The sequence below is a fragment of the Acidobacteriota bacterium genome, assembly GCA_022562055.1.
GTDB lineage: Bacteria > Actinomycetota > Acidimicrobiia > Spongiisociales > UBA5794 > BMS3BBIN02.
Genome location: JADFQA010000002.1, coordinates 1 through 115,343, shown reverse-complemented (window position 1 = coordinate 115,343; position 115,343 = coordinate 1). Strand labels below are relative to the sequence as shown.

Annotated in this window: 109 protein-coding genes (1 of these 109 running past the window's edge); 67 read left to right on the top strand and 42 right to left on the bottom strand. The window is 60.0% G+C overall.

The annotated features are described in order from the left end of the window. Both IIC71_01200 and IIC71_01195 read left to right on the top strand, forming a co-directional pair. On the top strand, positions 1–308 hold the 3' end of the coding sequence (locus tag IIC71_01200) for a GntR family transcriptional regulator (protein ID MCH7667810.1). Its footprint begins 373 nt before the window's first position; the window shows 308 of its 681 coding nt (coding positions 374–681); its start codon lies off the left edge, out of view; its stop codon occupies positions 306–308. A gap of 324 nt (positions 309–632) precedes the next feature. Beyond that, positions 633–1,481 carry an alpha/beta fold hydrolase gene (locus tag IIC71_01195; protein ID MCH7667809.1) on the top strand — a complete coding sequence of 283 codons (849 nt, stop codon included), beginning with the start codon at positions 633–635 and terminating at the stop codon, positions 1,479–1,481. 32 nt (positions 1,482–1,513) lie between these two features. On the opposite strand, the gene IIC71_01190 is transcribed toward IIC71_01195, so the two are convergent. Then, positions 1,514–2,353 (bottom strand): fumarylacetoacetate hydrolase family protein, encoded by an 840-nt coding sequence (locus tag IIC71_01190; GenBank protein MCH7667808.1) that lies wholly within the window; start codon positions 2,351–2,353, stop codon positions 1,514–1,516. Between the two features lie 139 nt (positions 2,354–2,492). Between IIC71_01190 and IIC71_01185 the strand changes: the two genes are divergently transcribed. The 3 genes from IIC71_01185 (at position 2,493) to IIC71_01175 (ending at position 6,454) form a co-directional block, all read left to right on the top strand. After that, positions 2,493–4,091: a D-aminoacylase gene (locus tag IIC71_01185; protein MCH7667807.1), complete on the top strand. Its 1,599-nt coding sequence runs from the start codon at positions 2,493–2,495 to the stop codon at positions 4,089–4,091. Between the two features lie 200 nt (positions 4,092–4,291). Further along, positions 4,292–5,305 carry an alcohol dehydrogenase catalytic domain-containing protein gene (locus IIC71_01180; protein MCH7667806.1) on the top strand — a complete coding sequence of 338 codons (1,014 nt, stop codon included), beginning with the start codon at positions 4,292–4,294 and terminating at the stop codon, positions 5,303–5,305. Between the two features lie 273 nt (positions 5,306–5,578). Further along, on the top strand, positions 5,579–6,454 hold the full coding sequence (locus IIC71_01175; GenBank protein MCH7667805.1) for an alpha/beta fold hydrolase: 876 nt from the start codon (positions 5,579–5,581) through the stop codon (positions 6,452–6,454). Here the strand turns inward: IIC71_01175 and IIC71_01170 are convergent. From IIC71_01170 to IIC71_01160, 3 genes are read right to left on the bottom strand one after another with little or no spacing between them, the layout of a single operon-like run. Beyond that, positions 6,403–7,200, bottom strand: a complete 798-nt coding sequence (locus IIC71_01170; protein MCH7667804.1) for an SDR family oxidoreductase — start codon at positions 7,198–7,200, stop codon at positions 6,403–6,405. The genes IIC71_01175 and IIC71_01170 overlap by 52 nt on opposite strands. Beyond that, positions 7,169–7,708 (bottom strand): pyridoxamine 5'-phosphate oxidase family protein, encoded by a 540-nt coding sequence (locus tag IIC71_01165; GenBank protein ID MCH7667803.1) that lies wholly within the window; start codon positions 7,706–7,708, stop codon positions 7,169–7,171. Before IIC71_01165 ends, IIC71_01170 begins: the two co-directional genes overlap by 32 nt. 29 nt (positions 7,709–7,737) lie before the next feature. Continuing rightward, positions 7,738–8,280 carry a pyridoxamine 5'-phosphate oxidase family protein gene (locus IIC71_01160; GenBank protein MCH7667802.1) on the bottom strand — a complete coding sequence of 181 codons (543 nt, stop codon included), beginning with the start codon at positions 8,278–8,280 and terminating at the stop codon, positions 7,738–7,740. A gap of 161 nt (positions 8,281–8,441) precedes the next feature. On the opposite strand from IIC71_01160, the gene IIC71_01155 reads away from it, so the two are divergent. Genes IIC71_01155 through IIC71_01140 form a run of 4 tightly spaced genes read left to right on the top strand, consistent with a single transcriptional unit; the run spans position 8,442 to position 12,337 of the window. Further along, positions 8,442–9,476, top strand: coding sequence for an ATP-binding cassette domain-containing protein (locus IIC71_01155; protein MCH7667801.1), 1,035 nt, complete (start codon positions 8,442–8,444; stop codon positions 9,474–9,476). Position 9,477: 1 nt separating this feature from the next. Further along, entirely contained in the window at positions 9,478–10,266 is a 789-nt protein-coding gene (locus IIC71_01150; GenBank protein MCH7667800.1) for a siderophore biosynthesis protein SbnG, read from the top strand. Between the two features lie 20 nt (positions 10,267–10,286). Further along, entirely contained in the window at positions 10,287–11,180 is an 894-nt protein-coding gene (locus tag IIC71_01145) for an acetamidase/formamidase family protein (protein ID MCH7667799.1), read from the top strand. Continuing rightward, positions 11,180–12,337: an aminotransferase class I/II-fold pyridoxal phosphate-dependent enzyme gene (locus IIC71_01140; protein ID MCH7667798.1), complete on the top strand. Its 1,158-nt coding sequence runs from the start codon at positions 11,180–11,182 to the stop codon at positions 12,335–12,337. Before IIC71_01145 ends, IIC71_01140 begins: the two co-directional genes overlap by 1 nt. 515 nt (positions 12,338–12,852) lie before the next feature. Here IIC71_01140 and IIC71_01135 read toward each other — a convergent pair. From IIC71_01135 to IIC71_01110, 6 genes are all read right to left on the bottom strand, one after another. Beyond that, on the bottom strand, positions 12,853–13,722 hold the full coding sequence (locus IIC71_01135) for an amidohydrolase (protein ID MCH7667797.1): 870 nt from the start codon (positions 13,720–13,722) through the stop codon (positions 12,853–12,855). Positions 13,723–13,724: 2 nt separating this feature from the next. Beyond that, a complete protein-coding gene (locus IIC71_01130) occupies positions 13,725–14,432 on the bottom strand; it encodes an alpha/beta hydrolase (protein ID MCH7667796.1) in 708 nt (235 codons plus the stop codon). Beyond that, positions 14,429–15,463 carry an ABC transporter ATP-binding protein gene (locus IIC71_01125; protein ID MCH7667795.1) on the bottom strand — a complete coding sequence of 345 codons (1,035 nt, stop codon included), beginning with the start codon at positions 15,461–15,463 and terminating at the stop codon, positions 14,429–14,431. Before IIC71_01125 ends, IIC71_01130 begins: the two co-directional genes overlap by 4 nt. A gap of 7 nt (positions 15,464–15,470) precedes the next feature. After that, entirely contained in the window at positions 15,471–16,388 is a 918-nt protein-coding gene (locus tag IIC71_01120) for an ABC transporter permease (GenBank protein MCH7667794.1), read from the bottom strand. Beyond that, positions 16,385–17,374 (bottom strand): ABC transporter permease, encoded by a 990-nt coding sequence (locus IIC71_01115; GenBank protein MCH7667793.1) that lies wholly within the window; start codon positions 17,372–17,374, stop codon positions 16,385–16,387. The genes IIC71_01120 and IIC71_01115 overlap by 4 nt, the downstream gene beginning before the upstream one ends. Before the next feature lie 265 nt (positions 17,375–17,639). Further along, positions 17,640–19,448: a hypothetical protein gene (locus tag IIC71_01110; GenBank protein ID MCH7667792.1), complete on the bottom strand. Its 1,809-nt coding sequence runs from the start codon at positions 19,446–19,448 to the stop codon at positions 17,640–17,642. A 169-nt stretch (positions 19,449–19,617) separates the two neighbouring features. Between IIC71_01110 and IIC71_01105 the strand changes: the two genes are divergently transcribed. Beyond that, positions 19,618–20,592, top strand: coding sequence for an NAD(P)-dependent oxidoreductase (locus tag IIC71_01105; GenBank protein ID MCH7667791.1), 975 nt, complete (start codon positions 19,618–19,620; stop codon positions 20,590–20,592). A 7-nt stretch (positions 20,593–20,599) separates the two neighbouring features. On the opposite strand, the gene IIC71_01100 is transcribed toward IIC71_01105, so the two are convergent. Further along, entirely contained in the window at positions 20,600–21,403 is an 804-nt protein-coding gene (locus tag IIC71_01100) for a hypothetical protein (protein ID MCH7667790.1), read from the bottom strand. A 74-nt stretch (positions 21,404–21,477) separates the two neighbouring features. On the opposite strand from IIC71_01100, the gene IIC71_01095 reads away from it, so the two are divergent. Further along, positions 21,478–22,644: a M20/M25/M40 family metallo-hydrolase gene (locus IIC71_01095; GenBank protein MCH7667789.1), complete on the top strand. Its 1,167-nt coding sequence runs from the start codon at positions 21,478–21,480 to the stop codon at positions 22,642–22,644. Positions 22,645–22,667: 23 nt separating this feature from the next. Here the strand turns inward: IIC71_01095 and IIC71_01090 are convergent, their stop codons facing one another. Next, positions 22,668–23,456 (bottom strand): SDR family oxidoreductase, encoded by a 789-nt coding sequence (locus tag IIC71_01090; GenBank protein ID MCH7667788.1) that lies wholly within the window; start codon positions 23,454–23,456, stop codon positions 22,668–22,670. Then, positions 23,453–23,818, bottom strand: coding sequence for an EthD family reductase (locus tag IIC71_01085; GenBank protein MCH7667787.1), 366 nt, complete (start codon positions 23,816–23,818; stop codon positions 23,453–23,455). Before IIC71_01085 ends, IIC71_01090 begins: the two co-directional genes overlap by 4 nt. A gap of 79 nt (positions 23,819–23,897) precedes the next feature. Between IIC71_01085 and IIC71_01080 the strand changes: the two genes are divergently transcribed. The 9 genes from IIC71_01080 (at position 23,898) to IIC71_01040 (ending at position 32,645) form a co-directional block, all read left to right on the top strand. Continuing rightward, positions 23,898–25,433: a CocE/NonD family hydrolase gene (locus IIC71_01080; GenBank protein MCH7667786.1), complete on the top strand. Its 1,536-nt coding sequence runs from the start codon at positions 23,898–23,900 to the stop codon at positions 25,431–25,433. Between the two features lie 573 nt (positions 25,434–26,006). After that, positions 26,007–26,579 carry a pyridoxamine 5'-phosphate oxidase family protein gene (locus tag IIC71_01075; GenBank protein ID MCH7667785.1) on the top strand — a complete coding sequence of 191 codons (573 nt, stop codon included), beginning with the start codon at positions 26,007–26,009 and terminating at the stop codon, positions 26,577–26,579. Beyond that, positions 26,576–27,745, top strand: a complete 1,170-nt coding sequence (locus IIC71_01070) for an aminotransferase class I/II-fold pyridoxal phosphate-dependent enzyme (protein ID MCH7667784.1) — start codon at positions 26,576–26,578, stop codon at positions 27,743–27,745. Before IIC71_01075 ends, IIC71_01070 begins: the two co-directional genes overlap by 4 nt. After that, positions 27,742–28,989 (top strand): M20 family metallopeptidase, encoded by a 1,248-nt coding sequence (locus tag IIC71_01065; protein MCH7667783.1) that lies wholly within the window; start codon positions 27,742–27,744, stop codon positions 28,987–28,989. Before IIC71_01070 ends, IIC71_01065 begins: the two co-directional genes overlap by 4 nt. Beyond that, entirely contained in the window at positions 28,986–29,657 is a 672-nt protein-coding gene (locus IIC71_01060; protein MCH7667782.1) for an RraA family protein, read from the top strand. The genes IIC71_01065 and IIC71_01060 overlap by 4 nt, the downstream gene beginning before the upstream one ends. Then, entirely contained in the window at positions 29,657–29,899 is a 243-nt protein-coding gene (locus tag IIC71_01055) for a hypothetical protein (protein ID MCH7667781.1), read from the top strand. The genes IIC71_01060 and IIC71_01055 overlap by 1 nt, the downstream gene beginning before the upstream one ends. Beyond that, positions 29,896–30,666: a glucose 1-dehydrogenase gene (locus IIC71_01050; GenBank protein MCH7667780.1), complete on the top strand. Its 771-nt coding sequence runs from the start codon at positions 29,896–29,898 to the stop codon at positions 30,664–30,666. Before IIC71_01055 ends, IIC71_01050 begins: the two co-directional genes overlap by 4 nt. Before the next feature lie 15 nt (positions 30,667–30,681). Further along, a complete protein-coding gene (locus IIC71_01045; protein MCH7667779.1) occupies positions 30,682–31,668 on the top strand; it encodes a thiamine pyrophosphate-dependent dehydrogenase E1 component subunit alpha in 987 nt (328 codons plus the stop codon). After that, complete coding sequence (locus tag IIC71_01040; protein ID MCH7667778.1) at positions 31,665–32,645, top strand: alpha-ketoacid dehydrogenase subunit beta; 981 nt, start codon at positions 31,665–31,667, stop codon at positions 32,643–32,645. The genes IIC71_01045 and IIC71_01040 overlap by 4 nt, the downstream gene beginning before the upstream one ends. Here IIC71_01040 and IIC71_01035 read toward each other — a convergent pair. The 4 genes from IIC71_01035 to IIC71_01020 form a co-directional block, all read right to left on the bottom strand. Continuing rightward, entirely contained in the window at positions 32,628–33,374 is a 747-nt protein-coding gene (locus IIC71_01035) for a hypothetical protein (GenBank protein MCH7667777.1), read from the bottom strand. The two genes, IIC71_01040 and IIC71_01035, sit on opposite strands and share 18 nt — an antisense overlap. A gap of 393 nt (positions 33,375–33,767) precedes the next feature. Further along, positions 33,768–35,459 carry a 2-succinyl-5-enolpyruvyl-6-hydroxy-3-cyclohexene-1-carboxylic-acid synthase gene (menD, locus tag IIC71_01030; protein MCH7667776.1) on the bottom strand — a complete coding sequence of 564 codons (1,692 nt, stop codon included), beginning with the start codon at positions 35,457–35,459 and terminating at the stop codon, positions 33,768–33,770. A gap of 89 nt (positions 35,460–35,548) precedes the next feature. Beyond that, the gene (locus IIC71_01025) at positions 35,549–36,418 is read right to left on the bottom strand and encodes a 1,4-dihydroxy-2-naphthoate polyprenyltransferase (GenBank protein ID MCH7667775.1); all 870 of its coding nucleotides are present in this window, start codon (positions 36,416–36,418) and stop codon (positions 35,549–35,551) included. A gap of 12 nt (positions 36,419–36,430) precedes the next feature. Then, on the bottom strand, positions 36,431–37,390 hold the full coding sequence (locus IIC71_01020) for a 1,4-dihydroxy-2-naphthoyl-CoA synthase (GenBank protein MCH7667774.1): 960 nt from the start codon (positions 37,388–37,390) through the stop codon (positions 36,431–36,433). On the opposite strand from IIC71_01020, the gene IIC71_01015 reads away from it, so the two are divergent. The 3 genes from IIC71_01015 to IIC71_01005 all read left to right on the top strand — a co-directional run bounded on the left by IIC71_01015 (position 37,374) and on the right by IIC71_01005 (position 39,880). After that, positions 37,374–38,774 carry an acyl--CoA ligase gene (locus tag IIC71_01015; GenBank protein ID MCH7667773.1) on the top strand — a complete coding sequence of 467 codons (1,401 nt, stop codon included), beginning with the start codon at positions 37,374–37,376 and terminating at the stop codon, positions 38,772–38,774. The genes IIC71_01020 and IIC71_01015 overlap by 17 nt on opposite strands. A 38-nt stretch (positions 38,775–38,812) precedes the next feature. After that, on the top strand, positions 38,813–39,595 hold the full coding sequence (locus IIC71_01010; protein MCH7667772.1) for an SDR family oxidoreductase: 783 nt from the start codon (positions 38,813–38,815) through the stop codon (positions 39,593–39,595). A gap of 132 nt (positions 39,596–39,727) precedes the next feature. Further along, on the top strand, positions 39,728–39,880 hold the full coding sequence (locus IIC71_01005) for a hypothetical protein (GenBank protein MCH7667771.1): 153 nt from the start codon (positions 39,728–39,730) through the stop codon (positions 39,878–39,880). 471 nt (positions 39,881–40,351) lie between these two features. Here IIC71_01005 and IIC71_01000 read toward each other — a convergent pair whose 3' ends face one another. Continuing rightward, on the bottom strand, positions 40,352–42,304 hold the full coding sequence (locus IIC71_01000) for a Zn-dependent oligopeptidase (protein ID MCH7667770.1): 1,953 nt from the start codon (positions 42,302–42,304) through the stop codon (positions 40,352–40,354). Between the two features lie 43 nt (positions 42,305–42,347). Next, complete coding sequence (locus IIC71_00995) at positions 42,348–43,625, bottom strand: PQQ-binding-like beta-propeller repeat protein (protein MCH7667769.1); 1,278 nt, start codon at positions 43,623–43,625, stop codon at positions 42,348–42,350. On the opposite strand from IIC71_00995, the gene IIC71_00990 reads away from it, so the two are divergent. From IIC71_00990 to IIC71_00980, 3 genes are all read left to right on the top strand, one after another. Further along, positions 43,624–45,783, top strand: coding sequence for an ABC transporter ATP-binding protein (locus tag IIC71_00990; GenBank protein MCH7667768.1), 2,160 nt, complete (start codon positions 43,624–43,626; stop codon positions 45,781–45,783). The genes IIC71_00995 and IIC71_00990 overlap by 2 nt on opposite strands. After that, complete coding sequence (locus IIC71_00985; GenBank protein MCH7667767.1) at positions 45,780–47,540, top strand: ABC transporter ATP-binding protein; 1,761 nt, start codon at positions 45,780–45,782, stop codon at positions 47,538–47,540. The genes IIC71_00990 and IIC71_00985 overlap by 4 nt, the downstream gene beginning before the upstream one ends. A 132-nt stretch (positions 47,541–47,672) precedes the next feature. Next, positions 47,673–48,656 carry an LLM class flavin-dependent oxidoreductase gene (locus IIC71_00980; protein ID MCH7667766.1) on the top strand — a complete coding sequence of 328 codons (984 nt, stop codon included), beginning with the start codon at positions 47,673–47,675 and terminating at the stop codon, positions 48,654–48,656. A 60-nt stretch (positions 48,657–48,716) separates the two neighbouring features. Here IIC71_00980 and IIC71_00975 read toward each other — a convergent pair whose 3' ends face one another. Beyond that, positions 48,717–49,505, bottom strand: a complete 789-nt coding sequence (locus IIC71_00975; GenBank protein ID MCH7667765.1) for an LLM class F420-dependent oxidoreductase — start codon at positions 49,503–49,505, stop codon at positions 48,717–48,719. 181 nt (positions 49,506–49,686) lie between these two features. Continuing rightward, positions 49,687–50,133 (bottom strand): NAD(P)H-binding protein, encoded by a 447-nt coding sequence (locus IIC71_00970; protein ID MCH7667764.1) that lies wholly within the window; start codon positions 50,131–50,133, stop codon positions 49,687–49,689. A 211-nt stretch (positions 50,134–50,344) separates the two neighbouring features. Here IIC71_00970 and gltB point away from each other — a divergent pair, with 211 nt between their 5' ends. The 4 genes from gltB (at position 50,345) to nucS (ending at position 57,587) form a co-directional block, all read left to right on the top strand. Further along, positions 50,345–54,730 carry a glutamate synthase large subunit gene (gene gltB, locus IIC71_00965; GenBank protein ID MCH7667763.1) on the top strand — a complete coding sequence of 1,462 codons (4,386 nt, stop codon included), beginning with the start codon at positions 50,345–50,347 and terminating at the stop codon, positions 54,728–54,730. A 113-nt stretch (positions 54,731–54,843) separates the two neighbouring features. Beyond that, complete coding sequence (gene msrB / locus IIC71_00960) at positions 54,844–55,272, top strand: peptide-methionine (R)-S-oxide reductase MsrB (GenBank protein ID MCH7667762.1); 429 nt, start codon at positions 54,844–54,846, stop codon at positions 55,270–55,272. A gap of 213 nt (positions 55,273–55,485) precedes the next feature. Then, positions 55,486–56,889 carry a Fe-S cluster assembly protein SufB gene (sufB, locus tag IIC71_00955; GenBank protein ID MCH7667761.1) on the top strand — a complete coding sequence of 468 codons (1,404 nt, stop codon included), beginning with the start codon at positions 55,486–55,488 and terminating at the stop codon, positions 56,887–56,889. Positions 56,890–56,927: 38 nt separating this feature from the next. Further along, complete coding sequence (gene nucS, locus IIC71_00950; protein MCH7667760.1) at positions 56,928–57,587, top strand: endonuclease NucS; 660 nt, start codon at positions 56,928–56,930, stop codon at positions 57,585–57,587. A 28-nt stretch (positions 57,588–57,615) separates the two neighbouring features. On the opposite strand, the gene IIC71_00945 is transcribed toward nucS, so the two are convergent. Further along, positions 57,616–57,885 (bottom strand): hypothetical protein, encoded by a 270-nt coding sequence (locus IIC71_00945; GenBank protein ID MCH7667759.1) that lies wholly within the window; start codon positions 57,883–57,885, stop codon positions 57,616–57,618. A gap of 46 nt (positions 57,886–57,931) precedes the next feature. Continuing rightward, positions 57,932–58,864, bottom strand: a complete 933-nt coding sequence (locus IIC71_00940) for a sigma-70 family RNA polymerase sigma factor (GenBank protein ID MCH7667758.1) — start codon at positions 58,862–58,864, stop codon at positions 57,932–57,934. A 157-nt stretch (positions 58,865–59,021) separates the two neighbouring features. Between IIC71_00940 and IIC71_00935 the strand changes: the two genes are divergently transcribed. From IIC71_00935 to IIC71_00910, 6 genes are all read left to right on the top strand, one after another. Further along, on the top strand, positions 59,022–60,521 hold the full coding sequence (locus IIC71_00935; GenBank protein MCH7667757.1) for a hypothetical protein: 1,500 nt from the start codon (positions 59,022–59,024) through the stop codon (positions 60,519–60,521). A 2-nt stretch (positions 60,522–60,523) separates the two neighbouring features. Then, positions 60,524–61,261 (top strand): uracil-DNA glycosylase, encoded by a 738-nt coding sequence (locus tag IIC71_00930; GenBank protein ID MCH7667756.1) that lies wholly within the window; start codon positions 60,524–60,526, stop codon positions 61,259–61,261. A 63-nt stretch (positions 61,262–61,324) separates the two neighbouring features. Beyond that, complete coding sequence (sufD, locus tag IIC71_00925; GenBank protein ID MCH7667755.1) at positions 61,325–62,584, top strand: Fe-S cluster assembly protein SufD; 1,260 nt, start codon at positions 61,325–61,327, stop codon at positions 62,582–62,584. Next, the gene (locus IIC71_00920) at positions 62,581–62,904 is read left to right on the top strand and encodes a Rieske 2Fe-2S domain-containing protein (GenBank protein MCH7667754.1); all 324 of its coding nucleotides are present in this window, start codon (positions 62,581–62,583) and stop codon (positions 62,902–62,904) included. Before sufD ends, IIC71_00920 begins: the two co-directional genes overlap by 4 nt. Beyond that, entirely contained in the window at positions 62,901–63,674 is a 774-nt protein-coding gene (sufC, locus tag IIC71_00915) for a Fe-S cluster assembly ATPase SufC (GenBank protein ID MCH7667753.1), read from the top strand. Before IIC71_00920 ends, sufC (IIC71_00915) begins: the two co-directional genes overlap by 4 nt. 115 nt (positions 63,675–63,789) lie before the next feature. Then, positions 63,790–64,227 carry a hypothetical protein gene (locus IIC71_00910; GenBank protein MCH7667752.1) on the top strand — a complete coding sequence of 146 codons (438 nt, stop codon included), beginning with the start codon at positions 63,790–63,792 and terminating at the stop codon, positions 64,225–64,227. Between the two features lie 15 nt (positions 64,228–64,242). On the opposite strand, the gene IIC71_00905 is transcribed toward IIC71_00910, so the two are convergent. Next, complete coding sequence (locus IIC71_00905) at positions 64,243–64,785, bottom strand: carbonic anhydrase (protein ID MCH7667751.1); 543 nt, start codon at positions 64,783–64,785, stop codon at positions 64,243–64,245. An 83-nt stretch (positions 64,786–64,868) separates the two neighbouring features. Next, positions 64,869–65,120: a hypothetical protein gene (locus IIC71_00900; protein ID MCH7667750.1), complete on the bottom strand. Its 252-nt coding sequence runs from the start codon at positions 65,118–65,120 to the stop codon at positions 64,869–64,871. Positions 65,121–65,299: 179 nt separating this feature from the next. Here IIC71_00900 and IIC71_00895 point away from each other — a divergent pair, with 179 nt between their 5' ends. Continuing rightward, positions 65,300–65,869, top strand: a complete 570-nt coding sequence (locus tag IIC71_00895; GenBank protein MCH7667749.1) for a hypothetical protein — start codon at positions 65,300–65,302, stop codon at positions 65,867–65,869. A gap of 1 nt (position 65,870) precedes the next feature. After that, entirely contained in the window at positions 65,871–66,632 is a 762-nt protein-coding gene (locus tag IIC71_00890) for a Sir2 family NAD-dependent protein deacetylase (GenBank protein MCH7667748.1), read from the top strand. A gap of 79 nt (positions 66,633–66,711) precedes the next feature. On the opposite strand, the gene IIC71_00885 is transcribed toward IIC71_00890, so the two are convergent. Next, entirely contained in the window at positions 66,712–68,010 is a 1,299-nt protein-coding gene (locus IIC71_00885; GenBank protein MCH7667747.1) for an NAD(P)-binding domain-containing protein, read from the bottom strand. Between the two features lie 153 nt (positions 68,011–68,163). Between IIC71_00885 and IIC71_00880 the strand changes: the two genes are divergently transcribed. Genes IIC71_00880 through IIC71_00870 form a run of 3 tightly spaced genes read left to right on the top strand, consistent with a single transcriptional unit; the run spans position 68,164 to position 71,105 of the window. Further along, positions 68,164–68,484, top strand: coding sequence for a helix-turn-helix transcriptional regulator (locus IIC71_00880; GenBank protein MCH7667746.1), 321 nt, complete (start codon positions 68,164–68,166; stop codon positions 68,482–68,484). A 32-nt stretch (positions 68,485–68,516) separates the two neighbouring features. Next, positions 68,517–69,905 carry a class II fumarate hydratase gene (locus IIC71_00875; protein MCH7667745.1) on the top strand — a complete coding sequence of 463 codons (1,389 nt, stop codon included), beginning with the start codon at positions 68,517–68,519 and terminating at the stop codon, positions 69,903–69,905. A 15-nt stretch (positions 69,906–69,920) separates the two neighbouring features. Next, complete coding sequence (locus tag IIC71_00870) at positions 69,921–71,105, top strand: MFS transporter (protein ID MCH7667744.1); 1,185 nt, start codon at positions 69,921–69,923, stop codon at positions 71,103–71,105. Position 71,106: 1 nt separating this feature from the next. On the opposite strand, the gene IIC71_00865 is transcribed toward IIC71_00870, so the two are convergent. From IIC71_00865 to IIC71_00845, 5 genes are all read right to left on the bottom strand, one after another. Beyond that, the gene (locus IIC71_00865) at positions 71,107–71,568 is read right to left on the bottom strand and encodes an SUF system NifU family Fe-S cluster assembly protein (protein MCH7667743.1); all 462 of its coding nucleotides are present in this window, start codon (positions 71,566–71,568) and stop codon (positions 71,107–71,109) included. 102 nt (positions 71,569–71,670) lie between these two features. Then, on the bottom strand, positions 71,671–72,894 hold the full coding sequence (locus tag IIC71_00860) for a cysteine desulfurase (GenBank protein ID MCH7667742.1): 1,224 nt from the start codon (positions 72,892–72,894) through the stop codon (positions 71,671–71,673). A gap of 2 nt (positions 72,895–72,896) precedes the next feature. Beyond that, a complete protein-coding gene (sufC, locus tag IIC71_00855) occupies positions 72,897–73,649 on the bottom strand; it encodes a Fe-S cluster assembly ATPase SufC (protein MCH7667741.1) in 753 nt (250 codons plus the stop codon). Positions 73,650–73,694: 45 nt separating this feature from the next. Further along, the gene (locus IIC71_00850) at positions 73,695–74,630 is read right to left on the bottom strand and encodes an LLM class flavin-dependent oxidoreductase (protein MCH7667740.1); all 936 of its coding nucleotides are present in this window, start codon (positions 74,628–74,630) and stop codon (positions 73,695–73,697) included. A 16-nt stretch (positions 74,631–74,646) separates the two neighbouring features. After that, positions 74,647–75,267 carry an MBL fold metallo-hydrolase gene (locus tag IIC71_00845; GenBank protein MCH7667739.1) on the bottom strand — a complete coding sequence of 207 codons (621 nt, stop codon included), beginning with the start codon at positions 75,265–75,267 and terminating at the stop codon, positions 74,647–74,649. 89 nt (positions 75,268–75,356) lie between these two features. Between IIC71_00845 and IIC71_00840 the strand changes: the two genes are divergently transcribed. Further along, positions 75,357–76,511 carry an acyl-CoA/acyl-ACP dehydrogenase gene (locus tag IIC71_00840; GenBank protein ID MCH7667738.1) on the top strand — a complete coding sequence of 385 codons (1,155 nt, stop codon included), beginning with the start codon at positions 75,357–75,359 and terminating at the stop codon, positions 76,509–76,511. 53 nt (positions 76,512–76,564) lie between these two features. On the opposite strand, the gene IIC71_00835 is transcribed toward IIC71_00840, so the two are convergent. Continuing rightward, positions 76,565–77,179 carry a TlpA family protein disulfide reductase gene (locus tag IIC71_00835; GenBank protein ID MCH7667737.1) on the bottom strand — a complete coding sequence of 205 codons (615 nt, stop codon included), beginning with the start codon at positions 77,177–77,179 and terminating at the stop codon, positions 76,565–76,567. Next, entirely contained in the window at positions 77,166–77,633 is a 468-nt protein-coding gene (locus IIC71_00830; GenBank protein ID MCH7667736.1) for a disulfide bond formation protein B, read from the bottom strand. The genes IIC71_00835 and IIC71_00830 overlap by 14 nt, the downstream gene beginning before the upstream one ends. Before the next feature lie 208 nt (positions 77,634–77,841). Between IIC71_00830 and IIC71_00825 the strand changes: the two genes are divergently transcribed. The 3 genes from IIC71_00825 to IIC71_00815 are packed head-to-tail and all read left to right on the top strand — an operon-like array spanning position 77,842 to position 79,038. Next, a complete protein-coding gene (locus IIC71_00825) occupies positions 77,842–78,318 on the top strand; it encodes a hypothetical protein (GenBank protein ID MCH7667735.1) in 477 nt (158 codons plus the stop codon). A gap of 44 nt (positions 78,319–78,362) precedes the next feature. Continuing rightward, positions 78,363–78,830, top strand: coding sequence for a hypothetical protein (locus IIC71_00820; GenBank protein MCH7667734.1), 468 nt, complete (start codon positions 78,363–78,365; stop codon positions 78,828–78,830). A 58-nt stretch (positions 78,831–78,888) separates the two neighbouring features. Next, positions 78,889–79,038: a hypothetical protein gene (locus IIC71_00815; protein MCH7667733.1), complete on the top strand. Its 150-nt coding sequence runs from the start codon at positions 78,889–78,891 to the stop codon at positions 79,036–79,038. Here the strand turns inward: IIC71_00815 and IIC71_00810 are convergent. Continuing rightward, on the bottom strand, positions 79,025–79,687 hold the full coding sequence (locus IIC71_00810) for an alpha/beta hydrolase (protein ID MCH7667732.1): 663 nt from the start codon (positions 79,685–79,687) through the stop codon (positions 79,025–79,027). The genes IIC71_00815 and IIC71_00810 overlap by 14 nt on opposite strands. Next, on the bottom strand, positions 79,680–80,078 hold the full coding sequence (locus tag IIC71_00805; protein ID MCH7667731.1) for a hypothetical protein: 399 nt from the start codon (positions 80,076–80,078) through the stop codon (positions 79,680–79,682). The genes IIC71_00810 and IIC71_00805 overlap by 8 nt, the downstream gene beginning before the upstream one ends. Positions 80,079–80,236: 158 nt before the next feature. Here IIC71_00805 and lpdA point away from each other — a divergent pair, with 158 nt between their 5' ends. Genes lpdA through IIC71_00780 form a run of 5 tightly spaced genes read left to right on the top strand, consistent with a single transcriptional unit; the run spans position 80,237 to position 85,983 of the window. Continuing rightward, positions 80,237–81,655, top strand: a complete 1,419-nt coding sequence (lpdA, locus tag IIC71_00800) for a dihydrolipoyl dehydrogenase (GenBank protein MCH7667730.1) — start codon at positions 80,237–80,239, stop codon at positions 81,653–81,655. Positions 81,656–81,707: 52 nt separating this feature from the next. Next, positions 81,708–83,222, top strand: coding sequence for a 2-oxo acid dehydrogenase subunit E2 (locus IIC71_00795; GenBank protein MCH7667729.1), 1,515 nt, complete (start codon positions 81,708–81,710; stop codon positions 83,220–83,222). Beyond that, positions 83,219–84,886 (top strand): lipoyl synthase, encoded by a 1,668-nt coding sequence (gene lipA, locus IIC71_00790; protein MCH7667728.1) that lies wholly within the window; start codon positions 83,219–83,221, stop codon positions 84,884–84,886. The genes IIC71_00795 and lipA overlap by 4 nt, the downstream gene beginning before the upstream one ends. 6 nt (positions 84,887–84,892) lie before the next feature. Further along, positions 84,893–85,435 carry an aminopeptidase P family N-terminal domain-containing protein gene (locus IIC71_00785; GenBank protein ID MCH7667727.1) on the top strand — a complete coding sequence of 181 codons (543 nt, stop codon included), beginning with the start codon at positions 84,893–84,895 and terminating at the stop codon, positions 85,433–85,435. Then, on the top strand, positions 85,369–85,983 hold the full coding sequence (locus IIC71_00780; protein ID MCH7667726.1) for a M24 family metallopeptidase: 615 nt from the start codon (positions 85,369–85,371) through the stop codon (positions 85,981–85,983). Before IIC71_00785 ends, IIC71_00780 begins: the two co-directional genes overlap by 67 nt. A 19-nt stretch (positions 85,984–86,002) precedes the next feature. Here the strand turns inward: IIC71_00780 and IIC71_00775 are convergent, their stop codons facing one another. Further along, complete coding sequence (locus tag IIC71_00775) at positions 86,003–86,509, bottom strand: mechanosensitive ion channel (GenBank protein ID MCH7667725.1); 507 nt, start codon at positions 86,507–86,509, stop codon at positions 86,003–86,005. 250 nt (positions 86,510–86,759) lie between these two features. On the opposite strand from IIC71_00775, the gene tkt reads away from it, so the two are divergent. The 4 genes from tkt (at position 86,760) to IIC71_00755 (ending at position 91,605) form a co-directional block, all read left to right on the top strand. Next, positions 86,760–88,664, top strand: a complete 1,905-nt coding sequence (gene tkt / locus IIC71_00770) for a transketolase (protein MCH7667724.1) — start codon at positions 86,760–86,762, stop codon at positions 88,662–88,664. Between the two features lies 1 nt (position 88,665). Then, the gene (locus IIC71_00765) at positions 88,666–89,328 is read left to right on the top strand and encodes a hypothetical protein (protein ID MCH7667723.1); all 663 of its coding nucleotides are present in this window, start codon (positions 88,666–88,668) and stop codon (positions 89,326–89,328) included. A gap of 47 nt (positions 89,329–89,375) precedes the next feature. Next, positions 89,376–90,821 (top strand): leucyl aminopeptidase, encoded by a 1,446-nt coding sequence (locus tag IIC71_00760; GenBank protein ID MCH7667722.1) that lies wholly within the window; start codon positions 89,376–89,378, stop codon positions 90,819–90,821. A gap of 184 nt (positions 90,822–91,005) precedes the next feature. Next, on the top strand, positions 91,006–91,605 hold the full coding sequence (locus tag IIC71_00755) for a CAP domain-containing protein (protein MCH7667721.1): 600 nt from the start codon (positions 91,006–91,008) through the stop codon (positions 91,603–91,605). A gap of 28 nt (positions 91,606–91,633) precedes the next feature. On the opposite strand, the gene moeB is transcribed toward IIC71_00755, so the two are convergent. Further along, a complete protein-coding gene (gene moeB / locus IIC71_00750; protein MCH7667720.1) occupies positions 91,634–92,821 on the bottom strand; it encodes a molybdopterin-synthase adenylyltransferase MoeB in 1,188 nt (395 codons plus the stop codon). 357 nt (positions 92,822–93,178) lie between these two features. Here moeB and IIC71_00745 point away from each other — a divergent pair, with 357 nt between their 5' ends. The 8 genes from IIC71_00745 (at position 93,179) to IIC71_00710 (ending at position 102,722) form a co-directional block, all read left to right on the top strand. Then, positions 93,179–94,597, top strand: coding sequence for a sensor histidine kinase (locus IIC71_00745; GenBank protein MCH7667719.1), 1,419 nt, complete (start codon positions 93,179–93,181; stop codon positions 94,595–94,597). Next, positions 94,594–95,262: a response regulator transcription factor gene (locus IIC71_00740; GenBank protein MCH7667718.1), complete on the top strand. Its 669-nt coding sequence runs from the start codon at positions 94,594–94,596 to the stop codon at positions 95,260–95,262. The genes IIC71_00745 and IIC71_00740 overlap by 4 nt, the downstream gene beginning before the upstream one ends. A 486-nt stretch (positions 95,263–95,748) precedes the next feature. Then, positions 95,749–98,352 (top strand): molybdopterin-dependent oxidoreductase, encoded by a 2,604-nt coding sequence (locus IIC71_00735; protein MCH7667717.1) that lies wholly within the window; start codon positions 95,749–95,751, stop codon positions 98,350–98,352. A 3-nt stretch (positions 98,353–98,355) separates the two neighbouring features. After that, positions 98,356–99,108 carry a 4Fe-4S dicluster domain-containing protein gene (locus tag IIC71_00730; GenBank protein MCH7667716.1) on the top strand — a complete coding sequence of 251 codons (753 nt, stop codon included), beginning with the start codon at positions 98,356–98,358 and terminating at the stop codon, positions 99,106–99,108. Beyond that, positions 99,105–100,409, top strand: coding sequence for a polysulfide reductase NrfD (gene nrfD, locus IIC71_00725; protein ID MCH7667715.1), 1,305 nt, complete (start codon positions 99,105–99,107; stop codon positions 100,407–100,409). Before IIC71_00730 ends, nrfD begins: the two co-directional genes overlap by 4 nt. Continuing rightward, on the top strand, positions 100,406–100,618 hold the full coding sequence (locus IIC71_00720; protein MCH7667714.1) for a hypothetical protein: 213 nt from the start codon (positions 100,406–100,408) through the stop codon (positions 100,616–100,618). The genes nrfD and IIC71_00720 overlap by 4 nt, the downstream gene beginning before the upstream one ends. Continuing rightward, positions 100,615–101,304, top strand: a complete 690-nt coding sequence (locus tag IIC71_00715) for a molecular chaperone TorD family protein (GenBank protein MCH7667713.1) — start codon at positions 100,615–100,617, stop codon at positions 101,302–101,304. Before IIC71_00720 ends, IIC71_00715 begins: the two co-directional genes overlap by 4 nt. After that, complete coding sequence (locus IIC71_00710; protein MCH7667712.1) at positions 101,301–102,722, top strand: 4Fe-4S binding protein; 1,422 nt, start codon at positions 101,301–101,303, stop codon at positions 102,720–102,722. The genes IIC71_00715 and IIC71_00710 overlap by 4 nt, the downstream gene beginning before the upstream one ends. Positions 102,723–102,843: 121 nt before the next feature. Here IIC71_00710 and IIC71_00705 read toward each other — a convergent pair whose 3' ends face one another. Both IIC71_00705 and IIC71_00700 read right to left on the bottom strand, forming a co-directional pair. Beyond that, a complete protein-coding gene (locus IIC71_00705) occupies positions 102,844–103,182 on the bottom strand; it encodes a hypothetical protein (GenBank protein ID MCH7667711.1) in 339 nt (112 codons plus the stop codon). Between the two features lie 218 nt (positions 103,183–103,400). Further along, positions 103,401–105,905 carry a transglycosylase domain-containing protein gene (locus tag IIC71_00700; protein ID MCH7667710.1) on the bottom strand — a complete coding sequence of 835 codons (2,505 nt, stop codon included), beginning with the start codon at positions 105,903–105,905 and terminating at the stop codon, positions 103,401–103,403. 80 nt (positions 105,906–105,985) lie between these two features. Here IIC71_00700 and IIC71_00695 point away from each other — a divergent pair, with 80 nt between their 5' ends. Next, the gene (locus tag IIC71_00695) at positions 105,986–107,578 is read left to right on the top strand and encodes a methylmalonyl-CoA mutase (protein ID MCH7667709.1); all 1,593 of its coding nucleotides are present in this window, start codon (positions 105,986–105,988) and stop codon (positions 107,576–107,578) included. 48 nt (positions 107,579–107,626) lie between these two features. Then, positions 107,627–108,970 (top strand): FAD-dependent oxidoreductase, encoded by a 1,344-nt coding sequence (locus tag IIC71_00690; protein ID MCH7667708.1) that lies wholly within the window; start codon positions 107,627–107,629, stop codon positions 108,968–108,970. 608 nt (positions 108,971–109,578) lie between these two features. On the opposite strand, the gene IIC71_00685 is transcribed toward IIC71_00690, so the two are convergent. Both IIC71_00685 and IIC71_00680 read right to left on the bottom strand, forming a co-directional pair. Then, positions 109,579–111,327, bottom strand: coding sequence for an acetyl-CoA carboxylase biotin carboxylase subunit (locus tag IIC71_00685; protein MCH7667707.1), 1,749 nt, complete (start codon positions 111,325–111,327; stop codon positions 109,579–109,581). 68 nt (positions 111,328–111,395) lie between these two features. Continuing rightward, positions 111,396–112,946 (bottom strand): acyl-CoA carboxylase subunit beta, encoded by a 1,551-nt coding sequence (locus IIC71_00680; GenBank protein ID MCH7667706.1) that lies wholly within the window; start codon positions 112,944–112,946, stop codon positions 111,396–111,398. Between the two features lie 55 nt (positions 112,947–113,001). Here IIC71_00680 and IIC71_00675 point away from each other — a divergent pair, with 55 nt between their 5' ends. Further along, positions 113,002–113,727: a biotin--[acetyl-CoA-carboxylase] ligase gene (locus IIC71_00675; protein ID MCH7667705.1), complete on the top strand. Its 726-nt coding sequence runs from the start codon at positions 113,002–113,004 to the stop codon at positions 113,725–113,727. Positions 113,728–113,748: 21 nt separating this feature from the next. Continuing rightward, complete coding sequence (locus IIC71_00670; protein MCH7667704.1) at positions 113,749–114,477, top strand: dienelactone hydrolase family protein; 729 nt, start codon at positions 113,749–113,751, stop codon at positions 114,475–114,477. Positions 114,478–114,512: 35 nt separating this feature from the next. Here the strand turns inward: IIC71_00670 and IIC71_00665 are convergent, their stop codons facing one another. Continuing rightward, positions 114,513–114,989: a hypothetical protein gene (locus tag IIC71_00665; GenBank protein MCH7667703.1), complete on the bottom strand. Its 477-nt coding sequence runs from the start codon at positions 114,987–114,989 to the stop codon at positions 114,513–114,515. A 19-nt stretch (positions 114,990–115,008) separates the two neighbouring features. Here IIC71_00665 and IIC71_00660 point away from each other — a divergent pair, with 19 nt between their 5' ends. Continuing rightward, complete coding sequence (locus IIC71_00660; protein MCH7667702.1) at positions 115,009–115,197, top strand: hypothetical protein; 189 nt, start codon at positions 115,009–115,011, stop codon at positions 115,195–115,197. Positions 115,198–115,343: the final 146 nt, after the last annotated feature.

Sequence of the window (115,343 nt, the reverse complement as noted above, 5' to 3'; positions counted from 1 at the left end):
CGGCTGATTTCGACACGATGCTGCGACTTCATCGCCAATTCCATTTCGGACTCTACGCGCAAACGACTTCGCCGTGGCTGTCCTATTTGATCGACATCCTGTGGAACCACACGGAGCGGTACCAGCGGCTCTCGATACCCTTCCGGCACGATGGGGCCGATGCTGAGCACCTGCGGGTGCTTCGCGCACTCGAGAAGGGAGACAACGAGGGCGCCGCTAGGTCATTACAGACGCATTTGGAGTCCACCGCTCGATTGGTCGAAGAAGCGTACAGTATCGGCACGGTCCTGCGGACCGCCGAGAAGTAATCCGCCAACACCGCGGTGGCTTCTTCGCGACTCGGGAAAATCGAAGAAAACCCTGATCGACTCATCATCCTGCCCTATGTGGCGACCGCCGCCTTCGAAGCTTTCGAGCCTGGCGCCAGGCAGGTGTCACGCGGTATGACGCCTCGAACGCCATGTCCTCCCGTTTCATGACATCGGGAGATCGTTTTCGAGAGTAGCTTTTTGGCGGCCTCTCTCGGTGCGCATCCGTGTGCTCCGGCCGCGTGACTCCTCGACGTATTCGATATCGTGCTTTCGAGTTGATATCGTAGGTTCCGGCACCGGTACCCGCTGAGGAGGGAACTCATGGCCACCGCCCAGGTCAACGGCGTGAGCCTTTACTACGAAATCAACGGTGAGGGCCCGTGGCTGTTTCAGGTGCCCGGCGCCGTATCGGGTCACGAGGGATACGGGTCCGTTACCCCCGCAATGGCAAAGCACTATCGCGTACTTGACTATGACCCGCGAGGGTACGGCTCGAGTGACAAGCCGGACCAGCGTTACACCTTCGAGGTCTGGGCGGACGACATGGTAGGACTACTCGATGCCCTCGATGTCGAGGCTACGCATCTGCACGGCGGTTCGATGGGGAGCACCCTTGCTCTCTACTTTGCTGCACGATACCCACAGCGGGTACGCGGTCTGGTCCTAAGCGGATGCGCTGCTAAGTCGGACTCTATGGCGGTCGCCCAGTACGAAGTGTGGAAGAGCCTCGCCCGGGCTTATGGCACGGACAGCCGAGAACTCGCTTGCGAGCTCGCCTCGAAGGCCGTCAGTCGGGACTTTTTCGACGGCCCGGATGGGGGAGAGACTCTGATCGACGCCATCGCCGATCTCGCCGGGCGCTTTGTGTCGCCAAAAGTTTTCTGCGATGCATGCGATGCGTTGATCACCGTGGACGTGACCGGCGATTTGGCTGATGTTCGCGCGCCCACGTTGATCATCGCGGGCGGCGTGGACATGCTCACACCCCCAGTACAGGGGCCGAAAGGGGCGGGAGCACGGTTCATCTTCGAGGGGTTGACCGGCGTCCCGTTCAAGGAGTATGTGGAACTCGCGAGAAGCGCTCACGGCAACCTGATGGAGCACCCGGACGAGTGTATCGCCGCCATTGTTCCCTTCCTACGACGCGTCGACGCGACGCCGTCCGGCTGAGGAAGTGGGATTGTAGGGTTATTGTGCGACGGCTATGAAGCCGCTGCGATTACCGGGTTGGTCATGTGCCCGATTCCCTCGATTTCCATTCTCACGGAGTCTCCGGGCCGTAGGTACTCCTGAGGATCACGGGCGAACCCGACGCCAGCGGGCGTTCCCGTACTGATTACTGCACCTGTCTGCAGCGTGATCGATCGGCTCAGAAAGCTCACCAGGTAGGCGACATCGAAAATGAGCTGATTCGTCACCGAGGACTGTTTTAACTCGCCGTTCACCCAAAGCTTGATCGCGAGATTGTCCGCTGCGCCGAGCTCGTCCGTAGTCGTTATCCATGGACCCATAGGTTTGAACGTGTCGAAGGACTTCGCTCGACTCCACTGGCCGTCCGCCATCTGGATGTCTCGCGCGGAAACGTCGTTGATGAGAACGTATCCAGCGACCCGATCAATAGCCTCGCTTCGGGGGATGTCACGCCCGCCGGTCCCGATGACGATACCGAGTTCGACCTCCCAGTCGACCTCATCGGTGAAGGTTGGTATTTCGATTGGGTCACCGGGATTGGTTACGGCGCTCGGGAGGAACCCAAACGTCACGGGCGATTCTGGAAGGGTGAGACCTGATTCCGCAGCGTGGTCCTTGTAGTTGAGACCCACTCCGATGAACTGTGGCGGATTTGGAATGGGTGCGAGTAGCCTCACGTCTTCGAGTCCGATGGGGTAGCGGGCTCTGTCACGGAGGTCCGCGAGGTTCGCGGGTGGCCGACTCAGCGCATCGAGGATTGAGCCGGACCCGGCTCGTGCTGGGAACACCGTCGAGCCGTCGACGAAGCCCCATTCGATCGTGCCGGAACGTTCGAATCGGGTGATCCGCATCTGTTCCTCACCTTCTTGGTCTTCTTGGTCGCCAGGTAATTGTATATTATCATCTGAACTCAGCGATTCCCTATTCTGAAGGGTGGAAGCGGCGGATGTCGGGCCGACCAGTGCTTCGCGATCTGCAGTCGCGAGCGCCATGACCTTCAGCCTTGTTATCCGGGGCGGTCTCGTGGCTGATGGTTCCGCTGCAGAGATTGTTGAAGCCGACGTTCACATTGTCGACGGTGTTGTTGTGTCGGTCGGGCCGACGGGGGTGAGGGCGACCGGTGATGTGCTTGACGCCTCAGGACTCATCGTGGCTCCCGGGTTCATTGATACACATACGCATTCGGACGTTTTGCCGTTTCTGGGCAGCGAGCACGACGATCTCCGTCTTGGGAGCGTGCGCCAGGGTGTCACCACAGAGGTCGTCGGTAATTGTGGATTCAGTCTCTTCCCGGCGCCGGCTGGCGAGGCGGGTATGGCTGTGGCCCGCCACCTTGAACCGCTCTTCGGGGCAGGAATGCGCACCGCCGTCTCGTTCGCAGACTATGCGAGTGCGTTGAGAAATATGCCGATGGCGGCAAACCTTGTATCGCTGGTGGGACAAGGCACCCTACGAGCTGCCGTCGTCGGGTTCGACCATCGCCCTGCGACTGCTGAAGAGGTAAGCCAGATGGTCGCCCTTACAGATACTGCGTTTGAGGGCGGGTGTGCAGGCCTTTCGACCGGCTTGCTGTACCCCCCGGGGTCGTATGCCTCGACGGACGAAATCGTCGCGCTGGCAGCGGTCGCTGCCCGCTACGGGCGTCCCTACGTCTCGCATATCAGAAACGAGATGGACGAAGTTGTCGCTGCGGTGGAGGAGGCGCTCGCCATCGGTGCCACCGCGGGCGCGGCGGTACATATATCGCATCTCAAGGCCGGAGGTCGGAGGAACCACGGGAAACTCCCGGAGCTGATAGCCCTTCTCGAAGAGGCCCGTAGCGCAGGTTTTGATGTTACAGCTGACATCTATCCCTACACCGCGGGGAGCACGGTGCTTGCGGCATTGCTTCCTCCTTGGGCGACCGAGGGTGGAATCGTACGGACGATCGATCGGATCCGCCAGCCAGCAGTCCGCGAAAGGATCCGCTCGGAGTTCGCTGATCCGCCGGCATCCTGGCAGAACTTTCTTGCAGGCGGTTCGTGGGCGGATGTCACCATCGCCTCTTCGTCCACCCGTCCGGAGGTCGAAGGTTCGACAGTGGCCGCTGTCGCCGCCCATGGAGGACTCGACGAGATTGACACCGTCTGCGATCTTCTCATCGACGACGGGGGAGCGGTCACGGTCATCGTCGAGATGGCAGCCTCCGATGACATGGAAACGTGTCTGGTGTGGCCCCACGCGATGATCGGTTCCGACGGCATTCCAATTCCCGGTAAACCTCATCCTCGGTGGGCCGGGTCATTTGCACGGGTCCTCGGTCGGTATGTCCGAGATGACGGGCTCTTGAGTTTAGGGGAGGCAATTCGCAAGATGACATCGCTTGCGGCAGGCCGGTTCGGGCTCAGAGGCCGCGGATATTTGCGACCCGGGTCCGCCGGTGATGCTGTGGTTTTCGACCCCGACCTGATCATGGACAACGCAACCTATGCTGAGCCGCTAGCGGCGCCTTCGCATGTTCGCCATGTCGTCGTCAACGGCGTTGCGGTGATCCTTGATGAACAGGACACGGGTGCTCGACCCGGCCGCTTCCTACACACCCGGTCATGACTATCTGCAGACAACAAACGAGAGGCAAAGCGGCGTGAAGGCGATCGAAATGGGTGCGCTGTGGTGATCGCGACCGCGATCGACCGCCCACTCGTCGGTCGCGTGTGCGACGAAGCTATAGTCCTGCGCGTTGAATCTACCCACGAACAAGCCGCCAACCGATGCGTTCTGAACCGCCCGGTCTGCGTCGAGGGGGTCAGATGAACGATACAATGCGAGTTTGGGTCTATGACGGTCCGCACGCCTCGCACATTGAGACCCGGTCCAGGCCAGAGCCGGGTCCTGACGACGTTCGGATTCGTATCGCACACATCGGCATCTGTGGATCCGACCTCCATGGCTACACGGGAGAGTCCGGCAGACGAGTCCCTGGAATGGTTATGGGTCACGAGGCCAGCGGCTGGATCGAAGCCATGGGTTCTGCGGTATCGGGTCTGGCAGTGGGCGATGCGGTGACGTTCAATCCTGCCCTCCCCTGTGATGGGAGTTGCGGTCATGATGTCGAGAACCAGTGCGCCCGGTTACGGGTGATCGGGGTCACACCGGAAATCCAGGGCGCGTTCGCCGACGCCATCGTAGTTCAAGCGGTCCGAGCCGTACGGCTCGGCGAGATGTCAACCGAGTGGGGCGCAGGTATCGAACCCATGGCAGTCGCGCTCCAGACGTCCCGCCGCGCGGGAGTCGCGGCCGGCGCCTCTGTACTGGTGATCGGTGGAGGTATGATCGGTCAGTGTGTCGCGCAAGCGGCGCGCCTCGACGGCGCCACAGAGGTCGTCGTGTCCGATGCGATGGCAGAGCGTCGGGAGGTGGCAACCGCCGCTGGTTTCCGCACCGTCGCTCCGGAGGACGTGGAGAACCTAAGTCACTTCGACATCGCCATAGACGCGGTAGGTATCTCGGCGACGGCGGCGGCAGCCATCAGGGCTGTAGGTAAGGGCGCCACCGTCTGCTTCGTGGGTCTCGGAACGCCCGAAGTTACCGTACCGCTCTTCGACATCGTCGTTTCGGAGCGCCAGATCGTCGGTTCCTTCTGCTACACGCACGAGGTGTTTCGCGACGCCGTCAGTCACATCGCAGCAGGGCGGCTCGACCTGGGGGTGCTCATCGGGAGTCAGGAACCGTTCGAGGATATCGGTACCACATTCGAGGCCTTGGCGAGCGGAGCCCGTCGAGATGTCAAGATCATGATCAGTACTGGAGCGACGGCCCCGTGAAGGTCGAATCCCGTGTCGACATCCGGTCTCCGCAGTATCCTCCGTCGACCCGCGTTGTCGCGCTCTGTCCAATAACCTTTGCAATGTCTTGTATTCCAGGACCACCGTTCGCGGCGACTAGGGTGTCACAGCTCTCAGGGCTGCGTCTTGGCCCTGGGTCTTTGCGATCCTCATCTCCGGCTCGATATTGACACCGTCAGCGCTGTTGGGAAGCGTTATGATTGTGGCATCGACCGAGACGATTGCGCCGAGGTTCCGGGAAGGACCCTACTGATGCCGATCACGATCCTGCCTACGGGCATCGACATGTATTACCAAGTCGCGGGGACCGGAGATCCGTTGCTCTTGATTATGGGCACGGGCGCCGACCATTCCACTTGGGAGGCACAAGTGGAGGCGTACAAAGGCGACTTCATGGTGGTCACCTACGATGCTCGCGGAACCGGGCGGTCGACGCATCCCGAAGCGGTCGAGGATTACTCGATGCGGATTCTCGCGGACGACGCGGCTGCACTGCTTGACTATCTTGGCATCGCAAGAGCCCACGTCTCTGGGCTATCGCTGGGCAGTGCGACGGCACAGGAGCTGGCTATCAACTACCCCGACAAGGTGGCAACTCTGCAGCTCCACGGTACATGGGGCCGCTCCGATGAGTGGTTCAATCGCATGATCGACACCAACGCACTTCCGGTGTCGCTCGGCGACTTCGCCGCGTACATACGCACGGCGCTGTTGTGGTTAGCAAGTCCGCAGTTCATCAACGAGCAATCGGAGGAAGCGGAGGCATTCGAACGCGCCTTTATCCTGGAGAATCCGCACCCGCCGTCGAAGCACGGGATGATGGGACACTTCCACGCCGATCAGACCCACGATGCCCTGGACCGCCTCCATCAGATCTGTGTGCCGACGCTTATCACGTCCGGTGAACTCGACTGGCAGGTGCCGACCCGCTATGGCCTGGAGGTCCAGCGTCGTATCCCGGGTTCGACGATACAGGTGTTCACAGGATCGGCGTCGAGCCATATCGCATTCATCGAGATGACGGAAGACTGGAATACTTTCACTCTGGCCTGGCTGAAGCGGCAGGCCACAAGTACTCAGTGGGCTGTCCAACCGCCGTCGACGACCAAGACTGATCCCGTCATGTAGCTCGAAGCATCGGACGCAAGCAAGAGTGCCGCACCCTGGACCTCGTGCAGTTTCCCCCAGCGTTTGAGGGCGACTTCCTCGGAGATGATAGAGATGGCGTGTTCGGTGTTCTGGAATGGGATGTTCATCTCGGTGAGGAATGGGCCGGGAGCAATCGCGTTGACCATAATCCCGTCGTCTGCCCACTCCAGTGCTAGCGCCCGCGTGAGCTGGATGGTGGCACCCTTTGACGTTGTGTAGGCGGTCCTATTCGCCGCTGCGACCAGGCCGAACGTTGATGAGATGTTGATGACTCGGGCATGGCTCGACGATCTCAAATGAGGTGCGGCAGCGCGACACATCATCCAGGGACCCGTGACGTTAACTGCCAGCGACCGATCAAAATCTTCACGGTTCAACTCGGCGATGGATCCACGAACGTTGATCCCGGCGTTGTTGACAAGGATGTCGAGTCCGCCCAGCTGTTCGACCGTGCTCTCGATGGCATGGTCGACTGCGGACTCATCCGAGACGTCTGCCTCGATGCCTACGACGCGGCCACGGGTGACCGCCGCGATTTTCCGGGCTCGGGATGACACCTCGGACGCCGAACGGCTCGTCAACGCCACGGATGCACCGGCCCAGGACAATGCCTCACCGATGGCAGCGCCAAGCCCCCGCGAACCGCCCGTCACGAGAGCAACCCGACCGTCGAGTCGGAAGAGATCGAGAGGGTTATTCGCCGTGGGCCTCCTCGTACGTGGCACCACCTTGACCTTCGACCCAATAGCGGCGGGCCCATCCGACCCCCTGCCATGTCTTCACCTTCGACGGGGTCATCTTGATGAGCCACCGAGGCTGGTTTATGGTGCCGGTGAGGTACTCAGGGCCGTTGGGGCCAAGGTAGCGGTACGACATCTTCTCGGCGATCTGCACCCACTTGCCACCGACATTGGGTTCCTCGATGATCTCGGCGATCCCCTCCATCATCACTTTAGGGATCTCGGTACGCTGTCCCGATTCGTCTGGAGGGCTGTGCTCGGAGTCTATGACAACGGAAACACGGCCATCATTCTGGATATATTTGCACCATGCCGAGCGCTGGCGGCCGACGAACCACAGAGCTTCGCCATCCCAGTGGTACCACACCGGTACGACGTACGGCGAACCGTCCGGCTTCAGGCATGCGAGACGGGCAAGGGCGTTGTGGCCGAGGAACGTCTCAAGTAGTTCCGCATCCAATCCGCCGAGCGTTCCGCGGAAGTCCTTCGCCATGGTTGATCCTTTGCTATGTCGTTCTGGGGTTAAGAGGCGTGCGCGTCCTGGTGACTCACGCTTGTGTCGCTCTCGACCCAATACTTCTTCGCCCAGCCAAGGCCCTCCCACGTCTTCACATTGTCTGGCGTCACCTTGATCAGCCAGCGAGGTTGCTGAATCGTCGGTTTGATATACGCGGGGCCATTTGGTCCAAGATACCGCTTTGCCATCTCCTCGGCGACGGCGACCCACTGCCCACCTATGTTAGGTTCTTCGACGATCTCGGCGGTTCCCTGCGCAAACACCTTGGGCGCCTCGAAGTGACGGCCGCGTTCGGGATCGTCGACCCTTCCCATGTCGTCGACTACGATGCTAACGTCCGGTCGATCCCTCATGAAACGAGCAATGGCGGAGCGTTCCCGGATTACGAACCAGAAAGCGTTGCCATCCCAGTGGTACCAAAGAGGCATCACGTAGGGTCGGCCCCCGTCATCGGTCATGGCAACCCGTGCCAGTGTGCTACCGGAGAGGTAGAGACTCATGCGCTCCTCGTCCATCCCACCAATTTTTCCCCGCCAATCCTTGGCCACGTTGAGGTTCCTCTTCGATCACGGCCGTTCGAGATGATCGACCAACGACACCATTATAGTATAATATACACTTGCCGTTGTGGGACTCCAAAGGATCAGTCTCGCCGATGTCTGCCGACGAAGTGGGAGTGAATGTGGATGATGACAGGGCTCCAGAAGGGATCGGTGGGCGGAGCGGGGAGAGCGCTCTCTCCGTTAAGGATCTGGTCAAGACCTTTCATTTTGGTGGCGGTTTCCTCGCCCGCGACACGGGTGAAGTTTCTGCCGTCGCCGGTGTGTCGTTCGATATTGCTTTCGGTAGGACGATGGGTCTCGTCGGCGAGTCGGGTTGCGGCAAGTCCACGACTGCCCGTTGCATACTCCGGCTGATTGAGCCAACGTCCGGTGATATCTTCCTCCGGCAGACTCTCGAGGACGGGGGGTACGCAACGATCGACATCGTCGCCGCCGACAAGAAGCAGCTCCGCACTCTGCGGCGCCGCATGCAAATCGTCTTCCAAGATCCATATGCGTCCCTCGACCCCAGGATGACGGTGGGTAGTTCAATCGGCGAGCTTCTCATCGTACACACCGACATGAGCCGTGATGATCGAGTTACCCGCACCGGAGATCTCCTGCAGCTTGTCGGCATGAGTCCGAAGGCTGCGGAGCGATACCCCCACGAGTTTTCCGGTGGGCAGCGCCAACGGATCGGAATTGCCAGGGCGCTCGTGCTGCGTCCGGATTTTCTTATTCTCGACGAACCCGTTTCTGCCCTCGATGTGTCCATTCAGGCGCAGATCCTGAATCTTCTGGAGGAATTGCAGCAGAACCTCGGCCTCACCTACCTCTTTATCGCACACGACCTCGCGGTGGTGCGGCACATCTGTGACGAGACAGCAGTCATGTACTTGGGCAAGATCGTCGAGGCGACCACGACGGACGCGCTGTTCTCGAAGCCGATGCATCCGTACACCCACGCGTTGCTTTCCGCGGTTCCCGTGCCCGATCCGAAACTCGAGAGACAGCGCTCGCGCATTCTGCTCGAAGGCGATGTGCCGAGTGCGCTGAATCCACCGACGGGGTGCCGTTTTCACACAAGGTGCTCGGTCGGTAAGGACAAGGAGATCTGCAAGACGCAGGAGCCCCCGCTGCGCGAGCTGTTACCGGGGCATTACGTCGCGTGCCATTTCCCGGAAGCCAAGCAGGTTCTCTGACATGGGGTGGAACGACCTTCGTGACGGCAATCCTCTAAAGGACACGCTTCTGAACGGGGAAACCGCCGTTGGCTCTTTCGTTCGCATGTCGTCGGTCGAGGTGGCCGAGGCATGCGCCCACGCGGGATGCGATTTCGTCATCATTGATATGGAACATGCTCCGGTGACATGGGAGCGGGCGGCCGCGATGGTTATTGCGGCCGAATCTGCCGGCACGGTCCCGCTGCTGCGAGTATCGACCTGGTCGCGAGATCTCATCACGCGTGCTCTCGACGCTGGCGCCCACGGCGTGATGATCCCACAGGTCGAGACAGCAATCGTGACTCGGTCTGTCGTCGCGGCAACCCAGTACCCACCGGGCGGGACTAGGGGGACGGCGAGCAACCGCAGATCAGGTTATGGCCTCCGTATTCCGCTTGATGAGTACGTTGTCGCAGCCAACAGCAGTGTTTTCGTCTCGGTCCAAGTCGAATCGGCGGTCGCCGTGTCAAACGTTGAAGAGATCGCCGCCGTCGAGGGTCTCGACTGCGTCTTCCTCGGCCTCTCCGATCTCTCTGTAGATCTTGGCGTTCCTGGCGACTGGTACCACCCCCGCCTTGTGGAGCATGCCGAGCGTGTTATTCAAGCGTGTGTGGCAAGCGGCGTCGCCTTTGGGCTTCCGACTCCGACTGTCGAACTTGCCAAGGACTACGTGGGGCGCGGGGCTCGGTTCATCGCGACCGGTGACGTTGGGATCTTCGGCCGCGCAATGCAGGACTTCGTCCGGGAGGTGAAGCGATCAAGCGACTAGGCCGCGAACGAACCAGCTTCGTGTTCGATCCCGGCGCGGAACCCGCGCTGATCGTCTGTCAGGGTGAGACCTTCATCGTCGAGACCGAGGATGCCCATTGCGGCACAATCACCGGACCCGAGGTTGTTTACCGGACGCTTGAGGAGGCGTTGGAGCGTATTGGTGGCGTGAATCCGGTTACGGGACCGATATACGTGGAAGGTGTGCGCGCTGGCGACTGCGTCGAGATCGAGATAGGTGGCGTCGATGGCGCACCTGTCTCCGGGTTCGGTTACATGACTACGACCCCGACGTTGCATCCTGATTTCAGAGCGGAGACGGTGATCTGTCGCCGCAGGGGCGACCAGGTCGAAGTTCCGACTGTCCGGGGTCCTGTGTTGATTCCATATCGACCATTCGTCGGGACCCTCGGGGTTGCGCCCGCCGCCGAACCGATCGAGTCCTTCCTCCAGGGCGCGGAAATCATGGGCAATGTGGATCTCCCGGAGGTGACAACCGGGGCGACGGTTGTCATCCGAGCCAACGTAGACGGTGCGCTGATCTCCCTCGGCGATGCTCACCTTGCCCAGGGTGATGCCGAGATTCACAGGTCTGCAATAGAGTCCCAGGCCGATGTCGAAATGACCGTCCGGAGACGGAGTCCTGAGGAGGTCGCCTACAGCGGCTTGCCGCAGATCAACACAGCCGCCGAGCTCGGAAGCGTGGCGCCCGGACCCGGCCACCTCGAGGACTTGGTGAGGGCGGCCTACGACGATCTTGCATCCCGGATCAACCTCGCCTATGGCTTCACATTGCCGGATGCGTATCGGCTGCTCGGCGCCGTTGGTACTGTGCGCATCGGGCAGGTGGTTCCCCCTTTGTACTCGGCCATGGCCAAGATTGAGCGACGGTTCGTTCAGGAAAGTGAGCAGTAATGAGAACGTCCGCCGCTATCGAGTCACTTCCCCGATCCGGTATCAGAGAAATCATGGAGCTAGCGTGGAGCGTTCCCGACGCCATTCATCTTGAGGTAGGTGAACCCAACTTTCCAACGCCGGACCATATCTGTGAGGCAGCAGCGGCCGCCGCCGCTGTCGGGTTCACCAAATACACCCCAAATGCCGGAATTGAGCCGCTCCGGGAGGTTCTGGCTGAGAAAGTCCAGCGGCGGAATGGAATCGATGTGGCGCGTGAGCAGATTGTCGTGACACCGGGTGCGGTGGCTGGAATCTACAGCTCCCTCGCTGCATTGGTGGATCCCGGGTCCGAAGTACTGCTCGGCGATCCCAGCTGGCCCAACTACAGCTTGATGATGCGGCTCTTGGGGATAACCCCGGTGCACTTTCCTGTGCATCCAGAGCAAGGCATGGTGCCGCGAGCTGCTGACATTGAGTCAATGATTACGGAACGTACTAGGGCGATCATCCTCAACTCGCCAGCGAACCCTTCCGGAGCGATTACGCCGCCGGAGGTACTCCGTGAACTCATGGAGTTGGCTCGTGCTCACGACTTATGGGTGCTCTCCGACGAGGTGTACGACGAGATGTGGTTCGACGGCCCTCCTGCGTCGGCGGCGCCGCTCGACACGGATGGTCGGGTCATTACATTCTTCAGCCTGTCGAAGACGTATGCGATGACCGGCTGGCGGGTCGGTTACCTCGTGGCGCCGCCGACGGTCGTTGCATCAATCGTTAAGGCACAGGAACCCATTACCTCGTGCGTCAATGCTCCTGCTCAGAAGGCGGCAATCGCGGCGATCACGGGTTCACAGGCCTGCGTGGACGACATGCGGGCTGCCTATCACGAGCGGCGCGACCTCGTGATGAACCTCCTTGACAAGCAGACGGTGCCGTATGTTCGGCCAAATGGGGCGTTTTACCTGATGGCGGACATCAGCGGTTCCGGGATGTCAGATATCGGCTTTTGTCGGCGCCTGGTGAGCGACAAGGGAGTCGCAGTTGTTCCAGGGACCGCGTTCGGCCCCAACTCAGGAACGTTCGTTCGCATCTCGCTCGCTACCGCGACCGATCAGCTACTTGAGGGGGTGGGTCGCATGGCTGACGCCGTTGTCGAGTGGGGATCTGACCACTGAACGAGTCGTTGAACCCTGGCCTGTTAACAGGGTCGGAATCTTTTGCGAGCCGCGACTAGTGTTGCAGCTTACCGTTCCTGACCAGGGTCTCATCGGCGTTCGAGTATTGACTCTCCTGGCTCGCCGGCACCCCCCGTCGTACCACAGGTATTGATGCGTCGGCGTTGCTTGTTCTTCCAAGGCCATGCATCCTCGCCTCGGAGGCCGAGTTGTGCAGGCGATCAGATCGAAGTTACGACTCAGGACGCTCGACGGAAGTCGCGAGGCCGAGAACATTGGGTGCTCTGCGTCTTGGGGATCCGGCGGATCTTCTTAGGGACTCTGCGACACCGTGGTCGAGTCCACGCATGGACGGCTCCACCGGGAAACTCCGTTATGAAGGTGCACGCACGTCGACAGGGTCCCCGTGACAACCCCACTATCGATCAACCGGACTCATTTTCGATGAATCTCGAACGCCATGTGTTGGCGGTGTGGCAACACCGAACCAGACCTAGGAACCTCCCAACTTCCGGCTAGAAGTGGAAAAGCGACATAGCCGTCCCACCTCGTACTGCGTCGCGCTCGTCAGTTGATAGGTTCGGCAAATAGTGGTCAACGAGCGCGATTACCTGCTCGTAACCAGGGTTGCTCTGGATCCACGGCCAGTCCGATGCCATCAACATGCGATCGGCGCCAAATGCAGCGTAGACCCGGCTCACAACTTCCTGGATGTCCGGATAGGGGTACGGTGTATTGGTGAAGGCGTACTGACCTGCCACATGTATGTACAGGTTCGAGTGCTTAGCAGCGACCTTCTCGATGAGTTCAAGCGAGTCGGGAGGTAGGGGGATGGTGAACCGCGGTCTGCGGTCCTCGTCGATTGTGAGTTCCATCTCCATGTCAGGGCAGAAGCCGAGATGGTTGAGTACCACCTTAAGGTCGGGAAGGAGCTCCATTACGCCGTCAAGCAACGCGACCTGGACCGGTGACCCGTAGAACCACACTTTCAGACCCCTTTCCTGCATCACCTCCAGCGCCGGGAAGGCTGCAAGTGAGCTCGGGTCGGAGCCGGGCTGTCCGTTGAAACCGTAGAACCGAAATCCTTGCATCCCGATCGAGTCTGCGCGACGGATGATTTGAGGAATCGGGTCGTTATCCTCGACATCGAAGACGCCGATCCCGACGAATTTGCCGGGATCGGCCCGGAGGATATCACCCAGGTATCGGTCATGTTTCGAGAGCGGAACCACGATAGCTCGGTCCACGCCGGCAGCGTCCATCGCCTCAAGAAAGTCCTCAACCCGTTCCTCGCGCTCGGGAGGAGTCATACCCTCGAATACGTCACGGGGGTACTCGTCGCTGACACTCTTGAAGAGATGGAGATGAGCATCTACAACATCCATGTCTACTCCTCTTTCTGGCTTGCTGGCTCGTTGTCTGGACCGCGAGATTCCGCCGCAGCGCGTATTAGGCCGTCGTGTTCCTTGATCCACGAAAGATGATATCCGGTGAGGTAGCGACGAAGAAATATCGTCAGATGCTCGAGCGAGCTGGGTTGATCGATCAGGAGGGCGGGTCCATGTTTAGCGGTGGCTACCGATACCCAAAGCTTCTCGCCGAGCATGTTGAGATAGGTCTTCCCCAAGAATGCTTGAGCCTCCTCGTCCAGCGATCCTCCGATGACGAGGCGCACGGCGCGCTTCGCCCCCGCCCGGTCGAATCCGTCGGGATCGAGCTGCTTGGGAGAGATGATCACCTGCACCGGGGCCCCGTCTTCGCCGTCGAGGGAGAGGAGAGCCTCCGACGACGACCCGTATGACACCAACCCCACTGGACCGAACGATGGAACGACTTCGGAGAGCATGAGTCTCAGATCCTCCAGAGCCGCCGATGGATCAGGATCGCCGTCGGAGAGCCCGTGTCCTCGTAACTCCAGGCTGATAACGCGAAACCCGCTGCGCGCTACCGTCGATGTGGTTTGGCCCCATGCATCCAGGTCGTGGCCAAGATCGTGAACGAACACGACCGGGGGGCCGTCGACGGACCATTCATGGCCCCGCAACGTCACGCCATTACGAAGTCCTATGGCGATCGGAATAGGACTCGGTGTCATCGGGAGGGCTCAAAGACTTGAGGGTTGAAGCAGCGGAAGCTGCGACCGTGAATCGTTTCGAGTTCGGGATGTGCTTCCCAACACAGGGATAGTGCGTGCGGGCATCGCGGCGCGAAATGGCAACCGGGGGGCATCATCTGTGGCGGAGGCACAACGCCGGGAATCGGGATAAGATTCTCCTTCTTGACGCTCGCGCGGGGAAGTGCTCGCAGGAGACCCTGAGTGTACGGATGCTTCGGATCCTCGAATAGCTCTTCGACCGGACCTTGCTCCACGATCTCGCCTGCGTACATCACGGCCATCCGGTCACCGACCGCGGCTACGACGGCAAGGTCGTGGGTGATAAGCAGTATCGACATGTTGCGTTCCTGTTGCTCCTTGAGGAGCTTGTCGAGGATCTGGGCCTGGACCGTCACGTCGAGCGCAGCGGTGGGTTCATCGGCGATTAGGACGTCCGGGCTGAGCACCAGTGCAAGCGCGATGACCACCCGCTGGCGCATGCCACCGGAGAGCTCGTGCGCATAGGACGAGAGTCGACGCGCGGGATCTGGGAACCCTACTTCGTGCAGGATGGCGATACTCATGTCTGTTGCGGTCGCCCGGTCGACATCGCGATGGGAGCGGATGACCTCTGTCAGCAAGGAGCCGACGGTGAACATCGGATCGAGCGACGTCAGCGGATCCTGGAAGATCATCGAGATACTGTTCGCCCGAATCTTGCGCATTGCCTTGTCAGATAATCTGAGCAGGTCATGGCCCCGGTAGATGATTTGACCCTCGCGAACCTTGACCGGCGGAGTTGGAAGAAGGCGCATGACCGACAGGGCAGTGATGGTCTTACCGCATCCGCTTTCTCCGATGAGGCAGAGGATCTCGTGCTGTCTCAGTTCAAGATTCACGCGGCGTACGATGTCGAACGTGCGCCCGACCGTTGAAATGGAGGTACTTAAGTCGCGAATCGCGAGGATCGGACGATTGTCAGCATTTGTGGTGGCTGGCGGAACTTCTCCGGTGGAGACGATATGGGTCATGGTCTCATCAGGTTTTTCTCATTCGGGGATTGACGATCGTGTAGCCGACGTCGGCAAGCCAATTGCTCAACACGACAATGGTGATGAGTATGAGCGAGAAGAACTGGGCGACGGGGTAGTCGCGCCGGAGCACCGCATTAACGAGAACCTGGCCGATACCCGGCCACCCGAAAATCGTCTCTACGACCAGTGAATATCCGATAATCTGTCCGATGCGCAACCCAGCGAGCGACACAATTGGGACCAGTGCGTTCCTGAGGACATGCTTGCTGACGACACGCATCTCCGATAGCCCCCCTGCGCGCAGCGTGCGCACGAAATCCTGGTTGAGGGTCTCAAGCATGGCTGAGCGGGTCATACGCACAGTGAGCGCGATGCCTTCCATGGCAAGCACGGTCGCAGGAAGAACAAGATGCTTGGGTCCACAACAGCCGGCCGACGGGAACCAGCCCAGGACTGAGGCAAACATCCAGACCGCGAGGAGGGCGAGCCAGAAATTGGGCACAGCCATGCCCGCCACGGAGAACGTCATGATCCCACCGTCCCACCACGAGTTGCGTCGTATCGATGCGAGAATTCCCAACGGAATCCCGATCGTGAACACGAGGAAGAACGCAGCCGCACCCAGAATCAGGCTGTTCTTGCCGTGGACCGCAAGCATCGAGCTGATCCGAGCGTTGTTGGTGAGCGAGTTGCCAGGATCGCCTGTCAGCACACGCCCCATGTATCGGAAGTACTGTTCGTAGACCGGGTCGTTGAGTCCAAGTACCTCGCGGAAGTTCTCACGATCCTCAGCGCTGGCTGAGGCTGGGAGTCGCGCTGAAGTTGCGTCGCCACCGGACAGCCGAATCGCGTAGAACACCGCGACGGACGACAGGATGAGCACGATGAGCGTGTAGACGGTCCGACCTGCAATCCGCTTCATTCTTCGTCGATTCTGTTGGCATCGTGGCGGAGTCGTGGGTCAAAGACATCGCGGAGGCCATCGCCGATCAGGCTTGCTGAAAGCACAAGGATGACGATAGTCATGCCGGGAAGGGTCGATTCCCAGTGATTGAGACGGAGAAAGTTCCGCCCCTCGGCGACCATTTGGCCCAGGCTCGGAGTTGGCGGTTGCGCTCCGAGGCCGATGAACGAGAGAGCGGCCTCGGCGATGATGGCGACGGCGACGTAGTAGGAGGCCAGGACGAAAGCCGCGGCGAGGATGTTCGGGAAAAGATGGCGCCACATGATACGGAACGTGGAAAGGCCGCCGGCGTTGGCGGCTTCGATGAACTCTTGTTCGGACAGCGCGAGCACCTCGCCACGCACCACGCGGGCGATCGCCGCGGTGTTGACCAATCCCACCGCCAGGATCACCGGGAATAACCCTTCTCCCAGGCCCCCGGCGAAGAGCACTGCAACGAGGATCAGTGGAAAGCCCCAGACGAAGTCAACGACGCCGCGGATGCTACGGTCAACCCAGCCGCCTAAGAAGCCACTCGCCATCCCGAGCATGATTCCGGCGACAAGAGCCAACGCAGTGACACCTGCAGCTACGATGAGGCTGACTCGGAGGCCCATGAAAAGTCGGACGGCGATGTCCCGTCCGAGACCGTCAGTACCGAGGATGTGACCTTCGCTCCCTGGCGGGAGATGGGTGTTTTGGAAGTCTTGGGCCGTGTAGTCGACGCCAGAGATCCACGGGCCAAGAACGCCGGCAGTGAGTACGACGAGGCCGAGCGTGCCGCCGAGTAGGAGCAGCTTGTTGCTGCGCATCGCCGACAGTACCCGCCTCCGCCCGCCGAGGTGCTGGCTCTCCTCGTATTCTGCGAGCCGCCGGTTCCAGTCGTCGAGGTGTGTGGACGTTCCCTCGGCTACCAACGAGCATCCTCCTCTCGCTGAGCGTTGAGCAACCCTGCGCTCAGACATTTAGAAACCGCGGCCGGGAAGTCACGTAACCGAATCTGGAGATCCAGATGATAGGAAGCGCCAGCACGAAGCCGGGGGACTTGGCCACTTTGTGGCCTCTCCGGGTCTCGACACTGACGGCGAGACGTCTGATGTTGTGGGTGCCGATCGCGCGCCTCCACAGTAGGGCGCCAACTCGCACTGGAGACGTCCGGTGCGAAAAGCTGTTCTCGCGCACCGAGATACCGTGTCTCAAGGGACACCGTTCTCTCCTCGCGACTTCCTTCTACGCCTCGATCCACGTGTCGTTGTAGTACGGGTACAGGTTCCACACGAATGGCTGCCACCCGTGTACCTTGTTGTTGTGGACGAACGTGGCGTTTTGGTTCATGATCGGCATGAACGGCAGCTGCTCCGCCCACGCGAGCTGGAAGTTCGAGGAAGCCGCTTGGGCCTCGGCTTCGGTGGCGGAGCTGAGCCATGTTTCGATCGCCGCATCGACCCTCGGCTCCACGGCGTGCGAGAAGTTTGGCACGGGGATGAACTGCGACCCGCCGAACAGGATGAGTACGTCGAGCGGAATCGGCCAGAGCCAGAAGAAGAGCGACATGGGTGTTGCATCGCGGCCTTCACCGCTCTGGAGCTCGAACGCCACGGCCCTGTCCACGACCTTCAGGTTCGCCTTGACGCCGACGATGGAGAATTGCTGGGCAACCGCCTCGGCAACTGCCTTCTGTATAGCCTCGTCTTCGACCAGATACTCGAACTCGAATTTGAAGCCGCCTCGCTCCCGAACCCCACTGGTTCCCAGCACCCATCCAGCGTCGTCGAGCTTCTTATTCGACAGCTCGATATCGAACTGGTTGAACTGCTCGACGGCTGGCTCGTACTGACGGTCGGTGGTCGGGAATGGTCCAAACGTCGGCGCACCGTTGCCGAAGAGGATGGCGTCCACCATGCCCTGGCGGTCCAGGGCATGAGACAGACCCTGCCGGGTGAGCGCGTCGCCGAAGAACTCGTCGTAGTCTCTGTTCATGGCAAGGTGGTACCCCGACCATTCGGGATGCCTCACAGTGGTCAAGTCGGAGTTCGACTCGAGCCGGCTGATATCCTGAGGCGCAGGGCCGATCAGGGTGTCGATGTCGCCGTTCTCAAGCTGCGTCGCGCGCTGTCCAGCCTCGGTGATGACGGTCCAGCGGATGCCGTCGAGATACGCCTTACCCTTATTCTCGAAGAATGGAGTCTGCGAGCCGGGGTAGTCCTCCCACCGTTTGACGAGCACGTGGCTGCCCGGCACCCATTCTTCATGAGTGAAGGGGCCGGTGCCGTCGGCGAACTCGGTGCCGTAGCCCGACTCGACGTTTAGCGTGCCGTCCGCGTTGATGCTTGCCTCTTTCCAGGTATTTATGTTGATAATCCGCCAATACCCGGTCTTGTGTGGGCCGAGAGCGCCGATCCAGGCGTTCTTCATCTTCATCACGACGTCGTTGCCTTCGGCAACATAGGTGTCCACCGGTGCGGCGAGGCCAGCGATGAAGCTGTACTGTTGTACTGCGCGATAGAACTCGGCGACCATCTCGGCGTCGATGGTCCCACCAGAGTGCGACCGCTTACCGTCTGGAATCGTGAACCGATATTCGAGTCCGTCGTCCGACACGGAGAACGCCGAGGCGAATTGAGGCACGGTCGCGCCGCTCGGATCGTTCGAGAGAATCGCCTCGTAAATCGCGAAGTACGCAGGGTCGTACCAGTTTGTTGTGAGCGGATCGTGGCTGGACACGTCGCGGTTGTAGCCCTCGCGCAGGGTACCGCCCGTGACCGGCTGCATCGGACCTTCAGTTGTCGAACTTATGGCCCCTGCCGCTGTCGTTGAACTTATGGCCCCTGCCGCTGTCGTTGAACTTATGGCCCCTGCCGCTGTCGTTGAAGCAGCAGTACCGTCGCCGTCGCCTCCGCAGGCGGCGAGGATAGTTCCCGCAGCCGTCAACCCGACCCCCATCAACGCTGCTTGTTTTATGAATCCGCGTCGAGTGATGTTCTTTGCCTTGTATTGCTCACTGAGTTCTACGACCTCCTGGCCGAACTCTTCTCTCATCCACGAGTTGTCCATGTTGAAAACCGCCCTCTGATCTCGTTGGGTGGTCTTATCTCTCCAGAGTGCGAGCACCGGAGAGCGACCGGTGTTTGCGGATTATATACTATTTGGTGATGGCGCGTCGAGCTTCTGGTACCATCCGGTATTTCACACCATGTAAGGGAGCAATATGAGCGACGAGCGGTTCCTTGTAACCGGGTCGGGCGGCTGCATCGGAGCCTGGGCGGTAGCCGCACTAGTCCGAGAGGGCACGGCCGTTGTCGCGTTTGACGTGAGTGATGACGACCACCGTCTTCGTCTCGTGCTCGATGACGCAGAACTGGCTGGCCTGGTCGCACGACGCGGCGATATCCGCGATCCTGCCACGGTGGAGCAGGTAGTCGAGGAGGAGGGAATCACCCACATCCTCCACCTTGCCGCCCTCCAGATACCGTTCTGCCAGGCAGACCCGGTTCTGGGATCACAGGTCAATGTTACAGGCACTGTCAACGTGTTTGAGGCGGCTCGTCGTAGCGATGGTCGCGTGCGAGGTGTCAGCTATGCGAGTTCGGTTGCCGTCTTTGGCCCGGCAGCCATGTACGCCGGGGGTGTAGCCGGGGATGACTCGGTCTTGGCCCCAACAACGCTCTACGGAGCGTTCAAGCAAGCAAACGAATGGACCGCGAGGATGTACGCTGCCGACTGGGGCGTCGGCTCAGTCGGGCTTCGACCTTGTATCGTCTATGGTCCGGGCCGCGACCAGGGACTCACGTCGGCGCCCACTAAGGCGATGATCGCCGCAGCCGTCGGCAAGCCATCCCACATCCCTTTCGGTGGGAGTTCGACGTTCCAACACGCCGCGGACGTTGCGGCTTGTTTCGTTGCAGCGGCGCGGCTGGAACTCGACTCGGCGGCAGTGCACAACATGAGCGGCCCATCCGCAACGATTGCTGAGGTGGCCGCGATGATAACGGAGGCCGTTCCCGGTGCGGTCGTGTCCTTCGACGACGACCCGTTGCCGCTCCCGGATGAGATTGATGGGTCCGGTATCGACCGGCTGCTCGACAGCACGTCGCAGCACCGCCCCCTTGCCGAGGGCATCGCCGGCTGTATCGCTGACTTATCTCGCCTCATCGATGCGGGCCTCGTTGGAGGCTCTGCGTAAGCGGCGGCTAGCCCCCCGAGCGATCCGACGGGTAGGTGATTCGTATGGCGGTTGCCGCCGACGGTGACCAACGCTCTCCAAGCGGGAGTTCGAGCTCGTACCGCGGGTGCTTCTCGCATGGACGCCCCTGGCTCACGTAGAGGGTCGTCATTCCCCTACGGTTGCGGAACACATAGCTGTAGACGGTGTGATGGAGCGCGTGGTTGCAAATACCGGTGGAGCCGTCGTCGTGGCTTTTCTGTAATGCAAAGACGTCGTCTAGCGAACGCGCTGCGTTCACGTAACCCAGTGCAGACACAAGCCTCTTTTCAGAAGTCGCTTTGTCATCGTCGTTCCAATGAGCGCCGAATTCCGTGTGATGGTTCGTGCGCGCTGTCGACCCGTCGAACGGCAGCACGGCGATTTCTCGACTTCGAACCTCTACCACTATCTGACTAGACGAGTCGATCATGATGAGATTTCCCCACAAGTACGGTTGCTCGACCACGGCGCGGCGAACAGCTTCGACCGCAGACGCCACATCGGTGCCTTCGCGCAGAGCGATTTCGACGAGGTCGTCGTAGTTGGCGTGCCCATCGAGTGTCTGCACGTTGGAGTCCGCGCAAAAGAGGCCCTTGTCGTTAGCGCCGATCGAGAAACCCGAGAAGCGGTCAAGCTCGGGATTGGTTTGCGCCCAGGTCGTGATGCCCTCAACGCCAAACACTCCGCGTTCGACGACGATTTGATCGTCGAAATGCGTACGTCCGAAGTCCTTGTTCTTGAAGAGGACGTAGTCATTTTCGCCTAGTCGAATCGCTCCGGTGGTGCACATAGTCGTCTTCCTTCGAACGATGTGGTGAGTGTACGTTTGCGGTGATCGCGAAATCCCGTTGGTACAGTACCGCCATGGCATCGCAGTTCTCTGGAAGAGTTGATCGGGAGCGAGTCGAAGACCGCCTGGTTCGTTACGTGAGTACGCACTCGGTAAACCCTGCGCTTGACGGTGGTCGCGGTGAAGCTTCACTGGCAGACGTAGTTGAGGCCGATCTCCGTGCTTTAGGGTTTGATCCGACCCGGGAGGTCGTGCACCCTGGTGGTCGGGACAATGTGGCCGTTCTGCTCAAGGGTTCGACCGGAGCGCCGGTGGTGATGTTCCACGCCCATCTGGACACCGTGGGCCTTTCGGGTGCCGCCACAGCCGAAGCACGGGTTAACAATGGCTTGGTCTTTGGTCGCGGTGCCTGTGACACGAAAGGATCTCTCGCCGCGATGGTGGAGGCGATGGCGCTCCTCGCCGCTGATGATTCACGTCGCGCTTCGGTGCTCTTCGTCGGCGGCATTGACGAGGAAGTCGGCGGCACCGGAGCGAGGGCATTGGTTGCCGCCCATCCAGAAATAGGCCTGGCTGTGGTCGGCGAACCGACCGGTCTTGAGATGGCGATCGCCCACAAGGGGGTGCTCCGTTTCGAGATAGCAACCTCCGGTGTAGCGGCCCACTCGTCGAAACCGCATCTCGGCGTCAACGCCATTCATGCAATGGCGAAAGTGCTCATCGCCCTCGAGGAGGAGTACATTCCCGCGCTTGGCGCCGTCCAGCACCCGCTTGTTGGAGTCGGGACGTTCAATGTTTCGGCAATCGAAGGGGGGAGCGGCCAAAACGTGGTGCCGGCCACCGCGGTTATAAGCGTGGAACGGCGCATCGTCCCTGGCGAGGATCCTGACGACCTGCTCGCCGAGTTCGATGTGCTGCTCGATGGAGTGCGCGCATTGGGTCATAGGATCGAGCGCCGCGAGTTCTTTTTATCGACGGCGGCACTCGACACGCCCCCCGACCATCCCGTTGTCAAGGCGCTCGGCAGCGCCCGCGAGGCCGTGCTCGGCGAGTACGGGTCACCGATTGGAGTCACCTTCGGGACTGATGCCTCGTTCTTCGATCCCGCGGGCATTGGTTGCGTGATCTTCGGCCCGGGCAGCATCGACCAGGCCCATGCCGATGAGGAGTGGGTTGGGATCGAAGACACGGCGCTCGCCGCCGAAATCCTCGCCCAAACTGCGGTGAACCTGGCGGGCTGAGCACACCGCTTCTCTGCTCAGGCTCAGCTTTTCGGGACGTCGTACATCTGCGCAGTCAGTCCCCCGTCGACCACGAGGTTGATTCCGGTCACGTACCTCGCTTCATCGGAAGCGAGGTAGAGGAAGGCGTTAGCAATGTCGGTATCGGATGCAAGCCGGTTCAACGGGACCACAGGGAATCCCTCCCGCCGCCATTTCGCCATCAACTCTGCTCCGGCGAGGTCGACTGATTGCTGGGTGTCGGCGGGCCCCGGACTCACGCAATTCGCCCTGATGTTGTACGGCGCACACTCGACGGCGATTGCCTTTGCGAGAGATACGAGGCCGGCCTTGGCCACACTGTACGCGGTGAAACCTCGGCCATGGCCAAGGGAACTGATTGATGCGGTGAAGAGAATGACTCCGCCGCCGGTATCCCGCATTGCGCGCGCGGCGCGTTGGGCGAGCACGTAGTAGGCATCGAGATTCACCGACAGAACCCGCCGCCATGATTCGTCCTTCATATCGATGAAGTCCTCGTTGACCCACGCGGCAGCATTCGAAACCAGAACGTCGATCTTCGGGTCGACCTCAAGGGCAGTGGCAACGGCGTTCGCCGCGTTCTCCATTTCGGATAGGTCGGCGCAGATCTTGACCGGCTTTCCTCCCCTCTCTTCGATGGTCGGAGCTGTCGCGTCGAGTCGCTCCTGGTTGTAGTCGACAAGATAGAGGTAGTTAGCACCCTCCTCGGCGAACCGCTGTGCGGTGCGACGTCCGAACCCGCTGCCGGCGCCCGTGACGAGGACGTTCTTTCCTTCGAAGCGACGGCTCACGGCCATTCCTTCCATGTGCTGGCAAGACCCGGCCCGCGGTCGGGCGGCGGTATAATGACGTGTTCTTTGACGATCCAGAAAGTTCCCGACGTCTTGGCGTAGCGAGGTACGTCTTCCCATGCGGCCGCGATCTCAGGTGAGACGCTGGCCCGTTCGAACGCCTCTTCGTCATCGAACCACTGCTCGACGAACGCCTCCGCTTCGAGTTCGCCTTGGACCTTGCGGATAACCTCGGAGACGACATAGCCACGGAGCCCCGGCGCTCTCGCTGAGATCGGAGCGTGGGTCTCTCTCCAGTAGTCGAAAAACTCCTCCGTGGTGAGGTCGTCGCGCTTGTATGCTGTGCCGATGGCCTTGATCATCTGGTACCTCCCACGTCGTGATTTGTAGATAATATCAAATCCGTTGTCACCGTGTTCGAATCCGCGTAATGTAGTTCTTGTGAGCGCTCTCTCTGTTGATACCGATGTCGCAGTGCCTGCCGTCGGCGGTGTGACACTTGCGACGGACGTTATCCGTCCCGCCGGTCCTGGACGGTACCCTGCCATCCTCATGCGGACAGCCTATGACCGGACGACGCATGCGTCGGTGTCCCTCCAGGTGCACGCATTGAGCCTCGCGCGTGCTGGGTATGCCGTGGTGCTACAAGACGTTCGGGGCCGGTTCGCTTCGGGGGGTGACTTCGAACCTTTCGTCAATGAGCAGGCTGATGGGACAGCTGCCTTGGAATGGGTTAGGTCCATGCCATGGTGCAACGAGGATGTCGCGATGGGAGGCGTCAGCTACAACGCCTTCAGCCAGCTTGCCGTCGCGACGTCAGGTCATGAGGGTCTCGCGGCGATCCTTCCTGCGCTTTCCCCTGCCGACGTTCGGGACACCTGGATACGCCGAGGCGGAGCACTCGACATCGGCTTCCATCTGTCGTGGGCGCTGAACTCGATTGCGACTCTCGACCGACGGTCTCGGAATATCGATGCGTTACTCGCCGCTCTCGATGACCCGTGGACGACCTCTGCCATGGGTGTCGACCAACCGGCGCTGCGTGCCACACCAGCGGCGTCGTGGTTCTTCGACTGGGCTGGTGCACAAGATCCCTATCCGAACGACCCGCGGGTCCCGACCGAGACCGACTTGGCTCAGGTCGCAGCGCCGTCGCTAGTCGTCGCCGGGTGGTACGACATTTTTGCCGCCGGGTCGTTTCGTCTTTTCGACGCGCTGGGTGATGGGTCGCACATCGTGACAGGCCCATGGGACCATTCGGGTCTACCCCTCGGCCGGTGCATTGGGAATCTTGACTTTGGCCGTAGAGCCGTGGTCGACCTTCATCAGCTCCAGATCGATTGGTACAACGTCCATCTGAGGGGATCGGGGTCTCTGCCACCCAAGGCATCGCTGTTTATCACGGGAGCGAACGACTGGGTTCAGTTCGACGCGTGGCCGCTGCCCGAGGCCCCGCGTCGATGGTATCTGGATGGTGCGGGAGGCCTGGGAGATGCGCCAGCTGAGCCAGGTGAGCTTTCATTCGAAGTCTTGGTGGACGCGCCGACGCCGGCCGTAGGGGGTCGTTGCTACCCGTGGGCGCCGGTGCTTCGCAGTGGCGCCTTCGACGTGAGTTCACGGATACGGCGATCCGACGTGCTGACATTCACGTCGGATCCTCTCGATACGCCTATCCGTGCTGTCGGACCCGCTGCCCTCACACTATCGGTGTCCGGTGACGCGGCCTTGCAGCAATTCGTCGCTGCACTGATCGACGTGCACCCCGATGGTGGCGCATGGAACGTGAGTGATGGAGTCGTAGAGTCGCGGCGCAGCCGTGTGACTGTCGACTTCGGTGTGATCGGTCACGAGTTCGGTCGTGGGCACCGTATCCGTATTGATGTCAGCGGCGCAGCCTGGCCCCGCTACATCGTTCGTTCGGGACGGCGCACCGTTCATCTCGGTCCGAGCAGGCTGACGATGAACGAGGTGTCCTGATGTGTGACAAGCTCCGCTTCACCTCTCCATGTCTTTTGAACGTGTCCTCTCTGCAAGCGAGGTTCTCTTGCACAGGGGTCGCGTCTACGGAGCGGCCTGTCGGCTGACTCAATTCCTCGGCGGGCGCACATGCCCGAGACCATTGATCTCGACGAGGAACTCAGGAGATCTGATGACCGCGTACGTACCCATCCGCCCGATCCGAAAGCGCATGGGCGGCTTCGCCGCTACCGCCGCGAGAGTCCAGCATCGCGAGCCGTTGAGGGGGCGCGGCACGACAATCTCCTGATGGGTCATGCGGATTCCGTTGCTAAGACGATGTCGCGGATTGGCGGGCCTTGAACATTCGCAGCCACAGGTTCGAAGCTCGACCTCAAATTCTTGATGCCTGAGCGTTCGGTGCTCCGTCCGTGTCTCTTTCATCAAGAGATTCGATAGGTCCGAGCGGATTTGATATAATCGTGTGACGCATCGGCGGGAGGGGTGAAGACGGCCACTGGGTTCCGTCTCAATGCTCCGTGTCGACCGCACGAGGTTCGGCTGATTCGCTTCCGCCCTAGTCGAAGGATTGTGGTGACCGAGTTCAAACAGGCCAAGTATTACGAGGAGGGTTCGGACGCTGGAAGGATGCTCGATCAAGAGATTGACGAATTTCTGCGTAGTCCTGACAGCACGTGGCTCCTGAAGCTCTCCTTCAATAAAGCGGACGGTTGGCCCATGGTGGTGCCGCTCTGGTACCAGTGGGATGGCGACGCCTTCTATGTCGTCGGCCGCAAACGTTCGAAGTGGGTGGCAGATCTGAAGCGTGATCCGCGGTGTGCCGTCTGCATCGAGGAGACAGCCCATCCCCGCATCCGCAAGGTGCTCGCGCAGTGCACGGCGGAGATACTCGAAGGTCCCGCTCCTGGTGAAGGGTCGCAGTGGGTCGAGGTAGCGAACGAGATGGCGACCCGGTATTCGGGATCCGACGGACCCGAGCAACTCGTGCCCTCATATGGCTGGGAGCGTTATCTGGTTAAGCTCGTGCCGCGAGACGGAAGGCTCGCGACATGGCAAGGTGCCGACTGGGCACTCAGTTACTTCGACGCTGGACAACGGCCGGATCTCGAGGAGAAGGCTGCTCACCGCAAGGAAAGTGGGGCATGAAACCCGCTTCGCAACGCGCGACAGCGCTGTGCCGCTCGGAAATCCGCGTATTATTCGACGCCGCCGACGCGTACCCGGGTGTCCTCCGACTTGAGGTGGGGGAGCCTAGTTTCACCACGCCCGTGCACATCATCGAGGCGGCGGCGGCCGCCGCCTCGGACGGCTACACGGGTTATGGTCCCAACGGAGGCTTGCGAAGCCTGCGGGAGCTGGTGGCGGACAAGGTTCGGACGGTGAACGGCCTGGCGGTCGAGTCCGAGCAGATCGTCGTGACTCCGGGCGCAATGAATGCACTCTTCTCAATCTACCTGGCGCTGCTTGATCCCGGGGACCAGGTCCTGCTGCCCACCCCCGGTTTCCCGAACATGGACGAGATGGTGCGGCTGCTTGGCGGCGACCCGGTCTTCTACAGGCTCGACGCGGCGAACGGATTCTTGCCGCAGATCGAGGACCTTGAGGCGATGATGACCGACCGAACCAAGGTATTGTTTATCAACTCGCCGTCGAACCCGACCGGCGCAGTGTTCCCGACCGCGTTGATGGCAGAGCTTGTTGCGTTTGCTCAGGCACATGACCTGTGGGTCCTTAGCGACGAAGTGTATGACGAGTTGATTCTGGATCACCACACCGTCCACACCCCTGCCGCGCTCTTCGACGAGGACGGTCGCGTCCTCACGGTGTACAGCTTTTCCAAGGTGTATGCGATGACAGGTTGGCGGGTCGGCTATGCAGTCGTCCCGAGGAGGTTCGCGACATTACTTCGCACGCTCCAGGAACCTCAGGTGTCGTGCCCGAGCACCATCTCGCAGAAGGCAGCTGAGGCAGCGCTCACAGGACCCCGTGCACCAATCGATGCGATGCTCGCCGCGTATCGCAGTCGGGCGGAGGTTGCGGTGAACGTGGCCGCCGAGTCTGGCCTGCGAGTCGTACCACCCGATGCGACAATCTACATGCTCGTTGACGTCTCAACGACGGATGTGTCGAGTTTCGAGTTCTCTCTCAGACTGCTTGAGCAGCGTGGCGTCAGCGTGGCCCCGGGGTCCGTCTTTGGCCCCGCTGGCGAAGGGTGGGTCCGAATATCGCTGGCCGCGGATGCTGACGTCATTGCCGAGGGGACGCGACGCATCGCCACTGCTGTTCGGGATTGGACCGGGGTGCGGGCGTGACGGGCCGAACAACAAGCGCAGAGCGTGCGGTCCGTGACTTCCTCACCCCCCGTGAGGGCGAGGTACTCGAGTTCGCGCGTGAGCTCATCGCTACGCCGTCGCCGAACCCTCCGGGTGACGAGAGAGCCGTGGCAGATCTTGTTGCCGGCCGCCTCGCGGAACTCGGGGTAAAGGACGTCGAGCGGGTCGGAGCGAGCGAAGAGCGACCTAACTTGATTGCTCGGATTCCGGGCACATCCCCCGGTCGCGTGCTGATGCTCTCCGGCCACCTCGACACCAAGCCAGCCGGCGACATGGAGGCCTGGGACACCGATCCTTGGGATCCGTTGCTTCGAGACGGCGACCTCATAGGGTTGGGTTCTGGCGACATGAAGGCGGCCGTTGCAGGAATGACGTACGCCGCGGGGGCGCTTGCCGATGTCAGTACCTTCCCCGGAGAACTCATTGTCGTATTCACCGCGGACGAGGAGGCCGGGTCCGTGATGGGGTCGAAGTGGCTGGCTGAGGAGGGGAGGCTCGTGGCCGATGTTGCCGTGATCGGAGAGCCCAGCGGGATCATGCGCGAGTGGGAGGCCATCCATCTGATCTCGAGGGGCGCAGCTCTATTCAAGGTGAAGGTCAGTGGTACGCAGATGCATTCATCCATCTCGGATCGCATCAAGGGCATCAATGCGACGGTGCAGATGGCACGGCTAATCGATCGCATGGATCGCGAACTAAAAGGCTACCTCACGTTCGATCCCCATCCACTCTGTTCGACTGGGCCGACCGTCAACGTTGGCGTTATGGCAGAGGCGGGTGTCTTCTACGGCGTTTACCCGGGTAAAGCGGAATTTGCTTGTGACCTGCGGACGATTCCGGGAATGAACGAGAACCAGCTCATCGCTGATATCCAACGTTTCCTCGACGACGCAATGGCCGACGAACCTGATCTGGCCGCTGAACTTGTTTGGGATCTCATGGTGCCGGCAACCGAGATCAGTCCCGACGAACCGATCGTTGCCGAATTGCAGCGCGCTGCTAAATCCGTGCTCGGGGAGACGCCACGGCTCGACGCCTTCCCTGGAGCGACCGACGCATCCCACTTTCAACTCACGGCTGGTATCCCGTGCGTGGCCGCCTTCGGTCCCGGGTTGTTGCCGCGAGCCCACAGCCCGAATGAGTTCATGGCGGCCGCCGGAGTGGCTCAGGCGGCCCTGATGTATGGGTTGGCGGCGATCAGTTACCTGGAGGGATCATCGTGAGTCTATCGAGAGCTGAGCTATGCGCCAGGTATCGCGAGCTGTGGGTTCCTGTCGTTTGCGACGCGTTGTATGCGCTCGGCATGCGGGAACAAGTGTTGCCGAGTTCCCTCCGGCCGCTGTTCTCCGAGCGACGGATTGCCGGCGTTGCGCACACGGTGCTCGGGCGTGCCATCGATCCCCACATCGCATGGGATCCCGGTATCGAGCGGATCGAATCCTACCTTCGAGTGTTCGAGCGGCTGACGCCTGACTCCGTGATGGTGTCGGTAAATCCCCACAGCTACGTCGGCCACTTCGGTGAACTTACCGCAAACTCGGCGGCCCAGCGCGGCTGCGCCGGGGTCATCCTCGACGGCAACCTGCGGGACATTGAGGGTTTGCGTGACATCGGTTTCCAAGTCTTCTATCGGGATCTATCTCCGCTTAACGCCATCGGGCGGTGGGAGATGGAGGCGACGCAAGTACCCGTCACGATCGGTGATGTCACCATCGACCCCGGTGACATGGTGCTGGCCGAGTTCGAGGGGATCATCGTCGTCCCTGCGGTGGATGCCGAGCTCGTGCTATCGAAGGCGGAGGAGATTGCTGGCGCTGAGGCGAAGGTGCGCGACGAGATGCGGGCAGGCGCGTCGCCGCTCGAGAGCCTTGAGCGACACGGTCATATTTGATGGGTGTCCGTGTCGCTCTCTCGGTCCCCCAGCTCGGTGTCGTTGAGGAGATCATCGTGCTCGAGTGGCTTAAGCGATCGGGGGCTACGGTGGTCAGAGGCGATCGTGTCGTCCTCATCGAGACCGAGAAAGCCCAGACGGAACTGGAGGCTCCGGCCGATGGAACGCTGGAGATCGTTGTTGCGGCGAGCGACATTGAAGTTCTGGTCGGCGCGGTGCTGGCCTACGTGATGACGCCATGACCACACTCGATCGAGATAGGTTCTCCCTTCTGGGTCGGGTGGCGCTCGTGACCGGAGCGGGGAGTGGACTTGGCGAGACTATGGCCCGAGGCCTGGCAATCGCGGGCGCCGTCGTTGTGTGTGCGGACATTGATGGCGAGGCGGCCGCCCGAGTTGCCGAAGCTCTTGGTGGCGAAGCGACGGCAGCGCACATCGATGTACGGGACCCGGATGCCGTCGAAGCGATGGCCATCGACGTCGCAAAGATGACCGGGCGTATTGACGTGCTCGTCAACAGTGCTGGCATCGGCGGACGGAGTCCGGCTGTTGACTACGCTGACGACCTCTGGCAGAACGTGCTTGACGTCAATCTCACCGGGTCGTTCTATGTCTGCCGAGCCGTTGGGCGTCTCATGATCCAGAGTGGTGATGGTGGTTCCATCGTCAATATCGCGTCGATCGGCGGCCTTGTCGCGTTTCCGGGGAGCGTGGGGTACCAGGCCAGCAAGGGCGGTGTCGTGCAGATGACCCGCTCGTTGGCCGTGGAATGGGCACCGCACGGTATACGAGTCAACGCCATAGCGCCCGGGCATATCGCTACGGCGATTGTCAGGAGGCAGTGGGAGACTGAGCCCGAGCTGAAGCGGTTCTTTCTCTCCCGTACCCCCAGCGGAGAACTAGGTACACCCGAGGATCTGATTGGCCCCGTTTTGTTCCTCACTTCTGATGCCTCGCGGATGGTGACCGGTCACATCTTGACTGTCGACGGAGGCTACGTTGCCCAGTAAAATGAGGTGTGCTCGATGAGCGCGACAATCCACAACATCCCAAGGGACACTGCTCTTGAGGTTCACCGCACCATGGTGCGGATCCGGGTGTTCGAAACCCGCGTCGAGCAATTGTTTCTCGGGGGGAAGCTCCCCGGGTTTGTTCATACATATCTGGGGGAGGAGGCCATCGCCGCTGGCGTTTGCGCGGTGCTCCGTGTCGATGACCACCTCACGTCGACTCACCGCGGTCATGGGCATGCTATCGCCAAAGGCATGGCGATGAATGTTCTCATGGCCGAGCTCTACGGCAAAGTGACCGGTGTCTGTCGCGGACGGGGAGGCTCGATGCATGTCGCCGATTTCTCGCTGGGTATGCTGGGAGCGAACGGGATCGTTGGCGGTGGGTTCGGCATCGCGGCCGGGGCCGCCTTTTCCACGCGATACCGGGGGACAGACCAGGTCACCGTTTGCTTCTTCGGTGACGGCGCCATCAACAAGGGCACCTTCCACGAGGCTCTCAACTTTTCCGCCGTGCACGCACTCCCTGTGGTGTTTGTGTGTGAAAACAACCAGTACGCACAGTTCACGGCCCGAGAGCGAACCACATCCGTCGACGACCTGGCTGTGCGCGCGGTCGCGTATGGGATGAGCGGATGCTCCCTCGATGGCAACGACGCGGGAGCTGTTTACAACGCCGCCACGGAAGCAGTTGACCGCGCCCGCGGAGGACGAGGACCGACCCTGCTCAACATGGTCACCTATCGCTTCGGCGGCCATTACGTCGGTGACGCGGAAGTCTATCGCGACGCGAAGGAGGTGGAGTCGAGTCGAGCGGACGATCCGATCGGACGATGGGAGGGGGCGCTCGCCAGCGCTGGATGGTTCGACAAGGCCATGCGCGAGTGCACATGGGAGGACGCTCTTGCTGAGGTGGCGGCGGCCGAGGAATTCGCCGAGAACAGCGAGTATCCAGATCCGGTATCTGCGATCGATGCGGTATTCACCGAGGAGCCTGCATGAGCGCGCGACGTGTCACGTTCGGGCAGGCGACGGTTGAAGCGATGCGCTACGCCATGCTCGAGAGCAACGACGTCTTCGTGATCGGTGAGGATATCAGTTGGGGTGGCAACTTCGGTCAGTTTCGAGGCCTTGTCGAGGAATTCGGTCGGGATCGGGTGATCGATACACCGATCTCAGAGGCAATCATCGTGGCGGTTTCGGTCGGCGCGGCTGTGACCGGGTTGCGCCCCGTTGCCTCCATGAGCTTCGCTGAGTTCACGCTCGGAGCGATGGACGAGATTGTGAACCAGGCGGCGAAGTTCAGGTACATGTTCGGTGGTCAGATCTCGGTACCGCTCGTGCTGCGAATATCGGACGGCATTCTCCGCTCTTCAGCGGGACAGCACTCGTCCAGCCTCGAAGGGATCTTCACTCACATGCCAGGCCTCAAGGTCGTCGCACCGTCGAACCCCGCAGACGCCAAGGGTCTATTGCGTTCGGCAATCGACGACGATGACCCGGTCGTGTACCTTGAGAACAAGTCGATCACGTCGAAGCGAGGGTTGGTTCCCGATGGCGACTACCGGATTCCGTTGGGAAAGGCAGCGGTCTGCCGACCGGGTCGTGACGTCACAATCGTGACGTACTCAAGCATGGTGCTTCACGCCGAGGAGGCCTGCGTCAAGCTGGCGGCTCAAGGTATCGATGCAGGAGTTGTCGATCTCCGCTCTTTGGTTCCCCTCGACCTCACAACCGTGATCGACGAGGTCAGCACCACCGGGCGGGCAGTGGTCGCTCACGAGGCGTGGCGGTTTGGTGGTTTCGGGGCCGAACTAGCTGCTCAAATAACCGAGGAGCTCTTCGATGATCTGAAAGCGCCGGTGGCTCGAGTGGGTGCCGTGTCGGCGCCGATTCCCTTCAGCCCACCGCTAGAAGCGGCTGTGGTACCCGGTGTCGCTAGTATCGTCGCGGGAGCGCTGTCAACCTTCCGGGAATGACTCGGGCCGCGAGCGCGGCTCATCACCGGACGGCACGAGCACGCTGTGCCTGTCGACCCACTCTGTTGCAAGATCACCGGATGTGTGGTGGAAGGTGATCGCCGTGTCTGTGGCCGATGATCCCGGACCGGCATGCAGGATGCCGGCTGGCCGCCATAGGTAGCCGCCAGGCTGGTAGGTGTATGTCTTCGCCCCGTGGGTGCCGAGTTCCGAGATCGCTATCGCGCCATCCAGGATGAACACCTCTTCGTCGACCGAATGTCGATGCCACGGTCCGTCGTCTCCGGACCATTCGACCGATGCGCTCAGCCATGAGTCGCCGTGCCCGGTCGAGACCAGCGGCTTCAAGAAACGTCCGGGCTGGCGGGGTTGAGGTTTCCAGGCAATGTCGTTGAAGAGCACTGTCTTGACGGCACCAGCAACACCACCCGAGGTAGTGTCATAGGCGACCGGCGCCGCGGTGAGAAGCAGACCCAAAGTCCCCGTCTCTGCGCGGATGCTCGGGATCAGGCAGCGTCGGGGTATGTGTGCAAAATCGTATCGACCGAGAGCCTGGTCGCCGATGCGGACACGTCCGCTTATTACCAGGAGCGAGACGTCCGCCGTGAACGCCCCCGCGGCACCTGATCCCCAATCACGCTCGAACCTGACGATTCGGGTGGTCGGACCGGACATGTCCTTGGAGAGGACTCGCGCGGCCAGCTTGCCTTCGAGCCCCGCGATGGACATGGCGCGGATGGGAAGCCTGGCCTCGTCGATACCAGGAAGGTGAGTTATCCGGCGGTCGAGGAGCGCGGGGTCTATAGGCGCCTCCCTTTCACAGCGACCTTGCGACACTACCGACGCGCCACCCCCAGTGTCAAGGTCCCCGGCAGCGAAGTGGCCCATCGTTACTGAAGTGATTCATCAGGAAATCTGTCGTCCCGCCTCGCACTCGCAGGTAGGGCCGACCGCCGCGGGGGCCGTTTCGGTCGTCGTGATCTCCCCGCGAAGCACCGCGAAAATAATCCAGGTCTGCTCCTCATGGGCATCGACGAAGGTCTCACCAAGTTGTTCCCTCAGACCAACGCGGAAGTTCTGCAGACTCGTCTCAAACTGCCCCCCTGCTGAACCTTCTGTCCGCTACATAAGCGCTGCCCGGACCAACGAGCGCAGTCTCCGCCGTTCGACAACAGCGTCGGTCCGTGAGGTCCGTACCTCGATGAGTCGCGGTGCTTTCACTCTGGCAGCGAGGAGGTCGCGTAGCTCGCCAACACTCCTTGCCGGAGTCGTTTCGACGCCGAATGCTTGGCCCACCGTGGCGAAGGAGAGTCCGTGCGGTGTGCCAAACAACCGCTCGAATCGGTTCTGATCGAGCTGGGCCGGGTCGCCCTGGGGCAGATGATGAAAAATGCCACCGCCGTCGTTGTTCACAACAAGAATGGTGAGGTGTGCGGTGCTGCGGCCGACGGTGGCGAAGGCGCCGACATCGTGGAGTGCCGTGACATCGCCGATATACGCAACCGTGTCACGTCGAGATGCCACTGCCACCCCGAGTGCTGTCGAGATGGTCCCGTCAATTCCGTTCGCACCTCGATTTGCAATCGTGGCCGCGGTGTCCCACCGACCGCCCCATGCATCGATGTCACGCAGAGGCATCGATGAACCGACGACGAGAATATCGTCGGCTGTGCTCGTGCCAGCCAACACTGCCGCGACTGCAGGTTCGGTGAGGTCACCGCTGGTGAGCTCTCCGTCGAGTGCGTCCGAAGCGATCTTATCCAGCTCTTGCCAGGCGCGAGCGAACCCCACTGGCGATGGCTCGAAATTGCTGGATACGGCGTTGAGGATCGCCGCGACACCTCCCACGAGCCGTACAGTTGCGGAACCCATCGGATCGTGGTGGCCGGAGGTGGTGATCACGTACTGGGCGATATCAGCATGTGCGCCGAGCCATTCCCAAATCGGTTTCGACGTCGGTATCGGCCCACATCGTATGACGAGGTCCGGGGTGTGCCGATCAAGTCCTCCGGCATCCACCAGGACGTCGGCGTAGGCGACGGTTGCTGGCTCATCGGGTCCGCGAAGGCCCGATTGCGGGTCAGCAAATATCGGTGCGCTGAGGCGTTCTCCCAGGGTTCGTACGGCATCGGTGTCCGCTGGCGAGAGTCGCCCCGCAACGATCAACGGCCGTTCGGACATACGAAGTGCGTCTACGAGCAACGTTACGTCGGGCGGAGGTGATGGGGCAGGCCGGGCCGGTTCGACATCGTTGGTCTCATCCGCGGCTGTCGCTGTCGAAGCCGAAAGTAGCGGCTCGCGCAGCTCCACGTTCAAATGGACAGGTCCGGGGATTGGATTGGTTGCACGGGACCAATGGGTGGCGAGCCATGACGTCACGTCGCGGTCGCTGCTGTCGCCGAACTCGTTCGGGTCAATGGATGCGTATGCTCGCACTCTTGCGCCGAATATCTCACGTTGATTGATCGTCTGTGGAGCGCCGGTATCCCAGAGTTCGTGAGGGCGGTCGGCTGAGAGCACGATCATCGGTGTTGTCGACAGATCAGCTTCGACAAGTGCCGGCAGGTAGTGGGTCACGGCCGAGCCCGATGTGCACAACACAACCGCGGGTGTTCCGGTTATCTTGCCGATGCCCAGCGCCACGAAGCCCGCTGAGCGCTCATCGTGGTGCATCGTCACCGAAAGCTTCGGGTGGTCATCGAGAGCAAGGAGCAGTGGTGTGTGACGCGACCCCGGCGAAGCCGCAACGTGGCGCACCCCACAGCCAGCAAGAGTGGAAGCGATCGAGACAGCGGTGCGGTCCTGCATCTTCATCGCCGACAGGTTACCTGGGCAGGCCACGTCGACCTTTCGTGGTGTGGATATCTCTTGCGCAGATACCCGCCGACCGTTGGAGTGTGCCGCTACAACGCAAGCGTGGCCGCCAGGGTCACGGCGACTGCGAGTTGGAGACGTGCCGTTCCTTTGAGGACCGCTATGAACGCGACTCCGTTGGTTGCGGCCGATAGTTGGTGTGCAAGCCACACACCGGCCAACGCCAAAAGGGACGAGCCAAACGCCGCGCGGGGGTACCCCGAAGTCTGGATCCCGATAGCGATGCTTGTTGCGGCGCCGACGAACATCGCTGTATACACCCAGATCGAGCGTAGGCGGCCGAGCCGGACCGCCAGGGTCCGCTTTCCTGTCTTCTGATCGGTGGGGATGTCGCGAACGTTGTTGGCGACGAGGATCGCCGTTGCCAGGAATCCCATCGCAACCGCTCCGGGGAGAGCGTCTGTCTGCCAGGTGGCGTCGTGGACGAAGCGGGCCCCGACGGTGGCGACGAGGCCAAAGAAAACGAACACAAACAGCTCTCCGAGTCCGAGGTAGCCGTAGGGTTTGGGCCCGTTGGTGTACCCAAATGCGGCGGCGATCGAGACGACACCGATGACGACGATCGGCCATCCGGCTATCCACGTCAAGTAGGCGCCGCCGAGCGCCGCCAAGCCGAGGACGAGTCCAATGCCACGCCACATCTCTTTGGGAGTGATGAGGCCGAGCGCAACTGCTCGCGGCGGACCAATCCGGTCTGCGGTATCGGCGCCCTTTTCGCTGTCTCCAACATCGTTAGAGAAGTTGACGGCGATCTGGATGAGAACCGCTGTAATGGTGGTCACGGCAAAGGCATCAAGGCGGAACACGTCATCGCGTAGCGCCAGCGACGAACCGACAAGTACCGGTGCAACAGCCGCCCACAGCGTCGGTGGTCTCGCTGCGAGAATCCAGCGGTTCATGCGTCCGCGCACCTAGAAATGCCAGGGAAAACGCTCGAACTCCGGTTTGCGTTTTTCGAGAAAAGCGTCACGGCCCTCGATCGCTTCTTCGGCGGCGTAAGCCAAGCGGGTTGCCTCGCCGGCGAAGAGCTGCTGACCGACAAGGCCGTCGTCGGTGAGGTTGAAGGCGTATTTGAGCATGCGCTGGGAGGTTGGACTCTTTTTCACGATCTCCAGCCCCCACTGCAATGCAACCGCCTCGAGGTCGGCGTGAGCCACCGCCATGTTTACGGCGCCCATCTGCACCATATCCTCCGCGGTGTAGTCGTGACCGAGGAAGAATATCTCCCGGGCTCGTTTCTGTCCGACCTGTTTTGCGAGCAGCGCTGAGCCGTAACCGCCGTCGAATGAGCCCACATCGGCATCGGTCTGCTTGAAGATTGCGTGTTCCTTGGAGGCAAGCGTTAGGTCGCAGACAACGTGCAGTGAGTGTCCGCCGCCGACCGCCCATCCAGGGACAACCGCGATCACGATCTTCGGCATAAAGCGGATGAGGCGTTGGACCTCAAGAATGTGGAGTCTGCCGAGACGCGCGGGGTCGATGCCATCGGCATCCTCGTACTGGTACCCGTCCCTGCCCCGGATGCGTTGGTCACCGCCCGAACAGAACGCCCAGCCGCCATCCTTCTTGGACGGGCCGTTTCCGGTGAGGAGCACACACCCAACGTCCGACGTCGTGCGCGCATGATCGAGCGCCGTATACAGCTCGTCGACCGTGGCGGGGCGAAACGCGTTGCGAACTTCGGGGCGGTCGAAGGCGATGCGAACGACCCCGCCGACGCGTGCCCGGTGGTACGTGATGTCGGTGAAGGCGAATCCGTCAACAACATCCCACGCAGATGAGTCGAAGATATCTGAAACCACAAGAGCCTCCGGTTCGCGGTGTCGGGACCAGTGCGGATACTGTAGTGATCCAATGTCAGTTGATCTCATCCACACAGCGTTACAGCGCCACGCCTCTACGCATCCAGAGGCGCTTGCGGTTTCTGATCGCGGCGTCGATACGACATATTCCGAGTTGTGGCGGCTTGTGTCTGATGCCGCGGCTGGGTTTCGCAAGGACATTGCACCCGGGACTCGAGTCGCCTACCTTGCCCATCGCGATCTGAACACCGTGGTCGTGCACCACGGCCTTGCGGTTGCCAGGCTTGTCGGTGTGCCTCTGAACCCGCAAGCTCCCGAAGCCGAGCGCGACAAGATGTGTGAAGGGGTGGTCGATGTCATGATCGGCGATTCGTCGCCGGCCCGTGTCCACCGGGATGACGCTACGTCGACGGCCAACGCCGGTGGGGGCACACCGCCTCTTGACGGCGGTTCCGTTCACTCGGTGGTGTTTACCTCCGGGTCCTCTGGGTCGCCGACCGGGGTGTTGCTGAGCCACGGGAATGCCGCTGCGGCTGCCGGCGCTGCGGCCGAGCATCTTTCTCTTTCGAGTGCTGACCGGTGGCTCGGTTCGCTGCCGCTGTTTCATGTCGGCGGTCTATCGGTCCTGTGGCGGATGGTCCACATCGGCGGCGCTGTCGTATTCGACTCAGACTCGTTTGATGTTGCTTCCACAGTTAGCCACATCAACGCAGGGTCCATCACCTGGCTGTCCGTGGTGCCGACGATGCTCCAGCGGGTGCTCGTACACGGGCTCGACGTGCGTCACTCGGTGTCTGTACTCATCGGTGGGGGACCGGTTGCTCCTGCCCTGATCGCTGAGGCACGGGCCGCCGGCCTTGCAGTGTTTCCCACCTATGGAATGACCGAGACGACTTCGCAGGCGGTGACCGCAATCGGCGGCTCGGTGACTGGTGACGGCATTGTGCGCGGACGCGCGCTACCGGGTGTCACCGTCGAGGTGGTCGGGTCGGACGGTGACATTCGTTCTGAGGGCACTGGCCGACTCGTGATCTCAGGTGCCACGGTGGCGATCGGCACCGTAGATGGTCAGCGCTTCAACGGCAGATACGTCACCAACGATGTGGGACGAATTGATCCGGCGGGTGCGGTTGAAGTATTGGGGCGAGCAGACGACGTCGTCATCACCGGCGGCGAGAACGTTTACCCCCAAGAAGTGGAGAACGCGTTGCGGAGCTGTGGTGCGACGGGGGCAGTTGTGTGGGGCATCGACGACGAGCATTGGGGGCAAGCGCTTGTTGGTGTCGTGACGCTCCGAGATGACGAAACCCTCGACGCTGTACTGAGCAAACTGCGAGAAACCGTTTCGGCACACAGAGTTCCCAAGCGACTGCGGGAGGTTGTGGCGTTTCCGATGCTTGCAAACGAGAAGATCGACCGCCGAACTGTCCGCGAGTCTCATATCTTCGAGTAGTCGCAATCGGCGTCTGTTCGGCCGCCTAGTCTGTTGGCATGGACCTAGGACTCTCCGGCAAACGGGCAATCGTTGCCGCGTCATCATCCGGCCTTGGTTACGCGATTGCCGAACGGTTGGCCGTCGAGGGTTGTCGTGTTGCGATCTGTTCCAGAGACGCCGACAGCGTCGAGGTGGCGGCTGAGAAGTTACGCCGCACAACGGGCGCTGAGATCATTGGCTCATCTGTCGACGTGTCCAATGCCGCGGAGATCGAGTCGTGGATTGCAGACATCGTCGAAACCTGGGGAGGCATCGACATCCTTATCCCGAATGCTGGCGGCCCCACATACGGATCTTTCGACGAGCTGTCGTCGCAACAGTGGGACGAGGCGTACCATCTGACCTTGAAGTCCGCAATCGTGTTTGCATCCTCCGCACGACCACACCTCGGACAAGGTGGGGCGGTCCTGTTCCTCACATCAATGACCGCCAAAGAGCCCTATGGTCCCCTCGTGCTCTCGGGGGTGTTTCGCGCGGGGGTTGCGATGCTCGCCAAGACGCTGGCTGACGAGTGGGCATCGGCGGGCATACGAGTAAATCACCTTATCCCGGGGAGGATCGCAACTGAGCGCGTCGCCCACCTGGATGCCTACGCCGCGGAGGCTAAGGGAGTGACCGTTGAAGAAGTCATTGCTGCGTTATCGAACGCGATCCCGCTCGGCCGTTATGGGGAGCCGAAGGAGTTCGCGGCTGCCGCTGTGTTCCTCGTGTCCGAAGCCGCGTCGTACATCACCGGCGCCACGCTGCAAGCCGACGGCGGTGCGCTTCGAGGCGTTTAGCTCGGGAACTGTAGACCTCGGGGGACTGGTCACACCCGACGGCCGCCTTCGAGAACATCCTGTAAAGCTTCGAGGGCGTCCCAACTCCCCGAGGCGGCGAGCGCGGCCTCGCTCGGGCCAAGTAGAAGGGTCATGCATTCGGAATCGATTGCCGCCCCCAAGAACGATTTCGCGCAGGCGTTCTACCGAACTCGCAGCCAATCCCTCGAACGTGGTTACGCCGCTGCCGTTGAGAAGCTCGGCGATCTTTGGTCCGATTCCTTCGATCTTCGTGAGGTCGTCTGATACGTCGGTTCTCGGCTGCGGCTCAGCTGGCGCAACAAAAGACGCCGCTGCTGCCTCAGGCGCTGCGGGTTCGGTGTTCGATTGCAAGTCCTGCACGTCGGCGAGGGCCGTATTGGCCTCGGTACGGGCGCGTTCTGTATCGCCGAGCGTGCTGTTGGTTTCAGTTTGAGCTGTGGTGGCATCCGCCTGGGCCTCAGGAGCCTTGGTCTCGGCAGTAGCAAGCTTACGCTGCCATGCAGCCTCAGAATGGAGTTGGCGAGACGTGTATTCGCGGCGGGAGAGTAGCCGTCCAAGAACGATCCCGACGATGAGCGCGATGATCACGAGCAGCCAGGTCATGTACGGCCTCCCTGTCTAGGGACACCATGACCATAGCTCGCTTGACCGGACGACTTCCATACGCATCGCTCAATACGGTGTGGGTTCGTGCAACTACGCAACCGGTCTAAAAGTCTCGTCGCCTGCGAACTACTAGACCTCGAGCCCAAGGTTCCTGAGGAACGCGTTGCTCGACGGCTCGCGGCCCAGGAATGCTCTCAAGTGATCGATAGCGTCGCGAGAACCACCGACGGCGAGGATCTCGTCTCGATAGCGTTGGCCAACCTCGGGGCTGGTCACGCCGACACGCTGGAACTCAGAGAACATGTCATCCCCGTATACCTTTGACCACAAATAGCCGTAATAGCCGGCGTCGTACCCACCCATCAGGTGGCCGAAAGACGCAAGGAAGTCGGTGCCTTCGTGAAACGGCAGTTGGGTGAACTCGTTGGCAGCACGGCTGATTGTCTCGAGATCTCCACTGGTGGCGCTGCCGTGCAACATCATGTCGGCCTTGCCGAATGACACCTGTCTCATCATCTGCAGACCGATGTGGAGATCGCGTGCCTCGACCAGTCGATTCACCAGATCCACCGGGATCGTTTCACCCGTTTCGTGATGTCTTGCGAAACGCCTCAGAACGTCTGGCTGCCACATCCAATGTTCCATGATTTGCGACGGTGCCTCAACAAAGTCGCCTTCGGTGTCGTATCCGGAGAACCGCAAGAGATCCACGGTAGTGAGGCAGAAGTGAAGAATGTGGCCGAACTCGTGGAACAATGTCAACGCTTCGCTGTGTTTGAGCAGCGCCGGCTGCGTCGCGGTCGGTTTAGTGAAATTGGCGACGATCGCCGCAACCGGCTTTCTGTATGAACCGTCGTCTTGTCGGAGGCCGTAGAGGATTGGAAACGCCGCGGCATGACCGAACTTCCCCTCGCGCGGGAACAGGTCGGCGTAAAAATAAGCGATCGCCTCCGAGCCGCCCTTGTTGCGAATCTCGAATAGCGTCACATCTTCGTGCCACGCATCGGCAGTCTCCACCTTCGAGTACTCCAGCCCGAATACGTCACCGGTGATCTCGAACATACCGTCGATGACCTGGTCCAGCGCAAAGTACGCGGCGACCTCGTTCGGATCGATGCCAAAGTCAGCCTTGCGCTGTTCGTTGGCGTAGAACATCCAATCCCAGGGCTGTAGTGGCCCTTCGTGTTCCTTATGGAGCATCGTTTCGAGGATCGTGCGCTCGGCGATAGCTTTGACGGTGAGGCCGGGAATAACCGATTCGTAGAAGTCCTCGACCGCCGAGGGCGTCTTCGCCATTTTCACTTCAAGCACATGGTCTGCCCACGAGGCGTGCCCGAAAATAGCCGCGATGTCGGCGCGCACACCGACGGCTTCAGCGAGGAGTTCACTGTTGTCCGGCGCGGCCATGTTCCAAAACTTGAACTGCAGATTCTTGCGAAGTTCGCGGTTCCTGGCTTGCTCGATAAACGGTAGGTAGTCCGGGTATGCCATGGTCACCTGGTAGGTGCCGTCGTCGTTCTTTGCAAGACCCTCGACGTACCCGTCTTGCATGCCATCTAGCTCGTCTCGAGTCATGTCGATGCCGTCTTCAAACTCGCCTAGGTTGCGCTCGAAGGCGACCTGTAGCTCGATCAAGCGATCCTGCAGGCTCTGGAGTTTCGTGCGTGCACTCTCGTCGAGGTCGTGGCCCGCCCTGCGTAGATCGCGCAACCACTCGTCAAGAAGCCGCCGTTTCGTCCCGGTGAGTGTCCCGGCTTCTTCGGTACCGGCAAAGGTCTTCACAGCGGCCGCGAGATCTGAACGAAAGACGAGGTCGTTGCCCCACTTCGAAACCTTTTCTTCCCATTCACTCGCCTCAGCACGAACATCCGGATCGGGATGGACGCGGGCCATGAAAGGCCCCATGCCATACGAGTCAGCGAGGACCTTTCCTGCACGCTCAAGCGCAAACAGCGTGTTCTCGAAAGTGCGGGTACCTGTTTCTGAAACGAGACCTTCAATGATCGATTCAGCAGTTTCTAGAGCGGCCCCGGTGGACGCAGCAACGTCGCCCTTCTGTATGGTCGTGTAGTCGTGCAACATGGCCGCGAGGTTAGCCTCTAGACAAGGGACAATTGGTGGTCTGCTACTGATCGCCGAACGCGTAGAAAAACCCGTCGCGAGAACCGACGTACATTCGTCCGTTCCAAATGACCGGGGTCGACTCGATGCAGCCTGTCCCGGTCGGCATTTCCCAAATCTGCACTAACTCTCCGGGCGTAGTGAGGTCGTAGGCTCGTAGGGCGGGGACGGATTCGCAGTTGATGGCCACTATCAGCGTTTTGTCGACGATGTTTGGTGACGACCACGCGTGGCCGCCAATCGTGTCGGTGTCGAGGATTGCGCCCGTACGCGTATCGACAGCGAGTAGGTTGCCGGTGTTGGTCGCCACGTACAGCACGTCGTTTTCAAGTGCCGGCGTCGCCCACACGCCTCCCGCCCGTGCACCGGAACCCGGGATAGGAATCGACCAAACGAGCGGATCATCAAGCGCCGGGTCCAGTTTCATTAGTTGACCCAGCTCCGTACCGCGAGATGTGGCAAGGTCGATCTCTGATGCGACATATAAAGCGCCCGCAGCATCGGTCACGATCGTGGCATCCACGTCGTCACCCACCCAAAAGTCGAACACCAGCTTCGGGTCCCCCATTGCGATTGAAGGGATGTCGATTCCGATGATGCGCCCCGCGCCGGTGCCCACGTAGGCAACGCCGCCCGACATGACCGTTGAGCTTTCAATGCTGTGTTGCGAACCAACCTTGGCTACGAGTTCGTCGGTCCATACGGGCATCGAGAAAGCAATCTCGGGGTCGATGGCTACGAGTCCATCATCGCCGACCGACCTGTTCAGCTTCACGGCGAACCACCACGAGTTCTCGCCGCCTTCGAGCAGGTAGTCATCAATGATGATTGGCGACGAATCCCAGTCGTTGTTCCACTTTCCCTTCACGGAGTTGCTCGGCAGCGACCAAATTTCCACCGGGTCCTCTCGATCCAAAGCAATGATGCTGTAGCGATCGGCCCGCGAGCCCACATAGAGGAGCGCATATCCGTCAGGGTCTAGTACGACCGAACCCTTGATGATGTCTCCGATGAAAAATGGGTTCCGTGTCGGTGTCCCGTCGGCGGCATTGACGAAATGCACCTGTTTGTCGTAGGCGCCGAAGATCAGTTCGGTGATGCCGTCGGGGCGTTCCCAGATAACCGGCTGGCCCGTCCACCCGGTGCCACACCAGTACTTGTCTTCGCCTCCCACGGCAGAAAAACCGCACATCGGGCTGTCTGGATACCGCCACAACGGTTCGGGATCTGTCGCAACAGGTCCGGTTCCGTAGAACGTGCGGGTCGGATTACCACGGAACATGGTTACCCCGACGACCTCTCCCCACGTCGTTCCGACGTTCGCTGCGTTGACGGTGAAGGGCGCCCGTGTCGTTGTTGTAGTCGTGCTCGTTGTTGTGGTGGAGGTTGTGCTCGTTGTTGTGGAGATCGGCGGCGAGGTTGGGGGAGTCGCCGGTGACGCGGCCGACGTCGTTGATTGTGGGGGAAGACTGGTGGCAGCGTCCGAGGGCACCGATGTACCGGCCGATCCCGTGGTGCACGCTGCCAGCAGCAATGCGGTCCCACATCCGAGTGCCCAGCGGTTCACATCGGGGATTGTAAACGCATTCGCATCCGCGGCTGTCGAACTGGCGACGCCTTGGCGCGTCAGCGGTCCAGGTACTCTTGTTGCAATGAATAACAAGGAGACGGCAGGGCTGCGCTCATCTGCGGCCAGACCAGGTGTGGGGCTCCTTGTCTCTACCCTCTTTCGCTATCGCAGAGAAGCTACCAAGTCGATCCTCGGTGCGTTGTTGTGGATGATCATGATCGTGGCCATGCCGCTCCTGACGCGGGCAGCTATCGACGAAATTGGGCGCAACGGGGCGTCCGTGGCTGGGCTGTATCCGATCATTGGCTGGTTCGTCGCTGCCGGCCTTTTGCAAAGCGTCGGCATTGGACTCCGCCGCTATTACGGATTCTTGTATTCGTATCGCGCCGAAGCTGATCTGCGTAATCGCCTCTTCGAACATATGCAACGTCTCACATTCGGATTTCACGATGTGACGAGTCCTGGCGAGTTGATGGCACGCGCATCGTCGGACCTGTCCCAGGTACGGCTCATCTTTGCCATGGCGCCGATCACCATTGCAAACCTCGGGATGTTCGTGGTTGTCGGAGCGGTGCTGCTGTGGATCGACTTGATATTGGGACTCGCCTCCATAGCGATGATCCCACTGCTTTTCGTGTTCGTAACCAAGTACTCGCGCCGTGTGCTTCCGCTGTCTGCGCAATTGCAGGAACGCCACGCCGGTTATTCACAAGTTGTCGAAGAGGCGGTGAGTGGTATTCAGGTCGTGAAGGCCTATGGCCAGGAGGCGCAGGAGCAGGCTCGTCTTGAGGCCGCCGCCGCCGACATCAAGGAGTCGTCGCTGAGCATTGCGAAATACGCTTCCGTCTACGCTCCGGTCCTTGAGGTGATCCCGTCGGCAGCCAGAATCGTGGTCGTGTGGCTCGGTGGGACGCGCCTAGTCAACGGCGCGATCTCGTTCGGCGACTTCGTCGCCTTTCTCCAATACCTCGGCGTGTTGATCATGCCGATCAGGATCACAGGATGGTTCTTTGCGAACCTGCCTCGGGGAGCGGTGGCTGCGACCAGGGTCCGGAATCTGTTGGAAACAGAACCCGAGATTCTTGCTCCGCGGAATCCACAGCGGCTGCCGGACGGACCCGGACGTATCGAATTCAAGAACGTTTCATTTACTTACCCAGACGGACCCGCGATTCTCCACAACGTCGACGTTGTCATCCGCGGCGGGGAATCGGTTGCGCTCGTTGGTGCGACCGGCTCTGGTAAGACGACGCTGGCGCACCTGATTCCGCGGTTTCATGATGTCGCTGAGGGAGCTGTGTCTATTGACGGCGTGGATGTGCGCAGTCTCTCTTTGGACGATCTTCGGCGCGAGACTGCGATTGTGTTCCAGGACACCTACCTCTTCTCCGCAAGCATCCGAGACAACATCGCCCTCGGGGCACCAGGTGCGTCGGACGATTCGGTGCGTGCCGCGGCCCGACTAGCACGTGCTCACGAATTTATATGCGAAATGCCCGATAGTTACGACACCGTCGTCGGCGAGCGGGGCCATTCACTCTCTGGCGGGCAGCGACAGAGAGTTGCTCTTGCCCGCGCCGTGCTGCGCGATCCCCGTGTGTTGATCCTCGACGATGCGACGTCTTCGATCGACGCAATCGTCGAAGCCGAGATTCAGGCGGCGTTGCGGCGGGTGATGCAGGGGCGGACTACGGTGATCATCGCACACCGCACTTCGACTCTCGCGCTTGTGGATCGGGTGCTGTTTCTGGAGGAAGGGCGGATTGTCGCGTCGGGGACACATGATGAACTCATGGCGACGATCCCTCGGTACGCCGAGGTACTCGCAGCAGAGGACGCGGCGGGGAATGCAAGGGTAGGAATCCGATGAGCGCCACGGTAGACGCCTCGGTGAGAGACCGTGTGATTTGGCGTGCGGTCCGAATGGGTGCCCATCTCAAGGGGCGCGCCACGATTGCGATAGGGCTCACGGTTATCGCGACGGTGGCACGACTGCTCATCCCGATCGCTGTTCGGGTCGGTGTTGACGACGGCATCGAGGTGGGCGACACCACCGTGATCACCGTCGTGTCAGTGATTGGTCTGGGCCTGCTGGTCGTCCAGTACGTCGCTCAGCGAATCGCCCAGTTTGCGGTAGCCCGGCTCGGTGAGGATTACCTTGAACATTTCCGCAGCAAAGTGTTCTCGACTCTGATGACGCTCGACATGCCGTTCTACGACCGCACTAAGGCCGGGGTGCTCGTCTCGCGGATGACTTCTGATATTGAGTCGATGACCGAATTCGTGAACGAGGGGGCTGTGATGGCACTGTCGAACGGTCTCACGGTGTTGGGTGTCGCGGTCGCGCTTGTCCTTGTCGATGTACGGATGGCGCTCCCGATCCTCGGGATCATTGCGGTCCTCGTCGCAATATCAGCGGTGTTTCAGCGGTGGGTTGCCGAGTCGTATGCACAAGTCCGTGAAAGGATCGGTGGCGTGCTCGCCCTTCTCCAAGAGGGGATCACCGGCGTCCGCGTCGTCCAAGCGTTTACACAGGAGTCCGGTCAGGCAAGGGCGTTCCAGAGGATCAACGAAAAGTACTTCGAAGCAAATATGAGCACAGCGCGGGCGATCTCGATCTACTTCCCAACGGTTGCGTTCCTGCGAAGCCTTGCGGTCGGCGCGGTGCTTGCCTTCGGAGGCAGTCGTGTCATCGACGGCAGCCTCACCCTTGGCACGCTCATCGCGTTCTTGCTGTACGTTGACTGGTTCTTCATGCCGATCATCAACCTCGCAAACGTGTACAACCTCGGGCAGTCCGCGGTCGCGGCGCTGCACAAACTGTTCGCCGTCGTCGACACAACCGTTGAGGTTGTGGAGGCAGCGGACGCTGTTGACGTCGCGCTGCCCGTCGAGGGCAGGCTCTCGCTCTCGTCAGTGTCGTTTGGTTACGAACCGGAGAGGTTGGTTCTCAAGAGTGTCGACCTGGTCGTTCCTGCCGGTCAACGGTTGGCGATAGTCGGCCAAACCGGGGCGGGGAAGTCGACGATAGCCAAACTCTTCATGCGCTTTTACGACCCCTCCAGCGGCTCGGTGGCACTGGACAATGAGGACTTGAGAACGCTCACCCACGCAAGCCGCGCTGTTTCGGTGGCACTGATTCCTCAAGATGACTTTCTCTTTAACGCCACATTGCGCGACAACCTCCGGTATGGCGCACCGGACGCAACCGACGACCAGATTTTGGCGGTGTGCGAAACAATGGGGATTGCGCAGTGGCTGCACATGCTTCCTGAAGGTCTCGACACCGAGGTCCGCGAGCGAGGGAGTCGGTTTTCGTCGGGAGAGCGACAGCTCATTGCGCTGGCCAGAGCCCTTCTGGTCGACCCGGTTGTCATCGTGCTTGATGAGGCGACGTCAAACCTCGACCCCCAGAAGGAGCTCGAGATCGAGGCCGCGTTGCGCACGCTGTTGAGCGGTCGCACATCGGTCGTCATTGCACACCGACTTCACAGCGCCGAACGGGCCGACCGGGTCATCATGATCGACGCGGGTGCGATCATTGCGGACGGGACCCACGAGCAGCTCCTCGAATCGAGCGAACCATACAAAGAACTCGTGGACGCCTGGAAGCGCGGGCTGTCGTGACGTACCCCCGTCGGCAAAGGTTCTGCGCGCCCAAGTAACGTAGACGAAAATCGTGGATTCTGGCGCTTTCTCATCCCGTATATCGCATGACAAAGCGCCAGAATCCAAGAAGTTTCCCCCAGATGGAGAATCATGCGAATCGCTGCGAGTCCAACAGCGCCATCCCTCAGCGCTGCCGACGCCGTGCTGCTGTGCGTTCAGGTCGAACGGCGAGGAGTGCGCGAAGTGTGGCTGTCCGAGGTCGCCGGCCCGGAGGCGTTCTCGCTTGCCGGGGGAATTGCCAGTGCAACGCAATATATGGAGATCGGCGTCGCAGTCGTTGCTGCAGCAAATCGCAGCGTTGCCCTCCACGCAATGGGCGCTGTCACCATAAGTCAATTGCTCGAAGGCAGGGCGTTTCATTTGGGGATTGGCGCTTCTTCGCAGTTGATTGTCGAGTCATGGCATGACCGTACGTTCGACCCACCACGGTCTCGAGTGCGCGACATGGTGGACGGAGTGAAGCAGGCCATCGGTGGGGCGCGTAGCGTAACGACGGACACGGCGCAGATGTCCGGCTTCCGTCTTGCGGGTCCGGCCGTGGGTGTGTGCGATGTGTATGTCGGTGCTCTGGGTCCCGGAATGTTGAGAACCTCCGGCGAGGTTGGGGACGGCGTCTGTCTTAACCTGATGCCAGCAAATGTCGTGGCAAAGCAGATCGCGCTGTCTAGGAAGGGCGCCGCGTTAACCGGGCGAGACTTGCCAGACTCGTTCGGTGTGATGGCACGGTTCCATACCGTGGTGACCGACGATCTCGACGAAGGGCGTGACCTAATCCGTCGAGCTTTTGGTCCGTATTTTGCCCAGCCCGTCTACAACAGGTTTCTTGCATGGTGCGGGTTCGAGGAGGCTGCTAGCAAGGTTGCCGAGGGGTTTGCGGCGGGGGACAGAGGAGCAGTGGCTGCAGCGTTGACCGACGAGGTAGTCGATGCGGTTTCTCTTGTGGGGCCGATGGGTGCGATCCGCGACCGGCTCGTCGAGTTCTCCGAGGCGGGGGTCACGGTCGGGGCGATCAACCTGCTCACCGGCGACCGCAAAATAATGGTCAATATTCTCGCCTACCTGGCAGAGTATTGATTTTCTGGCATCCAATAGTGCACCATGGTGCACTATTGGATGCCAAAACAGATAGTGGGGTTATGTTTGGGCGTTCTTGTTGTCTCGCCAGGCGAGCCACTCTTTTGCGACGTCCATGTTGTAGTCGGGGCCGTTGAGACCGAGCGTGAACTCGCGGTACCCAAGGTCGTAGTACATGTCGGCGTCCTCAAGCATCTGTGTTTCTGGACCCTGAGTCGAGACCGCCCGGCGGATCTCTTTCGGGTCGCGACCGACCTTGGCGCACCACTCGTCGAGGATCTCGCTCTTGCGCTTCATTTCGTCAGGACTGCCGAAATAGTGCCACACCTGGGCATGTTCGGCGACAATTCTCAGGGTGACCTTTTCGCCGCCCCCGCCGATGAGAATGGGAATATCCGACGGTGCCGGGTTCGACTTTGACCAGCGTTCCTTGATGCGTGGCAATGCAGCGTCGAGGGACCGCAAACGGTCGCCCGCCGTCCCGAATTCGTATCCAAACTCGTCGTAGTCGCGCTCGAACCAGCCCGACCCAATCCCGAACACGAGTCGCCCGCCCGACATGTGGTCGACGGTGCGCGCCATGTCTGCGAGGAGTTCTGGGTTGCGGTACGAGTTGCACGTTACCAGCGCCCCGATCTTGATGCGGGAGGTCTGTTCTGCCCAGGCCCCGAGCATCGTCCAGCACTCGAAGTGTTTCCCGTCAGCGTCGCCGTACAGCGGGTAGAAGTGATCCCAGTTGTAGAGGATGTCGAATCCCGCGTCCTCGGCTCGACCAACGGCGTCTCGGATATCGGAGTAGTCAGCATGCTGCGGATGGAGCTGCACAGCTATTTCGACGTGATCGTTCATTGCGAAACATCCCTTCGTGGCATGACGTCGACACTACCGCGTTTTAACAAACCGACTAACGGTGCACCCGATCGCCTTCCTTCCCGCGGCCGGGTCGGACTCGGTATGGCATCTGAGTCGCCCAAAACGACGTGACCGCAGAGGCTCTGCCGCTATCCGGGCACGGCGCAACCAGGCTCCGTCAAAGCGTGTCGGCGTCGACCAGATCGAGGATTGCCCCCGGCGTTGTGTCGTCGAAGTCGACGGACACGAAGGTCGCCCCGATCTGGCTTAGCGGCGACCCGTCCACGTCGTCGCACGACACCCAGATGATTCGTCGGACGCCGGCGTCCTTGAGACCCTCTGCCCATTGGGAGACAACCGCGGCCGGTGTTGATGCGAATGATCGTTCACGGTCGTCGTGAGTCGCAGTCGAGATGCACACGGCGCAGAACGCTCCGATCGCGGCGCTGCCAACGTGAGTTCCGTCGGACACGTCCCCGTTCGCGGCTCGTATGCCCTTCGCGACAAGTTCGGCGCGCGCCTCTGGTGTACTTACGAAGGCTCGCAGGTCACCTTCCCGGTTGGCAAGCGCCTCGAGAATGCGTACACCTTGGGGTGTGTCGGCCCCGATGACGATTGCCGGCATGGAGGTAGCGTAACCGGTGCATAGGTGCATCGTTGCGGCCCCGTATGCACGGTTTTGCACATTCAGCCACATTCCGTAAGGTGCAATGGCGTTGTCGGGCAGAGTTGACACTGCTCCCGTGTCCCAGGACGTTGGTAGTTGCCGGTAGTTGCCGGTAGTTGAGGGTCCTCGCGTCGGCGCGACGTCCAGTACCCGTCGGAGGTGAAACGAGATGACAGACCACGAACTGTTCTATGACCCTGCGGATGTTCGGGACGCATGCGGCGTCGGTTTCGTCGCCGACCGTCGGGCGCGTCGCTCACATCGACTTCTCGAAACCGCCGTCCGATGTCTCCACGCGCTGGATCACCGCGGGGCGCGCTCTGCCGACGGGACGGGTGACGGCGCCGGGCTCATGACTCGCATCCCCTTCAAGTTGTTAGAACGCGATTTGATGCGCATGGGTATCGACCCAGTTGGAGAGGGACAGCTTGGCGTGTTCATGGTGTTCTTGCCCCGCGAAGACACCAGCACGTCGCGGATGGTTGTTGAGGAGGCAGCGCGGCGCGAGCAACTTACCGTTCTCGGGTGGCGGAAAGTCCCCGTGGGCACGACGATTTTGTCCGAGACGGCGCGTGCTTCCCTACCAGTCATCGAGCAACTTCTCGTTTCTGCCGATCGCGGTATTTCGGGCGACGAACTCGAACGCAAGATGTACCTTGCCCGCCGATGTGCGTCGAAGCAAACCGAGGCCGATGGCTTGTTCATCTGCTCGGCCTCCAGCCGGACTGTGGTTTACAAGGGTCTGTTTCTTGCTTCAACGGTCGAGATGTTCTATTGGGACCTTGTCGATCCGATGTACGAGACTGACTTTGCTATTTTCCACCAGCGCTATTCGACAAACACTTTTCCCGCCTGGAGCATGGCGCAGCCGTTCCGCATGCTCGCGCATAACGGCGAGATCAACACAGTGCAGGCGAACCGCAGTTGGATGGCGGCGCGCAGCAACGACTTGGTTAGCGAGCTGTGGGGTGATCGCCTCGCGGACCTGAACCCGTTGATCGAACCTGTCGGATCGGACTCTGCCTCTCTGGACAACGCTATGGAAGTTCTCGTGAGGTCTGGTCGGTCGATCGCCCACACGAAAGAGATGCTGATGCCGGCGGCATGGGAGAACGTTGCTGACCTCTCGGATGACATGAGGGCCTTCTATGAGTACCACGCGTTCTTGACCGAGCCGTGGGATGGTCCGGCCGCGATCGCCGCGAGCGACGGCGTCCAGCTGATGGCTGGGCTCGATCGCAACGGGCTTAGGCCGGTTCGGTGGACCTTGACTGAAGACGTCATCATCGTCGCATCCGAAGCCGGCGTGTCTCCAGCGGATGAAATCGAGGCGGTAGCTACCGGTCAACTCGGACCTGGTGACATACTGCTGATCGACCTCGAGGACGGCCGGGTCATGTTCGCCGACGAGACCCACGCGCACCTCGCGGCGGCGGCGCCATACGCAGAGTGGATCACGACCGAGACGCGTTACGTTCAGGACCCGTTCGACGCTGAACAGGACGAGCGTTACGACGCCACCAAACTGAGTCGCGTGTTTGGGTACACGGCGGAAGAGCGCCGTCTCATCCTGCAGCCAATGGCGCAGGGAACCGATCCAATGTTATCCATGGGGCATGACACCGGGCTGGCGGCGCTATCAGAGTTGCCCCAACGTTTGCCACGGTATTTTCACCAAGCGTTCGCTCAGGTCACCAATCCACCGATGGATCCGATTCGCGAGCGACACGTGATGTCTCTGCGCACCTACGTCGGTAGGCGCGGTTCGCTTCTCGAAGAGACGGCCCAGCAGGCGCACATGCTCGAACTCGGTTCCTCCGTACTGAGCAATGCTGAGCTGCAGGCCTTGACCGGCGACTCTGACGAGAAATTCAAGTCGCACGTTATCGACATTACGTACCTTTCATCCGGCGGATCCGAAGCGCTTGTCAAAGCTCTCGAAGATATCTGTCAGGCAGCGACGAATGCTGTGAACGATGGTGCGACGATTCTTGTTGTCACAGACATGGGTGTGACTATCGACCGTGCGCCGGTACCGGTTCTTGCTGCTGTCGGCGCCGTCCATCACCGCCTCATTGCTGAAGGGCTGCGTCTTCACGCGTCGATCATCGCGGTGTCGGGCGAGCCACGCGACGCGCACGACTTTGCATGTCTCATCGGTGTTGGAGCTTCTGCCGTCTACCCGTATCTCGCCATCGAACAGGTGCGCGCCATGGCCGCTGATGGAACGATCGACGTTGGGCCGATCGAGGCGCAGGAGAACTACCGTCGTTCGCTCGAAACCGGACTCCTGAAGATCATGTCAAAAATGGGGATCTGCACGATTGCGTCGTATCGGGGGAGCGAACTTTTCGAGACGATCGGTCTCGACGATGAAGTCATCGACATGGCGTTCCGACGTGTGCAACATCGTGTCGGTGGTTTCGGCTGGGACCGCATTGCAGCAGACATTGCTGTGCGGCACGACGAGTACGAAGACGGGGACGAAGAGATTGGCGGGTACTACAAACACCGCCGCGGCGGCGCTCACCATATTGCTGGTCCGCGGGCGGTGCTCGCGTTGCAGAAGGCCGTCCGATCGGACGACGTTGAGCAGTGGGACAAGTACCTCAGCGTTGTCCAAGATGAGCGTCCGGTGCTTGAGATCCGAGACCTTCTCGAAATTCGTCCGGTCGGGTCTCCCGTTCCCATCGAGGAGGTCGAACCGATCGAGCGGATCATGCGTCGGTTCACCACCGCGGCAATGTCGTTGGGGGCACTGTCGGTCGAGACACACGAAACACTCGCGGAAGCGATGAACTACATCGGTGGCCTGTCCAACTCGGGCGAAGGTGGTGAAGACCCCGAACGTTATGGGACTTCCAAGAACTCCCGGATCAAACAGGTCGCCTCTGGCAGGTTCGGTGTCACACCCGGCTACTTGAGTTCAGCCGAGGAGTTCCAAATCAAGATGGCCCAGGGGTCCAAGCCGGGTGAGGGTGGGCAGTTGCCCGGCCACAAGGTGACCCCCGATATTGCAGCGTTGCGGCACACGCTTGCCGGCATCACTCTGATATCGCCACCGCCGCACCACGACATTTACTCTATTGAAGACCTTGCTCAGCTGATCTACGACCTCAAGACGTTTGCGCCACTAACCAGGGTGTCGGTGAAGCTGGTATCAGGCCCCGGTGTCGGAACGATTGCGGTTGGAGTTGCCAAGGCGCTCGCCGACGGTGTCACCATCTCAGGAAGTGCGGGCGGCACGGGGGCGTCGCCGCTTGCGAGCATCAAACACGCGGGGTCGCCGTGGGAGCTCGGTCTTGCGGAGGCACATCAGGCGTTGGTACACAACGGGCTTCGATCAGGCTTGAGTGTCGAGACGGACGGTGGAATGAGAACCGGCCGGGACGTAATCGTCGCGGCTCTGCTGGGTGCCGACCGATATGGTTGGGGGACTGTGCCGCTGCTTGCACTTGGGTGCAAGATGGTGCGTCAATGCCACCTCAACACCTGCCCCGTTGGCATCACGACGCAGCGCGAGGACTTGCGGGCGAAATACACCGGTAGTGTTGACCAGATCATTTCCCTTTTCCGGCATGTCGCCGCGGAAATGCGGGCGCATCTCGCCGCCATGGGCGCGCGCACGATTGCTGAGATCATCGGTCGCGCCGATCTGTTGGCACCACTCAACGACAAAGATGCCGTAGCGACGGCATTCGTGGCTCGTCTTGAACGCTCTGACTTCTCCTCGAACCGCCACTTCAAGAACGTCGCGCGATCAAACGTCGGCGAACTCCTGGCGGTTGAGGGTCGTCGGGCGGTGGCCCGTGGGACGTCCGTCGAGTTGGCGTATCCGATTGGGAACACTGACCGCGCGATGGGGACACGGCTGTCTGGCGAAATCGCGAAACTCACGAATGGGTTAGGTGCGGCCGAGGGCACGGTGACCGTGCAACTTTCCGGGACCGCCGGCCAGTCGTTTGGTGCTTTCCTGTCGCCAGGGATCTCGATGCACCTTCTGGGGACGGCGAACGACTACGTCGGCAAGGGTATGGGAGGCGGCGTGATGTCCATTGCACCGCACCGTTCGGAAGATTCCCGCGTGCAAGGCGCTGGAAATGCGTGTTTGTACGGCGCAACCGGCGGGGAACTATTCATCGCGGGATCGGTCGGTCAGCGTTTCGCGGTTCGCAACTCGGGCGCAACGACGGTCGTTGAGGGGATGTCAGACCACGGTTGCGAATACATGACCGGCGGAACCGTCGTATGCCTCGGCCCTGTCGGGCGCAATGTCGCGGCCGGGATGACCGGCGGTGTGCTGTTTGTCTGGGATCCGCAGTCGACTTTACGCCTCCACATCGCGCCGACTGCTGCGGAGCCGGGTCCGCTGTCGAAATCCGATGCCGACGAACTTCAGCAGATACTCGCGCGGCACGTTGCGCTCACCGCGAGCGAAACGGGCGCGGATTTGTTGGCAGAGTGGGAGTCGTCGGTGAGGGAGTTTTCCGTGATCAGGCCGGTGGCACCCGCCTGGGTCGATCCGTTGGCGATCATTTCGGAGACCGTTGCGTAGCGCGGCGAGCCAATTCGCACTCACTTGGCACGTCGTGAAGATTTCATGAACGTGGAACCAACTGACAGCGATCTGTGTTGTAATTGTTGGAACACGACACAAGAAGGGTTCTCATGACTGATCACAAGACCGAGTCTGCTGTCATGGATGCCGAGTGGCGCCAGCGTCTCACCCCCGAACAGTTCAACGTAACTCGCAAGGGAGGCACCGAGAGGCCCTTCACCGGCAAGTATTGGGACTCCAAAACGGATGGCACGTACAACTGTGTTTGCTGCGGCACACCGCTGTTTGAGTCCTCGACTAAGTTCGAGTCTGGGAGTGGTTGGCCGAGCTTTTTCCAACCGATCAACGAGGACGCTGTGCGGACTATCGAGGATCGAAAGTTCGGCATGATCCGCACCGAGGTTGTGTGTGCTACGTGCGACGCTCATCTGGGACACATCTTCCCAGACGGACCGCAGCCAACCGGCATGCGGTACTGCATGAATTCGGCATCGCTTGACTTGCAAGAGGCATCGCTTGACGTGGAAGAGAACGGGTAACTACGGGAACACGCACGCGACCTAGAGCGTTGTAACCAATGACGATGACTCACCGAGACAGGAACGGTCTTCCCCCCCACTCCCACCCCTGTCTCGGTGGGTCATCTGATTTTCCGCACGCTTTCTGACGCAAGATGCCGAATGTGTGCGACAATGACACTACGCGGATAGTGTTAAACTGCAAGGGCAGCTATCCAGTTCGGAGAAATACGCGTGACAGTTGTTGATGTTGACCTCGGAAAGTACTCCCTCGGCTGGGCCGACGAGGAGGATTACGTCTTTAAGCCCGAAAAGGGACTGAGCGAAGAACTCATTCGCTCAATATCAAAGATGAAGAAAGAACCTGAGTGGATGCTCGAGTTCCGTCTCAAGTCGTACAAACGCTTTCTTGCCAAACCGATGCCGACATGGGGTGGTGGCGGACTGCTTGACGATCTCGATTTTGACGACATCTACTACTACATCAAGCCGACAGGCGAGCAAGTCAGCGATTGGGACATGGTCCCCGATTCGATCAAAGAGACCTACGAGAAGCTGGGCATTCCGCAGGCTGAACGCAAGTATCTCGCCGGAGTAACGGCACAGTACGAGTCTGAGGTCGTGTACCACCGCAACCGTGAGGATCTTGAGGAGATGGGTGTCATCTTCTGCGACATGGACACGGCGGTTCGTGAATACCCAGATTTAGTGCGTGAATATTTTGGCACGATCATCCCCGCCAATGACAACAAGTTTGCTGCGTTGAACTCGGCCGTCTGGTCGGGCGGCTCGTTCATCTATGTGCCGCCGGGTGTGAACATAGATCAGCCACTACAGGCCTATTTCCGTATCAATGCGGAGAACATGGGGCAGTTCGAGCGCACGATGATCATCATTGACAAAGGTGCGTTCTGTCACTACGTGGAGGGATGTTCGGCGCCTACCTACTCGTCTGATTCCTTGCATTCAGCCGTTGTTGAGATCATCGTAAAGGAGGGTGGGCGCTGTCGTTATACGACGATTCAGAACTGGTCTACCAACGTGTACAACCTGGTGACGAAGCGGGCCGTGGCGTACAAGAACGCGACCATGGAGTGGATCGACGGAAACCTGGGTTCGCGGCTCACGATGAAGTATCCAGCAGTGTGGCTGATGGGGGAAGGTGCCCACGGCGAAGTGCTTTCTATCGCCATGGCAGGCAAGGGCCAGGTGCTCGATGCCGGTGCAAAAATGATACATGTTGCGCCTAACACGACATCGCTCATCGTCTCAAAGTCGATTTCTCACGATGGCGGTCGTGGCGGATACCGCGGTCTCGTACGTGTCGAAAAAGGCGCCGAGAATTCGCGGGCGTTCGTCCGTTGTGATGCCTTGATCCTTGACGACAAGTCGCGCTCCGACACGTATCCGTATCTCGAGATCGAAGAGTCGAACACCAACATCGGCCACGAGGCCACCGTATCGAAGGTCGGTGACGACCAGCTGTTTTACCTGATGGCGCGTGGTCTTACCGAAGAAGAGGCGATGGCAATGATCGTTGCCGGTTTCATAGAACCGATCGTAAGAGAACTTCCCATGGAGTACGCCGTGGAGTTAAATCGCCTCATCGAACTCCAGATGGAAGGCTCCATCGGCTAGACAGCGGGTCTCCCGTCTCTTGGGGGTAGCCTTGGGGGATGCGGATCGTTATTGCTGAATGTACCGTGGATTATGAGGGTCGGTTGCGCGCCCATCTTCCCCTCGCCACGCGTCTCGTGATGGTCAAGGCCGATGGTTGTGTTGCGGTACATGCTGATGGTGGGGCGTACAAGCCTCTCAACTGGATGAACGCCCCGAACCACTTCCTTGATGATGGGGAGCGGTGGATCGTGACGAATCCGAAGGGGGAGACCCTGACGATCACGTTCGGCGAAGTCTTTTTCGAGACCTCTATTGAACTCGGTGATGATCCTGGGTTGCAAAAGGACGGTGTAGAGGCCGATCTTCAGCGTTTGCTGGCAGATCATCCTGGTGAGATCGAGGAAGGACTCGAGCTCATCCGGAGGGAGTATCCAACGCCTATCGGGCCAGTTGACTTGCTGTGCCGCAGCGACCAGGACGGTACGGTCGCGATTGAGATTAAACGCCGCGGTGACATCGATGGTGTCGAACAGCTCACCAGATACCTGGACTTCCTCAATCGTGACGACCGGCTTGCACCAGTTCGAGGGATCTTCATTGCCCAGGTGGTGAAACCTCAAGCCCGCGTGCTAGCAGTAGACCGCGGCATTGGCTGGGTCGAGATTGATTACGACCGCTTACGCGGCATCGACTCGCCGCATTTGCGGTTGTTCTAGCTGTAACCATGGCCGCGCGTCGGCAGAGCTACTTGACGCCTTTGCCCTTGATCAGATTGAGAAGCGCCACGAACAGCGCTGACCCCACGACCGTCGACAACACGGGGATCCTCGCGTCGCTCAGCGTGATCGTCCAGATGTCCCCGAGGTCCAACTTATCTGCCGCCCATCGCCCGAGCATGGCGCCGATGAGTCCCAAGACGATCGATGTGAGACACCCGTTGTTGCTTTGGCCCGCAAGGCGCGCACCGATACCTCCAAGGACGGCGGCCACGATGAGCAGGAAGATCAAATCCATGTCTGAAGATTAGCTTGCCAACTACCCGCCGGGACAAGACCGCGGCTCACAGGAGACTACGGAAATCACTGTTGAAGGAGTCCGTGCGAAGGCGGTCGAGTGCTTGCAACTCAATCTGGCGCACCCGTTCGCGAGTGACGCCCAGTAGTGCACCACACGTCGTGAGCGTTCGCGGTGATACGCCATCGAGTCCGTATCGCAGCGTCAAAACGTCCCGTTGTCTAGGCGTGAGATAGGCCATTGCCTCAGCAACTTGCACGAATCCGACCCGATTGTCGACCTCGTTGAAGTGATCCGCAGCGGAAAGATCGGGGATGAAGTCACTCAAGGTGGCTTCGCCGTTATCGCCAATCGGACGGTCAAGTGAAACTGTGTCCTGCGGCGTCGCCAAGGCTAGTTCGACCTTGGCGGCGGTGTAACCGGAGAACTCCGCGATCTCATCGAATGTCGGGTTGCGACCGAGCTTTTCGGTAAGCACCTGTTTGGCCTCGCGCGTCAGCCGAACAGCATCGGTCATGTGCACGGGAATCCGAATCGTGCGCCCTTGATTGCCAAGTCCCCGAGTGATCGATTGGCGAATCCACCAGGTTGCATATGTAGAGAACTTGTAGCCTCTGCGCCAGTCGAACTTCGTGACGGCATGTATGAGACCTAGGTTTCCGTCCTGAATCAGATCAAGGAGATCAAGGCCTCGCCCGGTGTGCCGCTTGGCGATCGAGACAACAAGTCTCAGGTTCGCCTGAACGAACGCCGTCTGCGCATCATCGCCGGACTTCACCGCTTCGCGGAGGGTCGCTCTGCGCGCGGTGCCAAGCGCTGTGGTGTGTTCCGTGAGGAGTTGGGCCGCGGCCTGGCCGTGTTCGATCTCGCGAGCGAGTGCCACCTCGTCTGTTGCCTCCAGGAGATCGTGTGCTGCGACCTCCTCCAAATATGTTCCCACCGAGCTGTGCGCTGCAAGCCGCTGTGCGGATGTTGCCACTGCAACCCCCTGTCCTCTCTGAACATTGCGCACTCCGTCGAAGCGGCAAATGTTTCACTGTGACGGTATCAGGCGGCGGCATGAGGCGCAACGGGCGGCTAGCCTCCTACGGTACTCAGCAGCACTGAGCGCGTCTTCGCAAGGAGTCCTTCCGGCAATGCGTCCCCGAAATATTGGTGTCTTGTTGGCGTTTGCCGCCATTGGCCTGGGCGCGTGCGCGGGATCCAGCGTTCTGCTTTCCGGCGAAACCTTGCGGTCCCCAGAACCGCCGCCGCCTCTGATAACGATCAACGTTGTGGACCGGGACCACCTCGATCCAATCGCCGCAGAAATCTCCCTCGGCGAGACCCTCGGTGCATCTGACGAAACGGGGAACGCCACACTCATCTGGCCCGAGCGGCCGACTCAGGTGATTATTCGCGCTCCGGGGTTCCACACGCACCAGTCGCTCATAAGCGAACAGCCCGAGGACGGTGTGTACGAGGTACTGCTGAATCCGGTGATTCTCGAAGGTGTGGTGACATCTCACGACGGGCGACCCCTGCCGTTTACCCAAGTGTCTCTCGGGAGCCAGTCTGATCAAACCGACAAGAATGGTCGCTACCGACTCGAACGTGCCGTTGAAGGTCAGTTACGCGTGGCACGCCCTGCGTGGGAAGAGTCCGTTGCCCTCTGGAATGGCGAGGACCCCACACTTGATGTAGTGATGGCTCCGCTGACGATCAAGGCATTGCGTGTCAATGCAGCAGCCGCCGGGTCGCCAAGTGCGTGGCAGAAGATTCTGGACCTTGCGGCAGCTTCTGAGGTCAACGCCCTTGTGCTTGACACCCGCAACGAGGCAGGCGTCATATTGCATCCCACCGACGTTGATGAAGCAAATGAGATTGGCGCGGTACAGGCTTTCTACAACGCCGAAGAACTCATTGCAGATATGGACGCCGCTGGTCTGTACAAGATCACCCGCATTGTCACATTCCAGGACAATCCGTTGGCCCGCGCGCGGCCAGAACTTGCAGTGATTGACACAAGCACCGGCAAGCCGTGGTTGAGCAACAGAGGATTTCGCTGGCTTGACCCGACCAATCGTGACTCGTGGAAACTAGCGCTCGATCTCGCCGACGAGGCGTGCGAGCTCGGGTTTGACGAGATCCAATTCGACTACGTCCGCTTTCCGTCAGATGGCGACATCAGCACTTTGAGCTTCAAAGAGGAATACTCGGAAGAGGTTCGGGTGGCGACGATCACTGCGTTCTTGGAGGAAGCCCACAGCCGGCTAAACCCTCAGGGCTGCGCCGTTGCTGCTGACATATTTGCCATAACTCTCGAATCGAGTTGGGACGAGGGAATTGGCCAGTCACCGGCAGCCTTGTCACAGGTTATCGACGTGCTTTCGCCGATGATCTACACCTACACGTACGGTCCTGGGTGGAAGGGTTACGACAACCCCAACAACTACCCCGTGGAGATCGTCAGCGGTGCACTCGACGCCGGCATTCCCAAGCTTGTCGGGTTCTCGATCTATCGGCCGTGGATCCAAACGTGGCAGTTGAACGCGGCCGAAATTATCGCCGTCCAGAACGTCGCAGAGACGCGCGATCTGGGGTGGATGATTTGGTCGGCGAACTCTCAGTACGACGACAGCTTCTTGCGCCCATAGACATGGGCTCGGACCACCCTAGGTCGGACACGTTGTCGCTGCTGGCGGCCGACATCGCCGACTGTCGCCGCTGTCCTCGCCTGGTTGAGTGGCGCGAAGACGTCGCTCGGACCAAGCGTGCGGCGTTCAGGGATGACGAGTACTGGGGGCGTGGTGTTGCGGGGTTCGGCGATCCGAATGCGCGCGTCATCGTCATCGGACTTGCACCGGCTGCACACGGCGCCAACCGGACGGGTCGGATGTTTACGGGTGATCGATCGGGGGATTGGCTGTACCGGGCATTGCATCGTGCTGGATTTGCAAATCAGGCGAGCAGCGTTGACGCGGGCGATGGCCTTGAGCTAACCGATGCGTGGGTCACTTCACCGGTGCGGTGCGCACCACCGAACAACAAACCAACAATCACTGAACGCGACACATGCGCCCCGTTTCTTGCAAGAGAGTTCTCCTTGCTGAAAAATCGCCAAGTAATCGTCTGCCTTGGACAGTACGGCTTCCTTGCCTTGTGGCGTTTCTTGGCTAACGATGGGCACGCGATGCCGAAACCACGTCCGAAGTTCAGTCACGGTGCGTCCGTTGTGGTGGCCGGTCTGACGGTCATCATGTCCTATCACCCGAGCCAGCAGAACACGTTCACCGGGAGGCTGACGGAGACCATGTTCGACGACGTATTCCGCATCGCGAGGGCGTCGCTATCTGGCCCGGGTCCTCGACTAGTCGGCAGTCGTTCACACCGCTGACCGGCGTCAGCGACCATGGCAGCGACTACAATTTCAGCGTCTGATTGTCCCTGAGGAGACCCGGTGGTATCGCTCAAAGCTCATCCCCCTATTGACCTTCGACTGCCTTCGTGGTTGGCCGATCTGCAGCGGTCCGCGGCACCCTTGTTCGCCGATCTGGATATGCCATCGGAGCGACAGGAGGAATGGCGTTATGTCGATCTAAGCTTCGACCTTGAGGAGTACTCCGTCGCTTCGGGCGGTGTACCGACGGGGGTGGATGTCCCCTACCGGTCGGACGTCGGCGCGCTAGCGATCACTGACGGCGCACTCGGGTCACTAGCGAACGACCTGCCGAACGGCGTCGTGTTCGGATCGGCACTTGATGTTGCAGAAAGTTTGGTCGTGGGGCATTTCGGGCGCGGAATACCGACAGATCGAGACGTTTTCGCCGCTGCCCACCAGGCCTTCGCCGGTGATGGCGCGTTCCTCCACATCGCCTCTGGGACGGCGTTGGCCGAACCTCTCACTGTGGAGGTCAGCTCCACCCAGCAGGGGACCGTGAGTTTTCCTCGCTTCACTGTCGTCGTGGAAGACAACGCCGAGGCTTCTGCGATTCTGTACCTGTCGTCGGCTGACGACGTTGATTGTCTGGTCCTACCGCAGATCGAGGTTTCGGTCGGTGCTAACTCGCACTTCAAACTCACCGTCGTGCAGCGCTTGGGAGCCAACACGAGGTCGATAGCGGACGTGTTCTACTCGTTGGCGAAAGATGCAACCGGCACGTTCACCGAGATCGGTCTCGGGGGCGCATACTCGCGTGTTCGACTCGACGCCGATATTGTGGGCAACGGCTCTCATATGGAGATCGTAGGCGCGTACTTTGGGGACGGCGATCAGGTCCTCGACTACCGGTACTTTTTGGACCACATCGGTGTCGGAACAACCTCAAGCATGTTCCTCAAGGGGGCCGTCGAGGACGATTCGGCGTCAGTGTTTACCGGCATGATCCGGATTGAAAAAGGAGCTCAAAAGACCAACGCCCACCAGACGAACCGGAACCTCATTCTGTCCGCCGGGGCGAGCGCTCAGTCGGTACCGAATCTTGAGATTCTCGCCAATGACGTGAAGTGTGGGCACGCCTCGACCATGGGGCCGCTCGACGAAGAGCAGCGGTACTACCTTATGTCGCGCGGTCTCGACCGGGCCCGAGCCGACCGACTCCAGGTGAAGGGATTCTTTGAAGAGGCCCTGACAAGGGTGTCACACCGCCAGATACGTGACGCGCTGCGAATCTGGATCAACGAAAAATTTGTCGCCGCCCAATCGGAGGGACGTCTATGACGTCGACGGTTCGGCTTGGCGAAGTCGATGCATTTCCACAAGGCCGTGGCGTTAGCGTCGAAGTGGGGGATCTTCGAATCGCGGTATTCCGCATCGACGACGCATTTCATGCAATCGGCGACCTCTGCTCGCACGCCGAAGCATCGCTCGCTGAGGGAGAAGTCTTTGAGGGTGAGGTTGAATGTCCACGCCACGGCGCTGAGTTTTCACTCACCACCGGTGAACCCAGTTCCCTCCCGGCAACAGCCGCGGTGCCGGTTTATGAAATCAATGTTGTCGACGGTGATGTAATGCTTGTCATTCGAGAGGAACAGTTATGAGCATCGCTCTTTCGGTCCGATCCCTGGAGGCCCACATTGGTGAGCTCCACATACTCAAGGGTGTAGATCTCGTCGTTCCGGCGGGCGAAATCCACGTACTTATGGGGCCGAACGGCTCGGGCAAGTCGACTCTTTGCCATGTACTGACCGGCAAGCCTGAATACGCGGCATCCGGAAGCGTCGAGATCGACGGTGTTGAGATTTCTGAGATGGCCGTGGACGAGCGCGCCCGCGCCGGGTTGTTTCAAGCGTTTCAATATCCGATTCAGATTGGCGGGGTTCGCCTCGACGAGCTACTGGACGAGATGGCTGAGGTTGCTGAGGACACCGAAGATTTCAAAAGTCGGACCGCCGCCGCGATCGAGTCCCTCGATATGGATCGGTTTATGGATCGAGCGGTGAACGATGAGTTGTCGGGCGGCGAGAAAAAACGCTCCGAAATGTTGCAGCTTGTTGCTACCCAGCCGAAGATTGCGGTGCTTGACGAAATCGACTCTGGTCTCGATATCGATGCTGTTCGTGAGGTCGCTGAACTCGTCGAAGGGCTCCGTTCGCCAGACCTGGGCGTCTTGATTATCACCCACTACAACCGCATACTGCGCTACATGAAACCGGACCGCGTTCACGTCATGATCGATGGCCGGATCGTAAAGAGCGGGGGGCCAGAGATTGCAGAAGAACTTGAGGCAGGCGGCTACCTAGAGTTCGTGAAAGGGTTCGCTTCCGCGACGGACGACGCGGATGACGGCGGCTTTCTTGACGGACTGTAATTCGGCCTCAAGCAAGCGTTTCCCGCAGCGAGATTTCATTGCGGCGCCAGGCGGCGAGTAGGGTGCAGACACGTGGTGCGGCGCAGGTAGGTGTGTCCACCGGTAGGAGCCCAGCGTGGGTGATGTTGTGGAGGTGCAGGTGAACAACGATACATGGGTGTTCCATAGCCCCGCCGATGCGCGCGAATTTCTCGGGCAGATCCTCAGGGTGTGGGCTGCGTGGCTGGTCATGCTGGCCTTTCTTACTTTCGCGGCGCCGCCCGCCAATTGGGCTGGGTCCCTGGCAATTGCCGTGTTGTTGATAGTCCTTGTGGCCCCTCTCCAGCGGCGTGTGGATACGACCGTTTCTCAGGACGGGTTCGATGACAACCGAGTGTCGCTGCTGGTTGGTCGAGGCACACGGCGAGATCGTGCGCTGCGAGACATGCTTGCCCGACCGCGAGCGTTTGGCGCGGCACTGCGAATTTCGGGTGCTGACTCTCGGTGGGTGGTGTCGTACTATCTGGTGGCACTCGTTACGGTGGCATCCGCGGTGGCGCTGATTGTCACATAGCGCCGATCGAGAGCGTTACCCCGCCGGAGGTGATGACGGTGCAACGACCTCATCAAGCAGGCCGGTGGCCACGTCGTATACATGTCCGGAAACCACGAACGTCGCGGGCACACCAGGAGTGTGGAGGAACTTTTCGACATCGTCTTTTACACTCTCGGCCGGGTCGGCGATCGCCATCGCTGCCACCGCCTCTGACGATATCCCTAGGCGTTCGCCAAGTGCGCGCTGTGCTTCGGGGTCGACGAGCCGCGACATGCCGCAGTCAGTGTGGTGGATGATAACTAACTCGGGACTAACCGGAGGGCCGCCGAGTGGTCCGGATGCAAGGAATCCGAGGACCGCGAGGTCGAGTAATACACCCTGGGTGAGTCGACCACCGGTGTTGCGAAGCACCAATATGTCACCCGGTGCAACGTCGAGAAACCTTGCCGGGTCGAGCCTTGTATCGACGCAAGTGAGAACGATGGTTCCAAGGCGGGGTTTGATAGGAAGCTCGGAATCCGCAAACGTCGACGCGAACCGCTGGTTTCCGTCGAGCAATGTTCGTAACGCGGACATCGGACCCTTTCGAATGGTGGTGAATGCGAGGCGACGAGTTTGCTCTCGTCAGGATCTCCCTAAAGGTTACCCCGGTGTTGGCGCTAATTGGGTTGGCTAATGAACTCTATCGATTCTTCGATTAGCTCGAACCATCGGTCGGCGTCATACTTGGGGATCGCTACCCACTCTCTGAAGACCTTGTCGGCTGGTGTAAAAGTGAGGCCTTCGCCAGACTCAACCAGTCCGGTAACAACGTGTTTTGGCAGCTTTACCACCAGGTTGCCGGAAGACCGTTCGACGGTGGCAACGAACCCGCCGCCGGTTACCGCACGCGGACAGTGGTGGCCCATCATCGAGCCTTCCTCCACTCGTCCGCTGTCGATGAAATCGTCGGCGACATCCCAAAAATTGCTGTGATCGGGGTTTCGTTCCGTGTGTCCTCAAGTTGAATGATCGTCAAGGCAGCGTAGTCGCACGAGTGGAGCGGACGACAGCGCGATCGCTTTCGCACTGATTGCGGTAGCGTGGGGTCATGGCCAGTGACAGAGCCTTCGGCTACCTTCGCAACAACAGATTCAGGCTGCTTACGATCGGTGTGTCCGTCTCGCTGCTGCTCAATGTCGTTCTCCTCACCGCGTGGGTGATGTTTGCGTTTCGCATTGGGGGCGCAGTCGATGCAGTCGACGTTGCGCTAGAGAGGGCCATCGAGGACGTCTCCGAGATGGGGGACGCGTCAATCGAGGTCGTTGTGGACCTCGATCAATCGATCAGTTTTGTCGCGGACGTCCCAATCGATCAGGTGATCACGATCCCCGTTGACACCGAAATCATGATCAGCGAGCAGTTCCGCACGACTATCAGCGTCAGGGGTCCACTTGGTACTGAGATACCCATCACCATTGACGTTCCGCTAGAACTGTCGGTGCCGGTGGTTGCCGATTTCGAGATCCCGATCAGCGAGGTTGTTCAGGTTGACGTCGATGTTCCACTCGTGATGTCGGTCCCTGTCGAGCTGGTCGTTGCCGATTCCCCGATCGCAGAGTTTCTTGACAACCTCGAGCAGTCACTCATTGAGTTGCGATCCGCTTTGGGAGCCCGTTGACGTGGAGGAGCAAGTTGCTGAACTAGCTGACCTGCTGCGGGACGCTTCGAGGATCCTGGTATTTACCGGTGCTGGAGTCTCGACTGGGTCCGGTATACCAGATTTTCGTGGCCCTCAGGGTGTGTGGAAAACAAAGACGCCGGTGTTTTATGAAGAGTTCATGACCGACCACGCTGAGCGGGTGAGGTATTGGGAACAGAAGATATCGGACAGTCAGCAATGGGGTGCTGCGAAGCCGAACGATACGCATCGTTCTATCGCCCGACTCGAAACGGCGGGAAAGCTGGAGATGGTGGTCACCCAGAACGTCGACGGTCTGCACTCGGCAGCGGGGACGAGCGACTCGCGTCTTGTTGAGATTCATGGAACTGTCCGGCTCGTTGCCTGCCAGACATGTGGCGAGACGACCGACCCCGCCCCGCATTACGCCGCTTTCAAAGAGTCAGGAGATCCGCCCGTTTGTCACTGTGGCGGGCTGCTCAAACCTGCAACGATTTCCTTCGGTCAGAATCTCGATATCGTCGAAATCGAACGTGCTCGCTCCGCCGCTCTTTCGTGCGACCTTGTTCTCTCCCTGGGATCGACTCTGTCGGTGTACCCGGCTGCCGCGGTGCCGCTGATGGCGGCGGACCGCGGTGTTCCGTATGTCGTTGTGAACCAGGGACAGACTGATCACGATTTCAAGCCGTCCCTTACCCTCAGAATCGAAGGGGATGTCGGTGAGATCGTTCCCGAAGCGGTGGACAGAGCGTTGGTAACTTGATGCAGAAGTGCTGTACCGGCGTTTGCACCAGCGTGGCATGTAGTACCCGTAGCGAGGATCGCTGCTCGAACTCTGTGCTCTAGCAACACCCTCCCAACGTTGACGCTTCCACCGGGCCGCTGCCTATGGTGAGTCGCTGAGTGGGAACGCCACACACCCCGCTCTCTGGCAGCTCAAGCGACACGTTGTCGGCAGCTTCCATGTCTCCCGCGATAGCCGCGACTACCGAGCGGACCTGTTCGTATCCAGTCACGAGCAGAAACGTTGGCGCCCTCCCGTAGGACTTCATGCCGACGGTGTAGAAGTTTGGCTCGGGGTGCGACACCTCACGATGGCCATGCGGTTTCACCGTCGCACAGGAGTGGATGTTCGGGTCGATCAATGGCCCAAGCTGCCTAGTCGCTTGTGTGACGGGGTCGAAGTCAAGCTGGAGTTCAGATGTGATCGTGTGGTCAGGATGCTGGCCCGTGCAGACGATCACCTCGTCAACGACGATGGTGGCACCGTCAATCGAGTGGATGCGAACGGTGTCTCCGTCAACGGAAAATCTCTCCGTGAGAAAACCGGTGTGCGCTTGAATCGCTCCGCTTTCTACGAGATCGCGCGCCGCTGAGCCGAGTGCGGCTCGATTGGACAGTCCGTCAGCTTCACCGGTGCCGAACAAAGATGCGGCCGACCGGGGCCGGATGAGCCAATGGATCTTGGTTGCTGGATCGATATCCTGCAGCGTCGAAAGTGATCGGAGAGTATTTTGTGCTGTATGCCCGCCACCAATGACGGCAATCCGTTTGCCTGTATATCGCGATCGTTGTTTGCCGGCAACGTCGGGTGCGCCGTAGCTGACCAGCTTTGCGGCCGCACTTTCCGACGGCGCAAGACTTCCTGTGGTTGTCGCCGCGTTCTGCTGAGACCATGTTCCGGTGGCGTCGACAATGGCTGCCGCGTGGAAGTCCACAAGCCCGGTGTCCGTTGCTGCGGTGACGACGAAAGGCGAATCGGCGCGTTCCGGTGTCGTTGAGCGGCCCATGTGCAAACGGTGGATCGAGACGACTTCATGGTTCAGGTGGAGCCAGGGGGCGATCTCGGAAAGTTCAGCGAGCGGCTCGAGGTAAAGATCGACCATGTCGGACCCTGTGGGGAAGTCGTTGAGATCGGGTGACGGCCACGATTCGCCAAGCAGGGCAACGGCTGCAGAGTCGATGGCGTACCGCCACGGTGAGAACATGCGGATCTGGCCCCAGTCGAGCATATTCTCACCGACGGAGTGACCCCGCTCAAGGACAAGGAATGGCAGTCCTCGCCGTGACAGATGGGCGGCAGCAGCCAAACCCACGGGGCCGGCTCCAAGGACGATGGTAGGGAGTCGGTCGATTTCCATAGTTCCTCATATTGATTGACGCCGATATGTATGTACCAGAGTATTGCACATCATATCGATGTGTGTCAATATATATGTATGGGAATCGCCGCGAGTCAAGATTACTGTTCGGACGCGACGGAAGTGTGCTGCGCCGTGGCCTCAGATGTCGCGATGAGTTCGGTGGATGCCGCCCACGCGGCGACATTGTTCAAAACTCTGGGTGACCCCGTGCGGCTTCGCATCCTGTCACTGGTCGCGGCGTCTGATAGCGGGGAACTGTGCGCCTGTGATTTACCCGAGTTGCTCGACCGTAGTCAGGGGACGACATCTCACCACCTTTCACAATTGGTGGCCGCAGGGTTTCTTGAACGAGAACAGCGAGGGAAGTGGGCTTGGTTTCGTGTCAGATCCGAGACCCTTGTCGGTCTTGCCGAGGCCCTTACTCCCGGTGCGCTGTTGTCAGCTGCGGGCAGCGGAGACTCACTAACCTGACCGGCAGGACACCGACCGTCTCAGGAGTGACAATGCGTATTGAACGAGATTCTATGGGAGACGTCGAGGTTCCCTCCGATGCGCTGTACGGAGCGTCCACGCAGCGCGCTGTCGAAAACTTTCCGATTTCAAATCTGCGGTTTGGGCGCCGGTTCATCTGGGCACAAGGACTCCTCAAGGGTTCTGCTGCGGAAATCAACAAACGTTCTGGCGCGGTCGATGCAGATAAAGCCGATGCGATTCGGACCGCTGCCGACGAGATGATGGAAGGTTTGTACGACGATCAATTTGTTGTCGACATATTCCAGACCGGTTCGGGTACGTCGACCAATATGAACGCCAACGAGGTCCTCGCCAACCGAGCTACCCAGATCCTCGGTGGCGAGATCGGGTCGAAGCTCGTCCACCCCAACGATCACGTGAACTCAGGTCAGTCCTCCAACGATACGATCCCCACAGCCATTCACGTTGCCGCGGTAGCGGCGCTCTCTGAGGATTTACTGCCCGCCCTCCGCGCGCTTGAAGAATCTCTCAGCGCCAAGGCTGTCGAGTTTGATGGGATCGTGAAGTCGGGGCGCACTCATCTGATGGACGCGACGCCGGTACGTCTCGGCCAGGAATTCGCGGGTTACGCAGCTCAGATCGCCAAGGGCGTCACACGGGTCGAACACGTCGTTCCCGAACTTGAGGAGCTGGCCCTGGGTGGGACCGCGGTCGGCACCGGGATCAATGCCCCTGCCGGCTTCGCCGCGGACACGATTGCTCTGATGGCGCAACGTTCGGGATTCAACTTCGTCGAAGCCCCAAACCATTTTGAGGCTCAAGCAGCCAAAGATGCGACCGTGAGCGCTTCTGGGGCGCTCAAGACGGTTGCGGTGTCGCTGTTCAAAATCGTCAACGATCTGCGCTGGCTGTCGAGTGGCCCGCGGACAGGTTTCAACGAGATCAACCTGCCATCATTGCAGCCCGGCTCGTCAATCATGCCTGGCAAGGTCAACCCGGTCATGCCGGAGATGATGATGCAAGTCGCGGCGCAGGTAATCGGCAACGACGTAGCAATAACGTGGGGCGGGGCGAACGGGAACTTCGAGCTCAATGTGATGATGCCGCTGATTGCTCACAACCTTCTCGAGTCCATCGACCTCCTCTCCAACGGCTGTACCGCGTTGCGCGAGAAGTGCATTGAGGGCATCGAGGCGAACGCTGAACGGGCTACATGGCTGCTCGAACAGAATGTGATCATCATCACGGCCCTCGTTCCTATCATCGGATACGATCTCTCTGCGAAAGTCGCCAAGAAGGCGTTTGCGGAAGGCACAAGCGTTCGAGACGCCGCGCTTGCTCTCGATGTGTTGCCCGCCGATGAACTCGACTCGGCACTCGACCTCTATCCGATGACCGAGGGTGGCGTTGCCAGATGACCCGGTGCGGCACCGGTGACTGAGGAGCCGCGCCCTTTCGGAAGGGCGCTTGGATTTCTGATTGCTGTTCGGCTGATGCTGAACGTTTCGGTCCGATTTGTGTACCCATTCTTGCCGGTGCTTGCACGCGGTCTCGGCGTGCCGCTGAACGATGTGGCCTGGCTCGTATCGGTACGTTCGCTCGCAGCTCTCGCCACACCGGTCGTGGTTTCGACGGTTGGGCGGGGTGAGCGGCGTCGCCGGCTCATCGGTTTCGGGATTGTTCTCTTCGCGACGGGGTCTTTGGCTGTCGCGGTCACGGGTGTCTGGGTCGGAGCGGTGGTGTCCTTTGTGCTGATCGGACTTGCGAAGCCGGTGTTCGACGTCGCCCAGCAGGCCTACGTCGCTGACCGCGTCCCCTACGAGAAGCGGGCGCGCGTGCTCGGGATGGTCGAGGTGACGTGGGCTGCGGGGTTCTTCGTCGGCGCACCGGTTGCAGGATGGTTGATCTCCCGTTGGGGTTGGCGGGCACCCTTTTGGCTATTCGCCGCCAGCGGAGTCGTCGCACTATTCTTTTTTAGGTCGTTGCTTGAGCCCGAGGCGCCAGGGCATGCCGACCGTGTCGATAAGAAACTCACTCTCGACCGATCGGCCGTGGGGTTTCTCGTCGTCGCGGTCCTCTTTATGACATCGGCTGAGCTGATGTTCATTTCGTTGGGAGCGTGGCTTGAGAACGACTTTGCGATCAAGATTGCCGGTCTTGGCGGCATCGCTGCGGTGATTGGCCTTGCAGAACTTCTCGGTGAAGGTGGCACGATCACCCTCACCGACCGGATGGGAAAACGCAACGCCCTTGCCCTCGGCATGTCGGTCGCGGCGATCGGATTTAGTCTGATCCCGCTGGTCGGCGATTCGCTGGTGCTATCGCTCGTTGGCCTGTTTATCGGAATCGCCGGTTTCGAGTTCACGATCGTGTCGGCGATCCCGTTCGCAACAGAGATCCGTCCGTTGGCGCGTACGAGATTCTTGTCGCTGATGACTCTTTCGGCGGGTCTGGGTCGTGCCGCGGGTGCCTACGTCGGGGTGCGTCTCTTTGCAGAGTTCGGCTACTCGGCGGACGCATGGGCGGCGGCCGCACTCAACGTATTTGGCATCGCAGTGCTATTCGCCCTGGTCCGTCCCGACACCGCAGCCGCACAAAGCGGCAATCTTGCGCGCTGATTTAGCTTGGGGCGCTGATGGTTGCGAGTTCGAGAGCTTCGGCGAGGGTGGTCCACGGGAGGTCGGCGCACTTTATGCGGACCGGGAACTTACGAACACCTTGGAGAGCCTCTAGATCGCCGAGGGCGGCGCCCGGTCGATCGGGGTCGATCAAGCTATCGCCCTCCTCGATGGTCATCATGATCTTGAACTGGTGCGCTAGTTCTTCGACCTCAGCAACGGTCTTTCCAACGATCGTTTCGGCCATCATCGATCCAGATGCCTGCGAGATGGAGCACCCCTGGCCCTGGGTTGCTGAGTCGGTTATGACACCATCTTCGATGATCAGATCAAGAGCAAATTCGTCACCGCACGAGGGGTTCTTTCCCTCGGTATGAATGTGGGGAGCTGACAGTTTCCCGCGGCGACGTGGGTTGCGGTAGTGATCCAGGATCACACCTCTGTAAAGCTCTTGGAGCGGCATCGTTGGTTCCTTGGTCTTAACTGTCATAAGCGTACTGGTTTCTTGAAAGCTCGCTGCCCGCCGTGCGGTGTGGTCGGTTCGATAGGGACCGGCCAAGCGATGTCACAACTCGAATATCGCGCGAGCCTTGTGCAAACCGTCGACCAGCGCGTCGACTTCTTCATTGGTGTTGTAGAGGTAGAAGGATGCGCGGGCGGTCGATATCACGTTGAACTCACGCATAAGCGGTTTTGCGCAGTGGTGGCCGGCACGGACCGCAACTCCCTCTTGATCGAGGATGGTGGCGAGGTCGTGTGCGTGGATGTCACCCAAAGAAAAGGAGACAGCGCCGCCGCGGGTCTCGACGTCGGTCGGGCCGAAAACGGTGAGATCGGGTACCTCTGCCAATCGTTCAAGGGCATAGGCCGTGATCTCCTTCTCGTGCAAGCGGACGTTGTCCATACCGATATCGGTCAGATAGTCGACCGCGGCGCCAAGGCCGACTGCCTGAGCAATTGGGGGTGTGCCCGCCTCGAACTTATGCGGAACAGGTGCCCACGTTGACTCATGGAGTTGCACGTCGAGGATCATCTCACCGCCACCCTCTGTAGGTTCCATGGCTTCGAGGCGATCGAGCCGTCCCCACAGCACACCAATGCCCGTAGGGCCGAGCATCTTGTGCGAGGAGAACGCTAGGAAATCGACCCCGAGTGTTTGCACATCGGTCGGCATGTGAGGGACAGACTGAGCCCCGTCTATCACGACGATCGCCCCGACCCGGTGCGCTGCTTCGGCGATTTCCGAGATCGGCCCGATTGCCCCCGTGACATTTGACATGCCGCTGATGGCGACGATCTTTACCTTCTCGTCGAAGACCCGGTCGATGGTCGACGTGTCGATGTGGTAGTTCTCGGTGATGCCGAGATGAACGAGTTCTGCTCCGGTGTGGCGGGCAATGATCTGCCACGGCACAAGGTTGGAATGGTGTTCCGCGACGGTGAGGACGATCTTGTCACCCTCGGTCAACCGATTGAGTCCCCAACCGTACGCAATCATATTGATTGCCTGGGTGGTGCCCCGCGTGAACACGATCTCGGCAGGCGACGAGGCGTTGAGAAATGACGCTACGCGGCTGCGCGCGCTCTCGTAAGCTGTCGTCGCCTCGTCGGCGAGTGTGTACGCACCGCGGTGAACGTTTGCATTTATCCGCTCGTAGTAGTCCGAAACGGCATCGATCACCTGCTGTGGCTTCTGCGATGTCGATGCCGAGTCGAGATAGATCAGAGGATGTCCGTTGACCTGGCGGAAAAGGATGGGGAAGTCCTTGCGGATGCGGGCAACGTCCAAGGTCATGACGATGCGACGCGATACTCGTCATAGCCTGATGTCTCGATCCTCTCGGCGAGTTCGGCTCCGCCCGTCTCGACGATGTGGCCGTCGACGAACACATGCACAACGTCTGGTGAGATGTAGTCGAGCATCCGTTGATAGTGCGTGATGATCAAGAACCCCCGATCGGGACTTGCCAGGCGTTTTATACCGTCGGCAACGATTTTCAAGGCGTCGATGTCTAGGCCCGAGTCCGTCTCGTCGAGCACAGCCAGGTCGGGTTCGAGGATCGTCATCTGTAACACTTCGTTGCGTTTTCTCTCTCCGCCGGAAAAGCCCTCGTTGAGATGCCGGTCAGCAAACGATGGGTCCATCCCGAGTTCCTTCAACGCGTCCATGATCTTAAGACGGAGTTCAAGCACGGTGTAGTCGGTGCCGGTGCGGTTTGACAGCGCCGTGCGGAGGAAGTTGACCAGGTTCACGCCGGAGATCTCTTCGGGGTACTGAAACCCGAGGAACATCCCAGCGGCACCTCGCTTGTAAGGTTTCCACTCGGCTATGTCGTCGCCCTTGTAGCGGATTACTCCGGCTGTCACCGTGTACGCGGGGTGGCCGAGAAGGATGTTGGCCAGGGTTGATTTGCCCGATCCATTCGGACCCATGAGGGCATGGATTTCGCCGGCGTTGATGGTGAGATCCAAACCTTTGATGATCTCGATGTCGCCAACGGATGCATGGAGACCGTCGATTTCGAGGAGTGGAGGCGTGTTCATAGGCTCATTCTAGGGTTCGGCGCTCCCCGCATTGCCGGTTTTCTCCTATCCGCGTAGTGCATAAAACACGACACCCAAATACCCGGTGTCGATGTCAGCAAGCGGCTTGAACACCTGGTAGTAGTAGCGGCCGATTCCCATTTCCTCAAGTTTCTGCATGGTCTCGTTGGCCTGGGCGTAGGAGCCGATCGGGACGTTTCGCAAACGCATCTTCTTCTCAAGTTCTTCAGGTTCCTGGTCGTATGCTGCGGCGTGTTCGGCGAGCCGATCTAGCCCCTCCTTCTCGGTGTCGCCCACGAAGGCCGGTCCGATAAACGATATCTTGACACTGTCGGGGTTGCGCCCGGCATCGGTCGCTGCGCCCCGCATGACATTACGACGCTTCAGCAGAGTTTCAGGGTCAGTCACGAACATGTTGTATTCGTCAGCGAACTTGCCCGCGAGGGTTGGCGTTCTCTTCATGCCAGCCCCACCAACGATGATCGATAGCGATCCAACAGGGCGAGGGAGGACATCGATGTCTGCTAGATGGTAATGGCGTCCGCTGAAACCGCCATTTGTGCGGCCAAACGCGGCGTGCAGGTATGCAAGCGTTTCGTACAGTCGGCTGAAGCGTTCAGACATGCTGGGCAACTCAATACCGAAGTCATCGTGTTCAGCGGCCATCCATCCTGTGCCAACGCCGAGTTCCATACGACCGCCCGACATTTCATCGATGGTCGCCGCGCTTTTGGCCACAACCGCGGGGTGGCGGAACGTTAGGGGAGAGACCAGCGTTGTCAGCTTGATGCGCTCGGTGTCCCTAGCGAGACCCGCAAGCGAAATCATTGCATCTGTTGTGTGTGCGTTGATCTTCGTGTGGAGATAGTGGTCGGACCGTGCAAAGCTGTCGAGGCCGGCGCGTTCAGCCCACCGAGCTAGCTTGAGTAGATCGTCGTACGTGCCGCCGAGTTGCGGCTCCACCATCAGTCCAAGTTCCATTGCGGATTCCTCCTGCTTACCAGCCGCGTGCCCGCCATGCTGCAAGGTTCGGTCGTTCTGCGCCAATTGTTGTGTCGAGACCGTGCCCGGGAAACACGAGCGTCTCGTCAGGCTTTGAGAAAATCGTTGTTTCTAGTGACTCGATGATCTGCCCGAAAGATTGGTCGGATGCGGTTCCGCCGGGTCCCCCGGGGAACAGCGTGTCCCCGGTCAGCAACACGCCGTCCACAGAGAACGTCATCGAACCCGGGGTGTGTCCAGGAGTATGGATCGCTTCGATTGTGAGGTCTCCAACAGTGATGCGACCGCTTGCGATGGGGTTGTCAACGGGTATCGTGACCATGTTGGCGTCGGCAGCGTGCATGCGGAATGGGATTCCAAGGCTTTGAGACACGTCCGCTGCTGCCCCGACATGATCCCAGTGGCCGTGCGTAGTCAGAATTGCCAGCGGCTCAACGTCAGCAAGCTCCTCCAGAAGCCGCTCAGCCTCGTCGGCGGCATCGACGAGGACAGCCTTGCGGGTCACCGCACATGCGACAACGTACGCGTTGTTCTCAAGCCTCCCCACGCAAACCTTGCGGATCAGCACGGTCGCAGTTTCGAGATGCCACGGTATTGGCACAGCACTCCTCAGCAGGTTCTTGCGAGAGTAGTGTCGCGGCACGAGACGTGCGGACGCGCTTGAATGAAAACTCGCAAGTGGCACAGCAACGCAAGGGATGTGGGATGGACTTCGGAATTTCACAGGAGCAGACAATGCTGCGCGACATGGCTCGCGAGTATCTGAGCGACCGTTTGCCGTCCGCAAGAGTTCGCGAGCTGATGGAGTCAGAGACTGCCCACGACGAGACGTTCTGGGGAGAGATCGCCGAGATGGGTTGGCAAGCCATGGCCATCCCGGAGGAGTACGGCGGAGCAGGTTTCACGTTCCAGGAGCTGGGCATCGTTCTTGAAGAGATGGGGAGGTTCGTTGCTCCAGGGCCGTTTTTCTCGACGGTAGTGCTGGGTGCAAACGCAATTCTCCTCGGTGGCACAGAGGAACAAAAGCGGGCATATCTCCCACGGGTTGCCGCGGGGGAGCACCGCCTTGCTTTCGCCCCCGTGGACAGCGGGAGCGGGTGGTCGCTTGACGATGTCACCACAAAGGTTCACATCGATGGCGATGTTGCCACCATTACGGGGACGAAAGAGTTTGTTGTCGATGGCCACACGGCCGACACCCTGATCGTGGCGGCCCGCGACGGCGATGAAAATGTCGATTTCTGGATTGTCTCTGCGGACACTTCGGGGGTGACGTCGTATCGCGTCGAAACGCTGGACATGACGCGCAAACAGGCTGTTGTGTCGTTCGAGACTGTCCCTCTCAAAACCGCCGACCGTCTGGGAGTGGCGGGGTCGGGGAAGGCGCTCATGACGTCTTTGTACGACATTGCCGGTGCGGCCCTCGCCTACGAATCGGTCGGGGGGGCCCAAAAATGCCTAGAGATGGCGGTCGAGTATGCCAAGGTTCGCAAGCAATTCGGCCGGGCAATCGGCTCGTTCCAAGCAGTCAAACACAAATGCGCAGACATGTTGGTGCAGGTCGAGTCGGCAAAGTCGTCAGCGTATGCTGCGGGGTGGGCAGCGGTGAACGACCCAGAGGAATTTTCGATCAGTGCGCCGCTCGCGAAGTCGTTTTGCGCCGACGCATATTTCTTCTGCGCCGCTGAAAGCATCCAAATACACGGCGGCATCGGATTCACTTGGGAACACGATGCCCATCTTTACTTCAAACGCGCCAAGACAAACCAACTGATGTTCGGTGATGGGACAGCTTGGAGGGCGATACTGGCCGACCGCCTCGGTATTGAGAAGACTCAGCTGCCGAGGAAAAGCACTTGAAACGACGGGGGACGCCCGATTGATGGCGGACGGCCCCCGTGCGGGGAGCGTGGTTACCCTTTCAGGGTTTGCAGGATGGCCTCTAGCTCGGGGATGGAGATTCCGCCAGCGCGTCGCTCGATGATTCTGCCATCGCCGTCGATGAAGACCCAGTACGGGAACGCTGTCCCACCATACGCGCGGTATGCGTTGTTCGCGGTGTCGTCGAGGAGCACCGGAGGAGTCCACCGTTCACGTTCAAGCCATTTCGACGGTGGATAGTTGCCCTGAGACGGGTTCACGGACGTGACGACTGAAATAATGTCGACACCGTCTACACCTCCGGTTGCATCGAGCCATCCCTGGACTGCCGGTACTTCGGCCTGGCAGAACTGACACCAGTGAGCGAGGAAGATGACGGCGGTCGGCGCACCCGCCTCGATCGTGACTGTGGTACCGTCGAAATCCGCACCGACTATGGTTGGCGCTATGGCACCGACCATAGGGTCGGTCGCGGCGGTCATGCCCTGCTGAAGAGGGGCGAGAGTTCCTTCGACCGTTGGCTCGCCAGTTTCGGAACTTGCTCCGCTGGTGTCCCCGGCAAAGGTAACCACACCAACGAGAACGACTGCTATCGCTCCGAAGACGATGCCTGCAACTGGAACTTTCCTCTGCTTACGTGATGTCATATTCACGTTCCTTGATCGTCGTGTTGTTGAGAGCGGTGGTGTCGCGTTCGTTGAGGTATAGCGAGATCAGAAGGATCGCAATCGTCGAAAAGGCCGCGAGCGCCATGACTGGGATGGAAACGTTGTTGAAGACGTTGATGTACTTTCCCGAGCAGTTTGGGCCAAAGCCACACGCTCCTCCGGCGTCGAGGCTCGGGTAGATCTGGACGTAGTTGTGATAGAACGCGATCCCTCCGCCGATGAGCGCGAGCGGAAGGGCGTAGCGTCTGACGACGGTGTCCCGTTTGACGAGCGCCACGACAAGCAGCACGGCGAGCGGGTACATGAAGATGCGCTGATACCAGCAGAGCTGACAGGGCTCGAAACCGCGGATTTGAGAGTAGTAGAGACTGCCGAGCGTCGCACCAACCGCCGTTCCCGCGGTATAGAAAAGTTCGCTCCCGCCGATCGCCATCCGAGCCCGTATCAGTGCATCGTTCGTTCCCGATGAAAACCGGCTAGCGAGCGCGAGCAGCACAACTCCGATACTTCCTGCGAGACTGGTGATCGCGATGATCGCGAAGAAGAGATCAACCTGCTCACCCGACATCCGGTACCTCCGTAGGCGCTGTTGGAAAGCGTATCATGATCACTCATGCGCTCAACAAGGGTAAAATGGCCCTATGGGTGCTGCTCTTTTTGCATTGTCGCTTCTCCTGGTATTTTTCGCCATCGGGTTGGCTTTTCTGTGGCAGGGGCAGCTCGAGTTGGAGACGCGCGCAGTGATCTACGGGGTCGAGGATTCCCTTGAGTGGGTGACCGCGGCTCTTCTTCCCAAGACCCGCGAACAGCTCAAGATCTCAGATATCAGACGCATCCTCGAGATCGACATTCGTTTCGCCCAAAAAGCCTTCGAGTCGTTGGACCTCGACGGCGCCGTTGTTGTTGGGGGATACGACTCAGCAGTGTTTGTCCAACAAGAGTGCCTAGACCGCGGATATGCGTACGACGGACCGCTCATTGAAGAGGTGCTTGCCCGCCGCGCCGACTACATGGTTGCGATCGGTGCTGTCGGGCTTGCCGCAACGGCAGAAGAAACCGCGCAGGCGTATGGCATGGACATCGACAGTGATCCGTCGTCTCCCACAGATACCGCATAGACTGGCGTTTCGGGTTTGAACAAGGATTCACGGAGGCCCCAATCATGCGCCGGACGCTGGTAACTGTGCGGTCGTCTGTCGTGGCTTTTGCCATGGTGGCCGCGGCCTGCTCGGGTGTTTCCTCCACCACAACTTCGGGTGCGGGCACCGACGTTTTTACGAGCACTTCGACTACGCCAGCCTCAACAGATTCGCTTGTGTTTGGCAGCGGCACGTTCCCAGAGATGTTTCCCGACGATTTCCCCATACCAGCGTCGGCCGTTATCGGGTCAACGATGGACGACCCGGCGAACGGCAGGTCGGAAGCGATTGTGAGGGTGACAGCAGCCCAGGATGCGGTGGTCGTGTTTTACGACCAGAGCCTGCGGGCGCAGGGGTACGAATTGACGAGCGAACTGAAAGCGGACGGTCGTGCCGTCGTAACGTTTTCAAATGGGGATGTGTCGGGGTTGATCACAGTGCGAGATCTGGGATCCGATGTTGCTGAGGCTGTCATAAGGATCGGGGTGTAGCGCCATGGCCCGGATTACTAGGTTCTCGGATCACAGATATGTCGGGGATCGTTCGACTATGACTGTGTTCGACACGGACGACGCTGCCGAGTCCGCCGAACTTGTCGCTCTCATAGATTTAGGTGCGTTGATTGCCAAGAACCTGTTACAAACCTTCGGTCCGGACACCATTGAGGAAGCCAGAAACCGCGGTTTCACACTGAGGTGACGGTCCCGCCGAGGGCGGCGGTGACGTGCGCCGCGACCTTGTCGAATCTGAAGTGGAAGAAGTGGTCGCTTCCGCGCAATATGTGAATCGAGGCGCCAATCGACTCTGCGTAGACGCTGGTCTCTTCGACGGTGACAAATTGGTCACGATCACCCACGATGAATGTCCGTGCGGCTGCTGGCAACACCGCCGGATCCGGGAGCCGTGGCGTCAGGTCGCTGAACACAGGTGGCGCGATTCCTGCCCACGGCAGCGACGACCTTTCGCGGGCCTGCCAGAGGAGTGATGTTGCCGCCCCGAATGACCATCCGGCGATTCCGAGAGCTAGGTCGGGATGCGTGCTGACTGCGACGTCAATCGCGGCGCCGATGTCATCTTGTTCGCCGTCGCCGGAGGACCACGCGCCGCTCGATTCACCAACACCACGGAAGTTGAAACGCAGCACACCGATGCCCGCGCGTACTAGCGCGGCGGTGACTCCGACCATCAATGGGGCAGTCATTGTCCCGCGGTGCTGTGGGTGCGGGTGACAGAAAACGACAACCGATTGCGGGTCGTCCGGTTTGTCCCAACGGGCCTCAAGAAGGACCTCGTCGGAGACCTCAATCAGGGTCCGTTCGATGACCGGTGCCAACGGATGTTCATTCACCAAGTGCACCCTCGACACTCTTGCGGCGGGCAGTAAACGCGGTGTCAGACAACACTGGGACTGCGTCGATCGCTACCCGTACGAGCACAAGATCCCCCGTGCCGGCCTGGTCGAAAATATGGCGCGAGGCACCGGCTTCCGGGTCGAGCAAGCCCGCAGGATGAACTGCATGCACCGTTGCCGAGGCCGCTACATGACTCAGATCATGGGTCGCGGTACGTTTGTATGCGGATTTGAGGGCGTCCACGTCTGTTGGACCCACCGAGACAACGTCGAATTCGTCACCCTCCGTGTACGTTCCCCGATCTGCAAAGAACGTGATCACTTCGCCCTTACAGAGTGCGGAGACAACCGCATCGCTGAGGCCCTGCGTGGGGCCTTCGGTGCTCATAGGGCACCGGGCCCAATCCACAGCACAAACGCGACGAGGATGGCTAATCCGGTGACGAGAGAGGCGAGAATCAGATAGCGGGTCTGCATTTGCTGCATGCTACAGCCGGGGCAGAACCTCAGATCGGGTGCGTGGGAGCACAGCGCTCCTGCACTACAATGAAATTGTTCCGCGTGCTCCCAAGTGCGTATCTATCGGAGGCCGACGTGTACGACGTAGCAGTAATTGGCGGAGGCCCCGGCGGATACGCCGCTGCCCTCTACGCACACAACTTTGGGCTGAAGGTCGCCCTCGTCGAGAAGGACACAATCGGAGGTACCTGCCTAGTTCGAGGATGCATCCCCGCAAAAACTTGGCTGCACGCCGCAGAGGTGTTTAACACCGTGAAGAACGCCCCCACGGTTGGTGTCAACACGTCTGCTCCGACGTTTGATTGGCCCGCAGCGTTGGCCCACAAAAACGACATCGTCGGTGCGTTGGTGAAGGGGATTTCCGGATTGATGAAGACACGCGATGTCGACGTCTACAACGGATACGGAAGGCTCGTAGAGAACGGGGTCCGGGTCACGTCCGACAATGGATCGCAAACAACACTCGAGGCGAAGAACGTAATTCTCGCCACCGGCTCAGTGCCACTCTCCATTCCTGGGTTCGACTTCAACGGAACGACCATCGTCAGTTCGAATGAGGCGCTTGACTGGGAGGCTCAGCCTGGGCGTGTTGCCATTGTCGGCGCTGGTGTCATTGGTTGTGAGTTTGCATCGTTGCTTGCGGATTTCGGCACCGAGGTCACCCTCTTCGACGTCGCTCCTAACCTACTTCCCGGGGTTGATCCGGACGCCGTCAAGGTGCTGACTCGCGAGTTTAAGAAGAAAAAAATCAAGATCCACACAGACACCTCCGTGTCGGCGCCAGAGTTTGTTGATGGGGGAGTGCGGCTTGTGTATGGCGATAACAGCGTTGAAGTGGATGTTGTGCTGGTGTCTGTCGGCCGGGGACCCGTGACGTCAGATGTGGGTTTGGAAGACATCGGGATCGAACTCGACCGTGGTTATGTACCGGTCAACAGCGAGACCATGGAGACCTCGAAGCCCGGTGTGTATGCCGTCGGTGACATCGTGGCCGGCACTGCGCAGTTGGCGCACGTCGGGTTCGCCGAAGCAATCGCGGCAATCGAGCACATCGCGACCGGCATCGCAAAACCCGTCGACTACAACGCCATCCCACTTGTGGTGTACACCCACCCCGAGATCGCATCGGTCGGCCTCACCGAACAAGCTGCGCTCGATGCGGGATACGACGTTGAAGTCACATCCCACGGTATGCGTGGTATTGGTCGGGCGATTATTCAAGGGCAAGTCAGCGGGCTTGTGAAGGTCGTCCACGAGAAAGATGGCCCGATCCTCGGTGCCACGATTGTTGGACCCGGAGCCGGCGAAATGATTCACGAGATGATGTACACCGTTGCGTGGGAGGCGTTGCCCGAGGAGGCAGCCGCGCTTATTCATGCACATCCAACGGTAGCCGAATCGATAGGAGAGACCTTGTTGGCGGCGACCGGAAAGAGTTTGCACTAATGCGGAGCACAATCACACGCCAATCGCTGGCACAACCTAAGGAGCCCAAGGCATGTCTATAACAGTTACGATGCCCCAGCTCGGCGAAACTGTCACTGAGGGGACCGTCCTCTCTTGGGCGAAGGGGCCGGGCGATGAGATCGCCGAGGACGAGGTTCTCTTAGAGATCTCGACCGACAAGGTCGACACTGAGGTGCCGTCGCCGGCAACCGGGGTGATCCAGGAGATCCTGGTGGCCGAAGGCGAAACCGTTGAGGTTGGTGCGCCGTTGGCCATCATTGCTGAAGCCGGCGAATCGTCTGTGCCTACACCGGGCGAGGCTGAGTCCGACGAGGCCGATGCCGCGTCCGTCGAGGAGCCGGCAGCGGTACCCGCCGTACCGGATGTTTCATCTGAGGACACCTCGGCGGATGGCAGCGCTCCTGAAGGCGGGCCGTCGGCGGCGACCAGCAACGGGTCGACCAACGGATCCAGACGCGCAAACCTCTCACCGATCGTTCGCAAGATCGCTTCCGAGCGCAACATCGATCTCGATTTGGTTCCCGGCACCGGCGAAGGTGGACGCATAACCCGCAACGATGTCATGCGATTTGTGGCGGTTGCCGCCGTGCCTTCGGAGGTAACGACGACGGTGACCTTCGAACCGGCGCCCGAGGTTCCCCAAGAAGAGGCTGTAGTGTCGCTGGCCCCGGCCCCGGCCCCGGCCCCGGCCCCGGCTGCGCCTACTCCGGCTTCGGTCGCTTCGATTCCTGCTGGCCCGGCGGCTCCGGCTCCCGCTCCCGCTCCTGCCGTGCCAGCGCCCGCGCCTTCTCCACCGGCCGAGTTGCCTCAGGTGTCCGAAACGCCGGGTACCCGGCAGGTGCCGATCAGTCGCTTGCGTAAACGGATTGCGCAGAACATGGTTCTTTCCAAAACCACCGCGGCGCATGTGTGGACCGTTGTCGAGGTCGATTTCGAGCGTGTCGAACGTGTCCGCTCCGCCTACAAGACCGAGTTCAAGACGCGCGAGGGTTACAGCCTCACATACCTGCCCTTCATTTCTCGGGCGACGATTGACGCGCTTGCGGCTTTCCCGGTCGTGAACAGCGCGTTCCATCTCGATGAGGGTGTCCAGGTGTTCAACGCCAACGTGAACCTTGGCATCGCGGTCGACATGAATGAGGAAGGGCTTGTTGTAGTCACGGTCAAGAACGCAGATGGTCTTCGCCTCAAGGGCCTCGCACGCGACATACGTACGAAGGCGATGAGGGCGAAAGATGGCAAACTTGAACCGGACGACATATCAGGGAGCACGTTCACCATCACCAACCCTGGACCGTTCGGGTCGTTCATGTCGGCGCCGATCATCAACGTGCCAAACGTCGCGATCCTTTCGACCGACACCGTGACGAAGCGTGCCACCGTTGTGACGTTGCCCGATGGTTCCGATTCGATTGCAATCCATCACATCGGCATGCTGGGACTGACATGGGACCATCGCGCCTTTGATGGGTCGACAGCATTGTTGTTCCTCAACCGTATCAAGAACAACCTCGAGAGCTGGGACTGGGACCAGGAGCTGTCGTGACGCTTGCGAAGCCTGCACATGCGGATCTTCTGAGGGTCCGGTGGCTCGGCCGTGTTTTGTACAACGAAGCGTGGGACCTGCAGCGCGCATTGTGGGAGGGTCGATCACGAGGTCGGTCAAACGACGACTACCTCCTGCTGCTCGAACATCCTCACACCTACACAATCGGTCGCAATGCCAACGGATCGAATCTGAACGTGTCTCACGAACATCTCGGGTTGATCGGTGCCGAAGTGCACTACGTTGATCGGGGAGGTGACATCACCTACCACGGTCCTGGTCAGCTCGTTGGTTATCCGATCGGCGCCGTAAAACGGCTGCCGCGGGGTTACGACATGGTCGGACTCGTCCGGCGTATCGAGCAGATGTTGGTTGACACCCTCGCCGATCTCGGTGTGGACTCATGGGTTGAAGAGGGGCTCACCGGTGTGTGGACCGAGAGAGGCAAGGTTGCTGCGATCGGGATACGAGTTGCTCGTGGGGTGTCGATGCACGGCTTTGCACTCAACGTCGCGCCTGACATGTCCTACTTTGAACACATCGTCCCATGCGGTATCAGCGACCGATCAGTGACCTCGGTACAAGAAGTTCTTGGGCGCGACATCTCGCTGGAGGAAATCGTTGACGTGCTTCTGCCGCATGCCCGCGCGCTTTTCGATAACGAAGACCTTGAGACACAACTCGGTGCGTTCTCCAGACGATCCGGCAGGGCGTTCGAGGTAGACGACATGATTGCGTCGGGCGTCTTCTCGCCCGTAAAACGTGGTGAAATCCCGATCACTATTCGGGGTCTCCTCGCGGGCGAGCCCGAGCGCCCCGACTGGATGCGGGTGAAGGCTGACATTTCTTCTGCGGGGTATCGCGAGATGCGCAAGCTCATGCGGTCCGAGGGGTTGACGACGGTGTGCGAGGAAGCCGGCTGTCCCAACATATACGAGTGTTGGACCTCGGGGACCGCAACGCTGATGTTGTTGGGCGACACTTGCACCCGTGCCTGTTCGTTCTGCGATGTTCTCACCGGCAAACCCGGAGAGGTTGACCTTGACGAACCGAAGAGAGCTGCCCAAGCCATAAAAACGATGAACCTCGAGCATGCGGTGTTGACGTCGGTAAATCGTGACGATCTGGAGGATGGCGGCTCTGCAATCTTCGCCGAAACCATCGAACGAATCCATGATCTGCTGCCATCGTGCGATGTTGAGGTACTGATCCCCGATTTCAAGGGAGACGAGGAGGCCCTCAAAACTGTGATGAAAGCTAGCCCGGCGGTGCTCAATCACAACACAGAGACCGTTTTGAGACTGCAGCGCGACGTCCGTACCGCGGCGAGTTACGGCCGCAGCCTTGCCCTGCTCGCCCGGGCAAAATGGTTGAATCCCATGGGCACCGTGAAGTCCGGACTGATAGTCGGGATGGGCGAGACCGAACACGAAGTCCTTGGTGCGCTCGCCGACTTGCGGGCCGTCGGTGTCGACATCATCACCATTGGACAGTACCTGCGTCCGTCAGCGCGGCACCGCCGTATTGACCGCTACGTGCATCCCGACGAGTTTGCAAGGTACGCCACCGAGGGAGTCCGGCTTGGGATCCCCCATGTTGAAGCAGGGCCGCTCGTGCGGTCCTCGTATCACGCCAAGGACGTCCACGCCCAGGCACACGTGTAGAGACCGATGTCGTTCGACCATGCAGCGCGGATCGACCGGTTGTTCGAGTCCATGCCAACTAATGGGGTCGATACGGTGTTGCTGTCCGTGGGTGCCGACATGCCATGGCTCATTGGCTACGAGACGACGTCGTTCGAACGTCTCACGATGGCGGTTCTTAGAATTGGCGAGGTTCCCAAGCTTGTAGTTCCCAAACTTGAGGCTCCCCGAGTCGACGACCTTGGCGGCGCGTTCGAAGTAGTTCCGTGGGATGAGACTGATGATCCGATCGCTCGCGTCGCCGACTTCGTTGGAAGTGGCGCCTCGCTCGCCGTCGGTGACGCAACCTGGAGCAGGTTCACACTTGCGCTCCAAGAACGTCTCCAAGGTCGACTTTGGACGAGTGCAGGCCCGCTCATGGAAGAGTTGCGACGCGTGAAAGAGTCCGATGAACTCGATCGACTACGCGTTGTCGGAGCTGTGCCGACCGGGTCGCCGTTGCCTTGGCAGACCACCGCTTTGGCGGCAAGACCGAAAGGCAGGTGGCTAGGGAGATCGCTGGCATGTTGAACGAGGAGGGCTGCGATGAGCCATGGGACGCCATCATTGCTGCGGGCCTAAACGGTGCGTCACCGCACCACGAACCGGGTGACTACGTCATCAAAGACGGTGACACCATCGTATATGATTTCGGTGGTCGCAAGGACGGCTACATGTCAGACACGACACGCAACTTCGTTGTCGGGGAAGCCTCGGACGAATATCGGGAGGCGTTCGGCGTGCTTGTGGCAGCGCAGGAAGCTGGTGTGAGTGCAGCGACGGTGGGAACATCTTGCGAAGAGGTTGACCGGGCAACCCGCGCAGTCATCGACGACGCTGGTTACGGCGAGTTCTTCATCCACCGAACCGGCCACGGCATCGGTCTCGAAGTCCACGAAGCCCCGTACATCGTTGCGGGGAACGAGACGGTACTTGAGCCTGGAATGGTGTTCACCGTGGAACCCGGTATCTACATCCCGGGCCGTTTTGGTATGCGTATCGAGGACGTCGTAATCGCCACCGAAGCCAGTCCCGAACGCTGCAACAACTCACCCCGCAACCTCGTTGCGGCCCACTAGCGGGTTGAGGTTATCCGGCTCAGGCGTCGTTGATGGGTCGGTCAAAATTTTCGATCGTGGCGATCTTGCTGTAGGGAACGTACGCCAGCCACTCAGTTGATTCGTCGCTGATCTTGAGTACAACTCCGCGCAACTCGAACTTGAGTACATGGCCGCGTTTTCCGTCCATTCTGACCTCTTCTCCCACGCGAAAGTTGTCTGCAAACACGTATGAGATGTAACCAATGATGTCGCGGATGAGCGGCTGAGCGCCGAAGGAGATTGCCAGCCCGATTACGCCAACCGCCGCAATGAGGGCACCGATGTCGATGCCGACGGTGTCGAGGATGATCAGCCCGGCTATGACGGCAAGGACCACTCTCTGGGCCATACGCGCCGCTTGGCGCAGCGACGCCACCTGCTCAGCATCTCCTCGCTCGGCGCGGGTGAAGAACCGATCGAACGCAATCTTGAGCACGATGTTGAGCACGAATGCGCCCACGATGATTCCGCCGACGCGAGTCCCGACGAGCAACGAGTTGTCCAAAACATTCTCCAGAAAGGGGATGGTGCGCAGACCCTACATCTTCGCGGGGTATTCCTCGCGCCGATCGCTTTGATCCGCAACGAGCAAGGAACGTGCGGTGCTGCGAACTCGCCCGCAAATCGGCCCGTGAGCGCCCCGGTTGCGCTCGCTGGCGTGGCCGTGCACCCTTGTACGATGTTGGCAACACCCTGGAGGAACCGTGAGCGAATCCGTCGAGCATCTAGCTGCCGACACCATCCGTACGCTGTCGATGGACGCCGTCCAGCGGGCTAACTCTGGCCACCCGGGCGCTCCGATGGGTATGGCCGACATGGCTGTAGTGCTGTGGACGCGGTTTCTTAAGGTCGATCCGACTGATCCCCAATGGCACGATCGTGATCGTTTCGTTCTCTCTGCCGGGCACGCATCGATGGTGCTTTACTCGACACTTCACCTCGCCGGGTTCCCGCTGACAATTGACGACCTCAAGGCGTTTCGGCAGTGGGGCTCGCTTACTGCGGGTCATCCCGAGATCGACCACCGGCTCGGGATTGAGACAACGACTGGCCCGCTCGGGCAGGGCTTTGCCACAGGTATCGGCATGGCGGTGGCTGAAGAGCATCTCAGGGCCGTGTTTGGTGCCGATCTTGTCGACCACCAGACCTTTGGGTTCGTATCTGACGGCGACCTCATGGAAGGCCTCACTTCCGAGGCCGCTTCGTTCGCCGGCCATCAAAAGCTCGGCAAGATCGTCTACCTCTACGATGACAACGCCGTCTCGCTGACTGGGCCGACATCATGGTCCTACAGCGAGAACATCCCACAAAAATTCGACGCCATTGGGTGGCACACAGTGACCGTTGACGGGCATGACCACGACGCGATCGCAGTCGCGATCGCAGCGGGCATAGCTGAAGGAGACAGGCCGACCCTGATTTCTTGCAAAACGCACATTGGATACGGGTCACCGAATAAACAGGACACTGCGTCGGCTCACGGTTCGCCGCTCGGAGCAGACGAGATTGTGGCTACCAAGGAACAGTTGGGATGGGACTACCCAGAGTTTCATGTCCCCGATGATGTCACGAACCTCTTTGCGCAAGCGCTCTCCGGCGGGACCGTCAAACGAAGCGCGTGGGACGCGCGCCTCGCCTCTGCCCGTACCGACCAAGCGACCGCTGACCGTTGGGACGCACATTTTGAGCCGAAGTCGGTGGAGCTTGCCGCCCCTGCCGCAGAGGCAGGGGCCAAGAAGGCCACGCGTGCTCTATCGGGTGATGTCATCCAGGCGCTCGCTGAGGTCCGGCCCGACTTGATGGGCGGCTCGGCGGACCTTGCGTCGTCGAACAATACCCAGATCAAGGCAAGCGAAGACTTCTCCCCGGACAAACGCGCCGAGCGCAACATTCGCTTCGGTGTCCGCGAACATGCAATGGCAGCTATCACCAACGGCATGGTTATCCACGGCGGCATCCGGTCGTTTGCTGGAACGTTCCTTGTCTTCAGCGACTACATGCGCGGTTCGATCCGTCTCGGAGCGTTGATGGGTGTGCCCTCGATCTGGGTCTTTACCCACGACTCGATATTCCTCGGCGAAGATGGTCCGACACATCAGCCTGTTGAACATCTGGCAGCGTTGCGTGCAATTCCGAACCTCTGGGTAATCCGTCCTTCGGATGCAGGCGAGGTGGCCGGGGCGTGGCAGCTTGCTTTGAACCGCACCGACGGACCAACCGCACTTGTCCTCACCCGTCAAGGACTCGAGGAGCCTGCTGAACCGACCGATCCAGGCGTCGTGGCCCGCGGCGCGCACATCGTGCGGGAGGGCACGGACGTCGTGATTGTCGCAACCGGGTCAGAAGTATCGCTCGCGCGCGACGCCGCGGCTCTGCTTGCCGACGGCGGAGTTTCAGCCAGGGTTGTTTCGATGCCGTGTATCGAGGCGTTTGACGAGCTGAGCCTCGACGAACAGAAAGACATCATCGGGCGGCTGACTCCACGGGTGTCCATCGAGGCCGCGGTCACCCAAGGCTGGGCGGCCATCGTCGGCCGGCGTGGTCTCCGCATCGGCATCGACGGTTTTGGCGCCTCGGCGCCTGCTGGCACACTTGCGGAACAGTACGGCTTTGCCGCTCCCCAGATCGCGACGAAAATCGCTGCGTTTCTCAAGAGCTGACGTGGAAATCACACCGGTAGCAATTCTGGCGGTGCTTGCTGGCGGTATCGCGATGGGTTCGTCAATGGTCACGCGATGGCAGATCGTTGGGCGTGGGTATGTTTGGCTCAGCGCCGGGACGGTTTCACTGTTCGGCGCTGCGGTCATCGCCGCCGGTGGGGGTGCAGGTGCGATCGTCGCCTTCGTCGCGGCTCTCGGTGCGGCGTTCTTCAGCCGAAACCAATCGAAGGCTTCGGTGCTGTTCGCCCTGTCTGCTGTTGGATATGTGGTTGTTGCAACGGCGAACGGCTCAGTCCTGCCGGCGTTGACGGGGACTGTGTTCCTCGGCGGCGTGCTATCAGAGATGTTGTTGGGCCATTGGTACCTCGTCGACCCTCAGCTCCCACGATGGGCGCTGCAACGGCTCGCTCTTGCGGGCGGCATCGGGTTGGTCGCTGACACTGCCTGGGTGGTGTTCGCCGCCGACTCGTTTATGGCTGATTCCCTTCTGGCGTACTCGTTCATCGCTCTCGCGGCAATGACCACCTTGTTGATACTCGGCGTCTGGTTTTCGCTGAAGGAGCCGAACTACACCGCGGTCATGGCAGCTACCGGCTTGTCGTACCTTGCCGTTCTCACTGCGCTGGGATCCTCGGTTGTCGGCCGTATCATTGTCACCGGATAGCGCGACAAGGGAACGGCGAACAGGTTGATACCTATCGAGGAGAAAAGATGATTGCGATTGCGACTGGAAACGCCATGCTTGAAGAAGAGGGTGACGCGCTTGTCGTCGGCGTGTTTGCTGATCTCACATGGGCGGGCGGCGCCGAAGAGATCGTGTCGCAGCTTGGCGATTGGCTCGATGGCGAACTCGATGCCCAAAAGTTCACTGGCAAGGTAGGGCAGATTGCTTCGGTCCCCGGGGTGGACACAAACTACGGTCGTATCGTTTTCATCGGCCTTGGCGAAGAGGCTGATGCTGAGCGCGTGCGCCAGGCAGCGGGGAGGGCGGCGAATGCGACGAAGAGATCCGCCCGTGTCGTCACCACGTTGCACCTACTTGATATCGATGGCGCCACGAGTGCGGTCGTCTTGGGGTACCTCCTAGGGGCTTACGAATTTGTGGAACGCAAGTCAGACCCGGATGCTGCAATCACCACCGACCTCGTGCTCGCCGGAGGCGCTGACGACGAAGGCATTGCGCAGGCGACGATCCTTGCCGAGTCGGTCATCTTTGCTCGCAACATGGTGAACGAGCCCGCGAACCACAAGAAACCCTCCGTGCTTGCAGACCGTATTCTTGGGGTGACGGAGGCTCACGGCGTTGACGTCACTGTTTACGACGAGGTCGGCATCGCTGCTGAGCGGTTCGGAGGGCTTGCTGCTGTTGCTCAAGGAGCGACGAACCCGCCGCGCATGGTTGTGATGAACTACTCGCCCGACGGTGCGACGAAGACACTCGCTCTGGTCGGGAAAGGCATTGTGTTCGACTCCGGCGGTTTATCGATCAAGACGGCCGCTGGTATGGAGACAATGAAGACCGACATGTCCGGCGCAGCAGCAGTGGCGGGTGCCGTGTCGGCGATCGCCCGACTGGGTCTCAAGGTCAACGTTATTGGCATTACACCAATTACGGAGAACATGACCGGCGGGGCAGCACAACGTCCCGGTGACGTCTTTACGGCCCGCAACGGGACGACGGTCGAGGTGCTCAACACGGATGCGGAGGGTCGGTTAGTCCTTGCTGATGGATTATCGCTTGCTGCCGAGGCCGAACCGGATCTCATTATCGACGTTGCAACACTGACTGGTTCGTGTGTTGTCGCCCTCGGCAACGATATCGCAGGACTCTGGGCGAGCGATGATGACGTCGCGTCGACGGTGACTTCGGCGGCGTCGGCCGCTGGAGAGAAGTTCTGGCATATGCCCCTCGAGCAGGACTACAAGTCAATGATCGACTCGGACATTGCCGATATCAAGAACACCGCGGGGAGATGGGGCGGAGCGATCACCGCGGCCCTGTTCCTTCAGCGGTTCGTCGGCGACCAGCCTTGGGCGCACCTCGATATTGCCGGTCCGGCCCGTGCCGACAAGGCGAAACACTACGTAACAAAGGGCGGGACGGGGTTCGCGGTCCGCACAATGGTCGCGGTTGCCGAGGCGTTTGCTGCGGAGTAAACCCCGCCACCGGTGACACATACGTAAACACAGATGGTACGCAGCGTGGTTAGAAAAGCCACTTTGTGTAGTGAATCTCTCAAGAAAAGTCCTTAACATCCGATAACTGAGAGTGGTCAAGGACGACACTTTCGGTAGTTGCAGGATGATATTCGGGTTTCGTAGATTTTTGATAGTCGGTCTGGTGACCACTGTCATGTTCACAGGTCTGGTACCGCAAGCAGTTGCTGGCCCGGGCGAGGGCAGTTTCGTTGCGAGCATGAACGCCGAACGCGCCGCCCGGGGTCTCGCACCGCTCGAGGTGTACTGGGATCTCCGCGACGACGCTCGTTCACAGTCAGTGGCCATGCAAGCCCAGGACAAGCTTTACCACAATGGCTCTCTGTCCTCAGTGACATCTGGTTGGATCGCGCTAGGCGAGAACGTCGGTGTGGGTCCAGATTTCGCGGCAATCCAAGCAGCTTTCATGAACTCAGCATCGCACCGTAAGAATATTTTGGGCGACTACAACTACTTAGGCGTTGGCACGGTGCAAGCCGATGGCAAGATGTGGGTCACCGTCGTGTTCATGAAGGGTCCTCTCGGTCTTGTGACTCCCGTCGAACCCGAGCCCGCTCCGGAGACTGAACCGGAGCCAGAGTTACCGCCGAGCGTTCAACCTGTCACGAAACCGACGCCGAGCACCCCCGCACGGCGAGTCTCGGTCGCTGCGCCCGGCGACACCGGCACTCACCCAGTGCAGCGCTGGGGTCGCCCGCCCGGTCTGCATCCCTACTCGGTGTGAGTTCCCGGTAACCGGACCAACCGCGGGTTCACGCTTGCGCAACGCAGAGGTCGTCGTAGTCGACGAGCGCTGGACGAGTCCCGTCCCGACCGCAGGCCGCGCAGTCAGGGTCGCGTTCGAGTCGCAGTTCCATGAAATGCTGGTCGAGGGCGTCGTATGTGAGAAGCCGTCCTGACAACGAGTCGCCGAGGTGTAACACCAGTTTGATGGCTTCCAAGGCTTGCAGTGATCCGATGATGCCGGGAAGGACACCGAGCACACCCGCGGTTGCACAGTTCGGCGCCAGCTCGGGTGGTGGCGGTTGTGGAAACAAGCATCGGTAGCAGGGTCCCTGCCATGGCGAGAAGACCGTTACCTGGCCTTCGAACCGATACACCGACCCGTGAACCACTGGAGTGTTGGTGTGTAACGAGGCGTCGTTGAGCAAGTAGCGCGTCGGGAAATTGTCGGCACCGTCGACGATCACGTCGTAACCGTCGAGAATGTCTAGAACGTTCGCTGCGACCAAACGTTCTGCGTGGCGAACAACAGTCACGTCCGGATTGATCGCCGCGATCGCCTGGCTTGCGGAGTCGACCTTGAGATGCCCGATGCGCTGTGTTGTATGCATGATTTGGCGCTGAAGGTTGGAGATGTCTACTCGGTCCGAATCCACAATTCCGATGGTGCCGACGCCCGCAGCGGCGAGGTACAGCGCAACAGGCGAGCCGAGGCCGCCCGCACCGATAAGCAGAACCCGGGCCTTGAGGAGCGCGAGCTGGCCCTCTTCACCGATCTCGGGGAGGGCCAGATGGCGTGCGTATTGGCCTCGCTGGCGCTGTGTAAGGCCACCAGGCACTTCCCAGCCGGCGCCACTGGTCTTCCAGCCGTCAAATCCGCCCTCCAGGGACATCACGTTGCTGTAGCCCATGGCGGTCAGGTCGCGGGCGGCAAGCGCCGATCGTCCGCCACCCGCGCAGTACAAGATTACGGGCGTGTCGATGTCGGGCACCACTGCATTGATTCTGAGTTCGAGCATCCCGCGGGGGACGAACGTCGCTCCCTCGATCGCTCCCTGGGTGTACTCGTCGAACTCGCGAATGTCGATGATGGCAGCCCCGGCGTCCATCAGTCGAGATACATCGGCCACGTCGATTTCGACGATTTGCTGTTTCGCCTCGTCAACAATCTGTTGGTATGTCCGGCCCACACAATCTCCTGCGGTCGGGTCAAGCATGGTAGGCGTCCAAGCGCATGGCTTTGCGCGGTAAGGCGCTTGTACGCTCCTACCATGATGACGGGTGCTGGTTCTCGCGTCCCAAGCAGTACCCGAAGTCGGCGCGACTAGGCGTCTCGCCTCGCAGCGCTGCGTCACGCTGCTCGGTGTACAATGGGTATAGTTGACATATTGACAGGAAGATTGCGGCCTCATGGTGACGAGGAACCGGATCAAGGGTTATCGGGCACAGCAACGCCTTGGTAGAGGGCATACGAGCACCGTGCCCAGAGGCGTCGGCGACCCTCGATGAATGCGCGGCCCCACGAAGACCGAAGGGGTGAGCTGACCGAAGCTTCGGCGCGGATTGACACCTGGATGGATCGCGTGAGGACCATGGCTGGACACTTCAGCGTCCGTACCAAGATTCTTGGGATTGTCCTCGCTCTCATAGCGCTTCTCGGCCTCGGAATCACTTGGCAAGTCCGAACCGCAATGATCGCCGTTATTGCGAACGAGTTGGATAATCATGGTCAGGCACAGATTTCAGAGATCGCTGAGCGCGTTTCCGATCCGCTCTCTCGTAACGACACCGATCGCGTTTCGGAGATACTTGATGAGACGGTTGCCTATCGCCCTGACATCATGTATGCGTACGTCGCGGGACCCGATGGCAACATTGTTGCTGCTACGTTCAGTGAGGATGATGTACCCCCAGGTGTCGCGTCGATCGAAGACCCTGGTGTTGCGCGAAGTGTGCAGCACGTCGATACCGATGGCGAGCAGGGATCCGTGCACAGCTTTTCCGCCAGAGTCGGTGGCGGTGATATCGGGGTTGCGTGGTTGGGTCTGTCGGAAGCTCGCCTTTCTCGAGCGGTCGACGGCATAACGCTGCAGCTCCTCATGACCACCCTATTTCTCGGCGTGGTCGGCATCGCTGCTGCGACGCTACTCACCTGGCTACTCACTCGACCAATTCTTGACCTGGTCGATACCACTGACCGAGTTGCTCGTGGTGATCTGTCCGCCCGGGCGTACGTATGGGCCGAGGACGAGATCGGTTCGCTTGCCAACTCGTTCAATCGAATGGTGGGTGAGCTCGAATCCAACCGTGCCACGATCGCAGAGAACGACCTAGCTCGTTCCCGTCTACTCAAACAGATCATTGGGGCCCAGGAGGACGAGAGGAAGAGGATTGCGCGCGAGCTACATGACACGGTGGGCCAGGCACTCACCTCGATCATGCTCGGTGCGAGTCTGATTGTGAGGTCAGAGGCATCGCCCGAGGCAACTGCTGATGCGGAGAGGGTCCGCGATATTGCCGCGGAGACACTTGAGCAAGTCCGCCAACTGAGTCGGGAGCTTCGCCCAAGCGTTCTGGATGATCTCGGACTGGCTGCGGCGTTGGACCGGTATGTGGCGGACTTCCAGGTGTTGTACCCGGAGATCGAAACCGAGGTGCACTGCAACCTTCCTGTACGGCTGCCACCAGCCGTTGAGACGACGCTCTACCGCATCGTCCAAGAGGGGATGACGAACGTGGCACGCCACAGTGGGGCGCGGGCGCTGAGTGTCCTGGTTGTCTCTCGCGACGGATGTGTTCGGACCATCATCGAAGACGATGGCATTGGGTTCGATCCTGTCGCGGTGCGTAGGAACGGACAGAGCGTTGGGATTCACGGCATGGTTGAACGCTCGGAACTCCTCGGCGGTCGTCTGGACATCGAGAGTGGGGAGGACGGCACTACCGTGTATGTCGAAGTGCCGGTTCCCGCACCAGTGGAGGTGAACGAGTGACCTGTATACGCATTCTGCTGGCTGATGACCACGCGGTGTTGCGTGCCGGATTGAGGGCGCTTCTTGATGCCGAACCCGACCTCGAAGTTGTCGCCGAGGCAGGCGACGGACTCGAATGCATCGAAAAGGTTCTTAAGCTGTCCCCTGACGTTGTGCTCCTCGACATCAACATGCCCCGGTGCAACGGGTTGGTCACACTGCAGCGAATCCAGGAGGAGGCGCCGGACAGCCGGGTCCTCGTGCTGACAATGCATGATGATGTTGAGTATCTGCGCAGCGTACTGGCGTCCGGTGGATCCGGGTTCATTCTGAAGCAGGCTGCAAGTGATGAGCTGCTGTCGGCGATCCGCACTGTTCATCAGGGGGGCGTCTACCTCCACCCTGAACATGCGCGGCTTCTAGCTGGCGAGGCTCCCGACCAACGTACTTCCGCTGCTCCAGCGCCCCTTGACGAGAAACAAGCTCGGTTTCAGTCGCTCAGTGATCGCGAATCAGAGGTCTTTAAGCTCGTTGTGCTCGGCTACCGAAACGCTGAGATCGCTGCGATGGTCTTTCTCAGTGTCAAGACGGTCGAAACCTACAAGGCCCGTCTGATGCGGAAGCTCGAGGTGCGTAGTCGCGCTGCATTGGTGCGCTACGCCCTTGAACTGGGGATTCTGACCTAAGAGTCCGTTGACTAATGCGTCTCTTGGGTCACGCTGCTCGTGTCGCTGCATCCTTATCCGGGTGGCTGGCCGCTGTTTCGGCGGGGCCTCAGCACTTGGCCGTAGACGGCGACTGAGTACCCGTCTCGGTAACGGGAACGGCATCCCTGCGGACTCGACGAGATGTCTGAAGATCTCAGTCGGCTCTGAGTAGCGGTGTCCATTGTCAGGGATATCCCCTACACGGAACAGAACGAAATGGGGATTCTCCCACTAGCGGAGCCGCTGTGCTGATGTTCTACTGGCGGAGTGAACGAGAAGCTCCACCGACGATTATTCCCTACAGACTCCCAGAGACGATTCGATGTGCCCGTTGCGAAGAAGATTGCAAATACCGGAGTTGTCGCGTAGTTCAACTTGCTGTTGGTCATCGAATCTACATTCGTGGAACATACTTTTCGTGTCGACATCGACGGCTAGCTACACGCTAGATCAGAAGGAGTAGGAATGCCGCAGATCACTCGGCGAACGTTCGTCAAAGGTTCGGCCATGGCTGTCGGGGGCACGATGTTCTCATCAAAGTTCCTCTTCTCGGGCATGGAAACCGTGCAGAAAACGGACTTGTTGCTTATGGCCCAGCAGATCCAGGAAGACTTCGTGAACACGACGTGTTGGATCGGCAAGCAGGACTGCGGGATTGTCGCTCGGCGTGTCGGGGGTCGCGTCGTAAGTCTCGAGGGCCTTGAATCACATCCGAGAAACCGAGGGACTCTGTGCTCTAAAGGCATCGCGCAGATTGCTGCGGTGTACGACTCGCAACGAATCAAGACGCCGCTCATTCGGACAAACGGCAAGGGTGGTCCCGGTCAGTTCCGTGCCGCATCGTGGGATGAAGCGCTGAACCTTCTCGCCGAGAAGACTCGAGCGGTTATGGACGAGAACCCCAAGCTGGTGCTGTGGCAGAAGGGACGTTCTAAGGCCAAAGTGTTTTATGACACTGCATTCGTCAAGGCTGTCGGAGCCACCAAACTCGGCCACGGTGCGTACTGCTCTGATGCCGGTTATCGGGCAGCTGAATACACCCTCGGCCCCCACGGTGTACTGCACCCTGACTTTAAGCACACAAGGTACCTGCTGTCCTGGGGATGGAACATTACCGCGGCCGGTGGCAACAAGACGTGCTGGATCACATGGCCTCAGCAGATGCTGGATGCGAGGGAGAAAAATGGTCTCAAGATCATCCACATCGACCCGCGGCTTCGCCCGGCGGGTCCCTTCGCCGATACCTGGCTCCCGGTTCGACCATCCACTGACCTCGCGTTTGCGTTAGCCCTATGCAGAGAGCTTATCCACCTCGGGTTTCTCGATGAGCCGTATCTCAAGACGTACACCAACAGCCCGTACCTCGTGGGCCCTGACGGAATCATCCTGCGTGGAGATCTTCCGGAAGATGCTGAGGAGGGAGACAAAGGACCTGCGTTGGTCTGGGATCAGGCAACCGGGGAGGTCGTACCGTTCGATAGTGCTGCCGACCCTGCCCTCACGGGTGAATACGAGGTTGACGGGGAAAAGGTGAAGCCATCCTTCGAGCTGTTCGTCGAACACGTCGAGCCCTATACGCCTGAATGGGCTGGCGAGATTTGTGGACTCACTCCCGACAGCATTCGTCAGGTCGCAGCCGACTTCGGCGAAAACGCCAATATTGGCTCGACCATCGTCGTCGACGGCGTCGAAGTGCCATATCGACCAGTCGCGATAATGGCGTACCACATGGCGCAGCAGGAGCTCGGGTTCCAGGCACTCCGAGCCATGATTATGGTCACGATGCTTGTTGGAGCGCCGGGGGCCGCGGGCGGTCAACTCGTGGACTTCACGTGGAAGGTTCACAAGAACTACGCCAAGTTCGAGGACCTTAGCGTTAAGGAAGGTCCGTACGACTTCACGCTCGCGAAGTCGAAGTTCTTCCCAATCAACACCGGTTTCCCAGGGATTGTCGCGAAAGTCATGCAAGACCCGGCGAAATACGAGGTGGAGGACCTCCCGAAGGTCGCGATTCTGCACTACGTGAACCCGCTAACGGCGTTCCCCTCGCAGCGGGACTTCCTCGACTCCTACAGCAAGTTCGAATTCGTTGCCGTTTTGTCACCGTGGCTTTCAGAGACGGCCGACTACTTTGCCGATGTCGTTCTCCCTACTGCGACCATGGAAAAGTACGAGGGTCCGTTGTCCGCGTCTGATCAGTATGTCGACGGAAAAACGTTGCGGCTGCCAGTGATGGAGCCGTTGTTCCAGAGCCGAGGCGAGATCGATATCTACATCGACCTCTGTGAACGACTTGGAGTGCTCTACGGCGACGATGGGTATATCGCCCAGGTCAACAAGAATCTCCCGCTGAAGGACGAATTCGCTCTGCCGCTCGATAAGAAACCAGACGTACGCGACATTTTCGATCGGTGGGCGCGTATGGAAGGACTCGAAGGCGGCATTGAATACTTTGAGAAGAACGGAGTCTGGATCAAGGGGCCGGTGCCAGCGACCAAGCGATACGGCTATGTGACTGATCCGCCCTTTGGTGGAGCCGTGCACCGTCTCTACGGGGAAAGCTTGCTTGTTGCGCAGTGCAAGCAGCAGGAGCTTGGTGCGGACGAGATTTATTGGCAGGACTACACGGCACTTCCGACATGGCGAACACCGACGATGGAGTCGTCACCTTCTGAGTACGACCTGATACTCGTCTCGTACAAACTGCCTGAACAGAAGCAAGCACGCACATCGATGATCCCGCTCCTGACGGAGCTGAGCGGGACACAACGCCTCGATATGAATCCAGAGACGGCGAAGAGGCTGGAGGTTGAAGAAGGCGACGAGGTCATCGTCGAGTCACACAATGCCGTGACAGGCGAGACCAGGCAGTTGCGGACTGTTGTGGCGCTTTCGTCAGGTCTCCGTCCCGACGTTGTGGGAATGCCCCATCACTTTGGAGGCTGGAGTCCGGACCGTAACAAGGGCCTCGGTCCCTCCCCGAACGAGATCTACTACACGGGTGAGGGCTACATGGCGTGTACTGCAGATCAGTCATTCCATGTCAAGGTCAGAGTGTTGAAGGGATAGCAGATGGCGAAATACGCAATGGCTGTTGACCTCGACCGGTGCCAGGGGTGCCGAGCGTGTATGGAGGCGTGCAAAATCGAGAACAACACGCCACAGGGTGTGTTCTGGATGTACGTGTTCAGAACTGAGACCGGGGACTACCCAGATACCAAACTGGCGTTTCTTCCTCGACCCTGCCAACACTGCAACAATCCGCCATGTGTGAAAGTATGCCCGGTTGGCGCGCGCTTCCGCCGTGAAGACGGCATTGTGCTCACCGACCCGGACCGGTGCATCGGTTGCCGGTACTGCGAAGTGGCGTGCCCCTACGGCGTCAACTACTACAACTGGCGCACACCGACTGAGGCCTTTGCTGACTACAACATAGATTATCTCGATCCCGATGTGGCGGCGGTAACTGGCGGCTTGGTCCCTTCATACAAGAACCCCGATCTCGACCTTCTCCAGGGCGATGAGCAGCGACGCACTGCGGGCGGTGCCCATTCTGTCGGTGTCATGGAGAAATGCACATTCTGTGTCCAGCGGGTGGACAAGGGCCTCGATCCGGCCTGCGTAGACGTCTGCCCGGTACATGCACTCCACTTCGGCGATATTGAGGATCCGGACAGCCCGGTATCAGAATACGTGAGGACCCGTTCCAGCTTCCAGCTACTCGATGATCTGGGGACCGATCCAAGCGTTATGTATTTCGGGGGATCGCCGCCAGGCGCGGAGACCCGCGAGATCGAACGACCGTTGACGGAGGTGCGGCCGTGACTACCGAAAGTATCCCTCAAACAGAATCTACCTACGATGGAGACTTACCGCAGGGAATCGGCACGTTATCCCGGGGATGGATCGTGTTCTTCCTAGCTATGGTCGTGATCATTGCGATCGGTCTCTACGCCTACAGCCTCCAGATCACCAACGGACTCATTGTGACGGGCCTTGGAGGCCTGGGAAGTATGCTGGGAGTGACCTGGGGCTTGTACGTTGCCTACTACGTGTACTTCATCGGGGTCAGTTTTGCGGGCATCACGGTGGCGGCTCTGATCCGGATTTTCAAGATCGAGAAGCTTGAGCCCATCGCTCGCATCGGTGAACTGCTCACGATTGTCTCGCTCATCCTGGGTGCGCTCGCGATCCTGGCTGATCTTGAGAAGCCATGGCGAGCAATCGTGAACCTCTTAAGGTATGGTCGCCCCCAGTCACCGTTCTACGGTACGTTCACCATGGTGATCGCAGGCTATCTGTTCGCTAGTGTTGTCTATTTGTATGTTACGGGCAGGAGGGATGCTTCCCTGATGGCGCGGCGTTCGTCCCGGTTTCGGTGGATCTATCGGTTTCTTGCTGCTGGGTACGAGGACACTCCCAGCCAGCGGAGGATTGACGGGCGGGTGACCTTCTGGCTGGCACTTGCCATTCTGCCCCTGCTCGTCATTGCCCACTCCACAGTCGGATTTGTGTTCGGACTGCAGGTTGGGCGCCCCGGGTGGTTCGGTGCTCTTCAGGCCCCGGGTTTCGTCGTGCTTGCGGGCGTATCGGGAATCGGCAACCTGATCATGCTGGCGGCGATCGTTCGTTGGACGACAAAGACGAAGGATCGCATTACGATCGATGCCTTTTCCTGGCTGGCGAAGCTGCTCCTCGGGCTGTTACTCACCTACCTGTATTTCACTGCGGTCGAGGTGTTGACGACCACCTACCAGGCAGGCGATGTCGAGCGGAACCTATCGGAAGCACTCCTGAGCGGCACCTACGCCTGGATCTTTTGGGGTGCCATGGTGTCGCTCGTCGCCGCGGCAGTACTGCTCGGCTGGCAAGCCGTGACCAGGCGCTGGTCGCTATGGCTGATCGTGGGTGCCGGCGCGCTCGTCAACGTGGGCGCTGTCGCCAAGCGCTACCTCATCGTGGTGCCAAGCCAGACCCACGGGCAGAACCTTCCCTACCCAATCGGAAGCTACACGCCGAACCTAGTCGAGTGGGCTGTGGTGTTCGGACTGTTTGCGCTGGGCGCTCTGATGATTGGGGTCTTCATGAAGACTTTCCCGATAGTTCCACTTGAGGAGGCGGAATGACCAAGCGATCGATAATCACCGGTGCCATCATTCTGGTGGGAGCCGGTCTCATGGTTGTCAGCTACTTCTTTTGGGGTGCGCCGGCTTGCACCACATCGGTGGCGTGCAGCGACCCCAAAGTCCCTTTCGCTGCTGGTTTCTTCGTCCTCGGAATCGTCATCGCGTTCTCATCGGGCATTTTCTACAGCGTCTACAAGGGTCGGGAGTGAGCAACGTTCCTGCGACGTTTGAGGGACTTGCCCGCGTGCGTCAAGGAATATACCGCATTTTCGCGGCTGCCTTCTTGTCACCCGAGCCTGCCCGGCTCACCGATCTCGTCGAGGGCTGTCGGGTGCTGGAATCGATGGGGATCCAATATCTTGCCTTCTTTCGCGAATGGGTACCTTGGCGTGAGGCGGTCCTTGCCGTCGACGATGTGGCCACGATCGATGCTCAGTATGTAAGGTTGTTCGCGACCGGTGTTGCCGGCGCGATCAGCCCTCCAATCGAGTCCTTTTACACTGCGGATCCCATCCGTGGTGAGGTAGGCCAGCTGCTTGCGGACTTACGGTTTGTGTATAACGACTACCGACTCGAACCAACCGATGCTGTGGCTGATACCCTCGATCACGTGTCTATCGAACTTGAGGTCATGTCGGCGCTGTGTGCCAGGGAAGCCGACTCTCGGGCGGCGAAGAACTCCCGACGTCTGCAGCTGACGCTGCGCCATCAGGCCGAGTTTCTTGAAGGACACCTCGGTGTCTGGCTTCCGCTCTTTGTTCGCCGCATCGCGAGTGTCGAGCCTGTGGCGTTTTACGCAACCCTCGGACCCGCGGTGGACTCCTTTGTTCGTCACGACAGAGGCCTTGCTAGCTCTCTGGCCCATTCGACGGTGGAAATCGAGGTGGGCATATGACCCTTGTCGTCTGCGGCGACCATGGAACCCCCGCTCCACCTCAAGATTGGCCGGGGGGCGAGGTTGTGGTCATCCCTGATCTCTGCGGAGACCCATCGGCCCTTGTGGCGGCCGGAGTATCCGATCCTGAGGCATTGATCTTGCACGTGGGAGAATTTGACCTCGGCTTCGTCCAGGGAGCAATCCGCAGCGTGGGTGGCGATCCTCTCGGTGTTCCGATCGTCACGTTGGCTGACATGCCATCCACCGAACAGATGTACGTGCTTGCCAGTGGCGTTGTTGCGAGGCATGCCGCTTTCCCCGGCGCCGGACCCGAACACGCCAAGATGCGTTGGCCCGAACTCATGTCCAGGCGCCGACTATTCACCCTCGGGGTGCCGCAGTACATCGGAGCACCATCGATCGACCGAACCTTGTGCGCGGCAGATCATGGCTGTCGGCTTTGCGTCGACGCTTGTCCCGCGTCAGCCCTTGCCTGTGAGTCAGGGAGTATCAAGTACGCGATTGACACCTGCGTGGCATGTGGGATTTGTGTGACGACTTGCCCAACCGGGGCAACGGTGAACCCGACCGTGACCGATCGCCAAATCGCTGCACAGGTGAGTGCAATGGTACGAGCTTCGCAACGACCGATCGGGATTGAGTTCCGCTGTCGCGACGCACGACCGGGAACCCCTGTTGATGGCTGGTACTCCGTGGAGTTGGCATGCAATGGCATGCTCACTCTCGGGTGGATTCTAGCACCGCTAGTGCTTGGCGCAGGTGCCGTTGCAGCACCAGTGTGCGGTGAAAACGGCTGCAGTCTGGGAAATGATGATGTCGTGAATTCCAACCGGTCCGAAGCAGCCCGAATGCTGGAGAGCTTGCAAGTTTCGAAGGACCGCATCCGTCTCAAAAGTGGAGGGGTGGTACCTGACCCAGTGGGTTATGAAGGGGTCGGGGATCTCACCGGTCTGAAAGATGCGCAGGTTGGCTTAGCTCTGGCAGAGCGCGCGGGTGGCGGAGACATAGTTTTCGCCTCTACCTCCATCGCGACCGGGATCGTATCGATCGACGAAGCGGCCTGCACTCTCTGCGAGCAGTGCACGACCGTGTGCCCGCCTGCTGCGCTCACAGTCTCCCGATCTGATGGCGCGATCGAAATCTCATTCGACCCATTTCTCTGCGTTGGGTGCGGCATGTGCGTGACAAGGTGCCCCGAGCAAGTTCACGACGCGATTTCCGTTGGGCGCAGGCTCGACGTCGCGGAACTGAAAGTAGGGAACCGAGTTGTTCGTTCGGGATCAACATCTTCCTGCGAAGCTTGTGGTGGGCCAATTGCCCCGAGCGCTATGCTCGAGCGCATTCAGTCCATGCTCGGACCCGAACATGCGGGAACGCTGGACCTCATCTCACGACGTTGCCTCTCCTGCCGCTGATTCCGGCACACCAACGTCGCTGTAGTCAGGTCGACGTAAACCGGTCCGGGTGCGCCGAAGGCTCCGATGTGCCGGGTCAGCTCACACGGCCGTGCCTACCGTGGTGACTTCGACGGGGGGACTATCGCGGTTTCTCGAATCTCCATGCTGCGTGGTCTCTGCGGACCGCAGGCGCGAGGCGCAGAACCTGCGCCGCCGAGAGGGGAGGGGTTGTCATCCTCACTTCAAGTCCTCGGTCGGTCTGGCGCACCAGTTGCACCCTCGCAAGGCGGTTGAGCGACCGCGGTCGTTTGAGCGTGCCGTGGCGTTGCGCGGTTCTCACCAGACGCAGATAGTCCGCAATGGCCGACGGACCGAGCAGTGCTGTCCAGAACGTCCGAACATAGACATGTGCAGCGGCGTAGTCGAGCGGTTGTCCGGGGTGCCACTGCAGTGGCGTCACGAGAACGCGCGGTTGCACAGTGCGACGCAGACCCGCCCCACTTTCGACAGCACCCGGATACGTTGCGGATCTCGTCGCGATGGGAGGACGGGTTGTATCTCGACGGAATGTTCCGGGTGCTGTCGAAAGCGGGGCAGATGTCATACCTATATATACGCATGTAAAGTAGATAGAATCAATAGACACGACTTGAAGCGCGAAATAAAACCTTAGCCATCGACTCCAAAACTGAGGCGTTAGGGCAGAGCGATTGCGACGAACAGGGTGATTGTCTGTTCGAAGAGGATGTCGGCACCGACGGGCGGATTGGTCACGACGATCGTGCCGAAGGTTGTCAGGTCTTCAACGCCAATTTCCTGCACCTGCCAAGTCACCGCGGCGTCGGTTTCCTCATTGAAAGTTTCGAGCGCCGCTATCGCGTCAGCTAGCGGTTTGCCAATGAGGTTCGGCATCTTCGGCAACTCCCCAGACGCGATGCTCACTTCCACCATCGAACCCTGGCGCACGGTGTCGCCGATTTCCGGTTCGGTGAGGAGCACCATCCCCTTCTCCTCGACGGATGGGATTGTTATCACCTCGACGTTGAGTCCGGCTAGGTGGATCGCGTCGATGATATCTTGCTCGTCGGTGAGTTCGGAAATGTCGGGAACCTTGGTACTTGGAGTCTTGTAGTAGACCTGTGTCCCCTCTGGTCGTTCTGGCCATTCAACGACGGGTAAGTCCGCTGTCACCCACAGCATGAATTGCTTCCAGATCGGTGCTGCTACCGTGCCGCCGAACGCCCGCTTGATATACTGAGGCTCTTGCTCGGCATCGTTGAAGAGCGTGAACTTCACCATTTCGATCTGTGCGTCCGGGTATCCGACCCACACTGCGGTGGTGTATTGGGGGATGATGCCCATGAACCACACGTCGCGGAAGTTTTGGGCGGTTCCGGTTTTGCCCGCCTGGGGCCGACCGATTTGAGCCCGTTGTGCGGTTCCGAAAGCGACCACCTTCTCCATTGCTTCGCGGGCCGCGGTGACCAGCGCAGCGTCGAGCACGCGTTCGCGTTTCACTTCGTGTTGATACACAACGTTGCCGTTCTGGTCCTCGATGCGTTCAATGAGATACGTCTCGACCTTTTCGCCAGTGTTCGCAATGGTGGAGAAGGCAGACGCCATCTCCATTGGAGACACGCTTTGGGTGCCCAGAGCGATCGATAACACGGGCTGGAGCGGTGATTGTATGCCGATGCGGTGCGCCATCTCAACGATGTTCTCAGGGCCGACCTGGAGCGACACCTGGGCGTACACGGTGTTCGTTGACGAGTATGTGCCGCGCTCTAACGTCCGGATGCCTCCGCTGCTGTTGCTACCGGCGTTTCTCACAATCCAAATGCTTCCGTCCTTGGAGCATGGGGAGCCGCAGTCGATTTCGATGGGAGACATGTCTGCAAAGTAGGAACCTAGTGTGATGGGGTTTCCTGCTTTGGTGCCCTGTTCTAGCGCGGTGAGCAGCGCGATTGGCTTGAACGCTGAGCCAGCCTGGCGGCGGCCGTCGGTTGCGAGGTCGTAGTTGCGCTGACCGGCTTCGAAGTCGTCACCGAACACAAGGCCAGACGACATCACCTTGATGGCGCCGGTTGCGTTGTCGATCATCGAGATCGCCCCGGTCGGTCCCGTGGTATCGCGGAACCACGAGAGCAGGATCCGGTTGGCTTCGGTCTGCATGGCGTGATCCACCGTCACGATGATCTTGAGGCCACCGCCGCCCTCGCAGGTTGCGTTCGATGCGGGGCAGCCGAATAGCGACTGCTTTCGCTCGGTGTACGTCTCGCCAAGGCCGTACTTTGGTGACGACAAGACTTCTTCGCGAGCCGTGATGATCACCCTTGGGGAGATTTCCTCAAACCCAACCGATTCGATTGGGTCCAATTTCTGGCTCTTCGCGTCTACTCCCTGGGCGGCGGTGATGAAGTCGTTGTCGACCATCTCATCGATGACATTGTCCCGGGCGCGCGTCACAATCTCGGGACGCTGGCGAAGGTTGTACAACGTCGGGTTGCGGATCGGTGTCACGATCGAAGCCGCTTCAGCAATCGTGAGTTCGTCGAGACTCTTGCCGTAGTACTCCTGGGCCGCAGCAGAGATCCCGTATGCGTTCTCGCCGTAGAAATTGAAGTTCAGGTAGAACTCGAGGATCTGGTCCTTCGTGTAGCGGCGTTCCAACTCGCCCGCGACGAGCGCCTCGCACACCTTGCGTTCAAGCGTGAGCTCGTCAGAGAGGAAGTTCTTCTTCACCGTCTGCTGGGTGATTGTCGACCCACCGCCGCCGCCGAGTTCACGGGTTAGCGCGATATCTTTGACGCTGCGCAGAATTGATAAGAAGTCGATGCCGTTGTGGTTGTAGAAATCGCCATCCTCTGCCGAGAGGACCGCGTTGATAACGAGTTCAGGCACCTCCGACAAGGGCACCGGCTGGCTGTTGCGCTCGGTGAGTGTGCCTAGCCTCACGTCGTCAGACGTGTAGACCTCCGAGAGTCGTCCGAGGTCTGGAAAGTCGAGAGCGAGGCTCTGATAGTCGCAGAAGTACTGTTCCTCGACGTCTTTGAACGTGCCATACGCGGCGTTCGACCCAAGAAAAAGAAACAGCCCTAACCAGGTCGATGCTACGATCGCCGTGGTTACGAGAAGTGCTGCTGAAGTGAGTCGTTTTCCGGCGCGTTCGCGGCGTTCGACTTGCTGAATGCTGGGTTCCATGGTTCTTGCTTATAAGACGGTTTTTGGCCCGAAATGGTTCCGGTGCGTACCATCGTGGTTGAACTGGAGGCATGTTAGGTATGTCTGGGAAAGAACCGGATCTTTTGCGATCAGCGATCAGCGTCCCGGTCGCTGAGCAGTACGACGCCAGCTCTCTCGACGGGTGGGACGCTGCGACGCAACTCGGCGCCGCCGGGGAGTACCCCTACACACGCGGGCCGTACCCGGCAATGTACCGCGCAAGGCCGTGGACAATGCGGCAGTACGCCGGGTTTGGTTCCGCGGCGGCAACGAACCAGAGGTTCAAGAGCCTGCTCAACGCCGGCCAGACCGGTCTCTCTGTGGCCTTCGACCTCCCGACCCAAATGGGGATCGACTCGGACCAACCGCTAGCGCTCGGCGAGGTGGGCAAGGTTGGTGTCGCAATCGACTCCATTGAAGACATGCGTGTCCTGTTTGACGGGATCCCCCTCGGTTCCGTCAGCACATCGATGACCATCAATGCCACCGCTGCGAGCCTCTTGCTGCTTTATCAACTCGTTGCCGAAGAACAGGGTGTGCCATCTCACAAGATTCGCGGCACGGTCCAAAACGACATTCTCAAGGAATACATCGCTCGTGGCACGTACATTTATCCTGTCGAGCCTTCGATGCGACTCGTCACCGACCTGTTCGCCTACTGCATCGAGCATCTCCCTGAGTGGAACACTATTTCAGTATCGGGCTATCACATCAGGGAAGCCGGCTCGACTGCTGTGCAAGAGCTTGCATTCACGATCTCGAACGGACTCGCTTACGTTGAGGCTGCTGTTAGCGCGGGACTCGACATTGACGAGTTTGCTCCGCGGATCTCTTTTTTCTGGAACAGCCACAACAACCTTTTTGAAGAGGTCGCCAAGTTCAGAGCAGCTCGAAGGATTTGGGCCCGACTCATGAAAGAACGTGTTGGAGCGATGCTGCCGACTTCGTGGCGGATGAGGTTCCATACCCAGACAGCGGGCTCGACGCTGACAGCCCAGCAGCCATTGGTCAACATTGCCAGGACGACCGTGCAAGCGCTGGCAGGCATTCTCGGGGGCACCCAGTCTCTGCATACAAACTCGTACGACGAGGCGCTTGGCCTGCCGACCGAGCTCTCGTCCATGATTGCGTTGCGTACCCAGCAGGTGCTTGCGCACGAGTCCGGGATGACCGATACGGTTGACCCTCTTGCCGGCTCATACTTCGTTGAGGCACTCACGGACGAGGTCGAAAGGCAAGCGTTGGCACTGATAGAGCGTATCGACGCGCTAGGTGGCGCGGTGCAGGCAATAAGCGAGGGTTTTCCGCAACGCGAGATCGAGGAGGTCGCCTACGCAACCGCGCGTGCTCAAGAGACCGGACAGCAGGTTGTGGTTGGAGTGAACAGATTCACCGTCGACGAAGACGAGCCGGTCGAAATCTTGCGCGTCGACCCTCAGCTAGAGGTTGATCAGGTCAGCAATTTGGCCAGTCTGAAACGCAATCGGGACAACGCGACGGTTGAGACCGCGCTGGACGACCTGAAGGCCGCCGCTGAGACAGACGTCAACATCATGGGTCCAACAAAGCGAGCGTTGGCGGCATCAGCCACCATCGGCGAGGTGTCCGATACGTTGCGTAACGTATTCGGGGTGTACCGTCCCGGGCAGTAAACTCTCCGTTTTGGAACCGTGAGGAGACCCGTGCACACCGATAACCCGATGCGGCTGCTCATCATTGGCGGGGGGCCGGCAGGTCACGCGGCTGCTAGCGCATCCGCCACGCTCGGTACGGCCGTCACGATCATCGAAGACACGGTCATCGGCGGCGCGGCGCACCTGCTGGACTGCATTCCATCAAAGGCAATGGCCGCTAGCTCCATGCGTATCTCGGCCATCCGAAACGCTGGGCGGCTCGGAATCAACGATGTCGGGAAGGTCGAACTCGACATGGCTGTCCTCGCGAAGCATCTGCGTTCGATCTCCGCGACCATCGAAAAGAGCATGGTCGACCTCCTCGAGTCTCAAGGCGTCGACATGATCCGGGGACGTGGGCGTCTCACCGGGGCGCACACGGCCATTGCTGAGACCGATCAGGGCGAGATTGAGATCGAGTTCGACAAGGTGCTCCTGTCGACCGGATCGCGTCCGTGGGTGCCAGGCTGGGCTGACCTGGACGAGCGCGTGTTCACGACACGCGGTGTCTACTCGCTGCCCGAGCAACCGGAACACATTGTCGTAGTCGGATCTGGGGTCACCGGTGTCGAGATGGTGCACATCTTTTCGAGCCTCGGGTCCAAGGTCACGTTGGTGGTGAGCCGCCACCAGGTGCTCCCATATCGCGACGCCGAAGTAGCAGCGGTACTTGAAGAGGCCTTTCTGGAACGGGGCGTCTCGTTGCTCAAAGGCAGCCGTGCGTCGCGCATTGACCGGACTGCGGACGGTGTCGTCGTCCACACCGAAGACGGCCGCCGGGTCGAGGCCACCCACTGTCTTCTTGCCGTCGGTGCCGTGCCGAACAGCAAGAATCTTGGACTTGAGAAGGCTGGCGTCGATACCGATCGTGGGTACATCTCGGTCGATGAGCACAACGTTACAAACGTCTCTCACATCTACGCGGCGGGCGATGTCTGCGGTGAGTTGCCGTTGTCATCGGTCGCGACCATGCAGGGTCGCAAGATTGCACGGCACGCCGTTGACTATGCGGTTGTGCCGCTTGATTATGGCAAGGTTGCCCAGGCAATCTTTACCGAACCAGAGATCGCCTCGGTGGGCCTTGAGGAAGTCCATGCCGCAAGTGAGGGCCGCAAAGTGCGGATCACCAAAGTCCCCCTCGCAGCGAATGCACGGGCTCTGATCCAGGGCAACCCGCACGGGTTTGTCAAGGTCATCTCCGACCCGGCGACGAGAATCGTCCTCGGCGGCACCGTCGTCGGGCATCACGCCAGTGAGCTCATCGCCCCGATCGCACTTGCCGTTACCGCGCATCTGCGAGTCGACGTGCTGCTCGAAACGCTGATGGTTCACCCGTCGCTGGTAGAAAGCATCGCCGAAGCCGCCGAGTAGCCGCTCGCTATTCGTCGACCACCACCACCAAGGCGTCACCGTGCGAAGAGTTTATTCGTTACCGTGTCAAAGGGGATTGGAACGGATCGAGTGTCAGCTGGGGCAATGGGGGCGTAGGGGCGAACGACTGCTTGAACGATTCTTCGGAGTGGGATAGCCTCGGGAACGGCGGCGCTCTCGGCGTCACTATGGTCACATACGATACCGATCGCGTGAAGATATCGGTCTCCGGCGACTGCACCATAGAGTGGGTCGGTGTCAAGGCCGGCAGTACCGTCTGCGATGTGTTCGGTCCCCTAGGCGGCGTGACTTCGTATGTCGTTGGGCCCTACGATGCGCCTTCGATCTCGCATATTGAGGTGATCATCAAGTGTTGTGTCGACTCCGACTAGCGGAGTGCTCTAGAGGGGTCGACAGGTTGGGCCGTAGTTGAAGTAACCGCGAGCGCCGTGCAGACCAGCCCGAAGGCGGGCAGACTGGACGATAGTGTCAACGGTGTTCAGCGAGGTGCGAGCGCCATCGATTTGTGCAAAGTGTAGTGGGAGCCCGACGGGCTCCCACTACACTTTGCAGGGTCACGCCGATAGTAACCGGACCCGACAAGTGCGTTACCTAATCACCATGATCACGCCGCCGGCAGACACCGTGTCTCCGGGTCGCACCCTGAGGTCTACTATCTCGCCGTCGATCGGTGCTTTGATCTCGTTCTCCATCTTCATGGCCTCGAGTACCGCAACGGGGTCGCCAGCTTTCACCGATTCCCCGGCGGCGTGATACACCTTGACAATGGTGCCCTGCATAGGTGCGACGATCACCCCATCTTCGCCGGCGGGGCCGGCAGCACGCCCGAGTTTGGGTGGCCGTCGCCGCGGTGCAGCTTTTTGCCCGGTCGCGACTCCCGCAAATACCTGGGACCAGTACGTAACGCCAAACCGTCGCCCGCCGACTTCGACGGTCATCGTCCGACGCTCTAGTTCCTCGTCTTCTGGGACCGCAGCGGCCATCGGTTGGGCGATGTTGCTGAGGTCGACTTCGTCTTCAACAAACGTGGTGTAGTGCGTGCCCAATCGAAACGTTTCGGTATCGAGAAACACCAGATGGGCCGGCGTGGTTGTTGCTATGCCTGTGATTGTGAACTCTTGCAACGCGCGTCGTCCGCGATCAAGAGCTTCGTTGCGGTCGCGACCCCACACGATCAGTTTTGCGATCAGGTTGTCGTAGTACTGCGAGATCGCTGACCCTGCGGTCACCCCGGAATCGACCCGCACGCCGAAACCTCCGGGCTCCTCATACTGGACGATGACCCCCGGTGTTGGGAGAAAGTTACGGCTCGGGTCTTCGGCGTTGATACGAAACTCGATGGCGTGTCCAAACGGTTCGTACACACTTTCGATCGAGAGTTCATCCCCACGAGCGACTCGGAGCTGTTCCTTGACGAGATCGACACCCGTGACCATCTCCGTCACGGTGTGCTCGACCTGGATACGAGTGTTCATCTCAAGGAAATAGAACGAACCGTCACTGTCAAGCAGGAACTCGATGGTTCCTGCGTTGATGTACCCTGATGCTCTGCAAATCTTCATTGCGGCTTCTCCCAACGCCGCCCGCTGTTGCGCAGAGAAATTTGGCGCTGGGCTTTCCTCAATCAACTTTTGGTGACGGCGTTGCATTGAGCAGTCGCGGTCGCCGAGGAACGAAATGTTGCCATGGGTGTCCGCAATGATCTGCGCCTCGATGTGTCGAGGGCGGTCAAGGTAACGTTCCACGTAGACGGCGGGGTTCGAGAACCACGCGTCCGCCTCACGTCGAGCGCTCTCGAACGCGTCTTCGATGTCCTCCATTGCACGGACCACCTTGAGACCCTTGCCACCTCCGCCATGCGCTGCCTTGATGGCGATTGGGAAGCCGTGTTCTGCAGCGAACTCACGGACAGCCTCGGCGGATTCAATGGGGTCGGCGGTGCCGGGGACGCTGGGGACCCCGGCTGCTGCGGCTGTCTTGCGCGACTGCACCTTGTCACCCATTGTGGCGATCACATCTGGCGGTGGACCGACCCAAACGATGTCAGCGTCGAGCACAGCCTGGGCAAATTCAGCATTCTCCGCGAGGAACCCATATCCCGGGTGGACGGCATCGGCCTTTGATTCCTTGGCCGCTTTGAGGATGTTCGCAGCGTTGAGGTATGACTCGGCGGCTGGCGAACCGCCGATGTAGTACGCCTCGTCGGCGAGTTTGCTGTGCATCGACTCGCGGTCGAGCTCTGAGTACACGGCGATCGTTCGTAGGCCGAGTTCGCGGGCAGCGCGAATGATTCGGATCGCTATTTCGCCGCGGTTTGCAATGAGTACCGATTTCACAACGCCATCCTAAATCCTCCAACTCAGATCCGTCGTACAGCGGGCATTTCACCGCCCGCCACACGAAGTCACAGCGGGATGTTGCCGTGTTTGCGTGGTGGTCTTTGCACCCGCTTGGTGCGTAGCACTTCGAGACCGCGGATAAGCGTTAGCCGCGTCTCGCGAGGCTCTATGACCTGGTCGATCCAGCCACGTTCAGCTGCGATATACGGGTTCGAGAACTTCTCTTCGTACGCGGCGACCAGCTCGGCTCGTTTCGCCTCTGGGTCGTCTGCTTCAGCGATCTCACGCCTGTTGATGACGTTCACCGCCCCGAGGGCGCCCATCACTGCGACTTGGGCGCTGGGCCACGCGTACACAAAGTCGGCCTTCAGTGATCTCGCGCTCATCACAATGTACGCACCACCGTATGCCTTACGGATCATCATGGTGAGTTTCGGTACAGTCGCCTCGGCGTAGGCGTAGAGCAGTTTTGCACCGTGGCGGATGATCCCCGAATGTTCCTGCTCGACCCCGGGCAGAAATCCAGGGACATCGACGAACGTTACAATCGGGATGTTGAACGCGTCACAGAACCTGACAAAGCGGGCCGCCTTTTCGGATGCTTCGATGTTGAGCGTGCCGGCTAGCACCGCTGGTTGATTGGCAACAATTCCAATGGAGTACCCGTCGAGACGTGCAAACCCCACCACGATGTTGCCGGCGAAGTTCTCATGTACTTGGTAGAACTCACCGTCGTCCGTGACATGTTCAATCAGTTCGACCATGTCATAGGGCTGATTGGGCGCATCCGGAACCATGGTGGTGAGTTCCTCCGCCATACGGTCTGGTGTGTCGATCGGCGTGAAGTACGGCGGCAGTTCTTGGTTGTTCTTGGGGAGAAACGACAAGAGATAACGCACCGCCTCAAGGACCTCCTCCTCGGAATGAGCCACAAAGTGCGTCACGCCGCTCTTGGACGAATGCACCGCAGCTCCGCCTAGCTCCTCCATGGTGATGTCCTCGCCCGTGACTGCCTTGATGACGTCGGGTCCTGTGATGAAGAGGTGCGACGTGCCCTCTACCTGGTACACAAAGTCTGTGATGGCCGGTGAATACACGGCGCCTCCGGCGCACGGTCCCATGATGACTGAGATCTGAGGGATGACCCCCGAGGCTCGTACGTTGCGCTCGAAAATTTCCCCGTAGCCGTTCAGCGCGGCAACCCCCTCTTGGATGCGCGCCCCTCCGCTGTCTTTGAGGCCGACAACAGGTGCTCCACTTTCCATCGCGAGGTCCATGATCTTGATGATCTTTTCGGCGACGACCTCGCCGAGCGAGCCGCCGAATGCGGTGAAATCCTCAGCGAAGACAAAAATCATTCTCCCGTCGACACTTCCGAAACCGGTAATCACCGCATCGCCGAGAGGCCAGTGTTGCTCGATACCGGCGCCCGTTTGTTGGTGCCTGGTGAGGGCATCGAGTTCTTGAAACGAGTCCTTATCGAGCAACAGGTTGATACGTTCTCGAGCAGTCAGCTTGCCCCTGTCGTGCTGCCTGTCCGCGGCGCGTTGGCTTGCGGGTTTTCTGGCCTCTTCGTGGAGCTGCCGGAGATGTTCAATTTTCTGTTCGATGGACACACGTTCCCCAGGTACGATCAGCCTATGTCAGTTATTGGACTCTTGAAGTGCGAGTATGGATACACCCTACGCGATCGAGCATAGGCAGCGAGTTGACTCTACACAGGACGTGGCTCTGACCCTGGCAAAGTCGACCGGAGAAAATGTGCTGGTGACCGCCGATGAGCAAGTCTCGGGGCGGGGTCGTGCGGGGCATCAGTGGTGGCAGGCGGACAAGAATCTCTTTATGTCCTTGGCATTTTATCCACGGTGGGCAGCGAGTGATTGGGGTCGTATTCCTCTTGTCGCCGGCGTGGCGGTCGTCGCTGCAACCCAAGCGGTCTTCGGAGTTGCGGTTGATCTGAAGTGGCCGAACGATCTTACGGTTGGCGAAATGAAGGTTGGGGGAATTCTCGTCGAGGCGAGAGGCGATTTGGTGGTTGCCGGGTTTGGGATGAACCTCGTGTGGCGCGAGGCGCCAACAGGAGCAACGGGGCTGCTGCGTCAAGCGGCCGATGTAACGGCAGGATCCACGGCCACGCTGGCGAACGAGATTGCCAAACGCCTTCTGGCGGTGTGCGCCGCGGATGCCAACCGCTGGCCACGAACCGAATACATCGAGCGCTGCTCAACCATCGGGAGACTCATTACGTGGGACGGTGGGGGACCCGCAATGGCGGTCGACGTGTTGTGTGGCGGAGAACTACTTGTTCGAACGGCGCACGGTGATCAGCGTCTCGTGGCAAGCGAGGTCCGTCACGTGCGAGCGGCTACTCTCTCTGCCGGCAATACCGGTCAGTGAAGCGGCAAGGAGTAATACGGCGTGGTTAGCGTTCTGAAGGGCGAGGGCACCGTTCCGATTCTGTTTGGAACGACCAATATTTCCCTCGGCGCCAAATCTCACATCGGCTACCTGGCTCGTCCAGATCTCACTGGGGAGTGGCCGACGGTCGTTATGGTGCCGGGTGGCCGTGGCGCCACGTCAGCCATGCGTGACGTCGCCCGCCGGCTGGCCCGCCATGGTGTTGCCGTTGTAGTCCCCGACGTATATCGCGGCGACACCGCACCCCCTGATATCTCCAACGACGACGCCAACCGCGCGCTCGACCAAGTGCCACTGCTGCGTGGCACCAGAGATGTCAACCATGTGGCGTCGTTTGTCGCCAACCGTGCGTCGGTTTGGTCAAGCGCCGGTGATGGGTTCGGTGTCATCGTCCACGGTGCGGGGAGTCGGTTTGGCGGGCCGCTGGCTTCATCTGAGGGCGTGGCGGCGATTGCACTTGTCGGGGCGTTCCTCATCGACGAATACGCGGCCGCACAGGTCCCGTTGCTTGCCCTCTACGGCAAGGACGACGAGTTCGTGTCGCCGGAAGACATCAAGCAATTCCGCGCGAACGCCCCGCAGACGGAGGTCGTGCTCTATGGCGACGTCGGATCAGAGTTCCTTGACGACGATCTCGACGGTCATGACTACCTCACCGCCAAAGATGCAATCGAGCGTATGGCGGAATTTTTCATCGAACATCTCCCGAGCACGGCGACACCGTCGTAGATAGTCGGGCTGACCAATCCGGTCTTTGACGGGATCTATTTGGCCTTTTTGCGGCTCTTGATTTGTGCCCGCACTCGTTTAGCCGCCTTGCGAGCCCTGATGGCGTCCGCCATGTCTGAGTCCTTGAGACGTGACTTCCACGACTCTTTCGGTGTCGCCGCGACCGGTGTTCGGGCGGGTTTCTTGACTGATCTTGCCAACGATGAAGTCTTCACCCGCTGGCTCATCGACGGCCCTTTGAGTCGACTGCGACTACCCAATGCGGAGATGATGGGCAGGTCCCTCATCCACTGCCCAACTGCGCGGCGGCGGCCATAGCGGCTGCGTGTTACGGCTCCGGCACTTCCCATAGCCCGCACTCGAGCTACGAAACCCGCCTGGTCGGGTCTGAGCAAAACTAGCGCGCCTCCGAACGCGATGACAAAAATTCCGCCGAGGATCGGGATAATCGGCGGAGTCCCGCTGCCGCCCCCGGGATCGAGTGGGCCTACCGCAACGATCGTTGTCGTCACGAGAAGAGGCTCGGTTGTCGTGGTCGTCGACGGTGGAGGTTCGGTTGTCGACGTAGTAGTCGTTGTTGTTGTCGTGGATGTAGTCGTTGTCGGCGGCGTGGTAGTCGTGGTGGTTGGAGGTGAGGTTGTGACCACCGGCGGGCGGGTCGTGGTGGTGGTTGTAGTCGTGGTTGTGGTTGTGGTGGTGGCGACTACCTGGACAGACTGAGAACACGAATCAGCGGGGCTGACACCGTTCTCCTCGAACTGGATCGTGAAACTCCCAAGGCTGGCAGCCGCAGTCGCTGATACCGTAAGTGTTGCGGTCCATGTGTCTTGCCCAGAGCTTGTGATGCCTGCGATGATGCCTGCCGG

Coding starts and splice junctions, on each gene's coding strand:
- IIC71_01195 (MCH7667809.1), top strand. CDS start 633: ATGGCCACCGCCCAGGTCAACGGCGTGAGCCTTTACTACGAAATCAAC.
- IIC71_01190 (MCH7667808.1), bottom strand. CDS start 2,353: ATGCGGATCACCCGATTCGAACGTTCCGGCACGATCGAATGGGGCTTC.
- IIC71_01185 (MCH7667807.1), top strand. CDS start 2,493: ATGACCTTCAGCCTTGTTATCCGGGGCGGTCTCGTGGCTGATGGTTCC.
- IIC71_01180 (MCH7667806.1), top strand. CDS start 4,292: ATGAACGATACAATGCGAGTTTGGGTCTATGACGGTCCGCACGCCTCG.
- IIC71_01175 (MCH7667805.1), top strand. CDS start 5,579: ATGCCGATCACGATCCTGCCTACGGGCATCGACATGTATTACCAAGTC.
- IIC71_01165 (MCH7667803.1), bottom strand. CDS start 7,708: ATGGCGAAGGACTTCCGCGGAACGCTCGGCGGATTGGATGCGGAACTA.
- IIC71_01150 (MCH7667800.1), top strand. CDS start 9,478: ATGGGGTGGAACGACCTTCGTGACGGCAATCCTCTAAAGGACACGCTT.
- IIC71_01140 (MCH7667798.1), top strand. CDS start 11,180: ATGAGAACGTCCGCCGCTATCGAGTCACTTCCCCGATCCGGTATCAGA.
- IIC71_01135 (MCH7667797.1), bottom strand. CDS start 13,722: ATGGATGTTGTAGATGCTCATCTCCATCTCTTCAAGAGTGTCAGCGAC.
- IIC71_01130 (MCH7667796.1), bottom strand. CDS start 14,432: ATGACACCGAGTCCTATTCCGATCGCCATAGGACTTCGTAATGGCGTG.
- IIC71_01125 (MCH7667795.1), bottom strand. CDS start 15,463: ATGACCCATATCGTCTCCACCGGAGAAGTTCCGCCAGCCACCACAAAT.
- IIC71_01120 (MCH7667794.1), bottom strand. CDS start 16,388: ATGAAGCGGATTGCAGGTCGGACCGTCTACACGCTCATCGTGCTCATC.
- IIC71_01115 (MCH7667793.1), bottom strand. CDS start 17,374: ATGTCTGAGCGCAGGGTTGCTCAACGCTCAGCGAGAGGAGGATGCTCG.
- IIC71_01110 (MCH7667792.1), bottom strand. CDS start 19,448: ATGAGAGAAGAGTTCGGCCAGGAGGTCGTAGAACTCAGTGAGCAATAC.
- IIC71_01105 (MCH7667791.1), top strand. CDS start 19,618: ATGAGCGACGAGCGGTTCCTTGTAACCGGGTCGGGCGGCTGCATCGGA.
- IIC71_01100 (MCH7667790.1), bottom strand. CDS start 21,403: ATGTGCACCACCGGAGCGATTCGACTAGGCGAAAATGACTACGTCCTC.
- IIC71_01095 (MCH7667789.1), top strand. CDS start 21,478: ATGGCATCGCAGTTCTCTGGAAGAGTTGATCGGGAGCGAGTCGAAGAC.
- IIC71_01085 (MCH7667787.1), bottom strand. CDS start 23,818: ATGATCAAGGCCATCGGCACAGCATACAAGCGCGACGACCTCACCACG.
- IIC71_01070 (MCH7667784.1), top strand. CDS start 26,576: ATGAAACCCGCTTCGCAACGCGCGACAGCGCTGTGCCGCTCGGAAATC.
- IIC71_01055 (MCH7667781.1), top strand. CDS start 29,657: ATGGGTGTCCGTGTCGCTCTCTCGGTCCCCCAGCTCGGTGTCGTTGAG.
- IIC71_01050 (MCH7667780.1), top strand. CDS start 29,896: ATGACCACACTCGATCGAGATAGGTTCTCCCTTCTGGGTCGGGTGGCG.
- IIC71_01045 (MCH7667779.1), top strand. CDS start 30,682: ATGAGCGCGACAATCCACAACATCCCAAGGGACACTGCTCTTGAGGTT.
- IIC71_01040 (MCH7667778.1), top strand. CDS start 31,665: ATGAGCGCGCGACGTGTCACGTTCGGGCAGGCGACGGTTGAAGCGATG.
- IIC71_01035 (MCH7667777.1), bottom strand. CDS start 33,374: ATGTCCATCGCGGGGCTCGAAGGCAAGCTGGCCGCGCGAGTCCTCTCC.
- menD (MCH7667776.1), bottom strand. CDS start 35,459: ATGAAGATGCAGGACCGCACCGCTGTCTCGATCGCTTCCACTCTTGCT.
- IIC71_01025 (MCH7667775.1), bottom strand. CDS start 36,418: ATGAACCGCTGGATTCTCGCAGCGAGACCACCGACGCTGTGGGCGGCT.
- IIC71_01015 (MCH7667773.1), top strand. CDS start 37,374: ATGTCAGTTGATCTCATCCACACAGCGTTACAGCGCCACGCCTCTACG.
- IIC71_01020 (MCH7667774.1), bottom strand. CDS start 37,390: ATGAGATCAACTGACATTGGATCACTACAGTATCCGCACTGGTCCCGA.
- IIC71_01010 (MCH7667772.1), top strand. CDS start 38,813: ATGGACCTAGGACTCTCCGGCAAACGGGCAATCGTTGCCGCGTCATCA.
- IIC71_01005 (MCH7667771.1), top strand. CDS start 39,728: ATGCATTCGGAATCGATTGCCGCCCCCAAGAACGATTTCGCGCAGGCG.
- IIC71_01000 (MCH7667770.1), bottom strand. CDS start 42,304: ATGTTGCACGACTACACGACCATACAGAAGGGCGACGTTGCTGCGTCC.
- IIC71_00990 (MCH7667768.1), top strand. CDS start 43,624: ATGGTTACCCCGACGACCTCTCCCCACGTCGTTCCGACGTTCGCTGCG.
- IIC71_00995 (MCH7667769.1), bottom strand. CDS start 43,625: ATGTTCCGTGGTAATCCGACCCGCACGTTCTACGGAACCGGACCTGTT.
- IIC71_00985 (MCH7667767.1), top strand. CDS start 45,780: ATGAGCGCCACGGTAGACGCCTCGGTGAGAGACCGTGTGATTTGGCGT.
- IIC71_00980 (MCH7667766.1), top strand. CDS start 47,673: ATGCGAATCGCTGCGAGTCCAACAGCGCCATCCCTCAGCGCTGCCGAC.
- IIC71_00975 (MCH7667765.1), bottom strand. CDS start 49,505: ATGAACGATCACGTCGAAATAGCTGTGCAGCTCCATCCGCAGCATGCT.
- IIC71_00970 (MCH7667764.1), bottom strand. CDS start 50,133: ATGCCGGCAATCGTCATCGGGGCCGACACACCCCAAGGTGTACGCATT.
- gltB (MCH7667763.1), top strand. CDS start 50,345: ATGACAGACCACGAACTGTTCTATGACCCTGCGGATGTTCGGGACGCA.
- msrB (MCH7667762.1), top strand. CDS start 54,844: ATGACTGATCACAAGACCGAGTCTGCTGTCATGGATGCCGAGTGGCGC.
- nucS (MCH7667760.1), top strand. CDS start 56,928: ATGCGGATCGTTATTGCTGAATGTACCGTGGATTATGAGGGTCGGTTG.
- IIC71_00945 (MCH7667759.1), bottom strand. CDS start 57,885: ATGGATTTGATCTTCCTGCTCATCGTGGCCGCCGTCCTTGGAGGTATC.
- IIC71_00935 (MCH7667757.1), top strand. CDS start 59,022: ATGCGTCCCCGAAATATTGGTGTCTTGTTGGCGTTTGCCGCCATTGGC.
- IIC71_00930 (MCH7667756.1), top strand. CDS start 60,524: ATGGGCTCGGACCACCCTAGGTCGGACACGTTGTCGCTGCTGGCGGCC.
- IIC71_00920 (MCH7667754.1), top strand. CDS start 62,581: ATGACGTCGACGGTTCGGCTTGGCGAAGTCGATGCATTTCCACAAGGC.
- sufC (MCH7667753.1), top strand. CDS start 62,901: ATGAGCATCGCTCTTTCGGTCCGATCCCTGGAGGCCCACATTGGTGAG.
- IIC71_00905 (MCH7667751.1), bottom strand. CDS start 64,785: ATGTCCGCGTTACGAACATTGCTCGACGGAAACCAGCGGTTCGCGTCG.
- IIC71_00900 (MCH7667750.1), bottom strand. CDS start 65,120: ATGATGGGCCACCACTGTCCGCGTGCGGTAACCGGCGGCGGGTTCGTT.
- IIC71_00895 (MCH7667749.1), top strand. CDS start 65,300: ATGGCCAGTGACAGAGCCTTCGGCTACCTTCGCAACAACAGATTCAGG.
- IIC71_00885 (MCH7667747.1), bottom strand. CDS start 68,010: ATGGAAATCGACCGACTCCCTACCATCGTCCTTGGAGCCGGCCCCGTG.
- IIC71_00880 (MCH7667746.1), top strand. CDS start 68,164: ATGAGTTCGGTGGATGCCGCCCACGCGGCGACATTGTTCAAAACTCTG.
- IIC71_00875 (MCH7667745.1), top strand. CDS start 68,517: ATGCGTATTGAACGAGATTCTATGGGAGACGTCGAGGTTCCCTCCGAT.
- IIC71_00865 (MCH7667743.1), bottom strand. CDS start 71,568: ATGCCGCTCCAAGAGCTTTACAGAGGTGTGATCCTGGATCACTACCGC.
- sufC (MCH7667741.1), bottom strand. CDS start 73,649: ATGAACACGCCTCCACTCCTCGAAATCGACGGTCTCCATGCATCCGTT.
- IIC71_00850 (MCH7667740.1), bottom strand. CDS start 74,630: ATGGAACTTGGACTGATGGTGGAGCCGCAACTCGGCGGCACGTACGAC.
- IIC71_00840 (MCH7667738.1), top strand. CDS start 75,357: ATGGACTTCGGAATTTCACAGGAGCAGACAATGCTGCGCGACATGGCT.
- IIC71_00835 (MCH7667737.1), bottom strand. CDS start 77,179: ATGACATCACGTAAGCAGAGGAAAGTTCCAGTTGCAGGCATCGTCTTC.
- IIC71_00830 (MCH7667736.1), bottom strand. CDS start 77,633: ATGGCGATCGGCGGGAGCGAACTTTTCTATACCGCGGGAACGGCGGTT.
- IIC71_00825 (MCH7667735.1), top strand. CDS start 77,842: ATGGGTGCTGCTCTTTTTGCATTGTCGCTTCTCCTGGTATTTTTCGCC.
- IIC71_00820 (MCH7667734.1), top strand. CDS start 78,363: ATGCGCCGGACGCTGGTAACTGTGCGGTCGTCTGTCGTGGCTTTTGCC.
- IIC71_00815 (MCH7667733.1), top strand. CDS start 78,889: ATGACTGTGTTCGACACGGACGACGCTGCCGAGTCCGCCGAACTTGTC.
- IIC71_00805 (MCH7667731.1), bottom strand. CDS start 80,078: ATGAGCACCGAAGGCCCCACGCAGGGCCTCAGCGATGCGGTTGTCTCC.
- lpdA (MCH7667730.1), top strand. CDS start 80,237: ATGAAATTGTTCCGCGTGCTCCCAAGTGCGTATCTATCGGAGGCCGAC.
- IIC71_00795 (MCH7667729.1), top strand. CDS start 81,708: ATGTCTATAACAGTTACGATGCCCCAGCTCGGCGAAACTGTCACTGAG.
- IIC71_00785 (MCH7667727.1), top strand. CDS start 84,893: ATGTCGTTCGACCATGCAGCGCGGATCGACCGGTTGTTCGAGTCCATG.
- tkt (MCH7667724.1), top strand. CDS start 86,760: ATGGACGCCGTCCAGCGGGCTAACTCTGGCCACCCGGGCGCTCCGATG.
- IIC71_00760 (MCH7667722.1), top strand. CDS start 89,376: ATGATTGCGATTGCGACTGGAAACGCCATGCTTGAAGAAGAGGGTGAC.
- moeB (MCH7667720.1), bottom strand. CDS start 92,821: ATGCTTGACCCGACCGCAGGAGATTGTGTGGGCCGGACATACCAACAG.
- IIC71_00745 (MCH7667719.1), top strand. CDS start 93,179: ATGGATCGCGTGAGGACCATGGCTGGACACTTCAGCGTCCGTACCAAG.
- IIC71_00735 (MCH7667717.1), top strand. CDS start 95,749: ATGCCGCAGATCACTCGGCGAACGTTCGTCAAAGGTTCGGCCATGGCT.
- IIC71_00730 (MCH7667716.1), top strand. CDS start 98,356: ATGGCGAAATACGCAATGGCTGTTGACCTCGACCGGTGCCAGGGGTGC.
- IIC71_00720 (MCH7667714.1), top strand. CDS start 100,406: ATGACCAAGCGATCGATAATCACCGGTGCCATCATTCTGGTGGGAGCC.
- IIC71_00710 (MCH7667712.1), top strand. CDS start 101,301: ATGACCCTTGTCGTCTGCGGCGACCATGGAACCCCCGCTCCACCTCAA.
- IIC71_00700 (MCH7667710.1), bottom strand. CDS start 105,905: ATGGAACCCAGCATTCAGCAAGTCGAACGCCGCGAACGCGCCGGAAAA.
- IIC71_00695 (MCH7667709.1), top strand. CDS start 105,986: ATGTCTGGGAAAGAACCGGATCTTTTGCGATCAGCGATCAGCGTCCCG.
- IIC71_00690 (MCH7667708.1), top strand. CDS start 107,627: ATGCGGCTGCTCATCATTGGCGGGGGGCCGGCAGGTCACGCGGCTGCT.
- IIC71_00675 (MCH7667705.1), top strand. CDS start 113,002: ATGGATACACCCTACGCGATCGAGCATAGGCAGCGAGTTGACTCTACA.